Below are 115,343 nucleotides of genomic sequence, written 5' to 3' on the forward strand. Positions count from 1 at the left end.
TGACTGTTCAGGTCATGCGCAATGGCAAGGAACTCAAGCTGACCGCAGAAATCGGCCTGCGTCCGCCGCCAGCACCGGTCAAAGAAGAAGAATAAATCGTAGGCGCTGCCGAAGGTTCGGGCCGCGTTCGGACGATCTTTTCGAAGCCTTCGACAGCGCCAATCATCTCGAAACCTCTAAAAGCATACATTCTCATTAGGCATGTTATATTGTTTCAATATCGCTATTGGAACGCTCTCATGCCGTCTCGTAAATTTGCTCCTCTGGCAGGCCTGGCTCTCGGCCTGCTGGGGGATCCGGTGTTCGCCGAAGACCCGCAACCGCTTGAACTGGACACCATCAGCGTCACCTCCGATTACGAGTCTGCCACCGGCCCGGTGAATGGCTATCGCGCCACGCGCTCATCCAGCGCAACCAAAACCGACACGGCGATCCGCGATATCCCGCAATCCATCAGCGTGATTCCTGCCAGCGTGCTCAAGGACCTGGGCAGCCACAATGTCGAGCGCGCGCTGGAGTTTGCCGGTGGCGTATCGAAGCAAAACAACTTCGGCGGCCTGACGCTGTATGAGTACAGCGTGCGCGGCTTCACCACCTCGGAGTTCTACAAGGACGGCTTCAGCGCCAACCGTGGCTATCCAAGCACCCCGGACGCCGCAAACGTCGAACGCTTTGAAGTCCTCAAGGGCCCCGCCGCCAGCCTCTACGGGCGCGGCGACCCTGGCGGTACGGTGAACATCGTCACCAAAAAGCCCCAGCCCGAAACCTTCAGCACCTTGCAGACCAGCGCCGGCAGTTGGGATCGTTATCGCACCGCGCTGGACGTCAACACCCCGCTCGACCCGCAAGGCAATGTGTTGTCGCAGGTCAATCTGGCGGTCGAAGACAACCACAGTTTTCGTGATCACGTCGACAGCCAGCGGGTGTTCGTTGCGCCGTCGCTCAGTTGGCAACTCAACCCGGACACAAGCCTGTTGGTGGAAAGCGAAGTTGTCCGGCACAGCTCGACCTTCGACCGTGGCATCGTCGCGCCGAACAACAGCTGGAGCGGCGTCTCGCGCTCGACCTTCCTCGGCGAACCCGACGACGGCAACATCGACAATCACAACAATCTGCTGCAGGCCACCCTCGAACACCACCTCAACGACGCCTGGAAACTGCGCCTGGCCAGCCATTACAAGGAAGGCAAACTCTGGGGATTCGCCTCGGAAGCCCGCCCATTGAACGCCGACCAGCACACGGTCAACCGCCGTTACCGCGAGCGCGACAGTCGTTGGCACGACAGCATCACCCAGCTCGAACTGCGCGGTTTGTTCGACATCGGCAGCTGGCAACACGAACTGCTGATTGGCAGCGAGTACGAAAACTTCCGCAAGAATGAACGCGTCACCACTATCGCTGGCGGCCCTTACGCGATCGACATCTACAACCCGGTCTATGGTCAGCCCAAACCCGATGGCAAGCGCTCGGGCCCGGACTTTTTCGAGCAGGTCGAAAGTCAGGCACTCAACCTTCAGGACCAGATCGTGTTCACCGACCGCCTGCGCGGCATGCTCGGAGCACGCTTCGAACACTTCGAGCAAACCCTCGACGATCACACGCTGAACAACCGCAGCCGACAGAACCACGACGCTCTGACCCAACGCGCCGGCCTGCTCTATCAACTGACGCCACAGCATGGACTGTTCGCCAACGCCTCGACCTCGTTCAAACCCAACAACGGCCTGGATGCCACAGGCAAATCCTTCGATCCGGAAGAAGGCGTTGGCTACGAGATCGGGATCAAGAGCGAGCTGTTCGATGAGCGCCTGAGCAGCACCCTCGCCGCTTTTCATATCGAAAAAGAAAACGTCCTCGCCCTCGACCCCACCACCGATAGCAACCGCGCCATGGGCAAGGCCCGCAGCCGGGGCTTCGATCTGCAAGTCAGCGGGCAACTCACCGACGCTGTGCGCGTGATCGGTGCGTTTGCGTACATCGACGCCGAGGTCACCCAAGGCGACAAAGTCATTCCCACCGGCAGCCGGATACTCGGCGTGGCCAACCGCAGCGGCAGCCTGCTGGGCGTTTATGAGTTTCAGGAAGGTCTGCTGCGTGGCTCGGATGTCGGCGCGGCCTACACCTATGTCGGCGATCGCTCGGGTGAAGCCGGCAGCGACTTCGAACTGCCGGCCTACCACACCGTCGACCTGCTGGCCCATTACAAGGCCAGTGAAAACGTCACGTTGGGGCTGAACCTGAACAACCTTTTCGACGAGAAATACTTCGAGCGCTCCTACAGCAACTACTGGGTCAACCCCGGCGAGCCGCGCAATTTCACCGTCAGCCTGACACTCAACCTGTAAAAGGAAGTCACCATGCCACACCTCAAACCCGTAGCGCTCAGCCTGCTGCTTGGCCTGATGTTTACCGGCCAGGTCTCGGCCCATGGCCTATGGACCGAACAACGCCGCGGCAACATCGAAGTCATCTACGGCCACGGTGCCGAAGACAATGCCTTCAAGGCGCAGAAAATCAGCGGCGCCTGGGCCTATGACATCGGCGGCAAGATGATCCCGGTCACCGTAGAACGCCTGGCCGATCATGCGCGCCTGCAACCGCTAAAATCGCCAGCAGTGCTCGCCGTGGCGCTGGACAATGGCATGTGGTCGCAGACCGCCGACAAGAAGTGGATCAATCAGGGGCGCAGCAAAGTGCCGGGCGCCATCGAGTCGACCCAGACGTTCAAGTACAGCCTGGCGATTTATCAGCCGGGAGCGAAGCTGCCTGCGCTTGATCAGATCAAACTGCTGATTGTGCCGGAAGTTGATCCGCTGACCGTTGGCCCGGGCAAGTCTTTGCCAGTGCGGGTGTTGCTCGACGGCAAACCGGCCGCAGGGATCAAATTGATTGGCGATTATCGCAACGCGCCGAACACCTTGAGCACGGAAACCGATGCCGAAGGCCGGGCGCAGGTGCTGGTGCGCAATGAAGGGTTGAATGTGATTGCCGCGCAGGTGGAAATCCCGTTGAAGGACAATCCGGACGTGGCAACGCGAGGGGTGTTCAGTTCGTTGACGTTCCTCGGTGAACCGCATCACGAGTGAATGAGGTTGAGGAGTGGCTTGAATCGTAGGCAGATCCAGAAACCACCCCTCACCCCAGCCCTCTCCCCAAGGGGGAGAGGGGGAAGGGAGCCGATCTCTGTTGTTTTCAAATCTGAGTTCGGCTTGATCTCTCAGGTCGCAGCATATCGACCAACCCCCTCGGTCAGTCCCCTCGCCCCTCTGGGGAGAGGGTTAGGGTGAGGGGTCGATTTCAGAGACTGCCCAAACCGTCGATCAACGCCTGATTCTGCTCTGGCGTACCGATGGTGATGCGCAGGAACTGGGCAATCCGTTCCTGCTTGAAGTGCCGGACGATCACGCCTTGCTCGCGCAACTTCGCCGCCAGGCCTGCCGCGTCATGCTGCGGGTGACGGGCGAAGATGAAGTTCGCTGCCGACGGCAATACCTCAAAGCCCTTCTCCTGCAATTGCTTGACCACCCACTCGCGACTGTCGATCACCAACTGACAGGTCTTGTCGAAGTGCTCGCGATCGGCAAACGCCGCTGCCGCACCGACAATCGCCAGGCGATCCAGAGGATAGGAGTTGAAGCTGTTCTTGATCCGCTCCAGCGCCTCGATCAGGTCCGGATGCCCCACCGCCAGGCCCACGCGCAAACCGGCCAGCGAGCGAGACTTGGAGAGGGTCTGAGTCACCAGCAGGTTCGGGTAACGGTCGACCAGGCTGATTGCGGTTTCGCCGCCGAAGTCGATGTAGGCTTCGTCGACCACCACCACCGAATCAGGGCTGGCCTTGAGGATTTGCTCCACAGCGTCCAGTGCCAACAGGCAACCGGTCGGTGCATTCGGGTTGGGGAAAATGATCCCGCCGTTTGGCTTGGCGTAGTCCGAGACGCGAATCTGGAACTGCTCGTCCAGCGGCACCGCATCGAATGGAATGCCGTACAAGCCGCAATACACCGGATAAAAGCTGTAGCTGATGTCCGGGAACAGCAGCGGTTGGCCGTGCTGGAACAGACCGTGGAAAATATGGGCCAGCACTTCATCGGAACCGTTGCCGAGGAACACCTGATTGCCCTGCACGCCGTAATACTCGGCCACCGCCTGCTTGAGCAGGTCGCTGTTGGGGTCCGGGTACAGACGCAGGTTGTCGTTCAGTTCGGTCTGCATCGCCGCCAGTGCTTTAGGCGATGGGCCGTAAGGGTTTTCGTTGGTGTTGAGCTTGACCAGCTTCGCCAGTTTCGGCTGCTCGCCCGGTACGTACGGCACCAGATCCTTGACGAATGGACTCCAGAATTTACTCATGCTCATTTCCCCTGCTTGTCGTCAACGATGCGGTATTCGGCGCTGCGGGCGTGAGCGGTCAGCGACTCGCCACGGGCCAGCACGGAAGCGGTCTTGCCCAGCTCGGAGGCACCCTGCTCAGAGCAGAAGATGATCGACGAACGTTTCTGGAAGTCATACACACCCAGCGGCGAGGAGAAACGCGCGGTGCCGGAAGTCGGCAGCACGTGGTTGGGACCGGCGCAGTAATCGCCCAAGGCCTCGGACGTGTGGCGGCCCATGAAGATCGCACCGGCGTGGCGGATCTGCGGCAGCCAGGCTTGCGGATCAGCGACCGACAGCTCCAGGTGTTCCGGCGCAATGCGGTTGGCCACGTCGATGGCCTGCTGCATGTCGCGCACCTGGATCAGCGCACCACGGCCATTGATCGAGGTTTTAATGATTTCGGCGCGTTCCATCGTCGGCAGCAGTTTGGCGATGCTTGCCGCAACCTTGTCGAGGAACCCGGCGTCGGGGCTGACCAGAATCGCCTGGGCGTCTTCGTCGTGCTCAGCCTGGGAGAACAGGTCCATGGCGATCCAGTCCGGATCGGTCTGGCCGTCGCACACTACGAGGATTTCCGAAGGGCCGGCAATCATGTCGATACCGACCTGGCCGAACACGTGACGCTTGGCGGTGGCGACATAGATGTTGCCCGGGCCAACGACCTTGTCGACCTTCGGCACGCTTTCAGTGCCATAGGCCAGCGCGGCAACCGCTTGCGCGCCACCGATGGTGAACACCCGGTCGACGCCAGCGATGCACGCCGCCGCCAGCACCAGTTCGTTGACTTCACCGCGTGGCGTCGGTACGACCATGACCACTTCGGTCACGCCGGCAACCTTCGCCGGAATCGCGTTCATCAACACCGAAGACGGATAAGACGCCTTGCCGCCCGGTACGTACAGACCGGCGCGATCCAGCGGCGTGACCTTCTGGCCCAGCACCGTGCCGTCGGCTTCGGTGTAGCTCCAGGAATCCTGCTTCTGTTTTTCGTGGTAGCTGCGCACCCGCGCCGCGGCTTTTTCCAGCGCTTCGCGCTGAGGCACGGTGATCCGGGTCAATGCCAGTTCCAGGCGCTCGCGTGGCAGGATCAGGTCGGCCATCGACGCCACTTGCAGGCCGTCGAACTTCTGGGTGAATTCAACCAGCGCCGCGTCGCCGCGTTCACGCACAGCCTTGATGATGTCCAGCACCCGCTGATTGACCGAGTCGTCAGACACACTTTCCCAGCTCAGCAGATGATCCAGATGATGCGCGAAATCCGGGTCAGCAGCGTTGAGTCGGCGAATTGCAGTCGGTGCGGTCATAGCGAGAGCCTCATAGGATTGGCAAAAACTCAGGCACCCGAAGCTAGCACTCCATCCGCTTGGGCACCTGAGAATTCTGGCTATGAGGCGGATAGACGGGCGCGACTTAACGTCGCGCAGGTGAATCAGCCGCGGTGTCGAGACTCCACTGCCTTGCGCAGGGTGTCGATCAACGCCTGGATACGGGCGTGCTGCATTTTCATCGAAGCTTTGTTGACGATCAGCCGGGAGCTGATGGCAGCAATGAAATCCTGTGGCTCCAGGCCGTTGGCCCGCAGCGTGTTACCGGTATCGACCACGTCGATGATCTTGTCCGCCAGACCGATCAGCGGTGCCAGCTCCATCGAGCCATAAAGCTTGATGATGTCGACCTGACGACCCTGCTCGGCGTAATAACGCTTGGCAACGTTGACGAACTTGGTGGCAATGCGCAGACGGCCCTTGGGCTCGACCGCGCCGACTTTACCGGCGGTCATCAGCTTGCACTGGGCAATTTGCAGGTCCAGTGGCTCGTACAGGCCCTGGCCGCCGTATTCCATCAGCACATCTTTACCGGCGACGCCCAGGTCAGCGGCACCATGCTCGACGTAGGTCGGCACATCGGTGGCGCGCACGATCAGCAAGCGCACGTCGGCCTGGGTCGTGGGGATGATCAGCTTGCGGCTCTTGTCCGGATTCTCGGTCGGCACGATGCCCGCTTCAGCCAGAAGCGGCAGGGTGTCGTCGAGGATGCGGCCCTTGGACAGTGCGATGGTCAACATGGGAAACGTCAGTCCTTATCAAGGTACTCATGCCCGGTCGCAAACGGCGCCGGACACACATCGGGGATAAAACACCCCCGACTACAACAAATCAACGGGCACTTCCCTGTGCCCATGAAGCAGGAACTAGCCCGGTACGCGGCGGATTTTCGCGCCGAGCATCTGCAGTTTCTCTTCGATGCACTCGTAACCACGGTCGATGTGGTAGATGCGATCGATCAGCGTGTCGCCTTCAGCGATCAGCGCCGAAATCACCAGGCTGGCCGAAGCCCGCAGGTCGGTGGCCATGACTGGCGCGCCCTTGAGTTTTTCGATGCCGGTGACGATCGCAGTGTTGCCTTCGACCTGGATGTGAGCGCCCATGCGGTGCAGTTCATAGACGTGCATGAAGCGGTTTTCGAAGATCGTCTCAATGACAGCGCCAGTGCCTTCGGCAATCGCGTTGAGGGAGATGAACTGCGCTTGCATGTCGGTCGGGAACGCCGGGTACGGAGCCGTACGCACGTTGACGGCTTTCGGCCGCTTGCCGTGCATGTTCAGCTCGATCCAGTCTTCGCCGGTAGTGATTTCAGCACCGGCTTCCTTGAGTTTTTCCAGAACGGCTTCAAGGATGGTCGGATCGGTGTCCTTGACCTTCACGCGGCCGCCAGTCACGGCAGCAGCCACCAGGTAAGTACCGGTTTCGATACGGTCCGGCATCACTTTGTAAGTGGTCGTGTGCAGACGCTCGACGCCGTCGATGGTGATGGTGTCGGTGCCGGCACCGGAAACCTTCGCACCCATGGCGTTCAGGAAGTTCGCCAGGTCGACGACTTCAGGCTCGCGAGCGGCGTTAGCCAGAACGCTGCGGCCCTTGGCCAGGGCGGCCGCCATCATGATGTTCTCGGTACCGGTCACGCTGACGGTATCGAAGAAGAAGTTTGCACCGCGCAGGCCGCCTTCTGGCGCCTTCGCCTTGATGTAGCCGCCTTCCACGTCAATGACTGCACCCATGGCCTCAAGGCCACGGATGTGCAGGTCGACCGGACGCGAGCCGATGGCGCAACCGCCAGGCAGTGCAACTTCAGCTTCACCGAAACGCGCGACCATCGGGCCCAGAACCAGAATCGACGCACGCATGGTTTTAACCAGTTCGTACGGAGCGATCAGGGTCTTGATGGTCCGCGGGTCGATTTCAACGCTGAGTTTCTCGTCGATCACCGGCTCAATGCCCATGCGACCGAACAGCTCGATCATGGTGGTGATGTCGTGCAGGTGCGGCAGGTTGGCGACCGTAACCGGGCCATCGCACAGCAGCGTTGCCGCCAGAATCGGCAGGGCAGAGTTCTTTGCCCCGGAAATGCGGATTTCGCCATCAAGACGAACACCGCCGGTAATAATCAGTTTATCCATAAGAATCTCGACGCCCTTGGGCTCAGGTGCGCTCGGCCCAGGCCGCGCTGCTGAAAAATTTCATAGTGACCGCATGGATGCTGCCATCGGTGATCCATGGGTTCAAATGGGCATAGATCTGCTGCTGACGCTTGACCGGGCTCAATGCCGCCAGTTCATCGCTAATCACGTTCAGCTGAAAGTTGCAGCCTTCGCCCTCAACTTCTACCTGTACTGATAAAAGAGTCTCGGACAGCTTTCCTTCAAGAAAGCTCTTCACTTCGTTGGCCTGCATGCTCAACCTCAATCGGCGCCCTGTGCGCGCGGGTCGGACATCATACAAAAAAGCCCCGCGCCTGCGAACCCCGCATAGCAGGACTCTGACGGGGGGCTTCTTTATAGATGATAGTTAGGGGTGTGCCAACAGCTCGGTCAATTCGCTGACCTGAGCGATTTCACGCATGTCGTCAGGCAAGGCACGAATGCTCAACGCCTTGCCCGCCGCTTGCGCGTCACGCATGAAACACAGCAACAACGACAAACCGACGCTGCTGGACTTTTGCACACCCGAGCAATCAACCACCAGGGCTGGCGCCGTGCTCGACTTGATCAAGGCCTGGCCCTGCTTGCGCAACGCCGGCCCGGTACGGTAATCGAGTACGCCGCTGAGCTTCAGCTCACCGGCCTCGCCCATGCTGACAGCCGACTCACTCATTGGGCGGGCTTCTTCTGAGTCGTTTCTGCTTCGGTCTTTTCCTTGGCTTTGGCGACTTCACCGGCCCAACCATTGATGGTCGCGTCCAGGTTATTGCCATTGCGCTGCATCGCGTCGCTGAACTGATCACGGAACAGCTTGCCAATGTTGATGCCGTTGATGATCACGTTACGCAGCTTCCACTCGCCATTGATCTTTTCGAGTGTGTAAGACACAGGATAGATCGCGCCATTGCTGCCTTTGACTGTCATGCCAACGCTTGTACGGTCTCCCGACTCATCCTTGGCAGGGTCGACGGTAATGCCCTGATTGTTGTACTCGAGCAAGGCATTGCCATAGAACTGGAAGAGCCCGCGCTTGAAGTTATCTTCAAAGGTCTTCATTTGCGCAGGCGTGGCTTTTTTCGAGTATTTGACCGTCATGATGCTCTTGGAAATGCCCTCGGCATCCACCACGGGCCCGACGATGCTGTTCAAGGAATCGTAAAAGCCTTTCGGATCCTGCTTGTACTTCGCTTTATTCGCCGTCAGGTCGGCGAGCAACCGATTGGTGGTGTCCTGCACGATATCGTGCGCGGACTGCGCAGCCACGGCGTTACCCATGAAGGGCAAGACCGCCAGTAATACCAACAGGCCACGTCGCAAGGTTGAGATCATGAAAAAACTCCTTATTTGGCGTCTTTGCTAACGGTATTGAGCAGGAATTTACCGATCAGGTCTTCGAGCACCAGCGACGACTGCGTGTCATGGATGGTCCCGCCATCCTTGAGTAGAGACTGTTCCCCACCCACGCTGATACCGATGTATTTCTCACCCAACAGGCCTGCCGTGAGGATAGATGCAGTGGAGTCAGTCGGCAGATTATCTACGCGCTTTTCCAGCTGCATGGTCACTCGTCCGGTGAAGCTGTCGCGATCCAGATCGATTGCCGTGACCTTGCCGATGGTCACACCGGCCATGGTCACTTTTGATCTGACCGTCAAACCGGCGATATTGTCGAAATACGCATAAAGTTTATAGCTGTCGGTGCTCGAAACAGGGGACAGTCCACTGACCCGCAGGGCAAGCAACACTAAAGCCAGGATGCCAGCCAGCAAGAAAAGGCCGACACCGATTTCCAGGGTGCGGTTTTGCATCAGAAATCTCCAAACATCAAGGCAGTCAAAATAAAGTCCAGGCCGAGGATGGCCAATGAGGCGTACACCACGGTTTTGGTGGTGGCACGACTGATCCCTTCGGAAGTGGGTTCACAGTCGTAGCCTTGGAATACGGCGATCCAGGTCACGACGAAGGCAAATACAATGCTTTTAATGATGCCATTGAACACGTCGCCGTCGAACGTCACGCTGTTTTGCATGTTCGACCAGTAGGAACCTTCATACACACCCAACCAGTCGACGGCCACCCAGGAACCGCCCCAGATCCCGACCACGCTGAAAATCATCGCCAGCACCGGAAGGGAGATGAAGCCGGCCCACAGACGAGGGGCAATGATGTACTTGAGCGGGTCGACGCCAATCATTTCCAGACTGGATAACTGCTCGGTGGACTTCATGTTGCCGATCTCGGCGGTCAATGCAGAACCGGCACGCCCGGCGAACAGCAACGCGGTCACCACCGGCCCCAGTTCACGCAACAGTGTCAGCGCAACCATCTGCCCAACCGCTTGCTCCGAACCGTAGCTGGACAAAATGTTGAAGCCTTGCAGCGCCAGCACCATCCCGATGAATATCCCGGAGACCACGATGATCACCAGGGACATCACGCCGACCGAGTGCAACTGTTTGACCAGCAAGCCAAATGCGCCACTGACACCACCACGCCCCAGCAGGGCGTGAAACAGGAACAGTGATGAACGGCCGAGCACCGCGACGCTGTCGATGCCGGCCTGGCCGAATCGACGAACTCTCTCTATTAGTGAAATCTTGCGCATCAGCGCTTCCCCAGAAGATCTGCGCGGTAATCCGTCGCTGGAAAGTGGAACGGTACCGGCCCGTCTGGATCACCCTTCATGAATTGGTGAATCCGCGGATTATCGGAGTTCATCAGTTCATCGGGAGTCCCCTGCCCCAACACCTGCCCATCACCTACGACGTACAGGTAGTCGGCAATACTCGCGGTTTCGGCCAGATCATGGGAGACCACGATACTGGTGATGCCCAAGGCGTCGTTAAGCAGGCGGATCAGGCGCACCAGAACGCCCATGGCGATTGGGTCCTGCCCCACAAAAGGTTCGTCGTACATCAGAATTTGCGGATCGAGGGCAATGGCCCGTGCCAGCGCGACACGGCGCTTCATGCCGCCGGACAACTCATCGGGCATCAGGTCGATGGCACCACGTAACCCTACCGCCTGCAATTTGAGCAAGACGATGTCACGGATCATTTCATCCGGAAGCTGGGTATGAACACGCAACGGAAAGGCGATGTTTTCGAAAACATCGAGGTCCGTGAACAGCGCGCCGCTCTGAAACAGCACGCCCATATGCTTGCGCGCATCGAACAGGTCGCTACGAGACAGCGTGGGCAAATTTTGCCCGTTGACCCACACTTCGCCACCTGAAGGGCGCAACTGCGCGCCCATCAGGCGCAGCAGCGTGGTTTTTCCGCAACCGGAAGGTCCCATGATGCCGGTAACCTTGCCGCGCGGAATGCGAATATCGACATTATTGAAAATGCTGCGCGCGCCGCGCTTGAAGGACACACCCTTCAGCTCGACCGCGTAGGCGTTATCGGCACTCATCTAAACTCCTTGCGATGCAAGCCTCTCACTCGGACGCCGGGCTCCCTGCCGAGAGCACACAACATCCTGGGCAGGCCGAACTGGCGACGAACTATATCACTGCTAATACAATGCGCCCAAGGCCGAAGCCCGCAGCGTTCAGCATCAAGACAGGCAAAAAGACCCAAGTTTCAGCGTTTGCGGGGGTCGCCTGAATAAAGCACGACGAACTAACGTGAGGGATTTGCTCATTACCGCTATAATCGCCGCCTTTTCATCAGGCTATACGATTTCTGACATGAGCCAATCCAGCGACCTGATTCAATCAGCACAACGCACCATCCGCCTCGAGCTTGAAGCCGTAGAAGGCTTGCTGCCCCACATCGACGCAGATTTCGTACGCGCTTGCGAGATGATTCTGGCCAGCAAAGGCCGCGTAGTCGTGGTCGGCATGGGCAAATCCGGGCACATCGGCAACAAGATTGCCGCCACCCTCGCCAGCACCGGCACCACGGCCTTTTTCGTGCACCCGGCCGAAGCCAGTCACGGCGACATGGGCATGATCACTCGCGATGACATCATCCTCGCGCTGTCGAACTCCGGTTCCACCAACGAAATCGTCACGCTGCTGCCACTGATCAAGCGTCTGGGCATCAAGCTGATCAGCCTGACCGGCAATCCTGATTCGCCGCTGGCCAAGGCTGCCGAAGTGAACCTCAATGTTCATGTCGAGCACGAAGCCTGCCCGCTGAACCTGGCACCGACCTCCTCCACCACGGCGGCACTGGTAATGGGTGATGCACTGGCCGTTGCCTTGCTCGAAGCCCGCGGCTTCACTGCCGAAGACTTCGCGTTTTCACACCCCGGCGGCGCTCTGGGTCGCCGGTTGTTGCTGAAAGTCGAAAATGTCATGCACGCGGGCCAGGAATTGCCGCAAGTCGTGCGTGGCACGCCGCTCAAAGACGCGCTGATGGAAATGACCCGCAAGGGCCTGGGCATGACCGTGGTACTGGAAGCTGACGGCAAACTCGCCGGCATTTTCACGGACGGCGACCTGCGCCGCACGCTGGACCGGACCATCGACATCCATCAAGCCATCATCGACGACGTCATGACCCCTCATGGCAAGACTGCCCGCGCCGAAATGCTTGCTGCCGAAGCCCTGAAAATCATGGAAGACCACAAAATCAACGCACTGGTGGTGGTCGACAGCGAGGACCGTCCGGTGGGCGCCTTGAACATGCACGATTTGCTGCGTGCAGGAGTAATGTAATGAGCGCGGACCTGCTGCAACGCGGCAAAAACATCAAGCTTGCGGTTTTCGACGTCGATGGCGTGCTGACCGACGGTCGCCTGTACTTTCTCGAAGACGGCAGCGAATTCAAGACCTTCAACACCCTCGACGGCCAGGGCATCAAGATGCTGATGGCCTCCGGCGTGACGACCGCCATCATCAGCGGACGCAAGACCCCGGTGGTCGAGCGACGCGCCAAAAACCTTGGCATTCCTCACCTGTATCAGGGCCGCGAGGACAAACTGGTGGTGCTCGACGAGCTTCTGGCACAACTGGGCCTAAGCTATGAACAGGTTGCCTATCTGGGTGACGACCTGCCGGATCTGCCGGTGATTCGCCGCGTTGGCCTGGGCATGGCAGTGGCCAATGCCGCCAGCTTCGTCCGCGAAAACGCTCACGGCGTCACTCAGGCCCGTGGCGGCGAAGGTGCCGCTCGCGAGTTCTGTGAACTGATCCTGCGCGCCCAGGGCAACCTTGAAGCGGCTAATGCCGCGTACCTATGAGCCACTTATGCTGAGCAAGAAGATTCGCAACATACTGTTTTTCGGGGTCATTGCCGCGTTGCTCGCGGCCGTTGGCTACTGGAATATCAGCCCGGAACGCTTTCTCGACAAGCCGGTAGCGCACGTCGACGAGAATCAGATCGACTACTACGCCATCAACGCCCACAGCGTGCAGTACCTGCCCGATGGCAAATTGCAGTACGACTTGACGTCCGACAAGGTCGAGCATGTCAAAGCGACCGACATCACCCTGCTGACCAATCCCGACCTGAACATGTATCGGGGCACCGTGTACCCCTGGCACGTCCAGAGCGAACGTGGCGAAGTCAATTCAGGCGGCACTGAAGTTGAATTGATCGATTCGGTACGTATCGCACGCACCGACGAACAGAACCGCCCGATGCTGATTACCAGTAGTCGTATGACTGTATTCCCGCAACAGCAATATGCGCAGACCGAGCAAGCCGTTAGAATCGACGGCGCTGGTGGTGTATCGACGGGTAACGGAATGAAAGCGTATTTGAAAGAAAGCAGGATACACCTGCTATCGAACGTAAGAGGACAGTATGAGGCTCGTTAAAACTCTCCCTATTTTGCTCAGTCTGGGCGCAGCACTGGGAAGCGTGAGCGCCTGGGCTCTGCCGAACGATAGCCAGCAACCCATTCGCATTCAGGCTGACGATGCTCAGCTGGACGACAAGAATGGCGTGGCCACCTACAAAGGTGACGTGATCATTACCCAGGGCTCGATGATCATCAAAGGCAACACCGTGACCATCACCCGCACCAAGGCCGGCGACATCGATGTCGTGACCTCGGTGGGCAACCTGGCGTATTTCGAGCAGCTGCAAAAGCCGACCGACACGAAACCCGTCCAGGGCTATGGGGTGACTATCCAGTACCATGCTGCGCAAAACCGCATCGTACTGATTGACCGCGCCAAGGTGATCAACGAAGGCAACACTACCGAAGGCGAGAAAATCGTCTACGACACCGTCAAGCAGGTTGCTAACGCAGGCCGCGCTACCGGTTCATCGGTGACCGCTCCACGCCCACGGGTCGATATGGTTATCCAGCCGAAAAAGAAAACCGACGAGCAGAAGGCCCAGTAATGGCAACTCTGAAAGCCCAGCATCTGGCCAAGAGCTACAAGAGCCGCCAGGTCGTGCGTGACGTCAGCCTGTCGATCGACAGCGGCCAGATCGTCGGCCTGCTAGGCCCGAACGGTGCCGGCAAAACGACCTGCTTCTACATGATCGTGGGCCTGGTCCAGGCCGATCAGGGTCGCGTACTGATCGACGACCTCGACGTCAGCCACCAGCCAATGCATGGTCGTGCACGGGCAGGGATCGGCTATCTGCCACAAGAAGCGTCGATCTTCCGCAAACTCTCGGTTGCCGACAACATCATGGCCATCCTCGAGACCCGCAAGGAACTCGACAAGGCCGGTCGTCGCAAAGAGCTGGAAAGCCTGCTGCAGGAATTCCACATCAACCACATCCGCGACAACCTCGGCATGAGCCTTTCCGGTGGCGAACGTCGCCGTGTGGAAATCGCTCGCGCCCTGGCCACGGCACCGAAATTCATCCTGCTCGACGAACCTTTCGCCGGCGTGGACCCGATTTCGGTGGGTGACATCAAGCAGATCATTCATCACCTCAAGGCCAAGGGTATCGGCGTGCTGATCACGGACCACAACGTTCGTGAAACTCTGGACATCTGCGAAACCGCCTACATCGTCAACGACGGGCAACTGATCGCCGAAGGCGACGCCGAAACCATCCTGGCCAACGACCTGGTCAAGGAAGTGTATCTGGGCCATGAGTTCCGCCTGTAAGCACTGAGGTGTCTGGTCAGTCGCCGGAGCGCTTGCCCCAATAAAACTATACGTATTTATTGTTACAGCGCTCTAGGCAAACACTTCAGTTTCAGGCATATAATTTGCTTATGTTTGGCGCTCCGGCGCCCTGTAGTGGATGGCGCATGTGCGCCGGCGAATAAGGTGTTAAGCCCCTGCCATGAAACCATCGCTAGTCTTGAGAATGGGCCAGCAGCTGACGATGACACCGCAGCTGCAACAGGCCATCCGCCTGCTCCAATTGTCGACCCTGGACCTGCAACAGGAAATCCAGGAGGCACTGGAGTCCAATCCAATGCTCGAACGCCAGGAAGAAGGCGACGACTTCGATAACGCCGATCCGATGGCGGACAACATCGAGCAGAAACCCAACACCGACATCCAGGAACCCTCCTACCAGGAAACCGCGCCGACGGTCGATAACCTCGAGGAAGGCGACTGGAACGAGCGCATCCCTAACGAACTGCCGGTCGACACCGCCTGGGAAGACGTTTACCAGACCAGCGCCAGCAGCCTGCCGAGCAACGATGACGACGAATGGGATTTCACCACTCGCACGTCCGCCGGCGAAAGCCTGCAGAGCCATCTGCTCTGGCAATTGAACCTGGCGCCGATGTCCGACACCGATCGGCTGATCGCGGTGACCCTGATCGACTGCATCAACAATCAGGGCTATCTGGACGAAACCCTCGAGGAAATCCTCGAAGCCTTCGATCCGGAACTGGACATCGAGCTCGACGAAATCGAAGCCGTCCTGCATCGCATCCAGCAATTCGAGCCGGCCGGTATCGGCGCACGCAACCTTAGCGAATGCCTGTTGCTGCAATTGCGGCAATTGTCCGCCAAGACCCCTTGGCTGGCCGAGGCCAAGCGCCTCGTCATCGATTTCATCGACCTGCTGGGCAGCCGCGACTACAGCCAGCTGATGCGCCGCATGAAGCTCAAGGAAGATGAGCTGCGCCAGGTCATCGAACTGGTGCAGAGCCTCAACCCGCGTCCGGGCTCGCAGATCGAGTCCAGCGAAGCCGAATACGTGGTACCTGACGTCATCGTGCGCAAAGACAACGAGCGCTGGCTGGTAGAGCTGAACCAGGAGTCGGTTCCGCGTCTGCGCGTCAACCCGCAGTACGCCGGCTTCGTCCGTCGCGCCGACACCAGCGCCGACAACACCTTCATGCGCAATCAGTTGCAGGAAGCGCGCTGGTTCATCAAGAGCCTGCAAAGCCGTAACGAAACCCTGATGAAAGTCGCCACCCAGATCGTCGAGCACCAGCGCGGCTTCCTTGAGTACGGCGATGAGGCCATGAAGCCGTTGGTCCTGCATGACATCGCCGAAGCGGTCGGCATGCACGAGTCGACGATTTCACGGGTGACCACGCAAAAATTCATGCATACCCCACGCGGTATTTATGAACTGAAATATTTTTTCTCCAGCCATGTCAGCACCTCCGAAGGCGGTGAATGCTCATCCACAGCGATTCGCGCAATCATCAAAAAACTGGTTGCTGCGGAAAATCAGAAAAAGCCGTTGAGTGACAGCAAGATCGCTGGTTTACTGGAGGCACAAGGCATTCAGGTGGCCCGCCGCACCGTCGCCAAGTACCGCGAGTCCCTGGGGATCGCGCCTTCGAGCGAACGCAAGCGGTTGATGTGACGGGCTACGCCATAGCGTTCCAGGGTGTGTTCGAAAGCTTTTCGGACACGCTCTAGTGGCAGGCAAGCCAGCCTGCCGCCTTATGCACTGGCAACGAAGGAGAAGCTGTATGCAAGTCAACATCAGTGGACACCAACTGGAAGTGACCGAACCCCTGCGCATCTACATCGGCGAAAAGCTCGACCGATTAGAAAGGCATTTCGACAAGATCACCAATGTGCAGGTCACGTTGACCGTCGAGAAGCTGCTGCAGAAAATCGAAGCCACGCTGCATATCCCCGGTGGAGAAGTGGTCGCCAACGCTGAGCATAACGACATGTATGCCGCGATCGACGCCCTGACCGACAAGCTGGATAAACAACTCAAAAAGCATAAGGAAAAGACCCAGAGCCTCCTCCAGGGCGCGACCGGTCGTTAACACTCCCAACCCATGATCCGACTTGAAAACATCCTGACCCCCGGCCGTTCTTTGGTGAACGTGCCGGGCGGCAGTAAGAAGAAAGCCCTCGAACAAATTGCCAACCTGATCGCCCGAGAAGTGCCGGGTCTGGCCATGCAGGATGTCTTCGAGAGTCTGGTCGCCCGTGAAAAACTCGGTTCCACCGGTTTTGGCAACGGCATCGCCATCCCCCACTGCCGCCTCAAAGGTTGCGAGTCGCCCATCAGTGCCTTGATGCACCTGGACGCCCCAATAGATTTCGACGCCATCGACGGTGCTCCGGTCGACCTGCTGTTCGTTTTGCTGGTCCCGCAAGCCGCTACCGATGCGCACCTGGAACTGCTCCGCCAGATCGCCAGCATGCTCGATCGTAAAGAAGTCCGCGATCGCCTGCGCAGCGCAAAAAGTAATGAAGCCTTGTATCAGGTTGTCCTCGACGAGCAGAACGGTCACTAATCATGCGCTTGATCATCGTCAGCGGCCGCTCTGGCTCAGGTAAAAGCACTGCCCTCGATGTACTGGAGGACAACGGCTACTACTGCATCGACAACCTCCCGGCCGGCCTGTTACCGGAACTGGCCGAGCGTGCACTGATTCACACCGAACTGGCGCAACCGCTGGTTGCGGTTTCCATCGATGCGCGCAACCTGCCGAGCCACCTGTCACGTTTCCCGGAACTCCTGGAAGAAGTGCGCAGCCGGCACATTCAATGCGATGTGCTGTACCTGGACGCCGACGAAGAAACCTTGCTCAAGCGTTTCTCGGAAACCCGTCGCCGTCACCCGCTGAGCAACGCCAACCGCTCGCTGGCCGAAGCCATCGAAGACGAGACCAATCTGCTGGGGCCGATTGCCGACCTGGCAGACCTCAAGGTCAATACCACCAATCTGAACCTGTATCAGCTGCGCGATACCATCAAGTTGCGCCTCTTGAACCAGCCAGAGCCGGGCACTGCGTTTCTGGTGGAATCCTTCGGTTTCAAGCGGGGCATGCCGGTGGATGCCGATCTGGTGTTCGACGTACGTTGCTTGCCGAACCCGTACTGGAAGCCGGAACTGCGCGCTCAGTCCGGGCTGGACCAGCCGGTTGCCGAGTATCTGGCGGCTCAGCCGGATGTCGAAGAGATGTTCCAGGACATCTCCACTTACCTGCTCAAATGGCTGCCGCGCTTTGCCGCCAGCAACCGCGCTTACGTCACCATCGCCATTGGCTGCACCGGCGGGCATCACCGCTCCGTCTACCTGACCGAACGCCTGGGCCAGGTCCTGCAACAATCCCTGAAGAACGTCCAGGTTCGCCACCGCGACCTTAGCTAAAGGATTCACACCGCGATGCCTGCTCTGGAAATTGAAATCATCAACAAACTGGGTCTGCATGCCCGTGCTTCCGCCAAATTCGTGGGCGTTGCGGGTCAGTTTCCCTGCCAGATCAGAGCCGGACGCACACCGCAATCCATGGTCGACGGCAAAAGCATCATGGCCATGATGATGCTCGCGGCTGGCAAAGGCACCAAGATCCACCTGAGCACTGAAGGTGAACAGGAGCAGGAAGCGATGGACGCATTGGTGGCACTGATCAACAACTTCTTCGACGAAGGCGAGTAAGCACACAACCTTTTGGCGAGGGCTTGTGTGGCGAGGGGGCTTGTCGGAACGCCGCACCGCCCCGCTCGATCGCGAAGCGGTCGTAATCCAACAATCGCATTCCACCTGAATATTCGCGGCGGCTGGCTTTAGGGCCGCTCCGCGCCCCAACGGGGGCAAGCCCCCTCACCACAGGGTTTGCTTCAGGCAATAAAAAAGCGCGCCACCCMTTGGGTGGCGCGCTTTTTTTGTATCGCGCTGGCGCTTAGCTGCCCGCGACGGTCATCCGCTCGATCAACACCGAACCGGTGCGAATGTTGCTGCGCAGTTCCAGGTCATTACCCACCGCAATGATCTGCTTGAACATGTCGCGCATGTTGCCGGCAATAGTCACCTCCTGGACCGCGAACTGGATTTCACCGTTCTCGACCCAGAAGCCCGCTGCGCCGCGAGAGTAGTCACCGGTGACCATGTTCAAACCCTGGCCCATCAATTCGGTCACCAGCAAACCACGCCCCATGCGTCGCAACAGCGCCGCCTGGTCTTCGTCGCCGTGGGTAACGAACAGATTGTGCACGCCACCGGCGTTAGCGGTGCTTGGCATGCCGAGTTTGCGCCCGGAATACGTACCCAGCACATAAGACACCAACTCACCCTTCTCGACGAACGGTTTGGCGTACGTCGCCAGACCATCGCCATCGAATGCCGAACTGCCCAAGGCGCGCATCAGGTGTGGACGCTCATCGATAGTCAGCCATTCAGGGAACAGTTTCTGGCCCAGCGCGCCTTCGAGGAACGACGACTTGCGGTACAGGTTGCCGCCCGAAATCGCGCCGAGGAAACTGCCGAACAAACCTCCCGCCAGCTCTGCGGAAAACAGCACCGGCACTTCGCAGGTCGGCACCGGACGTGCGCCCAAGCGGCTGGCCGCCCGTTGCGCCGCGCGCTGGCCGATGCTCACCGGATCGGCCAGCAGATTGCCCTGGCGATTGACGTCATACCAATAGTCGCGCTGCATCTGGCCGTCAGCTTCGGCAATCATCACGCAGCTCAGGCTGTGACGCGTCGACGCATAACCACCGACAAAACCATGGCTGTTGCCGTACACACGACAACCCTGGTGCGTGCTTAAGGTGGTGCCATCGGCGTTCAGGATCCGGCTGTCGGTGGCAAACGCCGCCGCTTCACAGGCCAGCGCCCGCTCGATTGCTTGCTCTGGTGTAATGTCCCATTCATGGAACAAGTCGAAGTCCGGCAAGTCCTTGGCCATCAGCGCGGCGTCGGCCAGGCCCGAGTGTTCGTCTTCGGAAGTGTGCTTGGCAATGGCCAGGGCGGCGGCGACGGTTTCACGAATCGCCTCGGGGCCACTGGCCGAGGTGCTGGCCGAGCCTTTGCGCTGGCCCACATACAAGGTGATGCCAAAACCCTGGTCACGGTTGAACTCAACGGTTTCAACTTCCCGCTGACGCACCGTGGTCGACAGGCCTTGCTCCAGAGACACAGCCACTTCGCAGGCGCTGGCACCCTGGCGCCTGGCTTCGGCGATGATCTGCTCGACTTGCTCTTGCAGTGCCGGCAACGCTTGTGGGCCGACGCTTTCAACTGCACTCATGCTGTTCTCCACTCAAATTCTGCTTTCGGTTAAGGTCATCGAGCGACCGGGCCGGACAAGCGGCCCCCGACTGGTTATCATGGCGGCGTTTCTTTGCGGACTGCCACCATGGTTGATTCTTACGACGACTCCCTCGACGGGGGAGAAAAAAGCAAATCCCAGGTCAAACGCGAGCTGCATGCTCTGGTTGACCTTGGCGAGCGCCTTACAACACTCAAGCCTGACTTGCTGGCAAAACTGCCGTTGACCGACGCTTTGCGCCGGGCTCTGGCCGATGCGCCCAAGCACACCGCGAACATCGCGCGTAAACGGCACCTGCAGTTCATCGGCAAGCTGATGCGCGATCAGGACACCAGCGCCATTTTGGTGCTGCTGGACCAACTCGATGCCTCCACTCGCCAGTACAACGAACGTTTCCACGGTCTGGAACGCTGGCGGGATCGCTTGATCGCCGGCGACGATGCCGTACTGGAAAAGTTCGTCGTCGACTACCCGGACGCGGATCGCCAGCAACTGCGCTCCATGATCCGTCAGGCCCAGCACGAGCTCGCCCAAAGCAAGCCTCCTGCTTCCAGCCGAAAAATCTTCAAGTACATCCGTGAGCTGGACGAGACTCAACGCGGTTTGCGTTAGTCTTCGACCGGGGTGTTCGGCCATGCCGCGCACCCCAGGCTCCATCCTTTACGCGCCCGTGCCACCCACGGTGATCGCGTCGATTTTCAGGGTTGGCTGGCCGACACCCACCGGCACCGACTGACCATCCTTGCCGCACGTCCCTACCCCGCTGTCCAGCGCCAGATCGTTGCCGACCATCGACACCCGACTCATGGCTTCCGGACCGTTACCGATCAACGTTGCGCCTTTGACCGGCGCAGTAATCTTGCCATCCTCGATCAGGTACGCCTCGCTGGTGGAGAACACGAACTTGCCGCTGGTGATGTCGACCTGACCACCGCCCAGGTTGGCGCAGTAGATACCCTTCTTCACCGAGGCAATGATTTCTGCCGGATCGCTTTCGCCACCCAGCATGTACGTGTTGGTCATGCGCGGCATCGGCAGGTGCGCGTAAGACTCGCGACGACCGTTACCAGTGCGCGCCAAGCCCATCAGGCGAGCATTGAGTTTGTCCTGCATGTAGCCCTTGAGCACGCCGTTTTCGATCAGCGTGGTGCACTCGGTCGGGGTGCCTTCGTCATCGATACTCAGCGATCCACGGCGACCGGCCAGTGTGCCGTCATCGACGATGGTGCAGAGTTTGGAGGCAACCATTTCACCCATGCGGCCGCTGTAGGCCGAACTGCCCTTGCGGTTGAAATCGCCTTCCAGACCATGACCGACCGCTTCGTGCAGCAACACGCCGGACCAGCCCGATCCCAGAACCACCGGCAAGGTACCCGCCGGCGCCGGAATGGCTTCGAGATTCACCAACGCCTGGCGCAATGCCTCACGGGCGTAGCTCATGGCACGGTCTTCAGCGAGGAAATAGCGGTAATCGGTACGCCCGCCGCCGCCATGACCACCGCGTTCGCGGCGACCGTTCTGCTCGACGATCACGCTGACATTGAAGCGCACCAGCGGTCGTATATCTGCCGCCAGACCACCGTCGGTGGAGGCCACCAGAATCCGTTCCCAGACCCCGGCCATGCTAACGGTGACTTGCTGGATACGCGGATCGAGCGCGCGAGTGGCCACGTCGATACGCTTGAGCAGCTCGACTTTCTCGGCGCGGGTCATCACTTCCAGCGGGTTATCGGGCCCGTACAAACGGGCAACGTCCTGGGTACTGAACGCCTGCACCGTACCGTTCTGCCCGGCGCGGGAGATAGAACGCGCGGCACGGGCTGCCAGGCCCAGGGCTTCAAGGGTGATCGCATTGCTGTAGGCAAAACCGGTTTTTTCACCCGATTGCGCACGCACGCCGACACCTTGATCGAGGTTGAAGCTGCCTTCCTTGACGATACCGTCTTCGAGCGCCCAGGACTCGGAGATCTGTCCCTGGAAATACAGGTCGGCCGCATCGATGCCCGGGCCGGCCAGGTCACCCAACACGCTTTGCAGGTTCTCGATCGTCACGCCGCCCGGCGCAAGCAGATGTTCACTGACTGAGGACAACAACTCGCTCATAGGTTTTACGCCTTAATTCCACGTTCTGAGGCAGGTCGCTGCGCGCCCTGCGAGAAAAAGCGCCGGTGACTGGACACCGGCATCCGCGCCCGGATGGACGCCTGTTCGCTGCTATCGCGTTCGGCCAGCAGCACGGCCTCGCCTTGATCCTGTTCCGCCAGCACACGCCCCCACGGGTCAACAATCGCCGCATGGCCAAAGGTTTCACGCGGTCCCGGATGAGTTCCACCCTGGGCGGCCGCCAATACGTAACACTGGGTTTCGATGGCCCGCGCGCGGATCAACACTTCCCAATGAGCCGCGCCTGTCACCGCCGTAAACGCTGACGGAGCAGTAATCAGTTCTGCCCCGGCGGCGCGCAATTCGCTGTACAGCTCCGGAAAGCGCAAGTCATAGCAAACCGTCAGGCCAACCCGACCGACCGGCGTATCGGCAACGACAACCTTACTGCCATGAGCATAGTCATCGGATTCACGGTAGCGTCCGCGATTGTCCGCCACATCGACATCGAACAAATGCAGCTTGTCATAGCGCGCCACCGCTTCACCGTGCTCATCGATCAGTAACGAGCAGGCATTGGACTTCGCCTGCGGTTGATCCACCGGCGGTAACGGCAAGGTGCCGGCCACTATCCATAACTTGAGGTCACGAGCGGTCTGTTTCAACCACGGCAGGATCGGGCCTTCGCCCAAGGCTTCGGCACGACCGATGTCAGCGATGTCGCGACGGCCCATGGCCGCAAAGTTTTCCGGCAACACCGCCAGTCGCGCACCGCCCGCAGCTGCTTGCTCGAGCAGGTGCCGAGCCTGGATCAGGTTGGCCGGCACATCGCTCTGGCTGACCATTTGAATCACCGCAAGAGACATGGCCCTTTCCTTATTTGATCTCTAATCGCTTTGCATCTGCCTTGCAAATACCCGTAGCAGCTGGCGTAGCCTGCGTTCGGCTGCACAGCAGTCGTAATATCAAACACCGCGGTTTTTCAGGTAAACCGTGCATTCCGAATTTACGACTGCTTCGCAGCCGAACGCAGGCTTCGCCAGCTGCTACAAGGAGCGTATGCAACGACATAAAAAACCTATAGCCATGCTACTCCATAGGCTTGGAGAGTGCGTTCTGAAAAAGAGTGTCAAAAAGGTTTGTCGTAAGTGATTTTCGGCTCTTTCCACGGGCCTTTGATGGTGTATTTGACGCTGGCGAAGCGCGCCACGCGATCACCAATCAGTTTGTCGATCAGAAACAGCGCACCGCCTACCGCTGGTGCGCCGACGATCAGTGCGGCAATCGGCAGGTTGTTGGTCAATGGCAAGGTCACCAACAGATTCGCATCGACCCTGTCACCCACCAGGTCCAGCGTACCGTTGAGCTCCAGGTTGCTCGACGGGCCGGTCATGATGATCGGCTCACGAGTGACATACACCCCATTGCTGGCCACCAACAGGCCCTTGACCCGGTCGTAACTCAGGCCTTTGCCGAACAGGTCGGAGAAGTCCAGGCGCAAGCGACGGCCGATCGAGTTGAAGTTGAGCAGGCCAAACACCCGCAACGCCTGCGCCCCCCCTTCGACTTCGACGAACTGACCTTTGCGCAGCGTCGCATCCAGGCTGCCGGAGTAACGTTTTGGTCCGACCCAGGCCGGCGAGCCAGGCCAACGACCGTCGATGTCCATATGGAACTCTTCGCTGGTCACTGTCGGTGCGAACCCCCAGCCCTTGAGCACGTCACCGAGGTTCTTGCCCTCGATACGTCCCTTGTACCAACTACTGGTGGAGCCCGGCACACCTTCCCAGCCACCCGCGCCCTGCAACTGCATGCCCTTGAGGCCCAAATTCATGCTGTTGAACGCAATACCCTTGACGATCGGGCGGACCTTCAGCGACCAGGCGCCGACCAGGTCAGTGCCCTGATACAGCTCGTCAATCTTGATATCCAGTGCAGGAATTTTCGTTGGGTCGACCGACGCCAGCGGGTCCGGTGCATTCTCGTCGGCCTGCACCTTCGGATCAGGCGCCGGCAACCGCACGTATTGCAGGTTGATCGCAACCGGTGCGGACTTGGCGTCGGGAATCCCTACAGTGCCTTTGGCCTGCTGGCTATCGAGTTGCAACGCCCAGGCTGTCGGCTTGCGATCCAGTTGCAGGCGGGCCTGATCCAGCGTGGTACCAAACCCCGTGAGCTTGTCGACCTTGAAGTCTGCACCACTGAGCAATTGCTTGGCGTTACCGCCCGGATCCTGCCCGGCGTACCGATCAATCAGGGCTTTCCATGGTTCGACATCCAGTTCCGACAGCACGCCACGAATGCGCAGGCCTTTGTCAGCAGGCAACTGCGCGTTACCGTTCCCCAGGAACAACTCGCCACGGCCATCGGCAAAATTGCCGCTGGGCGCCGCGTAGGTGAAGTCCGCCAGATCACCATAGTCGAGCCAGTAGCGCCGTTCCGGCCCTTGCAGGGTCATGCGGAACACCGTGTCGCGGCCTTGCGCGGCGGGCATGCCGAACGGTGCCGGCAAGTCGACGGCTACGCCCTTGAGGCTGGAACTGACCATCAACCGGCTGTCGGGGCCGTCGAGGTTGAGCTGCAACTGATAAGGGATCGTCCCCGAAACCGGCAACGGCTGAGTGACGTTCAGCCAATCGGTGAGTTTTTTCACCGCCACCTGGCCGCTGGCAGTGACCCGGGTGTTGAATTTGCCAGGGCTGCCATCGGCATAGATCTGTGCACTGATCGGTCGTTCAAAGGCCTGCGCCGTAATGTTCTGGCCACTGAGCCCCTTGGCACTGTCAAAACGGAAATCACCTTTGAGCTGCGTCAGCTCAAGCACGGGATCACTCAACTTCAGACGCGACTTGGCGGTTTTGAAGTCGACCACAATTTTCGGCTCTTCGCCCTTGGCCAAGGGGATATCCAGTTTCAGACTGCCCTGCAATTCACCCTCGCCCTGCCAACCGGCGAAGGTCGAACCGGTACCGATCGGCGCATCCTGAAGAATCTTCAGACCATCGCCCAGACCACCGTCGAAAGTGCCATCGAGAAACAGGTGCGGGTTCTGTCCGGCAGGCGCATGGGGGATGTTGACGTAAATATCGTGAACCTGAGTGTCGAGCAACTGGCCCTTGCTGGCCAGAATGCGCACCCCACTGTCCTCGATGAACACATCGCCGCTGACCTTGCCGACGTGCGGCCAACCCGGCTGGAAGGCCAGTTCGGCGTCATGCACTTTGAAAAACAGGCTGATGCTGCGTGCCGCGGCGACAGCATCGTGGTTCAGCGAACCCTGGTACTGGAAGAAACCTTCATCCACCGCGCCTTTGAGGATCGCCGTGCGCAGCCATTCATCCAGCGCCGGGCTCAAGACCTTGGGCAGGTACTTGGCGGTGTAGCGTCCATCACCTTCCAGCAGACCGACCCGCAGGTCCATGTAATCTTCCTGGGTGTGATCGAAATGCAGGCGAATCAGGAAGTCGCCGGCAATCTTGCCCTCTTCGCCCAACACCTTCAGGTACGGCGCAATCAGGGTGAAACCTTGCTGATCGAGTTTCCAGGTCAGCCGGGCATTCGCCTGGATGTACTGCCATGGCTTGGCAAAGATCGGGTCCAGGTGCAGGGAAAAATCCTTGCTGTCCATGCGCAGCTCACCCTTGCCGAGATCACCGCTGATGCTCCCGGAAACGTTACGCGCCGCCGGAGCACCGTGATAAGCATCAAACCCGACACGCTCCAGATTGGCGGCAAAGCTGAATTTGCTGTCATCGGTCGCCTCAGGCCGGACATCGATCAGCACATTGCGCAACGTACCGGTGACCTTCAGCCGCTCGACCACCGTGGCAAAGTCCTTGGGCAGTGGTCCCAGGGCATTCAGCAACGGAGTGATCGGGGTGAGGTCGAAGCGGTCGGCTTGCAGGTGCCAGAGTTCGGAGGTCGTTTCAGTGGTCGCGGTCTGCTGAAGTTGCAGACGGGTTTCCCAGCGGATGTCTTCCAAGGTCATGGCCAGGGAGTCGAAGGACACCTGGAAACCTTCGGTATTTCGCTGGAAATACCCATTGAGCGCCAGATTGTTGATCTGGATCGGCTTGCGCTCGGCGTAGGCACCGTTGAGTTGCGGTGCATTGAGACGAATCGCAGCACGCTGCAGGGCACCCTTGCTCCAGTTAACCCAAAGCTCGCCACCGGCCTTGATCTCGGAAAAATTCCATTTCCCGGTCAGGCTCTCGGGCAACCATTTCGACCAATCACTTTGCGGCAAGCTCAGGTAGGCATCGATTTCAGCCTCTTTCCACTGGCTGGCTTGAGTCCGGCTGCTCAGGCTCATGGCGAGCGGCTGACCGTCAGGCAAAGTCAGCCGGGCATCGAGACGCTGCTGACTGATGCCGGTTTTAAGATTCAGGCCGACATAGGTCAGGGTTAGCGGCACGTGGTCGACCGGCAGCAGGGTGACCTGGCTGTCGAGTACCGACAACTGCTCCACCATCTGCATGCGGTTGAGCAGTTGCTCGGGGTCCAGCGGCTGATTCTCCTGCACCGGCAAGCCTTCGAGCGCCCATTGCCCCTGCGGGCCCTGCTTGAGGCTGATCTTCAGACCGCTGAGTTCCAGGTGTCCGATCCGCACCGCACGCGCCAGCAAGCTGGCCCAGGCATTCGGTACCACCCGCACCTGATCCAGGTGCAAGGCATTGGCACCCTCGCCGACCACCACGTCATGCGCCAGCAAAATCGGCGCCATGCCACTCCAGCGACCTTCCAGGCTGCCGATGTGCAAAGGCATGCCCAGCGCTTCACGGGCCTTGGCTTCGACATCCGTGCGGTACTCGGCCACCAGCGGAATGAACTCACGACCGAGGCTGCTGTACAGTGCCGCCAGCACCAGCAATAACGCACAAAGCCCCAGCCCCCAGCGGGTCAATGTGGTCAAAATGCGGATCAGACGGTCCATGTCACTTGGCTCCCATGGCGAAATCGTGCAGCAAGCTGAGGCCGGCCGTTAGTAATGAAACACAGCGGATCAGAGCAGCACCACGTCGTATTGTTCCTGGGAGTACATGGTTTCTACCTGAAAACGAATGGTTCGCCCGATAAAACCTTCAAGTTCCGCGACATTACCCGACTCTTCGTCAAGCAACCGGTCAACCACTTTCTGGTTAGCCAGTACACGATAGCCTTCAGCCTGATAGGCGCGAGCTTCACGCAGGATCTCCCGGAAGATTTCATAACACACGGTTTCCGGGGTCTTGAGCTTGCCACGGCCCTGGCAACTGCTGCACGGCTCGCAAAGCACCTGCTCGAGACTTTCGCGCGTGCGCTTGCGCGTCATCTGCACCAGGCCCAACTCGGTGATGCCGATGATGTTGGTCTTGGCGTGATCGCGCTCCAGCTGTTTCTCCAGCGTACGCAGCACCTGGCGCTGATGCTCCTCATCTTCCATGTCAATGAAGTCGATGATGATGATCCCGCCCAGATTGCGCAGGCGCAGTTGCCGGGCAATCGCGGTGGCCGCTTCCAGGTTGGTTTTGAAGATGGTTTCTTCAAGATTGCGGTGCCCGACAAAAGCGCCCGTGTTCACATCGATGGTGCTCATGGCTTCTGCCGGATCGACCACCAGATAGCCGCCGGACTTGAGCGGCACTTTGCGCTCCAGGGCCTTTTGAATTTCATCCTCGACGCCATACAGATCGAAAATCGGCCGCTCGCCCGGGTAGTGCTCCAGGCGGTCGGCGATTTCCGGCATCAACTCGGCAACGAACTGCGTGGTTTTCTGGAAGGTTTCCCGCGAGTCGATACGGATTTTCTCGATCTTCGGGCTGACCAGATCGCGCAAGGTGCGCAGGGCCAGGCCGAGGTCTTCGTAGATTACATTCGGTGCGCTGACGGTCTTGATCTGCGTGCCAATCTGATCCCAGAGGCGGCGCAGGTAGCGAATGTCCATCAAGATCTCATCGGCACCGGCGCCTTCAGCCGCGGTGCGCAGAATAAAACCGCCGGCCTCCTTGATGCCTTCCTTCGCGACACAATCGGTGACCACTTGCTTGAGGCGTTCGCGCTCGGTTTCATCTTCGATTTTCAGCGAAATACCGACGTGGGCCGTGCGCGGCATGTACACCAGATAGCGCGAGGGAATCGACAATTGGGTTGTCAGACGCGCGCCCTTGGAGCCGATCGGATCCTTGGTGACCTGCACCACCAGGCTCTGGCCTTCATGCACCAGTGCGCTGATGCTTTCCACTGCCGGGCCTTCACGCAGTGAGATTTCCGAGGCATGGATAAAGGCCGCCCGGTCCAGACCGATATCGACGAATGCCGCCTGCATGCCTGGCAGAACGCGAACGACCTTGCCTTTATAAATGTTGCCAACAATCCCGCGACGCTGGGTGCGCTCGACATGAACCTCTTGCAGGACACCGTTTTCGACCACCGCCACGCGCGATTCCATCGGCGTGATGTTGATCAGAATCTCTTCACTCATGGCAGGGTCTCGTTCAGGCATATTCACGATTATGGCCGCATCAAGTCAGTACGGCGCTTGGCGCGCGACAAGGTTTTGCCAACAGGGTATGCCGAAATGGCCGAGCAGTTCCGCGGTTTCGCACAGCGGCAGGCCAACCACGGCGGAGTAACTGCCGTTGAGTGCCGCGACAAACACCGCGCCAAGCCCCTGAATGCCGTAGCCGCCAGCCTTGTCCTGTGGCTCGCCGCTGGCCCAGTAGGCCGCTGCTTCTTTATGACTGATGAAGCGAAAGCGCACCAGACTGCGCACCACGCGTGATTCGCAATATTGGCCATCAAGCACGGCGATGGCGGTCAGCACTTCATGTTCACGCCCCGACAGGTTCATCAACATGCTCAGCCCTTCGGCCTCGTCGAGCGGTTTACCAAGAATCTGCCCATCGAGCACCACGGCCGTATCGGCACCCAACACACAAACGGGCGCACCCGGCTGGTTGAGGGCCAGCAACGCACGACCGGCCTCGGCCTTGCTGCGCGCCAGGCGCTCGACATAGGCCGCTGGGGACTCGTTGTTCAGAGGGGTTTCATCGATGTCCGCGCTGATGGCGGTGAACGGCACGCCGATCTGCGTGAGCAGTTCACGCCGACGCGGCGAGCCTGAGGCGAGGTATAGCGGATTCATCAAGACATCTCCCTGTCGAGGTGCGGGCTAATGCCTGACCGAATAAATTAATGGATTTTGTAGTGGCGGCTCAACCCACGCAATCCGAAGCTGACCCAGGGCCAGAGCAAGGCGCTGATCAGTGCAGGCAAAAGCACGGCCAGCGTCTGACGGTTACCGGTCAAGGCACTGAGCCACAATTGCAGCAGTTGCGCGAGCCCCAGGATCACCAGGATCACCAGGCTTTGCTGCCACATCGGAAACATCCGCAAACGCGGTCGCAGCGTCATGATCAAAAAGGTGATCAGGGTCAGAATCAGCGCGTTGTGTCCCAGCAAGGTTCCGAACAGCACGTCTTGCGCCATGCCCAGACACCAGGCCGTGAGCATCCCGACTTTTTGCGGCACTTCCAATGCCCAATACGCCAACGGTAGCGCGAGGAACATCGGACGTAAAATCTCGACGTGCGGGAACGGTACGATACTGAGCAACAAGCCGATGATAAATGTCAGCCAGATCATCCAGCCATTACGAGAGCGGGTACTGGCCATTATTCTCTACCCTGAGTGGTGGCTTCAGGCGCCGCGGCAGGCGGTTTGGCCGCCGGCTTGGCGACCGCTGCCGGTTTGACCGCTGCGGAATGCGCAGCAGGCTTGGCCGGGGTCGAAGGTTTGCTCGCAGGCTTGGCCGCCGCGGGGGTTGCCGTTGCAGGCGCAACTGCCGTGGTGGCTGGCGCCGGGGCAACTGCGGCGGCAGGTTTTGGCACGGTGGCTGGCACGATTGCCGCACCGCCTGGGTGCTGCTCTGCATCCTGGGCCTGAGCGGCTTCGTTGGCGCGCTCTTCCGGGGTGCGGCTATCGCTGAACACCAGCAACATGTAACGACTGCGGTTCAGCGCAGCGGTCGGCACCGCACGCACGATGGCGAACGGCTGGCCGGAATCGTGGATCACTTCCTTGACCGTCGCCACCGGGTAACCCGCCGGGAAGCGCTGGCCGAGACCGGAGCTGACCAGCAGATCGCCTTCCTTAATGTCAGCCGTGTCCGCCACGTGACGCAATTCCAGACGCTCCGGGTTACCGGTGCCGCTGGCAATCGCCCGCAAACCGTTACGGTTCACTTGCACGGGAATGCTGTGGGTGGTGTCAGTCAGCAGCAACACCCGCGAGGTGTAAGGCATCAGCTCGACCACCTGCCCCATCAGCCCACGGGCATCGAGCACCGGTTGGCCGAGTACCACGCCGTCGCGCTCACCTTTGTTGATGATGATGCGATGAGTGAAGGGGTTGGGATCGACGCCAATCAACTCGGCCACTTCGACCTTCTCGTTGACCAGTGCCGACGAGTTGAGCAACTCGCGCAGCCGAACGTTCTGCTCGGTCAAGGCCGCAAGCTTTTGCATACGCCCCTGCAGCAGCAGGTTTTCAGTCTTGAGTTTTTCGTTTTCGGCGACCAGTTCGGTGCGGCTGCCAAATTGACTGCTCACACCCTGCCACAACCGCTCCGGCAGGTCGGTGATCCAATAGGCGTCCATCAAGACCAGCGACATCTGACTGCGCGCAGGCTTGAGCACTTCAAAGCGGGCATCGACCACCATCAGCGCGACCGATAGCACGGCCAGCACCAGAAAGCGCACGCCCATTGAGGGGCCTTTGGCGAAAAGCGGTTTAATAAGCCGCTCCTCCCAGGCAAATGTTCTCTTTATTCATACGCCATCAAACCGGCCTGGATGCAGACTGACAGAAGATAAACGCCAACAGGCAGCACTGCAAAGTGCTGCCTGCGCGCGGAACAGCATAGAAGCCTCCGGCGAAATTACTCGCTGGAGAGCAGGTCCATGGTGTGTTTATCCATCATTTCCAATGCACGGCCACCGCCGCGAGCAACGCAGGTCAGCGGGTCTTCGGCGACGATCACCGGCAGACCGGTTTCCTGGGCCAGCAACTTGTCGAGGTCACGCAGCAAGGCGCCACCACCGGTCAGAACCAGGCCACGCTCGGCGATATCCGACGCCAGTTCCGGCGGCGATTGCTCCAGCGCGCTTTTCACGGCCTGAACGATGGTTGCCAGGGACTCTTGCAGAGCTTCCAGCACTTCATTGGAGTTCAGGGTGAATGCACGTGGAACGCCTTCAGCCAGGTTGCGGCCACGAACGTCGACTTCGCGAACTTCACCGCCCGGGTAGGCAGTACCGATTTCCTGTTTGATGCGCTCGGCGGTGGATTCGCCGATCAGGCTGCCGTAGTTGCGACGCACGTAAGTGATGATCGCTTCGTCGAAGCGGTCGCCGCCAACCCGTACGGATTCGGCGTAAACCACACCGTTCAGGGAGATCAGTGCGATTTCAGTGGTACCACCACCGATATCGACGACCATCGAACCACGCGCTTCTTCAACCGGCAGGCCGGCACCGATCGCAGCAGCCATTGGCTCTTCGATCAGGAACACTTCACGGGCACCGGCACCCAGCGCCGATTCACGGATGGCACGACGCTCGACCTGAGTGGATTTGCATGGAACGCAGATCAGCACACGAGGGCTAGGCTGCAAAAAGCTGTTTTCGTGAACCTTGTTGATAAAATACTGCAGCATCTTTTCGCAAACGCTGAAGTCGGCGATAACGCCGTCCTTCATCGGACGAATGGCAGCAATGTTGCCCGGTGTACGGCCGAGCATGCGCTTGGCCTCGGTGCCGACAGCAACGACACTTTTCTGATTACCGTGCGTCCGAATGGCCACAACCGATGGTTCATTCAGGACGATACCGCGCTCGCGCACGTAAATAAGGGTGTTGGCAGTGCCCAGGTCAATGGAAAGATCGCTGGAAAACATGCCACGCAGTTTCTTGAACATGGGAAAGGGACCCTAGGCAACGCGTGGGTAAAAAAGTGCGGCAAACTCTAACAACGACAGGGATTTTGGGCAAGGCGCCAATATGTTAAATTGGCCGCTTTTCTGTGCACCAACCCCCTCAATCGCGGCCTTATGACCGTAGAAATGCGGTAGTGTTCCGACAATCTAACACACGGACAGCGTCCGTTCTGTTTTCCACTGGAGAATCCCATGGCGCTTGAACGCTCCGACGTGGAAAAAATCGCTCATCTGGCCTGCCTTGGCCTTAATGATGCCGATCTTCCACATATCACTTCGGCCCTGAACAGCATTCTCGGGCTGGTCGACGAAATGCAGGCTGTCGATACCGACGGTATCGAGCCTCTGGCCCACCCACTGGAAGCCAGTCAGCGCCTGCGTGCAGACGTCGTGACCGAGTCCAATCACCGCGAGGCCTATCAGTCCATCGCACCAGCGGTCGAAAACGGCCTGTATCTGGTTCCGAAAGTCATCGACTAAAGGGAAAGAGCCTGCAATGCATCAATTGACTCTGGCCGAGATCGCCCGCGGACTCGCCGATAAAAAGTTTTCTTCCGAAGAGCTGACCAAAGTGCTGCTGGCGCGTATCGCCCAGCTCGACCCTCAGCTCAACAGTTTCATCAGCCTCACCGAAAACCTGGCGCTCCAGCAGGCGAAAGCCGCTGACGTGCGCCGGGCCAACGGTGAGAGCGGCGCCCTGCTTGGTGCGCCGATCGCTCACAAAGACCTGTTCTGCACCCAGGGCATCCGCACCAGCTGCGGCTCGAAGATGCTCGACAACTTCAAGGCGCCGTATGACGCCACCGTGGTCGCCAAGCTGGCCGCAGCCGGGGCCGTGACCCTGGGCAAGACCAACATGGACGAATTCGCCATGGGTTCGGCCAACGAGTCGAGCTACTACGGCGCGGTGAAAAACCCGTGGAACCTGGAACACGTCCCAGGTGGTTCGTCCGGCGGTTCGGCAGCAGCCGTTGCCGCTCGTCTGTTGCCAGCAGCGACGGCCACCGACACCGGCGGCTCTATCCGACAGCCGGCCGCCTTCACCAACCTCACCGGCCTGAAACCGACGTACGGTCGTGTTTCGCGCTGGGGCATGATCGCTTACGCCTCCAGCCTCGATCAGGGTGGCCCATTGGCGCGCACCGCTGAAGACTGCGCGATCCTGCTGCAAGGGATGGCCGGTTTCGACCCGAAAGACTCCACCAGCATCGACGAACCCGTGCCGGATTACAGCGCCGGCCTAAACGGTTCGCTGCAAGGCCTGCGTATCGGTGTGCCGAAGGAGTACTTCAGCGCCGGGCTCGACCCGCGTATCGCCGAGTTGATCCACAACAGCGTCAAGGAGCTGGTAAAGCTCGGCGCGGTGGTCAAGGAAATCAGCCTGCCGAACATGCAGCACGCGATTCCTGCGTACTACGTGATCGCCCCGGCGGAAGCCTCCTCCAACCTGTCGCGTTTCGACGGCGTGCGTTTCGGCTATCGCTGCGAAAACCCGAAAGACCTGACCGATCTCTACAAGCGTTCGCGCGGCGAAGGTTTCGGCCCGGAAGTGCAGCGCCGGATCATGGTCGGTGCCTACGCGCTGTCGGCCGGTTACTACGATGCCTACTACCTGAAGGCGCAAAAAATCCGCCGCTTGGTGAAAAACGATTTCATGGCAGCCTTTAATGAAGTCGACATCATCCTCGGCCCAACCACGCCGAACCCGGCCTGGAAACTCGGCGCCAAGAACAGCGACCCGGTCGCTGCGTACCTGGAAGACGTCTACACCATCACCGCCAACCTCGCGGGCCTGCCGGGCCTGTCGATGCCGGCCGGTTTCGTCGATGGTCTGCCGGTCGGCGTGCAACTGCTCGCCCCGTATTTCCAGGAAGGCCGCTTGCTCAACGTTGCGCACCAGTACCAGTTGAACACCGACTGGCACACCCGCACCCCGACAGGCTTCTGAGGAGAAACACATGCAATGGGAAGTCGTGATCGGGCTGGAGATTCATACCCAGCTCGCCACCCAATCGAAGATATTTTCCGGCAGCGCCACCACATTTGGCTCTGAGCCCAATACCCAGGCCAGCCTGGTAGACCTGGGCATGCCCGGCGTACTGCCGGTGCTGAACCAGGAAGCGGTGCGCATGGCGGTGATGTTCGGCCTGGCGATTGACGCCGAAATCGGCCAGCACAACGTGTTCGCCCGCAAGAACTACTTCTATCCGGACCTGCCGAAGGGCTACCAGATCAGCCAGATGGAATTGCCGATCGTCGGCAAGGGCCACCTGGATATCCCGCTGGAAGACGGCACGGTCAAACGCGTCGGCATCACCCGCGCGCACCTGGAAGAAGACGCCGGTAAAAGCCTGCACGAAGAATTCAACGGCGCCACCGGCATCGACCTGAACCGTGCCGGCACGCCGCTGCTCGAGATCGTGTCCGAGCCGGACATGCGCAGCGCCAAGGAAGCCGTGGCCTACGTCAAGTCGATCCACGCGTTGGTGCGCTACCTCGGCATCTGCGACGGCAACATGGCCGAAGGTTCGCTGCGTTGCGACTGCAACGTGTCGGTCCGTCCAAAAGGCCAGGTCGAATTCGGCACGCGCTGCGAGATCAAGAACGTCAACTCGTTCCGCTTCATCGAGAAGGCGATCAACACCGAAGTGCGTCGCCAGATCGAGCTGATCGAAGACGGCGGCAAGGTGATCCAGCAGACGCGCCTGTACGACCCGAACAAAGACGAAACCCGCGCCATGCGCAGCAAAGAGGAAGCCAACGACTACCGTTACTTCCCCGATCCGGACCTGTTGCCGGTGGTCATCGAGGACTCGTTCCTCAATGACATCCGCGCCACCCTGCCGGAACTGCCACCGCAAAAACGCGAGCGCTTCCAGGAACAGTTCGGCCTGTCGGTCTACGATGCCAGCGTATTGGCCTCGAGCCGCGAGCAAGCGGACTACTTCGAAAAAGTCGTGAGCATTGCCGGTGACGCCAAACTGGCGGCCAACTGGGTCATGGTCGAGCTGGGCAGCCTGTTGAACAAACAAGGCCTGGAAATCGACGAAGCTCCAGTCTCGGCCGAGCAATTGGGCGGCATGCTGTTGCGCATCAAGGACAACACCATCTCCGGCAAAATCGCCAAGACCGTGTTCGAAGCCATGGCCAACGGCGAAGGCAGCGCAGACGAGATCATCGACAAGCGCGGCTTGAAGCAGGTCACCGACAGCGGCGCAATCTCGGCCGTACTCGATGAAATGCTCGCAGCCAACGCCGAACAGGTTGAACAGTACCGCGCGGCAGACGAAGCCAAACGCGGCAAGATGTTCGGCTTCTTCGTGGGCCAGGCGATGAAAGCCTCCAAAGGCAAAGCCAACCCGCAACAAGTCAACGAACTGCTGAAAAGCAAGCTCGAAGGCTGATTGCAATGGAGCCAGCAGTCAAAACTGGCTCAAATCCCTGTGGGAGCGAGCTTGCTCGCGATTGCGGCTCGGCATTCAACAATGAGTTGACTGTCAGGACGCTATCGCGAGCAAGCTCGCTCCCACATTTGTTACGGGGACACCGTTAATGAAACGTCTACTTGGCGCGTGCGCCCTGCTCTCTCTGCTGGCCGGTTGCGCCAGCACGGATGTCATCGACCCACACGGCTACGACAAGACCGGTGTGGCCTCGTACTACGGTGCCAAACACCAAGGTAAACGCACCGCCAGTGGCGAGCGTTTCAACGCCAATTCCCTGACCGCTGCCCATCGCCAGTTGCCATTTGGCACCCGGGTGAAGGTCACTAACCTGAACAACGACAAATCCTGCGTGGTGCGTATCAACGATCGCGGCCCGCACACCCGTGGGCGCCTGATCGATCTGTCTCGCGAAGCGGCCCAACGGTTGGGCATGCTGGGCAGCGGCACCGCGCGGGTTCGCGTGCAATCGCTCGATAACTGACAGACGGAGCCCTGGCCATTTTCGGACTTGCCGATTTACCACTGCTCAGCGTGCTGCAACTGTTCAGTGGCCTGGTCCTGCTGATCGCTGGCGCCGAGTTACTGGTCCGCGCCGCCGTGCGCCTGGCCGCACACCTGAAGGTGCGGCCACTGATCATCGGCCTGAGCGTCGTTGCCCTCGGCAGCAGCGCGCCGCAAATGGCGGTCAGCCTGCAAGCGACCCTGATGCAAAACACCGACATCGCCGTCGGTAGCGTGATTGGCAGCAACATCTTCAACATCCTGGTCACCCTCGGACTCTCGGCGCTGATCATCCCGTTGCGGGTCTCCCGGCAATTGGTGCGCCTGGATATCCCGGTGATGATCGGCGCCAGCCTGCTGGTGTTCGCCCTCGCCTGGAATGAACGACTGACGCCGCTCGACGGCACGATTCTGTTAGCCGCGCTGGTGCTTTACCTCGGGTTGTTGCTGCGCCAGTCGCGGCACTCGGTGCGCCCGCACAATGCTCCGGCGAGCGGCGACAACGCATCTGGCACGCCGTGGCTGAGCAGTGTGTTGCTGATGCTCACGGGGCTGGCGTTGCTGGTGTTTGCCGGGCATCTACTGCTCAGCGCAGCGGTCGAGGTGGCGACCGAGCTCGGCTTGTCAGAACGCATCATCGGTTTGACCATCATTGCCATCAGCACGTCGCTGCCGGAACTCGCCACCTCGCTGATCGCGGCCTTGCGTGGTCAGCGCGACATCGCCGTGGGCAACGTGATCGGCAGCAACCTGTTCAACCTGCTGGGCGTGCTGGGCGTCACCGCCCTGGTCGCGCCGACGCCGCTGTCGGTATCCCCCAACGCACTGGATTTCGACTTGCCGGTGCTGCTGGCGGTCAGCGTGCTGTGCTTGCCGATGTTCTATTCAGGCTATCGAATCACCCGCGCCGAAGGCCTGCTGTTTCTGGCCTTGTACCTGGCGTATGGGCTGCATGTCGTGTCGTTTACCACGGGCATGCCGCTGGCCGGCAAGCTTGAACACCTGATGCTGTTTTTCGTCCTGCCGGCGCTGGTGGTGTTTTTACTGTTTACGTCACTGCGCGCCTGGCGCCGCCAACACCACAAGAGGGAATCGCCATGACCGACAAACCCGACTCCAGCAAACCGACCGGCATTGAGGTGCGCCGCCAGGTCATGGGCGACGCCTTCGTCGACCGCTCCATGGGCAATGCCACCGAACTGACCCGACCGTTTCAGGAGTTCGTCAACGAACACGCCTGGGGCGCGGTATGGAACCGTGAGGGCCTTGCACTGAAAACCCGCAGCCTGATCACCCTCGCGGCCCTGACCTCGCTCAAGTGCCCGCAAGAACTCAAAGGCCACGTGCGTGGTGCGCTGAACAACGGCTGCACGGTCGACGAGATCCGCGAAACGCTGATGCACTGCGCGGTCTACGCCGGTGTGCCGGCAGCGATGGAGGCATTTCGGGCGGCGCAGGAAGTGATCGACAGTTACCAGAAGCCGGAATGAGTGGTGACAGTTAGATAGCTATCGCGAGCAAGCTCGCTCCCACAATGGATTTTGTTGCACACAGATTTTGCGCTCCACACAGATCAAATGTGGGAGCGAGCTTGCTCGCGATTGGCCCTGAAGCACGCTACAAATCCCATGCCTAGATCCACCCGCCCCACTGCAACACAAAGATCCCGAGGTTGGTGGTCACCGCTGCCATCAACGTGGTGATGACGATGATCGCCGCCGCCAGTTCATGGTTGCCATTGGCTGCCCGGGCCATGACAAAACTGGCCGCCGCAGTCGGGCTGCCGAAGTACAGGAACAAAATCCCCAGCTCCGCCCCGCGAAAACCCCAGAGCCAGGCACCCAGCGTGGCCAGGATCGGCAAGCCGACCATCTTCACCAGACTTGAACTCAACGCCAGGTCACCGCTCTTGCGCAACGCCGCCAGTGACAGCGTGCCGCCAATGCAGATCAACGCCAGCGGCAAGGTCATCTGCGCCAGGTAGTTGCCGGACGTCTCCAGCCAGCCGGGCAAGCCGATCTTGAAATAGGCGAACGGCGCGGCAGATATCACACTGATGATCAACGGATTGCTGAGCACGCTTTTGCAGATGCTCCATGGATCGGACTTGATCACCGGGCTGTACACCGCCAGCACGATAGTCGACAGCGTGTTGTAAAACAGGATCACCAGCGCGGCGAGAATCGCCCCGAGGGAAATCCCGTAGGCGCCGTACATGCTCGCCGCCAACGCCAGGCCGATGACCCCGTTATTGCCGCGAAACGCGCCTTGGGTGTAAATCCCGCGGTCCTCGCGCGGGCAACGCCAGATCGCCCAACCCCAGGCAATGGCGAAACACGCCAGCGTCGCCAGCGAGAAATAGATCAGCAGTGCCGGCTTCAACGCCGCGTGCAGGTCAGCGTGCACAATCCCCAGAAACAGCAGCGCCGGCATGGTGACGTTGAACACCAGTGCCGAAGCGGTGTGGATAAAGTCGTCGTTGATCCAGTTGATGCGCTTGAGCAGAACGCCCAAGAACAACATGGCAAAGACTGGCGCGGTGATGGTCAGCGTTTCGAGAAAGATTGCCAGCATGCCGGGTGAACCTTGAGGGGCGTCGTTAGGGGGCTAATGATAAGCCACTGAAGACGCTGGCGTCTGGTAGACCGCCATCGCGAGCAAGCTCGCTCCCACATTTGATCTCCGGAGTTAATAAGATCCCTGTGGGAGCGAGCTTGCTCGCGATGCAGGCGACGCGGTCTCAGGTGATGGGTGCCGGGTTGAACAAGGTAATGTCGTTGTGCAGTTTGTGCTGCTCCGCCCAGGTGTGTTTCCTGCCGCTGGCCACGTCCAGATAAAAGTGGAACAGCTCCCAGCCCAACTCCTCGATGGAAGCGCGTCCCGTGGCAATCCGTCCGGCATCGATGTCGATCAGGTCCGGCCAGCGCTGGGCCAGTTCGGTTCGGGTCGAGACCTTGACCACCGGCGCCATCGCCAGGCCATAAGGCGTGCCGCGCCCGGTAGTGAATACGTGCAGGTTCATCCCGGCCGCCAGTTGCAGGGTGCCGCAGACAAAATCACTGGCCGGTGTTGCGCAGAAGATCAGCCCTTTGCGCTTGAAGCGTTCGCCAGGGCCGAGCACGCCATTGATCGCGCTGTTGCCGGATTTGACGATCGAACCCAGGGATTTCTCGACAATGTTCGACAATCCGCCCTTCTTGTTACCCGGCGTGGTGTTGGCGCTGCGGTCCGCTTCGCCCTTGGCCAGGTAACGGTCGTACCAGTCCATTTCACGCACCAGTTCCTGGGCGACTTCCTTGGTTTCTGCCCGCGAAGTCAGCAGATAGATCGCGTCGCGCACTTCAGTGACTTCGGAAAACATCACCGTCGCCCCGGCCCTTAGCAACAAATCCGAGGCATAACCCAGCGCCGGGTTGGCGGTGATTCCAGAAAACGCATCACTGCCGCCGCACTGCATGCCGAGGATCAGCTCGGACGCCGGCACGGTTTCGCGGCGGCGCTGATCGAGTTTCTTCAAACGGATTTCAGCCAGCGCCATGATCTGCTCGATCATCTCGCTGAAACCGTGACTGGAATCCTGCAAGCGATACAACCAAGGCTCGCTGAGGTCGACCGAGCTGTCGTTCTCGTGCATCACCTGCCCGGCCTGCAATTTCTCGCAGCCCAGACTGATCACCAACGCTTCGCCGCCCAGGTTCGGGTTGCGCGCCAGGTTGCGCACGGTGCGGATCGGGATGTAGGCGTCGGTGGCGGTAATCGCCACGCCGCAGCCATAACTGTGGGTCAACGCGATCACGTCATCGACATGCGGATACTTGGGCAGCAACTCATCCTTGATGCGCTTGACCGCATGGTCGAGCACACCGGTGACGCATTGCACCGTGGTGGTGATCCCGAGAATGTTGCGCGTACCGACGGTGCCATCGGCGTTGCGATAACCCTCGAAGGTGAAGCCTTCCAGCGGCGCTTGTGCGGCCGGCACCTCGGTGGACAGCGGCAGGCTGTCCAGCGGCGGCGCAGTGGGCATGCGCAGTTGATCTTCCTTGACCCAGCTGCCACGCGGGATCGGCTGCAAGGCATAACCGATGGTCTGGCCGTAACGGATCACCTGGCCGCCTTCGGGGATATCCTCCAGCGTCACCTTGTGGCTCTGCGGCACGAACTCCACGGTCACCAATCCGTCCGGGAATTCAGTGCCGGCCGGCACGCCCTGGTCATTGACCACGATCACCACGTTGTCGCGCTCGTGCAGCCGGATGTAGCGCGGCGAGTCGGAATGTTCAATCAACTGCATGACGCCGCTCCTCAGGAATGCGCTTGAGACAATTTGTTAGTCAGTTCGGAGCCATTGGCGGGTGGCTCTTTGAGTACCACACGTTTGATCGGCCCGACGATCACCAGGTAGCTGAACACCGCGACCAGCGCGTTGCAGCCGACAAACACCAGCGCCCATTTGAACGACCCGGTGGTACTGATGATGTAGCCAATCACGATCGGTGTAGTGATCGACGCGATATTGCCGAACATGTTGAACAGCCCGCCACTCAAGCCCGCGATCTGTTTTGGCGAGGTATCGGAAACCACCGCCCAACCCAATGCGCCCACGCCTTTGCCGAAGAAGGCCAGGGCCATGAAGCCCACGACAATCCATTCGATGTCCACGTAGTTGCAGGCCACGATACTGGTCGACAGCAACAGCCCTCCGATAATCGGCGCCTTGCGGGCGAAGGTCAGCGAGTGGCCCTTGCGCAGCAAGTAGTCGGAAATGAGCCCGCCCAGCACCCCACCGATAAACCCGCAGATGGCCGGCAACGAGGCAATGAAACCGGCTTTGAGAATGGTCATGCCGCGTTCCTGCACCAGGTACACCGGGAACCAGGTCAGGAAGAAATAGGTGATGCCGTTGATGCAGTACTGGCCCAGGTACACGCCCAGCATCATGCGGTTGCTCAGCAGTTGGCGCACGTAATCCCACTTCGGCCCGTCGCTGCGCTTGCCCTGATTCTGATCCATGTCGACCAGGCCGCCGTTGTCGGCGATGTGCTTGAACTCGGCGTCATTGATCATCGGGTGCTGGCGCGGGCTGTGGATAATTTTCAACCAGATCAGCGAGAACACGATGCCGATCCCACCCATCACCATAAACACGTGCTGCCAACCGAAGGTGTAGACGATCCAGCCCATCAGCGGTGCGAAGATCACCGTGGCGAAGTATTGCGCCGAGTTGAAGATCGCCGAAGCGGTGCCGCGTTCGGCGGTTGGAAACCAGGCCGCAACGATGCGTGCATTACCGGGGAAGGATGGCGCTTCGGCCAGGCCCACCAGAAAGCGCAACATGAACAGCGCGACGATGGCTGTGGAGACACCAAACTCACCGACATAGCCTTGCAGCACGGTGAACAGCGACCAGGTGAAGATGCTTAGGGCATAGACTTTTTTCGAACCGAAACGGTCGAGCAGCCAGCCGCCAGGAATCTGACCGGCGACGTAGGCCCAACCGAATGCGGAGAAAATGTAGCCGAGGGTGACGGCGTCGATGCCCAGGTCCTTTTGCAGGCTGGAGCCGGCAATGGCGATGGTGGCACGGTCGGCGTAGTTGATCGTGGTCACCAGAAACAGCATGAGCAGGATTAAATAGCGGACGTGGGTCGGCTTGGTCGCTTGCATGTAGATGTACTCCCACTAATTATTTTTTTTGCGGGTAATCGTTTTGTTTTTTGCTTTCTGTGGGAGCGAGCTTGCTCCCACAGAGAGCGGTGTTGCGTGTTACGAACCGATATAGGAAGTCTTCACCACGGTGTAGAACTCCTGCGCGTAGCGACCTTGCTCCCGCGATCCATAGGATGAACCTTTTCGGCCACCAAAAGGCACGTGGTAATCGACACCGGCAGTCGGCAGGTTGACCATCACCATCCCGGCCTGGGAGTGGCGCTTGAAGTGGTTGGCGTACTTCAGCGAGGTGGTGGCGATACCCGCCGACAAACCGAATTCGGTGTCGTTGGCCATCGCCAGCGCCGCGTCGTAATCGGCCACCCGAACGATGTTCGCCACCGGGCCGAAGATCTCTTCGCGGCTGATACGCATGGCAGCCTCACTGTCGGCAAACAGCGTTGGCGCCAGGTAATAGCCTTCGGTGTCGCAGGTCACCAGGCCACCACCGCTGACCAGTCGCGCGCCTTCGGACTGGCCGATGTCGATGTACTTCAGGTCCTGTTCCAGTTGTGCCTGGGAAACCACCGGGCCGATGTCGGTGCCGCTCTTCAAGGCATGCCCGACCTTGATCGACTTCATCCGCTCAGCCATGGCCTCGACGAATTTGTCGTGAATCCCGGCGGTGACGATCAAGCGGCTCGAGGCCGTGCAACGCTGGCCGGTGGAATAAAACGCACTCTGCACCGACAGCTCGACAGCCTGCTTGAGGTCGGCGTCGTCGAGAATGATCTGCGGGTTCTTGCCGCCCATTTCCAACTGCACCTTGGCCTGACGCGACACACAGTTGACCGCGATCTGCCGGCCTACACCCACCGAGCCGGTGAAGCTGATGCCGTCGACTTTCGGGCTGTTGACCATGGCGTCGCCGATCACTCGGCCGCTGCCCATCACCAGGTTGAACACCCCGGCCGGGAAACCGGCACGGGAAATGATTTCGGCCAGCGCCCAGGCGCAACCGGGCACCAGCTCTGCCGGCTTGAGCACCACGCAGTTGCCGTAGGCCAACGCCGGGGCAATTTTCCACGCAGGGATCGCAATCGGGAAGTTCCACGGCGTGATCAAGCCGACCACGCCAAGGGCTTCGCGAGTGACTTCGACGTTGACGCCAGGACGCACCGACGGCAGGTAATCGCCGGACAGACGCAGGCACTCACCGGCGAAAAACTTGAAGATGTTGCCGGCACGAGACACTTCGCCGATGGCTTCAGGCAGGGTCTTGCCCTCCTCCCGCGCCAGCAACGTGCCGAGTTCTTCACGACGGGCGAGGATTTCGCTGCCGACTTTATCCAGCGCATCGCTGCGTGCCTGAATACCTGAGGTCGACCAGGCCGGGAATGCAGCACGAGCGGCGTCGATGGCGGCGTTCACCTGAGCCAGGTCAGCCTTGGCGTATTCGCCAATGACATCGGACAACTCGGACGGGTTGATATTGGTCGAGTACTCAGCACCCGCGACCCATTGGCCGCCGATGAAGTTGTCGAATCGTTTTACGTCTGCCACAACAATCTCCTTACTCAATAAGCCGCCGATTGCTCAGCGGCCCTGGTTGATTCAGCGGGTTATTGCGCGCCTTGCTTGTCCATCAACGCCGCGAGCATCTCGAACTCTTCTGGCGTCAGGTCAGTCAGCGGGGTCCGGACGGGACCGGCATCGTAACCGGCGATTTTCGCGCCGGCCTTGACGATGCTCACCGCGTAACCGGCCTTGCGGTTACGGATGTCCAGGTAAGGCAGGAAGAAATCATCGATCAGTTTGCCGACGGTAGCGTGATCGTCGCGGGCGATGGCGTGGTAGAAATCCATCGCCATTTTCGGCAGGAAGTTGAACACCGCCGAGGAATAGACCGGTACACCCAGCGCCTTATAAGCGGCGGCGTAGACTTCGGCAGTCGGCAGCCCTCCCAGATAGCTGAAGCGCTCACCGAGGCGGCGACGGATCGACACCATCAACTCGATATCGCCCAGGCCATCCTTGTAGCCGATCAGGTTCGGGCAGCGCTCAGCCAGGCGTTCCAGCAGCGGCGCGGTCAGGCGGCAGACATTGCGGTTGTAAACCACCACACCGATCTTCACCGACTTACACACAGCTTCAACGTGGGCGGCAACGCCGTCCTGACTGGCTTCGGTCAGGTAGTGCGGCAGCAGCAGCAAGCCTTTGGCGCCCAGGCGCTCGGCTTCTTGAGCGTATTCGATGGCCTGACGGGTAGAACCACCGACACCGGCCAGAATCGGCACGCTGCTGGCGCAGGTGTCGACCGCAGTCTTGATGATTTCCGAGTATTCGCTGGCCGCCAGGGAGAAGAACTCACCGGTGCCGCCTGCGGCGAACAAGGCCGATGCGCCGTACGGGGCCAGCCATTCGAGACGTTTGATGTAGCCCGCACGATGGAAATCGCCCTGAGCATTGAAATCGGTAACCGGGAAGGACAGCAAACCGGAGGAGAGGATGGACTTCAGTTCTTGTGGATTCATTATTCGAACACCCTGGACGCACGTTGTGATGAGAAAACCCGCTCAGCTCTCGCTGAAGTTGTAGGTCATCGTACAACTTAAAATACCACCGTCAACTGCATTTCATCGCCAGATGGAAAATCCGGGTAAGAAAAAGCACTTCCTTGACGTAGGAGAGTTTGCAGCTATGCTTGAAAATAACTGTATATACATACAGCTATTCGAGACACAACCTACGACATATCAAGGAGCTAGAAATGTCAGGTCTACACACCCAATCGCAGGAAAACCGAAAGCACGACGACCGGATCATTGCCGATCTGGATCAGCTGTTTACCGAACGCGGCATTGCCATTTCCGGTGACGGCGATCACCTGATACTGCTGACTCGCAGTCAACACAGCCCCAAACATCACACACCTGGTCTGGCTGGAAAATCGCTGAACACCGAGCCTGCACCACGTTTCGAAGGTGGCGAACACACCGCCATCGGCGATGCCACCCTGCTGCGCTTCGTCAAAGACGCGCCGGCAGTTGCGGCCTGGCAAGTGCCATTGCACCTGCCCAATGGCCTGGCGCTGAGCTACGGTCAGATCGTTTCGCTAGGCGGCGATTTCTACGGCATTCCCGACCAGCCGATCTGCGATGGCGCAACCCCGGTTGATCGCATCCAGCGTTTTACTGCTGCGTTCAACTCGCTGGCCGTACTACCAGCGTCGCGAGCAGAGGCCGGGTTGATTCTCGGCGTAATGCAGAAGGAAATCGCCGCGGCCAACCAGGCGATCAGGGACGGCAAACAACCTCACGAGGTCTACGACGCCCTCGGTGATACGTTGTCCGAAGAGTGGAACAAGATCACCGGCGGCGGCAGTTTCGTCTCGGCGCTGTTTCCCTTAGGGCGCTACCTGAAACTGGCGGCGGATAACGCCGACCACTTCGGCGAATGGGCGTTGCTGGCGTACATCGCCGGGCACACCGCCGCCCTGCAACAGGCTGTTCTGGCCCACAACAGTGGCGATGAACAGCAGTTGGAACTGGCCTACGCAATGAACGCATTTGCCGACCATTATCTGACCGACCTGTTCTCCGCCGGCCATCTGCGAATCCCGCGCAAACAACTGGCGGCGGTGGTGACACCGAGTGACCTGGGTTCGCTGATCACCCGTTTCATGCACGACGAAGACAGCAAATACGGCCTCAATGTGAACAACGCCAACGGTGATCAGTGGCATGCCTACGGCGACAAACGCTACTTCGACTCGGTCGACAGCGCCAACCGCAAACAGGTCAAACTCGCGGTCCAGCGTTCGGCCGACGAAGTCTTCGAGACCTTCCTCAGCGGTTCACTGCCCGCGCCTTCCAGCTACGTTGCGCTGAAGTATCTGCCGGACCTCAACGCCGTGAAAAAACCGGCGGGAAACTTCTCCGGGTTATTTGTTCTGGACGGCAACAAGGTGCTGCGTCGCAGCGACGTCAACAACCTCAACGACAGCAACCGGATCGACAACTGGTGGGGCTGGAGCACTTACTTGCTGCTCAAGGACTACACACCGAACAAACCGGCCGGCTACCTGGAATCCCCAGCCGCAGCACCGACGATCCAGGCGGACGGCTGGCAGAGCCAAACGCCCAGCGAACCCAACTGGTTGCCCGGCAACGCTGTGCGTTACGCCTTCAGCTACACCAACGGTTTGAACGAGTCCTACATCGGCCCCTGGTCGGTTTACGTCGAGCTGAGCGAACGCTTCCAGCCGACGCTGAACGTGCCGGGCAACGGCGCCTCACGCAACCTCTTTCGCCAGTTCCGCGGCGGCTCGCCGGAGCTGATCGGCTCGATCGACGCGCACACCACCACCTTCATAGACCACAACGCCTGATAAGGAAATCACTGATGACTATCAACCTGACACTCGAACTGGCCTCGGGCCAATCCCTCAACGGCGCACCGCTGGAATTGCTGGCCAATGGCGTGCCGGTTGCCCGGGCGACTGTGGATGACGAGGGCCACGTGGCGTTTGATGCCAAGCCCGGAGCCGGACAATGGGCGGTGAGGGTGGATCGTTCGATCCTCAAGACTGAAGATCAAAAGATCGCAGGCTGCGCCCGCTCCTAACTCAGCATTCCCACGATCGAGCGTGGGAATGCTCCATCAAAATTGATAACTGACCACTCGTCGGAACTGTTATTTCTAACAGTAGAGGCAAAATACATCCCCTGGATTTAATTACCTCTCATGCCCTATGGACAGGAGACGACTATGAAAACCACATATCTGGTGATTTTTCGCACAAATGGAAAGCTGAAAGCTGAGCGGGAAATAGTTGTTTTGCACGATCTCGTCAACAGAGGCGATTTTCTGACCTACCCCTTCGAGGTTGAGGGGTACCCGCCCGGAACGCCATTTGTCGTACTCACCAAGACCTTCGAATTACTGGATAACGGCTCCTTGCGAATTGCGCTGGAAACCGATGTCGCCAAACAACAATAGTGATGCGTTCTACCCGCGCTGCGCCTCTGCCATTTCATGGACAGAGCGCGGCCGTTCGAGGCTGTTGGTCAGGTGCAGGCGCATGGGACTGCAAATGAACCGGGCACCCCGTTTGCTCCGCGTCTTGCAACGCTTGGTCATAATCGTTTCAAGTACGTCATGAAAGAGCGTTCTACAGTGTGTCGCCGACCATGAATGGTCACGGACGGCTTCACATGGAGTGGTGATTTATCATGAGTTTTTCGATCCCGGTGCTTACCCAATTCCCTGCCGGAACGCTTGTAGAGGAAGCGACGATCGCGTTATCGAGCCTGAGTGGCGCCCTGACGGTCCAGATTCCTGACTCAGACGAGTTCCCCGCAAACTGGGAGGTTTATCTGATCCTCGGAGCGGATGTTGAAAACCCAGACTGGGCTGGTCCTGAAGTATCCACTGGAATCTACGATGACGCCTGCGACGACCTGATAAAAGTGACGGGCCTTGAACTGGAAGTGCCTAAAGCAGAGCTGGAAAAACACAAGAACGGAACAATCGAACTGCGTTACAAATTCTCGGACGAGTCCAGCCTGACTCCGAGTTCGGAACCCGTACTGCTTCGTATCGAAGACTAAGCACTCACCCGCTCAACCCCTCTATCAACGCTGCGCCTCTGCCTCTTCATGGGCATGGCGCAGTCGTTCGCGGCTGTTGGTCAGGTGCAGGCGCATGGCTGCGCGGGCTGCGTCCGAATCCTGGCGGGCGATGGCGTCGTAGATTTCTTCGTGCTCACGCGCCAGGCGATTCATGTAGTGCTGCTGGTCATCGTGGGCCAAGCGTGCGGAGTTGAGCCGGGTACGCGGAATGATGCTGGTGCCCAGGTGGGTCATGATATCGGTGAAGTAGCGGTTGCCGGTGGCCAGGGCAATCTGCAAATGAAACTGGAAGTCCGACGCTACCGCATCGCCTGCGTGGGCCGCGCTTTCGTTCAGGGCATCCAGCGCCGCACGCATCAACGCCAGCTGTTCGGGACTGCGGCGTTGTGCGGCCAAGCCTGCGGATTCCACTTCCAGGCTGATGCGCAACTCCAGGATCGCCAACACATCGCGCAAGGTCACCACGGTCGCCGGATCGATGCGAAAGCCGCTTGGGCTTGGCGTGTCGAGCACAAACGTGCCGATGCCATGACGGGTCTCAACCTGCCCCGCCGCCTGCAAACGCGATATCGCTTCACGCACCACAGTGCGGCTGACGCCATGGGCTTCCATGATCGCCGACTCGGTGGGCAATTTGTCGCCACGCTTGAGCATGCCGTCGCGAATCTGCTCGGACAGCACCGTAACCAGTTCCTGCGCGAGGCTGCGGCGCTTGCGCGGAAGACGGGGGGCGTCGATCGGGTTTTCCATGGTGAACATCAGTCTCAGGCAAACGGTTGAGAACGCATCATAACGCAGCGCAGTTGTACGATCACTGTCAGCAAACGCCGGAGTGGCCTACGGCGAGCTATCCCTCCAGCTAATCGGCCTCTGCATAGGTCGCAACCGCTTGAACCGCCTGTGGCGACCACTCGTCGCAACTGTAATTTCTGACAGTAGCCTCTAGCAGATTTGACGGATCTACTTGCCAAGCGGTTAAGCCACCGCTCCCAAGAAATGCTGATATCAATGACTTCTCAAACTGGCGTGCAAATAGCCAAAAGGACTTAAGCCATGAAAAGCGAACTACCGACTCTAGAACGGCCGGGCATTAGAGAAACTTCAAATTCCGACCTCTACCTGAGTGAGGTAGAAAAATCTGTCGGTGTTTTAATTCCGCCATACGATGGCATGGATAGCGGACACCTCATCAAGGTTATCTTAGAATTTTTTAGCCTTGACGAAACACTCACTTATGAACGCCAGGTAACCGAGCAAGAGGTAGGGAGAACCATAATCATCGAGTTTTTCAAAGAAATATTTGAACAGCGAGTGGATCACTCTGTCAGGATTTCATACGAAGCTAGGAGTGCCAGCGTTCCGTTGGGCAAATCAGCTTACCGTGGTCTTCACATCAATCCTTGATCGAGCCAAACACACGCTTTCATCTGATGGATAAGGCGACCAGCGCCAACCCAGATAGAGAAAGACTTCTGTCTCTGGGTTGGTATTAACTGCTCGACGTCACAACAGAGATCAGGCCGTCACGGTCTGCTCCAGCAGATGGCCACTGTCGATGCGCACATGCCGTGGATGGAAACGTTTCAGGCTGCTGCGATGGCCGACGCTGACGATGCTCAGGCCTGGCAAGTGATCGATCAGTGCCTGATACAGAGACGCTTCATCCTCTTCGTCCATCGCCGAGGTCGCTTCGTCCATGTACAGCCATTGCGGTGCGTAGAGCAGCGCTCGGGCAAACGCCAGACGTTGCTGCTCACCCGGAGAGAGCATTCGCTGCCAGTGATTGGCTTCGTCGAGACGGGAAACCAGATGCGGCAAACGGCAGGTTTCCAGCACGCGCGCGTAGTGCTCGTGCGGGTAGGTGTCGCCGGCCTGTGGATAACTCAGGGCGTCACGCAGGCTGCCAATCGGCAGGTACGGCTTTTGCGGGAGGAACAGATAACGCGCAGCCGGCAGTCGGATGTTGCCGTGCCCCGCAGGCCAAAGGTGCCCCATCGCCCGCAGCAAGGTGGATTTGCCACTGCCGGAACGACCGCTGAGCATGACGCGCTCGCCCGCCTCTACCGTCATGTCGGCATTGGTCAGCAAGTGACGACCGTCGGCCAGGTCCAGACCCAGGTTATGGATTTTCAGCTCTGAGCCCTGATTCTGCACGTCGATGGCCGGCTGGCGCTCTTCGTTTTCGCTCATGGCCTGACGGAAACTCAGCAAACGGTCGCAGGTGGCGCGCCACGAGGCGAGGTCCTGGTACGCACTGATGAACCAGCTGAAACTCTCCTGCACGTTGCCGAAGGCCGAACTGATTTGCATCAGTTCACCGAGTTCGATCTTGCCGGCAAAGTAGCGCGGCGCGGCGACCATGAACGGGAAGATAATCGCGATCTGGCCGTAACCGGAGGTAAAGAAGGTCAGGCGCTTGGACACTTTCATGATGTCCCAGAAGTTGTGCCAGACCCTGCCAAACCGTGTGCTCAAGCGCTGATGTTCGTTCGGTTCGCCATTGTACAGGGCGATACTCTCGGCGTTTTCACGCACCCGGACCATGGAAAAACGCAGGTCGGCTTCGAAGCGTTGTTGTTGGTTATTCAGACCGATCAAGCGGCGACCGATCAAATGCGTCAGCCAGCTACCGACCGTCGCATAGACCAGCACGCACCAGAACATGTAGCCAGGAATGGTAAAGCCAAACACCTCGATACTGCCCGACACCCCCCACAGGATGATCGAGAACGACACCAGGTTGACGACATTGCGGATCAGGCCCAGCCCCAAAGCCAGGGTGTTGGACGTGAAGTTGTTAAGGTCTTCGGAAATCCGCTGGTCCGGGTTATCGGTGTAACCGCCCTGCTCCAGCTGATAGTAATTCTTGTCGCCGAGCCAACGGGCGAAGTGCTTCTCGGTGAGCCAGGCCCGCCAGCGAATGGTCAGCATCTGGGTCAGGTAGAGCCGGTACACCGCACCGACAATCGCCACCGCGGCAATCGCGCTGAAATACAGGATCAGATGCCAGAACGCCGCTTCGTCCTTCTTTTGCAGGGCATTGTAGAAGTCCTTGTACCAGGTGTTGAACCACACCGAGATCCCCACGCTGATCAGCGACAGCACGATCACCGCGATCAGCAGTGCCCAGGCCGTGCCCTTCTCTTCACTGCGCCAGTACGGCGTGATCATCTGCCAGACACGGCGAAAAAACTGCCCGCGCACACTGTCGTTGACCGCGGAATATTCAGCGTTCTGATTCATGGTTCAGACTCGATAAAGAAAAGAACAGGCACAAGCCGATCATAGATGATCGGCTCGGGTTGTCGCGAGATCTGGCGATAACCGTTCAGCGCCGGTTCAGCGACGAACGGGACGCTTCTGCAGTTTGCGCTGCAGGGTGCGCCGGTGCATGCCCAGGGCGCGGGCAGTGGCGGAGATGTTGCCTTCGTGTTCGGTCAGCACGCGCTGGATGTGCTCCCATTGCAGGCGGTCCACCGACATCGGGTTTTCCGGCACCAGGGTGTCGAGGTCGGCGTGCTCTGAGAGCAAGGCGGCCAGCACGTCATCGGCGTCGGCCGGTTTGCACAGGTAGTTGCAGGCACCGCGCTTGATCGCCTCGACCGCGGTGGCAATGCTCGAGTAACCGGTGAGGATCACCACGCGCATTTCCGGGTCGAGTTCGAGCAGTTTTGGCAGCAACACCAGGCCCGAGTCGCCGTCCATTTTCAGGTCCAGCGCGGCATAGTCCGGCAGATCCTGCTGGGCGATGATCAGGCCCTCTTCGGCGGAACCTGCGGTGCTGACGCGAAAACCGCGACGGTTCATGGCGCGGGCCATCACGCGGGTGAACGTTGCGTCGTCGTCTACCAGCAACAAATGCGGCAGGTCTTCGCCTTCGACTTGGATCTCGTCACTCATGTTCGTCTCCTCGGGCGACACGGGGCAGGCGCAGCTCGGTGAGCGTACCGCCTTCCTCATGACTATAGAGTTTCACTGAGCCGCCAGCGCGTGTCACGCTGGCCTTGCTCAAAAACAGGCCCAGGCCGAAACCTTTGCCCTTGGTGGTAAAAAACGGTTTGCCGATCTGTTCGGCAATCGCCAGCGGCACGCCGGGGCCGTGGTCGCGAATGCTGATGGTCAGCTCGACGGAATCCCAGTTCAGCGTCACTTCCAGCCCTTCGGGGCAGGCATCGGCGGCGTTGTTCAGTAAATTCAGCAAGGCTTGGGTCAGGTCTGGCGGCGGCGCCAGACGCGGTTCATCGCCAAGCCCCAGGCGCCGCAAGCGGTAGGTCGCTTCGGGACGCATCAAGTGCCAGCGGTTAAGCGCTTCATCGAGCCAGACGCTGACGCCCTGCATCTCCACCGCCAACCGACGATTGGCTTCAGCGGCGCGAACCAGTTGCTGCAAGGTCTCCTTGCACAGCTTCACCTGATCCTGCAGCACCCTCAAGTCATCTTGCAGTAGCGGGTCGTGATGATCCTGCTGCATTTCCTTGAGCAGCACGCTCATGGTCGCCAGCGGCGTACCCAATTCGTGAGCGGCGCCAGCGGCCTGGGTTGCCACGGCCAGCAATTGTTGATCGCGCAGACCTTCTTCCCGACGGATCGCCCGCAGTTCTTCCTGACGGCGCAGCTCTTCGGCCATCCGTGCAGCAAAGAAGGTAATCACCGCAGCGGCCAGGGCAAAACTCAGCCACATGCCGTAGATCTGCATCTTTTCCCGGTACATCGGGAATGTTTCCAGCGGGTAAAACTGCGCCAGCAACAAGGTGTACATCGCCAACGCGATGCCCGAGAGAATCACCGAATAGCGCCACGGCAGCGTGACGGCGGCGATGGTCAGCGGCACCAGGTAATAGGAAACGAACGGGTTGGTCGAACCGCCGGAGAAATACAGCAGCGCACTGTGGATAAACAGGTCGCAGGCCAGTTGCACGGCGTATTCGAGCTCGGTCACCGGCCACGAAGTGCGCAAGCGGATCGCGGTAAAGGCACACAGCAGCATCGAGCAACCGAGGGTCGCCGCCAGTTGAAACCACGGCAGCGGCAGCAGGTTGAACCAGTAGGCGAGCCCCACCGAACCGGCCTGAGCGGCCAGCACCAGGGTGCGGATAAACGTCAGTCGCCAAAGGTTCTGGCGAGTCGCGGAAAGCAGTTGTACGGGGGCGAGCATGAGCTCTCCTGATGAGCGCTCCAGGCGGATCGCGTCGAGTATAACCAAGCGAGGCCCCTGACAGGCAAAAGTGCGGCAAAGCGCCACACGGCAAAGACCGTTCACCTCGCACCGCAATCCTCGTAGCAGCTGGCGAAGCCTGCGTTCGAGCGCGAAGCGGTCGTAAAATCAGCTACCGCGTTTTTTCAGATGGAATGCGTTCTCTGGATTGCGACCGCTTCGCGCTCGAACGCAGGCTTCGCCAGCTGCTACAGGTAGTGGTGCGACCTCGATCTGTATAGAAGTTGTAACCGGGTGAACCCGAGAATAAAAGCTAGAGTCTGATGGTTTCACGCAGGTTCGGACCACAACCCCTGCGCATCATCCAAGGAGTTTTCATGAACACATTGCGCCGCAGCGCCGCCCTTCTCGCCCTCAGTGTCGGCACCGTCGTCAGCCTGCCAGCATTGGCCGTCGACGAACTTCACTACAACCAGATTTCCCTGCGCGCCGAAGTCAGTCAGGAAGTGGCCCGCGACCTGATGATCGTGACCCTCTACACCGAAGAACAAAACACCGACCCGGCCAAACTCGCTGCCGACGTCAGCACCACCATGAACAAGGCGCTGGCCCAGGCCAAACAGGTCAAGGACATCACCCTGCGTCAGGGCAGCCGTCACAGCTACCCGATCTACGACACCAAGGGCCAGAAAATCACTGGCTGGCGCGAGCGCGCCGAACTGCGCCTGGAAAGCTCGAACTTCGCGGCGCTGTCCAAGCTCACCGGCGAACTGCTGACCGACCTGAAAATGGGCGGCATGGACTTCGCCATCGCCACCCCGACCCGCAAGGCCAGCGAAGATGCGCTGCTCAAAGAAGCCGTTACGGCCTTCAAGGCCCGCGCCCAACTGGCCACCGATGCACTGGGCGGCAAGGGATACAAAATCGTCAACCTGAACCTCAACAGTAACGGTTATCCACAACCTTACCTGCGCGCGCCAATGATGATGAAAGCTGCGGGCATGGACTCGGCACCGGTCACCCCGGATGTCGAAGCTGGCACCAGCCAGGTCAACATGACCGCCGATGGCTCGATTGAAGTGTTGATGCCGTAAGATCGCTGCTCGTTCCCACGCTCTGCGTGGGAATGCAGCCCGTGACGCTCTGCGTCACATTCCACGGCGGACGCAGAGCGTCCATTGAGGCATTCCCACGCAGAGCGTGGGAACGATCATCATCCTACTTGACCTGATACTCCGCTGGCTCCGGCACATCAAAATCATCCAGCGCCCTGTCCACCAGTAACTGCACTCCATCCACCAGCCGACAAATCGCCAGCGCCACATGGCGCCGCGAACCTTCGATCTCGAACGCCAGGTCAGCGGCCATGACTTTCACCGACGCCAGGTCTTCCGAGGCATTGGCCAACAGGCTTTCTGTGCCCACATCAGGGGCGACGCTGAATAACCGATCAGAACGCAAATCGCTGAAGCGCAGCTTGGCGAGCGTCGGTTTCAGGTAGTGATCCAGTGCCCGGTGGGCAGCATCGTGGAGCTTTTTGGAGTCGAGGGATTCGTACGGTGAAACGTCGTCGGGTGCGGGGGGATCGGGGATTAACTTGTCCATGTGAATACTCCACTCATCTAGGGAGCCATCTCTTGCCGATCTCACTCGGCGAAGGGGTGGCAGCTGTGTGCGGTGTGAGATTACCGGGAGTAGAACCGGCCAGACCGAAGTCCGCCCGCACACAGTCGCCATAAAGCATTGCGAACAGCAGATAAGCTGGCGGCAATTATGGTGGTACTGGCACTCGATTCATACTCTTTACCGGGATCTCACTCCCGTTCGCTGAGTTTTCAGCGACAGTCAAAGGTTAGAGAGGTCATTTCCGACCGACAACCTGAAAGAGGCGTGGGAAAGTTCTACGGTTCTGACGGATTGCATCAACACTCAAAACGGAACGCGGAGCGTCCCAGGCAGCATTCCCACGCAGAGCGTGGGAACGATCATCAAACGACGTACATTTGAAAGAGGCTGGCCGGCTACAGGGCCAATAACCCGCTGTGTATGCCATAACAAAGGGGTCACCCTAACAAACGGATATTTCCGCGCTCCCCGACAACAACGCTACTCTCCAGAAAAAGCCGCCGCCAAACCCTCGGGGACTCCATGGATAGAACCACCGTCAAACCGCTTCTGCTTGCCCTCACCCTCGCCACCATCGCCCCATTCGCCCAAGCCGCGACGACCCTGGTCTACTGTTCCGAAGCCAGTCCTGCCGGGTTCGACCCGAGCCAGTACACCAGCGGCACGGATTTCGATGCCTCGGCCGAAACAGTCTTCAACCGTCTCACCCAATTCAAACGCGGTGGCACCGAAGTCGAGCCAGTCTTGGCGACGAGCTGGGAGGTCGCCAAAGACGGCCTGACCTACACCTTCCACCTGCGTGACGGGGTGAAGTTTCATACCACCGACTACTTCACGCCGAGCCGCGATTTCAATGCGGACGATGTGCTGTTCACCTTCCAGCGCTTGCTCGACCCCGAAAACCCGTTTCGCAAGGCCTACCCCACCGAGTCGCCGTACTTCACCGACATGGACCTGAACACCACGATCAAAAGTGTCGATAAGGTCGACGAGCACACGGTGCGCTTCAGCCTGAACAACATCGACGCCGCGTTTGTGCAGAACCTGGCGATGAGCTTCGCCTCGATCCAGTCTGCCGAGTACGCCGCGCAGTTGCTCAAGGAGGGCAAAGCCGCTGACCTCAACCAGAAGCCGGTCGGCACCGGCCCCTTTGTGTTCAAGCGTTATCAGAAGGACTCGCAGATCCGCTACAGCGCCAACCGCGCCTACTGGAAACCCGAGGACGTGAAACTCGACAACCTGATTTTCTCGATCACCCCGGACGCCGCCGTGCGCCTGCAAAAGCTCAAGACCGGTGAGTGCCAGGTCAGCGGTTACCCGCGCCCGGCCGACATCGAAGTGATGGAACAGGACCCGAACCTGCGGGTGCTCAAGCAAGCCGGTTTCAACCTTGGCTTCCTGGCCTATAACGTGAGCCACCCGCCACTGGATCAGCTCAAGGTCCGTCAGGCACTGGACATGGCCATCGACAAGCCGGCGATCATCAAGGCCGTCTATCAAAGTGCCGGGCAGTTGGCGCAGAACGCCCTGCCGCCGGCGCAATGGTCGTATGACCCGAACATCAAAGACGCGCCCTACGACCCCACCAAGGCAAAGGCGCTACTAAAAGAAGCAGGGGTTGCACCCGGTACCACTATCAATTTATGGGCAATGACCGTGCAGCGTGCGTCCAACCCGAACGCGCGGATGTCGGCACAGATGATCCAACAGGACTGGGCCAAGGTCGGCATCACGGCCAATATCGTCAGCTACGAATGGGGCGAGTACATCAAGCGCGCCAAGAACGGCGAGCACGACGCGATGATCTACGGCTGGACCGGCGACAACGGTGACCCGGATAACTGGCTTGGCGTGCTCTACAGCTGCGCCGCCGTGAAAGGCAGCAACTACGCCAAGTGGTGCGACCCGGCGTACGACAAGCTGGTTCAGCAGGCCAAGCTGTCTACCGACCGTGACGAGCGGGTCAGGCTCTATCAACAGGCACAAAAAATCCTTAAGCAACAAGTGCCTATCACACCGATCGCCAACTCGACGGTTTTTCAGCCTCTGCGCAAGGAAGTTTCCGACTTCAAGATCAGCCCGTTCGGCCTCACACCCTTTTATGGCGTGGGTATAAATAAGTAACACCGCGCTCCGGCCGGGTGCGCCAAGCGCCCTGGCCGCACCGCTATGGTGCGTCGCTTGCACCGAGAAAAACGACCGCAAACGGTTAAATGCGTCAACATTTATACATATGCGACATTAAGGTACGTTCGTGCCACTGTTTAAGGCTTGTAGCCACCCGGCATCTTGCATTGGGTATGGGCCCTGCATAAGTATCCGCAGGTCGACTCACGAGGTCGTCCTCTAATTCCAAAAATGACAACAAATCATGAGGCCACCATGCTTAAACACGCGGTCATTCCGTTTTTAGTCGGCGCAAGCTTGTTAGCTAGCGCACCTTTCGCCCATGCGGCGACTAACCTGGTGTTTTGCTCCGAAGGGAGCCCGGCCGGTTTTGATCCTGGTCAGTACACCACCGGAACCGACTTCGACGCCTCTGCAGAAACCATGTTCAACCGTTTGAGCCAGTTCGAACGTGGCGGCACCGCCGTTGTTCCTGGCCTGGCCACCAGCTGGGACATTTCCCCGGATGGCCTGACTTACACCTTCCACCTGCGTGAAGGCGTCAAGTTCCACACCACCCCGTATTTCAAGCCAACTCGTGAGTTCAACGCCGACGACGTGCTGTTCACCTTCAATCGCATGATTAACAAGGATGACCCGTTCCGTAAGGCGTACCCGACCGAATTCCCGTACTTCACCGACATGGGGATGGACACCAACATCACCAAGATCGATAAAGTCGACGATCACACCGTCAAGTTCACCCTCAAGGAAGTTGATGCCGCGTTCATCCAGAACATGGCCATGAGCTTCGCGTCGGTGCAGTCCGCCGAGTACGCTGCCCAGCTGCTCAAGGAAGGCAAAGCCGCCGACATCAACCAGAAGCCGGTCGGCACTGGTCCGTTCGTGTTCAAGAGCTACCAGAAAGACTCCAACATCCGCTACACCGGGAACAAGGACTACTGGAAGCCTGACGACGTCAAGATCGACAACCTGATCTTCGCCATCACCACCGACCCGTCGGTACGGATTCAGAAGCTGAAAAAGAACGAGTGCCAGATCACTCTGTTCCCACGCCCGGCCGACCTGAAGGCGCTGAAAGAAGACAAGACTTTGAAGGTGCCTGACCAGGCTGGTTTCAACCTGGGTTACATCGCCTACAACGTGATGGACAAGATCAAGGGCAGCGATCAGCCGAACCCGATGGCTCAACTGAAAGTGCGTCAGGCACTGGACATGGCCGTCAACAAGCAACAGATCATCGACTCGGTTTACCAGGGTGCAGGTCAACTGGCGGTCAACGCCATGCCGCCAACCCAGTGGTCCTACGACACCACCATCAAGGATGCGCCATACAACCCTGAGAAAGCCAAAGAACTGCTCAAGGAAGCCGGCATCAAGGAAGGCACCGAGATCAACCTGTGGGCGATGCCGGTGCAGCGTCCTTACAACCCGAACGCCAAGCTGATGGCTGAAATGCTGCAGTCCGACTGGGCCAAGATCGGTATCAAGGCCAAGATCGTGACCTATGAGTGGGGCGAGTACATCAAGCGCTCCAAAGGCGGCGAAAACGGCGCGATGCTGATTGGCTGGAGCGGCGACAACGGTGACCCGGACAACTGGCTGAACGTGCTGTTCGGCTGCGATTCGCTGCAGGGCAACAACTTCTCCAAATGGTGTGACAAGAAGTTTGACGGCATCGTGAAAGAAGCCAAGCGCACCACCGATCAGGCCAAGCGCACCGAACTGTACAAACAGGCGCAACACGTCCTCAAAGACGCCGTTCCAATGACACCTATCGCTCACTCGACGGTGTTCCAACCCATGCGCGACAACGTGCAGGACTTCAAGATCAGCCCGTTTGGCTTGAACTCCTTCTACGGCGTCAGCGTCAGCAAATAAGGTTTTGCAACGGTGACGTCCCTGACGTCGCCGTTGCCTTACCTGCCAAGACAGCTGGAAATCGCCTACTTCCCAAACCACTGCGGACTACTGCAGCGGGTTTAGGACGTGTCGCCTTTTCCTACCTGTTTTTCAGGCCTTACGCATTTACCGCCTGACCTTCGACCCATACCGTCGGGGTACGGCCGTTTTTTCGCTGCGGCTGGCAACTGCTGACCCCATGGCTTTGGATCAGTGATGTCTGCACGTCCCAGGACGGGACGACGACTCACTGTTTAACACCTAAAAAGAGAGGGAGCGTTATGCGCCATACCTTGGTTTTATCCGCATTGCTGGGCACCGGTCTGTTGGCCGCCACGTCATTCAGCCAGGCCGCCAACAACAGCCTGGTGTTTTGCTCCGAGGGCAGCCCGGCGGGCTTCGACACCGCGCAGTACACCACTGCGACCGACAACGATGCAGCCGAACCGTTGTACAACCGGCTGGCCGAGTTCGAAAAAGGCTCCACCAATGTCGTACCGGGCCTGGCCACACGTTGGGATATTTCCGAGGATGGTCTCAAGTACACGTTCCACCTGCGCGAAGGGGTGAAATTTCACACCACCCAGTACTTCACACCGAGCCGCGACTTCAACGCCGACGATGTGCTGTTCACCTTCAATCGCATGCTCGATACCGAGCACCCATTCCGCAAGGCTTACCCGACCGAGTTTCCGTACTTCAACGGGATGAGCCTGAACAAGAACATCGCCAAGGTCGAGAAGACCGGGCCGTTGACCGTGGTCATGACCCTGAACTCGGTAGACGCCGCGTTCATTCAAAACATCGCCATGAGTTTCGCCTCGATTCTCTCCGCCGAATACGCCGACCAGTTGCTCGCGTCCGGCAAGCCGAGCGACATCAACCAGAAGCCGGTCGGCACCGGGCCGTTCGTGTTCAAGAGCTACCAGAAAGACTCCAACATCCGTTACACCGGCAACAAGCAGTACTGGGATCCGAGCCGGGTCAAGCTCGACCAGCTGATATTCGCCATCAACACCGACGCGTCGGTGCGTGTGCAGAAGCTCAAGAAAAACGAATGCCAGATCACCCTGCACCCGCGCCCCGCCGATGTCGACGCGCTAAAAAACGACCCCAAGCTGCAACTGATCGAGAAGCCCGGTTTCAACCTTGGCTACATCGCCTACAACGTGCGGCATAAACCCTTCGACCAGCTCGAAGTGCGCCAGGCACTGGACATGGCGGTGAACAAGCAGGGGATTCTCAAGGCCGTGTACCAGGGCGCCGGTCAACTGGCGGTCAACGCCATGCCACCGACCCAGTGGTCCTACGACGAAACCATCAAAGACGCCGCCTACAACCCGGAAAAAGCCAAGGAATTGCTCAAGGCTGCCGGGGTCAAGGAAGGCACAGAGATCACTCTCTGGGCCATGCCGGTACAGCGTCCCTACAACCCGAACGCCAAGCTGATGGCAGAAATGCTGCAGTCGGACTGGGCGAAAATCGGCCTGAAAGTGAAGATCGTCAGCTACGAATGGGGCGAGTACATCAAGCGCACCAAGAATGGCGAACACGACATCAGCCTGATCGGCTGGACCGGCGACAACGGGGACCCGGACAACTGGCTGGGCACCCTGTACAGCTGCGACGCTATTGGCGGCAACAACTACTCCATGTGGTGTGACCCGCAATACGACAAGCTGATCAAGCAGGCCAAGATTGTCACCGACCGCGAGCAACGCACGGTGCTCTACAAACAGGCTCAGCAGTTGCTCAAGCAGCAAGTGCCGATCACCCCTGTCGCCCACTCGACGGTCAACCAGCCGTTGAGCGCCAAAGTCGAAGGATTCAAGGTCAGCCCCTTCGGCCGTAACGTCTTCTCGGGTGTCAGCATCGACCAATAACTGATTAGCCGGAACCCTGAGGGCGATTTTCGCCCTCACGCAAAGGTGTTGCCTGAATTCGGCGAACAAGCCACATGCAAACGTTTGCGATGCCTGAATGAGTTCAAACCAAATAGCCGGATCACCAAAAAAGACCGGCATTAAAAAAAGAAAGAAAGGAGCTTCATCCATGAGACTGAGCAGCACCGCGATATTGGCCTTGGCCATTAGCAGCATCACGGCCACGGCCTATGCTGAAACCCAAAGCCAGGAGTTCACCCCGGTTACGGTCAACACCAGCAGCGCACAAGCCGCCGCAACCGGCTTTATCGAAGGTCAGAAGATCGACGGTTCCACGCGTAACTGGTACGCCAACGAACAACTGAAACGTGGCGGCAAGTTCACCTACCTCAAAGACGGTGTGGCGACGCCAACCGACCGCCGTATCAACTGGGTTCAGGGCACGATCGTCAAGTACAACTCCGGCTTCACTCAGGGCACCGTCGGTGTCAGCACTGAAGTGGCCGCCTACAACGCCGTTGCACTGGATCGTGATCACAAGGATCTGGCGTCCAACAACGGCGGTGCACCGGGCTCTCGTCCAGGCGCAGGCAACAACCGTACCCTGACCAAAGAAGGCGGCGATGCCCAAGGCCAGTGGAGCAAACTGGGCCTGGCCAACGTCAAGTTCCGCGTATCGAACACGACCCTGACCGCCGGCCGTCAGAACTTCAGCACCCCGATTGTCGACACCATCGGCAACCGTGCGCTGCCTTCGAGCTTTGAGGGCGTGAGCCTGCACAGCGAAGAGCTGAACAATCTGTCGTTCGATGCTGGTTCCTTCGACCGCGTATCCCCGCGGACCGAAGAGAGCCTGTCGAAATTCCGCTCCGAGTACACCAACAACAAAGCCGAAACCAATCGCGTGAACACCGCCGGCCTGAACTATCAGCCGTTCAAAAGCCTGAAGACCAGCCTGTACGTCGCGAACGTCGAGGACTTCTGGAATCAGTACTACTTCGGTGCCACCCACGAACTGGGCGATAGCTCGGTGCTAGGCCTGACCACCGGCCTGAACTACTACAAGACCCTCGACACCGGCAAAAAGGAAATGGGCAACATCAACAACGATGCCTACTCCGTGTCGTTCGGCCTGACCCACCAGGCTCACAGCCTGACGTTCTCCTGGCAGCAAATTGCCGGTGACGAGTACTTCGACTACCTGCACGAAACCAACGGTATCTACCTGGCCAACTCCCTGCTCTCGGACTTCAACGGTCCGAACGAGAAGTCCTTCCAGATCGCCTATGGCCTGAACATGGCTGAATACGGCGTACCAGGCCTGAAGTTCAACATCTATCAGGCTCGCGGCTGGGGCATCGACGGTACGCACTACACCGGCACCGCCTACGACGTGAAAAACATGGATGGCGAGCACCACTATGAATACGGCATCGGTGCTTCGTACGCCGTACAGAGCGGCCCACTCAAGGCTACCGCTATCCGTGCAACCTACACCGCGCACCGCGCCAGCGAAAACCAGGCTGACGGCAGCCTCAACGAGTTCCGTCTCGTGACCACCATCCCGTTCAACATTTTGTAATACACCTGCCGAACGGCTGATTCAGTGAAGAATCGGCCGTTCGGCTTTTGTCCTTTAACCGATTGCAGAGGGCTCTTGATGAAAATGCTTCCTTTACGAGCGGCCATCGCCGCCACGTTGCTGAGTGTCGCTATCGGCGCCTCGGCCAAACCCTTGGTGGTCTGTACCGAAGCCAGCCCGGAAGGCTTCGATATGGTCCAGTACACGACTGCAGTCACAGCCGATGCGGTGGCCGAAACCATCTTCAACCGTCTGGCGGACTTCAAGCCCGGCACCACTGAAGTGATTCCGGCACTGGCCGACTCCTGGGACATCAGCGAGGACGGTCTGACCTACACGTTCCACCTGCGCAAAGGTGTCAAGTTTCACACCACCGAATACTTCAAGCCGACCCGCGACATGAATGCCGACGACGTGGTCTGGAGTTTCCAGCGTCAACTGGACCCGAACCACCCGTGGCACTCCAAGTCGAGCGTGGGCTTCCCGTACTTTGAAAGCATGGGCTTCAAAGAGCTGCTCAAAAGTGTCGAGAAGGTCGACGACAATACGGTCAAATTCACCCTGACCCGCCGTGAAGCGCCGTTCCTGGCGGACATCGCCATGGCCTTCTCCTCGATCTACTCCGCCGAGTACGCCGATCAGTTGCTCAAGGCCGGCAAGACCGGCGACCTGAACAACAAACCGGTCGGTACCGGCCCGTTCATCTTCCAGCGTTACGCCAAGGATGCCCAGGTTCGCTTCAAGGCCAACCCGGAGTACTTCCGTGGCAAGCCACCGGCTGACGCGTTGATTCTGGCCATCGCCACCGACAACAACGTTCGCCTGCAAAAGCTCAAGGCCAACGAGTGCCAGGTCGCACTGTATCCCAAGCCCGATGACATCCCGAGCATCAAGAAAGACAGCAACCTGAGCGTCGATGAACTCGACGCGATGACCGTCTCGTACATCGCCATGAACACCACCCACAAGTACATGAGCGACGTGCGGGTCCGCAAAGCCATCGATATCGCGTTCGACAAGGAAGCCTACGTCAACGCGCTGTTCGGCAAAGGCAATGCCTCGGTGGCGGTGAACCCGTACCCACCTACCCTGCTGGGTTACAACAAGACCCTGCAAAACCCGAAACGTGACCTGGACAAGGCGCGCGCCCTGCTCAAGGAAGCCGGTGTTCCGGATGGTACCGTGTTCACCCTGTTCACCCGTAACGGTGGCGGCCCGACCAACCCGAACCCGATGCTCGGTGCGCAGATGATGCAGGCCGACCTGGCCAAGGTCGGAATCAAGGTCGACATTCGCGTCATGGAATGGGGCGAAATGCTCAAGCGCGCAAAAAACGGTGAACACGATATGGTGTCTGCCGGATGGGCGGGCGATAACGGCGACCCGGATAACTTCCTGACGCCTATGCTCAGTTGCGAGGCCGCCAAAAACGGCGAAAACTACGCCCGCTGGTGCAATGAGAAGTTCCAGACGCTGATCGATGAAGCCCGGGCTAAAGTAAACCCGACCGAACGCGCAGCGCTCTATGAACAGGCGCAGGCTATTTTCAATCAGGACCAGCCATGGATCAGCATGGCCCACACACGCATGTTCACCGCAATGCGCAACAACGTAGAGGGCTACCACATTAGCCCCCTTACCACTAATAACTTCGCCACCACCCAGGTGAAGTAGATAAGAAACTCCCGGCGTCCCTGATCCCAGGGACGCCGGGCACGCCTAACCGGCTGATGAGGTACACCAGAAGATGTTTAGTTTTATTGCCCGCCGATTGGGATTATTGATCCCCACGTTCTTCGGCATCACCTTGCTGACTTTCGCGTTGATTCGCATGATTCCCGGCGACCCCGTGGAAGTGATGATGGGCGAACGTCGGGTCGATCCCGAAATGCATGCTCAGGCAATGGAACGCCTTGGTCTGAACAAACCGCTGTATGCCCAGTATCTGGACTACATCGGCAAACTGGCCCACGGCGACCTGGGTGAATCCCTGCGGACCCGTGAAAGCGTATGGACCGAGTTCACCTCGCTGTTCCCCGCCACCCTGGAACTGTCCATGGCGGCCCTGCTGTTCGCCGGCGTTCTCGGCCTGTTGGCCGGGGTGATCGCGGCACTGAAGCGAGGGTCCCTGTTCGACCATGGGGTCATGGGCATCTCCCTTGCCGGGTATTCGATGCCGATTTTCTGGTGGGGCCTGATCCTCATCATGTTCTTCTCGGTCTCCCTGGGCGTGACCCCGGTGTCCGGGCGGATCGACCTGCTGTACGACATCGAGCCAAGAACCGGCTTCATGCTCATCGACACCCTGCTGGCCAATGACACCGGCGCGTTCTTCGACGCCCTGCACCACCTGATTCTTCCGGCCATCGTGCTCGGCACCATCCCGTTGGCGGTGATCGCCCGGATGACCCGTTCCTCGATGCTCGAAGTCCTGCGTGAAGACTACATCCGCACCGCCCGGGCCAAAGGCCTGTCGCCGTCGCGCGTAGTGTTCGTTCACGGCCTGCGCAATGCCTTGATCCCGGTACTGACCGTGGTCGGCCTGCAAGTCGGCACCTTGCTGGCCGGTGCGGTTCTGACCGAAACCATCTTCTCGTGGCCTGGTATCGGCAAATGGCTGATCGAAGCCATTGGCGCCCGGGACTACCCCGTGGTGCAAAACGGAATTCTGTTAATCGCCTGCCTGGTGATTCTGGTCAACTTTGTAGTGGATATTCTTTATGGCTTCGCAAACCCACGCATCCGTCACCAGCGCTGAGACCCTACGTATGAGTACTCCAACTACCGCCGTAGCAGTCGACCAAAGCCTGCTGTATCCGTCGCCGTACAAAGAGTTCTGGCAAGCATTCTCCAAGAACAAGGGCGCCGTCGCCGGCCTGTTGTTCATGCTGCTGGTTATTTTTTGCGCGATTTTCGCCCCATGGGTTGCTCCGCATAACCCGAGCGAGCAGTTCCGCGACTTTCTGCTGACCCCTCCAGCCTGGCTGGCCAATGGGCAGATGCAATTCCTGCTCGGCACCGATGAGCTGGGACGCGACCTGCTGTCGCGTCTGATCCATGGTTCGCGCCTGTCCTTGCTGATCGGTTTGTCGTCGGTGGTCATGTCGCTGATTCCGGGGATCCTGCTGGGTCTGTTCGCCGGGTTCTTCCCGCGCCTGCTCGGCCCGACCATCATGCGTCTGATGGACATCATGCTGGCCCTGCCGTCCTTGCTGCTGGCTGTGGCGATCGTCGCCATCCTCGGCCCTGGCCTGATCAACACCGTGATCGCTATCGCCGTGGTGTCCCTGCCGGCCTACGTTCGTCTGACCCGCGCTGCGGTCATGGGCGAACTGAACCGCGACTACGTGACCGCCGCGCGTCTGGCCGGTGCCGGTCTGCCGCGCCTGATGTTCATCACCGTGCTGCCCAACTGCATGGCGCCGCTGATCGTTCAGGCGACCCTGAGCTTCTCCTCGGCGATTCTCGATGCCGCGGCACTGGGCTTCCTCGGCCTTGGCGTACAACCGCCAACCCCTGAGTGGGGCACCATGCTGGCTTCGGCTCGCGACTACATCGAACGCGCCTGGTGGGTTGTCAGCCTGCCTGGCTTGACCATTTTGCTCAGCGTGCTGGCAATCAACCTGATGGGCGACGGCCTGCGCGATGCGCTGGACCCGAAACTCAAGAACGCCGCCTGAGGAGATTCAAATGTCACTGTTGGAAATCAAGAATCTCAACGTTCGCTTCGGCGACAAGAACGCCGTTCCGGTGGTCGACGGTCTCGACATTTCCGTGGACAAGGGTGAAGTCCTGGCCATCGTTGGCGAGTCGGGGTCCGGCAAGTCCGTGACCATGATGGCGCTGATGGGCCTGATCGAACATCCGGGGATCGTCACCGCTGACGCCCTGAATTTCGACGGCAAGAACATGCTCAAGCTCAGCAATCGTCAGCGTCGGCAAATCGTCGGCAAGGACCTGGCCATGGTCTTCCAGGACCCGATGACCGCGCTGAACCCGAGCTACACCGTTGGCTTCCAGATCGAAGAAGTGCTGCGCCTGCACCTGAAAATGTCCGGCAAGGACGCCCGCAAGCGTGCCATCGAGTTGCTGGAAAAGGTCGAAATCCCGGGTGCCGCAAGCCGTATGGACGCCTACCCGCACCAACTGTCCGGCGGTATGAGCCAACGCGTGGCGATTGCCATGGCGATTGCCGGCGAACCGAAACTGCTGATCGCCGACGAACCGACCACCGCGTTGGACGTGACGATCCAGGCGCAGATCATGGACCTGCTGCTGGCGCTGCAAAAAGAGCAGAACATGGGCCTGGTGTTGATCACTCACGACCTCGCCGTGGTAGCCGAAACCGCCCAGCGCGTGTGCGTGATGTATGCCGGCCAAGCGGTAGAAGTCGGTCAGGTGCCGCAGTTGTTCGACATCCCTGCCCACCCGTACAGCGAAGCGCTGCTCAAGGCCATTCCCGAGCACAGCCTGGGTTCCTCGCGCCTGTCCACCCTGCCGGGCATCGTTCCCGGTCGCTATGACCGTCCGCAAGGCTGCCTGCTGTCGCCGCGCTGCCCGTACGTGCAGGACAACTGCCGTCAACAACGTCCAGGCCTGGACCCGAAAAGCAACAGCCTCGCCCGCTGCTTCTATCCTTTGAATCAGGAGGTGGCGTAATGGCCGTCGTTCTCACCGCCCGTGACCTGACCCGTCACTACGAAGTCTCCCGCGGCCTGTTCAAAGGCACCGCACTGGTACGCGCACTCAATGGCGTGTCGTTCGAACTCGAAGCCGGCAAAACGCTCGCTGTCGTAGGTGAATCCGGCTGCGGCAAGTCGACCCTGGCCCGTGCCCTGACGCTGATCGAGGAGCCGTCGTCGGGCTCGTTGAAAATCGCCGGGCAAGAAGTCACCGGCGCCAACAAGGCCGAACGCAAACAACTGCGCAAAGACGTGCAGATGGTGTTCCAGAGCCCTTACGCCTCGTTGAACCCACGGCAGAAAATCGGCGATCAGCTTGCAGAGCCACTCTTGATCAACACCAAACTTTCCGCGGCCGAACGCCGTGAAAAAGTCCAGGCGATGATGAAGCAGGTCGGCTTGCGTCCCGAGCACTATCAGCGTTATCCGCACATGTTCTCGGGTGGTCAGCGCCAGCGGATCGCCCTGGCTCGCGCCATGATGCTGCAACCCAAAGTGCTGGTCGCGGACGAACCGACCTCGGCGCTGGACGTGTCGATTCAGGCTCAGGTGCTGAACCTGTTCATGGACCTGCAGCAAGAGTTCAACACCGCCTACGTGTTCATCTCCCACAACCTGGCAGTGGTGCGTCACGTCGCTGATCAGGTGTTGGTGATGTACCTCGGCCGGCCGGTGGAAATGGGCCCGAAAGAAGACATCTACACCCGTCCTCTGCACCCGTACACCCAGGCACTGCTGTCGGCCACGCCGACGATTCACCCGGATCCGGACAAGCCGAAAATCAAGATCGTCGGCGAACTGCCGAACCCGCTGAACCCGCCGTCCGGCTGCGCGTTCCACAAGCGCTGCCCGTACGCCACTGAACGCTGCAGCAAAGAAGAGCCAGCCTTGCGCCAGCTCGACAGCCGCCAGGTGGCCTGCCATTACGCCGAACAATTCGTCGTCTAGGCCGGGCATGAAAAAGCGCCCTCTCGGGGCGCTTTTTGATACACGTTGACCACCCCCCTCCTGTCGGACTGCGCATCAGTCCGACAGGAGGGGGTTTTCTTTTGTCTGAACCCTTAAGGTTTAACCTTGGGTATCGTCTTCGGAATCGTCGGAGGATGGGTCCTCATCGCCTTTAGTATCACTTTGACTCTGATCACCAGTGGCAACCATCAAGCCACTGCCCTGCACACTTTTTGCTGCCCAAAACCCCTGGTCCTGCACCGCGCCGCTGCTCGCCCACGCTGCCGAAGTGCCCACCGACAGCAGCACCAGCACTTTGATCAGTAAAACCATGCGTTGAAAAATGCTCATAGCTGATTCCATCCTTTCGTAGGTGAATCACGGGTAGCTACGGATCGTACGTCCAACGAACGTAGCACTGTCTGAAATCTAGTCTGGATATACGGGATTGACCAGATAGGACACTAACGATGGTCGCCAATCGCGTTTTGCCAAAAGACAGGTTTGGAATAATCGATATACCAAAATGCTCGTTCCCATAAAAAAGCCCCGAGGCTTTCGCGTCGGGGCTTTGGGCGTAGCCGTTCAGTGCTTAGTGATGCTCACGTGTCGCACGGAATTTCACGTCCGGCCAGCGTTCTTCCATCAGTGCCAGGTTGACCCGGGTCGGGGCCAGGTAGGTCAGGTGACCGCCGCCGTCGAGGGCGAGGTTTTCCACGGCCTTGACGCTGAACTCTTCGAGCTTCTTCTTATCGCTGCAATCGATCCAGCGAGCGGACCACACGGTGATCGGCTCGTAGGCGCATTCGACCTTGTATTCCTCTTTCAGACGGCTGGCGACCACATCGAACTGCAGCACACCGACGGCGCCGAGGATGATGTCGTTGCTGCGTTCCGGGAAGAACACCTGGGTCGCGCCCTCTTCGGCCAGTTGCTGCAGGCCCTGGCGAAGTTGCTTGGACTTGAGCGGATCCTTCAGGCGTACGCGACGGAACAGTTCCGGGGCGAAGTGCGGGATACCGGTGAAGCCCAGGGTTTCGCCTTCGGTGAAGGTGTCGCCGATCTGGATGGTGCCGTGGTTGTGCAGACCGATGATGTCGCCGGCAAACGCTTCTTCCAGTTGCTCACGCTCGGAGGAGAAGAAGGTCAGCGCGTCGCCGATCCGGACGTCCTTGCCGGTGCGTACGTGGCGCATCTTCATGCCTTTTTCGTACTTGCCAGAGCAGATACGCATGAAGGCAATGCGGTCGCGGTGTTTCGGGTCCATGTTCGCCTGGATCTTGAACACGAAGCCTGTGAACTTCTCTTCCACCGGTTCCACGGTGCGCTCGTTGGCGACACGGGCCAGCGGCTTTGGCGCCCAGTTGACCACGGCGTCGAGCACGTGATCGACCCCGAAGTTGCCCAGCGCCGTACCGAAGAACACCGGTGTCAGTTGGCCGTCCATGAATTCCTGTTGATTGAATTCGTGGCAAGCGCCCTGCACCAGTTCCAGCTGTTCGATGAAGCGCTCGTACTCGTCGCCCAAATGCGCGCGGGCTTCATCGGAGTCGAGCTTCTCGATGATTTTCACCTCGGTACGCTCGTGGCCGTGGCCCGCGGTGTAGACAATGATGTAGTCGTCGGCGAGGTGATACACGCCTTTGAAATCGCGGTAGCAACCGATCGGCCAGGTGATCGGCGCAGCCTTGATCTTCAGGACGGCTTCGATTTCGTCGAGCAGTTCGATCGGGTCGCGGATGTCGCGGTCGAGTTTGTTGATGAAGCTGACGATCGGCGTGTCACGCAGACGGCAAACGTCCATCAGGGCGATGGTCCGTGGCTCTACACCCTTACCGCCGTCGAGGACCATCAATGCCGAGTCGACCGCTGTCAGGGTGCGGTAGGTGTCTTCGGAGAAGTCTTCGTGACCCGGGGTATCGAGCAGGTTGATCATGTGATCGCGATACGGGAACTGCATGACCGACGTGGTAATGGAAATACCACGCTGCTTTTCCATTTCCATCCAGTCGGAGGTGGCATGGCGGTCGGATTTGCGAGACTTCACCGTGCCGGCAACCGCAATCGCCTTGCCCATCAGCAACAGCTTCTCGGTGATGGTGGTCTTACCCGCATCGGGGTGGGAAATAATGGCGAAAGTGCGGCGTTTCGCGACTTCGGCGGCCTGTTTGGTCATGGGAAATCGCCTGGCAGGTGATTCAAAAAAGGGCGGCGAGTATAGCGTAAACATGGGGCCACGGACCACCGTTCGCCCCGTCGTAGCAGCTGTCGAGCTTGCGAGGCTGCGTTCGGCTGCGAAGCGGCCGTAAATCAAACAATGCGGTCTTTCAGGCATACCGTGCTTAACGGTTTTACGACGGCTGCGCCGCCGAACGCAGCCTCGCGGGCTCGGCAGCTGCTACAGGATGTGAGGCGACTGGGGTGGCTAAATGCTGCTAATTGTGGAACCTTTTAAAGAGTGGAGGCGTCCACTCCCCTGTTACGACCTGTCGTCAGGGGCTGAAATATCAGCAAGTCAGCCTGACGAGGCTGCGCTTATGGCTCGATCTCATGCCGCTTTGCCGGCATCGGACGAGCTGCTTTTCGCGAACAGCGTCTTCGGCAGCCAAGTATGGCGTCGCCACACGAAGCACTGTCCGCCGACTGAAATAAAGGAGTCCGCCTGTGGCTATCCGCTATGGCAAAGGGCTAATAGGAGGAGCGGTTGTCGTCGCCCTTCTGGCCCTGCTGATCCACTGGATCGGCATCAACACGATCGACCTGTACCGCGACGATTTGTTGTTTTACCTGCAAGCTCATCTGATTCTCGTCCTCGCCTCCATGCTGGCCGCCCTCGTTGTGGGCATTCCCGCCGGTATCGTCCTCAGCCGCCCGACCATGGCCGGACGCGCTGAACGCTTCATGCAGCTCTTCAACATCGGTAACACCGTCCCACCTCTCGCCGTATTGGCCATCGCCCTGGGGATTCTCGGGATCGGCAGCGGCCCGGCGATCTTCGCGTTGTTCCTCGCGTCCCTGTTGCCGATCGTGCGCAACACCTACGAAGGCCTGAAAAACGTTCAGGGTTCACTCAAGGAGGCGGCTGTCGGCATCGGCATGACCCCGCGTCAGGTGCTCTGGCGGGTCGAATTGCCAAATGCCGTGCCGATCATCATTGGCGGCGTGCGCGTTGCATTGGCGATCAACGTCGGCACCGCACCGCTGGCGTTCCTGATCGGCGCCAACAGCCTGGGCAGCCTGATTTTCCCCGGCATTGCCTTGAACAATCAGCCGCAACTGATCCTCGGCGCAGCCTGCACCGCCCTGCTGGCATTGCTGCTCGACGGTCTGGTGACACTGGCCAGCCGCCTCTGGCTGGAACGCGGTTTACCCCAGTCCTGAATCCGGCTGAGCGAAGGAATAATCATGAAGACATTGAGCTTATTACTAGGCTGCGTCCTGCTGTGCGCAGGATTTGCCCACGCAGCCGACAAACCGCTGATCCGCATCGGCGCCCGGGTGTTCACCGAACAAACCCTGCTCGCGGAAATCACCTCCCAATACCTGCGGACGAAGGGTTACGAGGTTCGGGTGACCGGCGGTCTGGGCAGCAGCCTGGCCCGTAGCGCCCATGAAAACGGCCAACTCGACCTGATGTGGGAATACACCGGCGTGTCGCTGGTGGCTTACAACCATGTCACCGAGAAACTCGACAGCGAACAGTCCTACGCGCGGGTCAAGGAGCTCGACGCGAAAAAGGGTCTGGTCTGGCTCACTCCGTCGAAATTCAGCAATACCTACGCCTTGGCGCTGCCGAAGAACGTTGCTGACGAATATCCGCAGATCAACCGCATCAGCGACTTGAACAACGTGCTCGGCGCTGAGGCGAAGGCCAACCACCTGGTAGCCCTGGACACCGAGTTCGCCAACCGTTCCGACGGTCTCAAAGGCATGGTCAAGCTCTACGGCATGAACCTGACCCGCAACAACATCCGGCAGATGGACGCCGGGCTGGTCTACACCGCGCTGCGTAATGGCCAGGTGTTTGCCGGTCTGGTCTACACCACCGACGGTCGCTTGAACGCCTTCAAGCTGAAACTGCTGGAAGACGACAAGCATTACTTCCCCGACTACACCGCTGCGCCGGTCGTACGTCAGGTGTACCTCGATGCCCATCCGCAACTGGCCCAACAACTCAAACCGCTGGCCGAACTGTTCGACGACCAAACCATGCGTCAGCTCAACGCCCGGGTCGATGTCGATCACGAAAGCCCTTCCGCCGTGGCCGCAGATTTCTTGCGCCAGCACCCCATCAACTGAGGAAAAGCCATGGAATTTCTCAACGCCTTTTCCCACCTGGACTGGCAACTCGTCCTGCACCTGACCTGGCAGCACATCACCCTGGTCGGCATCGCCGTGAGCCTGGCGATTCTGGTCGGCGTGCCGCTGGGCATTCTGATGACGCGCTTCCCGACGCTGGCCGGTCCCTTGCAAGCCAGCGCCACGGTGCTGTTGACCATTCCGTCGATTGCGCTGTTCGGCCTGCTGCTGCCGTTCTACTCGAAATTCGGTCAGGGCCTGGGACCGATGCCGGCCATCACCGCGGTGTTCCTGTATTCCCTGCTGCCGATCATGCGTAACACCTACCTGGCGCTGACCGGCGTCGAACCCGGCATTCGCGAAGCCGCGCGCGGCATCGGCATGACCTTCGGCCAACGCCTGCGCATGGTCGAGCTGCCGATTGCGGTGCCGGTGATCCTCGCCGGCGTGCGCACCGCCGTGGTCATGAACATTGGGGTGATGACCATCGCCGCGACCATCGGCGCCGGTGGTCTGGGCGTACTTATCCTCGCTGCCATTAGCCGCAGCGACATGTCGATGCTGATCGTCGGCGCGGTACTGGTCAGTCTTCTGGCGATCTTCGCCGACCTGCTTCTGCAATGGCTGCAACGCACGCTGACTCCAAAAGGACTCCTGAAATGATCGAACTTCAAAACCTCAGCAAAACTTTCCAAAGCAACGGCAAAGATGTGAAAGCCGTGGACTCGGTAAGCCTGATCGTCAATGAAGGCGAAATCTGTGTGTTCCTCGGACCATCGGGTTGCGGCAAGAGCACCACGCTGAAAATGATCAACCGCTTGATCAAGCCGACCTCGGGCAAAATCCTGATCAACGGCGAAGACACCACCGACCTCGACGCCGTAACGCTGCGCCGCAACATCGGTTATGTGATCCAGCAGATCGGCCTGTTCCCGAACATGACCATCGAGGAAAACATCACCATCGTTCCGCGCCTGCTCGGCTGGGACAAACAGCAATGCCATGACCGCGCCCGCGAGTTGATGAACATGATCAAACTAGAGCCCAAGCAGTATTTGAGCCGCTACCCGCGTGAGTTGTCCGGTGGTCAGCAACAACGGATCGGCGTGATCCGTGCCCTCGCCGCCGACGCTCCGCTGCTGTTGATGGACGAACCGTTCGGCGCGGTCGACCCGATCAACCGCGAGATGATCCAGAACGAGTTTTTCGAGATGCAACGGGCGCTGGGCAAAACCGTGATCATGGTCAGCCATGACATCGACGAAGCGATCAAGCTCGGCGACAAGATCGCGATCTTTCGTGGCGGCAAGCTGGTCCAGGTCGATCACCCGGATACCCTGCTCGCGCACCCGGCGGATGACTTTGTGAGCAACTTCGTCGGCCAGGACAGCACGCTCAAGCGCCTGCTGCTGGTCAAGGCCGAGGACGCGGCGGACAACGCGCCGTCGGTCAGCCCGGAAACCCCGGTGGCCGAAGCGCTGGAGTTGATGGACGAACTCGACCGCCGCTACGTGGTGGTCACCTGCGCCGACAACAAAGCCCTGGGCTATGTGCGCCGCCGCGATCTGCACCGTCAGACCGGCACCTGCGTGCAATACCTGCGCGAATTCAACGCCACGGCCGCCTATGACGAGCACCTGCGAATCCTGTTGTCACGCATGTACGAGTTCAACCGCTCATGGCTGCCGGTGATGGACGCCGAGCGGGTGTTCCTCGGTGAAGTGACGCAGGAATCGATTGCCGAGTACCTGAGCTCCGGGCGCTCACGGGGTGGCAAGACCAGCATTGTTTCGCCTGCCGAAGTAGCGTTGGCCTGACGGACGCCATCGCGAGCAAGCTCGCTCCCACATTGGATCTGTGGTGTGCATGCAATCTGTGCATCAACACACATCCCCTGTGGGAGCGAGCTTGCTCGCGATTAGGGGCACCACAACTCTCACCGAAACACCCCAAAATATCCCTCCAGCGGGAACATCAACCTGTCATCAGGGTCCGTTACACAAGTAACTGACCAGGACCGCACGACGGATGCGTGCAAAAACGCGACATTTTTTGTTGATCTCAAGGCCCTCACGCCCTAAAGTTCGCGCCGAACGTCCATGCTGGAAACGATCCATCCGGCTCAAGTACTGACGACGAGACAGCAAGGCCAAGGGAATCTGCATTTCCCATGGCCTTTTTGCTTTCGGCGACATGCCTTGGGAAGTAGGCGAACCAAAGTGGGGATACGGAGGACGTTCATTTGCACCCATTGTTTTTACCCGTTTGCCATTAGGAGCTCCCAAGTATGTCGATCAATGTCGAAGACTATTTCGCGCGCGAAACCTTTCAGAAAATGAAGGCCTTCGCCGACAAACAAGAAACCCCGTTCGTGGTGATCGACACCGCGATGATTGCCCAGGCCTATGACGACCTGCGTGCCGGTTTCGAATTTGCCAAGGTTTACTACGCGGTCAAGGCCAACCCGGCCGTCGAAATCATCGACCTGCTGAAAGAGAAAGGTTCGAGCTTCGACATCGCCTCGATCTACGAGCTGGACAAAGTGCTGGGCCGCGGCGTATCCCCGGATCGCATCAGCTACGGCAACACCATCAAGAAATCCAAGGACATTCGCTACTTCTTCGAGAAGGGCGTGCGTCTGTATGCCACCGACTCCGAAGCCGACCTGCGCAACATCGCCAAGGCTGCACCGGGCTCGAAAGTCTATGTACGTATCCTCACCGAAGGCTCGACCACCGCTGACTGGCCTTTGTCGCGCAAATTCGGTTGCCAGACCGACATGGCCATGGACCTGCTGATCCTCGCTCGCGACCTGGGCCTGGTGCCTTACGGCATCTCCTTCCACGTCGGCTCGCAGCAACGCGACATCAGTGTCTGGGACGCGGCAATCGCCAAGGTCAAAGTGATCTTCGAGCGTCTGAAAGAAGAAGACGGCATCCACCTCAAGCTGATCAACATGGGTGGCGGCTTCCCGGCCAACTACATCACCCGCACCAACAGCCTGGAAACCTACGCCGAAGAAATCATCCGTTTCCTCAAGGAAGACTTCGGTGACGACCTGCCGGAAATCATTCTCGAGCCAGGCCGTTCGCTGATCGCCAACGCCGGCATCCTGGTCAGCGAAGTGGTGTTGGTCGCGCGTAAATCCCGCACCGCTGTCGAGCGTTGGGTGTACACGGATGTGGGCAAGTTCTCCGGCCTGATCGAAACCATGGACGAAGCCATCAAGTTCCCGATCTGGACCGAGAAGAAAGGCGAGATGGAAGAAGTAGTCATCGCCGGCCCGACCTGCGACAGCGCCGACATCATGTACGAAAACTACAAGTACGGCCTGCCACTGAACCTGGCCATCGGTGACCGCCTGTACTGGCTGTCCACCGGCGCGTACACCACCAGCTACAGCGCCGTTGAGTTCAATGGTTTCCCGCCGTTGAAGTCGTTCTACGTTTAAGCGCAGATCGCTGTAAGCAAAAAGCCCATGACTCGTCATGGGCTTTTTTGTGCCTGAATGATCGTTACCACGCGGAACGTGGGAACGATCCATACCTTAATCCGTCAACTCGGTCGCCCGTCGCTGATAATCCGTGGCCAACGCCCGGATTTGTGGGTCGCTCGCACTCAACAGCGCCGTGCCTGCCACTTTCAAGAACTTCAAATTCCCACCCGCCAATGCCTCGTGCAGCCAGCTCAGCGCAGCCTCGATCTGCCCTTGGTCGGCCAGTACCGCCGCATAACTGAACTGCCCCCGAAAGTCCCCGCCCTCTGCCGAACGCCGATACCAGTCAACGGCCGCAAGAGGATCCGCCGGGCAGAATCGCCCCTCTTCCAGATAGCGCCCCAGCAGGTTCATCGACTTGGCGTGGCCCAGTTCAGCGGCGCGGCGATAAAGATTCAGGGCTTGCGCCTGATCCTCGATCACACCACGTCCAGTGGCCAGCAGGTTGGCGTAGTTGTACATCGCCCAGTCCAGCCCGGCATCGGCGGCGCAGCGATAATGCCCCGCAGCAACCGTGGCGTCGGCATTACAGCCCCAGCCATGTTCATGACAACGACCGAGCATGTTGCGCGCCATCAAATGCCCGCCGTTGGCGGCAATCTCGAACCAGCGCAAGGCCAACGCCTGATCCTTGGCTATGCCCTGCCCTTCGAGCAGGATTTGACCGAGCAAGGCCTGGCCATCGAGGAGCCCGGCCATTGCAGCGATCAGGATTGCCTGGGCGGCACGAGCCGGGCTTTCGGCGAGCATCGCGCTGAGTTGATCGCCGTCGAGGACTTCCTCACGGCGCAGTCGATAGCTCACGGCTAAACCTCGACCCAGCGACGCAGCAGATTGTGATAAGTGCCGGTCAGGCGGATCAGCGACGGGTGATCCGGCATGTCCCGGGTCAGTTGCTGGATCGCCTCGTCCATCTCGAACAGCAAGGCGCGCTGGCTGTCTTCGCGAACCAGGCTTTGGGTCCAGAAGAATGAGGCATACCGTGTGCCGCGAGTCACCGCGTTGACCTTGTGCAGGCTGGTGCCCGGATAGAGCACCAGGTCGCCGGCCGGCAATTTCACTCGCTGGGTGCCAAAGGTGTCCTGGATTTCCAGCTCGCCGCCGTCGTACTCGTCCGGGTCGCTGAAGAACAACGTCGACGACAGGTCGGTGCGAACGCGCTCGATGCTGCCCTTGGGCTGACGCACGGCGTTGTCGATATGAAAGTCAAAACTGCCCCCCGCCGTGTAGCAGTTGAGCAGCGGCGGGAAGACTTTGTGCGGTAACGCCGCTGACATGAATCGCGGATGTTTCCATAACCGTTCAAGCATCGCCGCGCCAATTTCCTGCGCCAGCGGGTGACCTTCCGGCAATTGCAGGTTGTGCTTGGCCTTGGCCGACTGAAAGCCTGCGGTGATCTTGCCGTCCGCCCAGTCAGCCTGCTCCAGCGCCTCGCGAATGCGCTGCACCTCTTCGCGGGAGAACAAGCCGGGAATATGCAGCAGCATGGGGCGATACCTGAGGGCAAAGGGATGCCAATGATATTGATTCTTATTGGCTATGTAAAATCGCTCTGACGGGTGAGTCCGCAAAACCCGTAAGGAAAAACTGTAAAGAATGTAAATTCAATGCAAATAGCAATATATCGCAATTGATACAAATACCTGTTTACCCTATATTCCGCGACCTCAAACCCTGGGGAGGGGAATTCACTATGTCACGCCAACTACCACAATCACCGGTCAGCTCACCGCGTTTACTCGCCTCTGCAATTGGCGTGGCGATCACTGCCAGCTCCGCAGCGCACATGGCTTACGCGACAGAAAAGACCGACGAAAAAGCGCCGCGCAATGCGATTGCCCTGGATGCCACCAGTGTCACCGGTGAAGCCCAGGATTCCACCTCCTACCAGGTCGAAAAAGCCTCTTCGCCCAAATACACCGCGCCGCTGATTGATACCCCGCGTTCGGTGACCGTGATTCCACAGCAGGTCCTCAAGGACACTGGCGCCCTCAACATGCAGGATGCGCTGCGCACCGTTCCGGGTATCACTTTCGGTGCCGGTGAAGGTGGCAATCCGCAGGGCGACCGCCCATTCATCCGTGGTTTCGACGCTCAGGGCGACACCTATCTGGATGGCGTGCGTGACACCGGTTCCCAGAGCCGTGAAATCTTCGCCGTTGAGTCGATCGAAGTCAGCAAGGGCCCGAACTCCGCAATTGGCGGTCGTGGCGCAGCGGGCGGCAGCATCAACCTGGTGAGCAAAAAAGCCCACCTGGGCGATTCGTTCAATGGCGGTTTCACCTGGGGCTCCGACCAGACCCAGCGCTACACCCTGGACAGCAACTACCAGTTCAGCGATACGGCCGCTGGCCGCCTGAACCTGTTGAGCCACGAAAGCAACGTCGCCGGCCGTGACAAGGTCGACTACGACCGTTGGGGCATCGCGCCGTCGCTGGCCTTCGGCCTGGGCACCGACACCCGCGTCAACCTCGACTACTACCATCTGCAAAGCAACGACTTGCCGGACTCGGGCATTCCGTACACCGTACCGGCTTCGGGCAAGACCGCTGATCGCACAAAGAGCAACCCGGACAAACCTTATGCGGGCGGTGACAGCAGCAACTTCTATGGCTTGACCGACCGCGACTTCCGCAAGACCCGTACCGATACCGCGACCTTCGCCATCGAGCACGACCTGAGCGACGCGCTGACCATCAAGAACACCCTGCGCCATGGCACCAGCATGCAGGATTACATCCTGACCCAGCCGGACGACAGCAAAGGCAACGTGAACAACGGCAGCGTCTGGCGTCGTGCCAACACCCGTGTCAGCAACGTGGCGACCACCACCAACCAGACCGATCTGTTTGGCAACTTCTACATCGCCGGCTTCAAGAACAGCTTCTCCACCGGTGTCGAGTTCACCCGCGAAGAAGGCGAAAAATCCTCGTACAACGTGAACACCGATACCACCCCGGGATCGCCCGCGACATCGAGCACCAACTGCACGCCGTCGATGATCGGCGCGTCCAGCGGCTACAACTGCACCTCGCTGGCCAACCCGAACCCGAACGATCCGTGGAACGGCGCGATTTCGCGTAACTACGCGGGTACCGACACCACCGCCAACACACGGGCCCTGTACGTGTTCGACACGCTGGAACTGTCACCGCAATGGCTGGTGAACATGGGCCTGCGTTACGATCACTTCGACACCCAGTACAAGACCTTCACCGCGGCAGGTGCTACCACTGCCAAAGGCGCTGACACCAGCGAGTTCGTCACCGGCCAGTTGGGCGTCGTTTACAAACCAGCGGAAAACGGCAGCATCTATGCCTCTTATGCGACCTCCGCCACACCACCGGGCAACACCCTGGGCGAAGGCATGGACGGCAACCCGCTGTCGGGAACCACGGATCGCAACGGCAACTTGCTGAGCAGCGACATGAAGCCGGAAACCACCAAGAACTACGAAGTCGGCACCAAATGGGACCTGCTCAACGACCGCCTGTCGTTGACCGCCGCCGTGTTCCGTACCGAGAAAGAGAACGCTCGAGTCCAAGTTGATACCACTTCCTACGCAAACGCCGGCAAAACCCGCGTTCAAGGTATCGAGCTGTCGGCAAACGGCAAGATCACCGACAAATGGCAAGTCTTCGCCGGCTACGCCTACATGGACAGCGAGCAAGTCGATGGCGGCCCGTTGAACCACGCCACCGATGGCAACCAATTGCCTAACACCCCGAAAAACAGCGCCAGCCTGTGGTCGACTTACAACGTCACGCCGAAGCTGACCCTGGGTGGCGGCGCGTTCTATGTCGACGACGTGTTCGGCAGCGTGGCCAACACCACCATGGTCAACTCCTACGTTCGTTACGATGCGATGGCCAGCTACAAGTTGACCAAAAACGTCGACCTGCAACTGAACCTGCAAAACCTGACCGACGTGACCTACTACGACAAAGCCTTCGCCACCCACTTCGCCAATCAGGCGCCGGGCCGTACGGCATTGCTGAGCACCAACTTCCACTTCTGATAAAGAACCAAGTCGCCAAGCCCCGCCCATCACGATGAGCGGGGCTTTTGTGTGTAAAAAAGAATGTTTCTCGACAACTCACGGCATAATGCGCGCCGTGACGTTTCTTATTGAACAAACAGTTTTAGACGAACAAGGCGGTCGACGTGTTGAAGAAAACCCTGTTCCAGCTGCACTGGTTCTTCGGCATCAGTGCGGGTCTGGTACTGGCCTTGATGGGCATTACCGGTGCGGCGGTGTCGTTTCAGGATGAGATCCTGCGGGCACTCAACCCACAGGTCCTGCAGGTCGAGAAGCAAGTAGCCGGCGTGCTGCCGCCGGCCGATCTGGTGGCCAAGGTCGAAGCCACTGAAGGCAAGAAAGTCGCGATGCTTTGGGTCGAAACCGAGAGTGGCTTTGCGGCGCGCGTGTTCTTCACCCCGCCGCCGGGCGAGCGCCGTGGCCAGTTGCGCTACGTCGATCCGTACACCGGCGACTACATGGGCGATGCCGTCGGCCAGGACTTTTTTGGCCTGATGCTGCAACTGCACCGTTTCCTGGCGATGGGCGATACAGGCCGGCAAATTACCGGTGCCTGCACACTGATTCTGATTTTCTTCTGCCTGTCCGGGCTCTACTTGCGCTGGCCGCGTCAGGTGGCGAGCTGGCGTGCCTGGCTGACCCTCGACTGGGCGAAAAAAGGTCGCAGCTTCAACTGGGACCTGCACTCGGTCGCGGGCACCTGGTGCTTGCTGGTGTATTTGTTGGCCGCACTGACCGGGCTGTCCTGGTCCTATGAGTGGTACAACAAGGGCTTGAGCAAACTGCTGTCCGATGCACCGCAAAACGAGCGCATCAGACCAGGTCGTGGTGCACCGCCACCGGCCGGCCCTCTGCCGACCGCCGATTACAACGCGATCTGGAGCAGCATCTACAGCGCCGCCGGGCCGGGCCTGAGCGCCTATAACGTGCGCATGCCACCGGTGGCCGGCCAACCAGCCACCGTGTTCTATCTATTGAAAAACTCACCCCATGACCGGGCACTGAACCAGATCACTCTCGACCCGGCCACTGGTGTTATCAGCCGTCATGATCGCTACGGCGACAAGAGCTTCAAGGCCCAACTGTTCACCAGCATTTACGCGCTGCACGTTGGCAGTTACTTCGGTCTCGTCGGGCGAATTGTGCTGACGCTGGCCTCGCTGACGATGCCGCTGTTCTTCATCACCGGCTGGTTGCTGTACCTGGACCGTCGACGCAAGAAACGTCAGATCAAAAACGCCCGTAAAGACCTGGTGCACACCACCAGCGATGCACCGGCGTGGCTGATCGGCTTTGCCAGCCAGAGCGGTTTTGCCGAACAGTTGGCGTGGCAGACCGCCAGCCAATTGCAGACCGCCGGGTTGCCGGTAAAAGTGCAATCGCTGGCGGCTGTCAGCGAGCAGGACCTGCGCGAGTCGAGCCATGCGCTGTTCGTGGTCAGCACCTTTGGCGACGGCGAAGCACCGGACAGCGCTCGTGGTTTCGAGCGCAAAGTGCTTGGTCGGGCGCTGAGCCTTTCGAGCCTGAACTACGCCGTGCTTGGCCTCGGTGATCGGCAGTATCAACACTTCTGCGGCTTCGCCAAACGCTTGCACAGCTGGCTTTCGGAACACGGTGGCACCACGTTGTTTGCCCCCGTGGAAGTCGACAGCGGCGACCCGTACGCCCTGCGCCATTGGCAGCAGCAACTCGGTCAACTGACCGGGCAGCCACCGGTCGATACCTGGAAAGCCCCGAGCTACAACAACTGGACCTTGAGCAAACGCGAACTGCTCAACCCTGACAGCAGCGGCGCCGACGTTTACCTGCTGGGCCTGACGGCACCTAACACCAGCAGTTGGCTGGCCGGCGACCTGGTTGAAGTGCTGCCGCGCAACTGCCGAGGCGCGATTGAACAGTTCCTTGATGGACTGGGCATCGCCGGCAACAGTCGGGTGCAAATCAATGGCGTGCAGGAAACCCTGGAACACGCCTTGACCAGCCGTCAATTACCCGAAAATCGCGTGCACTTGGTCGGCTTGCACGCTCAGGCGCTGGTCGATGCGCTGGTGCCATTGGCCATGCGCGAATACTCGATCGCCTCGATTGCCGCCGACGGCGTGCTAGAACTGCTGGTGCGTCAGGAATGCCATGCGGATGGGAGCCTGGGCATCGGCTCCGGCTGGCTGACCGAATACGCACCATTGGGTTCTGCCATCAGCCTGCGAGTGCGGCGCAACAGCGGTTTCCATCTACCGGCCACGCCCGTACCGATGATTCTGCTGGGCAACGGCACCGGGCTGGCTGGCCTGCGTAGCTTGCTCAAGGCGCGAATTGCCGATGGCCAGACACGCAACTGGCTGCTGTTCGGCGAACGCAATCGCGAGCATGACTTCCTCTGTCGCGATGAACTCGAGGGATGGTTGATCGAAGGCGATCTGGAGCGGCTGGACCTGGCGTTTTCGCGGGATCAGGCGGAGAAGATCTACGTTCAGGATCGCCTGCGTCAACGCGCCGTCGAGCTGAAGAAATGGCTGGCGGACGGTGCATCGATCTACATCTGCGGCAGCCTGCAAGGGATGGCGTCGGGGGTGGATCAGGTGCTCAACGAAGTGCTCGGTGTTGATGAAGTCGAGCGGTTGATCGAACAGGGCAGGTATCGACGGGACGTCTACTAAAACCCCATCACCCTAACCCCAGGGGGAGAGGGGACGTTCACCCCTCACTCGTTAATTTAGGCGAGTGGTGGGTGCACTAAAAATCATGAACGTTGCGCGACTTGAGAGCGTTTTATATGGATATTCCATTGGATCTGGAACAATGAGTATGCTGGAAAATTAAACCGATAGTTTCCCGACCTTTGATATTCCAAAATTTAATGCTTTCAGCAGAAAATCTTCGGTTTTGCTTACGACAACACTCGATCCATCACCGAAATAATTCGGCGCCACAATCAATGTCTCATGTAGTTTTAAACTCAAAGCTGGCATGTTACGAATAAAAAGCCTAGCCGTATCAATTCCCACCAGCAGACTATCGACCGAATCACCTTGGAAATTTGTCGCCAGAGCATCCAGATTCGGAAACTCATAGACAGTGAGAGCACCCAACTCTGACTGGGCATACCTTTGATGATTTGAACCAGCAAGCACACCAATCGATCGTGCCGCGTTGAAACCGTTTAGCCTGCCTTTGTAGATAATTGCTTCTGGCGAATCAAAATAAGGAACGGTAAAGTTATAAAACAATTCTCGCTTGTCTGTTCGGGAGATACTGGAAAATATCGCATGTACATCAGCGGCATCCAGAGACTGAAAAAGCTCATTCCACTTCATTGGAACAAACTGACACTCAAGCCCGGCAACAGCACATACAATATGCAAATAGTCTAATTCAACACCACAACCTCTGCCGCCATCAACAAAGGTGAACGGAATGTTTTCAGAGTCGTAGCCTATCAAGTACTTACCAGGCGTTTTCATACAACGCCCCCTCTAACACCTTAAGCGCCTTATAATCGCGTTCTAACTCATTGATCCCCTCACCTACTAGGTAAACGATCCCCGGGCAGGTTTCCATGCTTATGGTTCTTGTTAACTTGGATCCTTTGACAGGCAGATGAAGCTCATCAGCATACGTATTGAGTTCCCTAATGGACTTCAAAGCCGAGTCATCGATTACTTCGAGATCACGAGGGCATCTCATCAATACCGCAAGGCAATTTAGTTTATTACCAGAGAAGCTTTGTGTTTGAAGCTCAAATAGTTGAGGATTGCCATACGCCAATGCAGTTAAAGTAACATGGCTATGACCAACTGCACTCAATACAACATTATGACAAATAGAACCCTGCATCCTGGCGCCCAACTCAATAAGCACAGGGGCGTTTCTTCGCGAACACCACATGACTTCTATATGGGCGGGACCGTAGGAAATCCCCAAGGCGTCAAGGCACTGCCTTGAATAGCTGATGAGTTGCGCCTCTTCAAGACTCGGAAATTTCAGGTCAAGCAGATATTCTTTGTCGCCGAGATAGCCATGCTCTGGATCTTCCACTCTGCACTCTCTCCAAGCATCTGAAATAAAATGCTCACCATTACGACTTACCGTATTTACAATATACTGAACTCCCGAAAGCCTTTCTTGAACTAATAGCATGCTATTAATTGAGCCCATTGAGTTGACTTTATTCAGCAATCGCTGAAACGCTGAAGTCACCTCATCGGCTGTACTACAAAAAAACACTCCATCAGAACCTGCACTGTCCAAAGGTTTTACAACAACCGTTGAAACTTTACGTGTTTCAAACCACTGTATTGCGACATCCGCAGAACTCGTCTCCAGGCTATCGATATACTCGACTCCGGCATCCCTCAAAGCACCCTGCATAAGGTATTTATTTCTACGATGTGCAGTCTTATCAAAATCATTACCCTGCAAACTCAGCTTTTTGATTAGTTGATCAGCCAACAACACACCCGACTCACACCCAGGAACTATAAAGTCAACGCCTACCTCTTCTAACTCCATCGCCGTCTGCTCAAGAGTTTTTGCTATGATATTTCTCGTGAACTCTTCAGGTCTGAAGCATTCACGGTCGAACTCAAGAATAGGATCCATTGACTGGACATGGATGACTTCATATCCGTGTTTTTTTAGCTCAACCGGTAAAAATCGACCTGTTGAATAAGCATCAACTATTGCAGCGCATTTTGGCATGTTCGGCAGCCTTCATATTTCTGACTATTTGAATGATCGATATGGCGACAATTGAAAAACAACAAAATGCTGTTATCAAGGAAGGCGGAAAAGGATGTTGCAGCCATTGAAACACCAATACAAAAAGTGGTGTGCTCGACAACAAAATCTCCAGAAGCACTGGCTCCAGATACTTTATACCTTCTTGGAGTAAATATACGGCGGGAATTATCCCGAGCACTGAAACTATCAATGTTGCCTTCATGGTTTCGGCGTTCAAGTGAAATGTATCGTTGAACAGCGAGCAAGCAAATGAAAGGGCGATGAGCAGATAGAATCTGGAGGAGAGAATTGTGAATGTATTTATACCTTTGTCGTACATGGATTTATTCATGACGGTGAGCGCCGCATCCGAAAGAGCCGCGTAGACCGCAATACAGAGCCCTAAAACCATGACGGCGGTAGGTATCTCTGACCCCGCCCGAAAGCCATCGTAAAACAACAAAACCGTTACCATCAGCGACAGCAGACACATCACCATATCGCCGCGGTCGCTTGCCGAGTCGGGCCGATAAATCCTGTTAATACAAAAAGTGAATACCGGAGCTAATGAAGTTGCAACACCTATTACCATTGCAGGGGGGAGTAATGAGATAGCCAAAAATATCCCACCCCAACTACCAGCCGTCCAGAAATTCAAAAACAGCAGGTGCTTGCGGCCAAGCAGATTTTTTGACCTTTTTAGACGTGCAACCATCATAAAAAATACAGCTGTTAGCAGCATCGATAATGACGTCATCAGGAAAACATCATGATTCATAAATAGCGTGGAACGATAAACATCTTGCCAACCAGTAAGAGCATTATGAATCAGAATCAGTAAGCATCCAAAAACCAGTCCATTCCCCATAAATATCCTTTATCCTTGATAAAGCTGTGTAGCGTCCATAAAGAAAAGACAATCAAATAAAAGCCACTCAACCAGTTCAGCAGGCGAAAACTTACTCTTCCAGACAAAGCTTTCCCAACAGCATCACCACCGAGTGCATATACCATTTGACAGGATAAGCTGCCAACAAAAAAACCGGCCAAGGAAAGAGACACATTGACAGTCGATTCGCTTGAGTTATTGGCGATGACATACGAAGTAATTGCAACAACAGTCAACGGGTTGGTCATCGTCAATGCAAACACAGAAATGAACCCTGCCTGACGCGCGGCCGACGTGTCTGGATCGGCGCACTTGGCTATCGTTACTCCCAAATAAAAGAGATAGACTATGGAGGCGACTGTCAGTATGTCCTGACGTTCCAATACAAAAGTTTTCACAAACGCTACACCCATCAACGCGATGGCTGCATATAAGACATCGGCTACTGCTGCGCCGAATGCGCTAGGTATTGCACTCAATCGCCCATTCAGAATGGATTGTCTTAATATGATCAAGGCAATCGGCCCAAATGATATAGACAACACCATAGAAAACAATAGGGATTGCTGAAAGTCACGCACTTACTTATTGACCTCCTTAAACATTTTCTTCTTGGCTCGACAATGAGGGCATTTGAACCCCTCGGCCAGATCTTCCCACTTGGTGCCCGGTTCGATATCTTCCAGCGGTTCACCCTCCAGCTCTGAATAAGTGTAATGGCAAAGCTGGCACTCATACTCTTTTGACATAACTAATCCCTGTTAAAGAAGCGGGCCTTCGGCCCGCATGAAATTTATTGGATCGATGCACTCAGGCGTTTATTCAATGCTGAAAACATTTGCTCAAAACCATCCATAAAAGCCATAGCACCTCTCATGGCTTGCGGTCCGATACTCTCATTTTTTTCCAAATAGGAAACGAGAATGTCCCGACCCGTTGCCACATGCATCGGCTCTACATCACAGTGAATAGAGAAAAATGCCAACACAGGATCATCCTGATCCTTTAGGCCATATTCCCCCGCGTACATCTGGAAGCCTTCAAGGAAGTATTGAAACTCTCTTGATGATGTCATTTCCGACGCGAGATGAAAGCCCAGAGACTCGCCAAGAAACTCCGAACGGTACATCCGGTGGGTGTTATTACCCATTGCCACGCCTTCGGGCAGCACATGTTTATTATCAAAAAGATCAGCGTCCGAAAGACCTAAATGAAAGGTAAGCTCTTTGAACATCTGATGATGCGTCGGCAGCATATGTTTGCTGTGTTGATGCAAACCGTATTCGTCTACGGAGGCATAGAGAATATGAGCCGCTTTGGCAGTGCCGTTCCAGGCATCCTCTTTGATCCATTCATCTGTAACCCGAGCGGCCAACGCAATAATACCGGCAGGTACATCTTTGAAGAATGCCCAAACAGTTCCGAAGAATACCGCCAGCCCCTCATGATCTAACGGTTTATTCGCCAGAATCCGGCCAAATCTGTCAAGCTCTTTAATTGCTCCGTGCCTGACGATAGCGGCTGCAATATTATTATAAGTGGCATCGTGTTTTGTATTGCGCAGGGCCTGTTCATTTTCCCTTACATTGAAAGCTTCCTGAATACTCATCGACCTCTCCATTAATTCCTTGGTTTTATTTTTTTCGGTCCTTGTTGCGCAATCCAGCGCGAAATAAATATTCATTTTTCGGAAAATTTTGTCAACAAACTCCTTAGTAGAACTCGATATTCATTACTATTTTTGGGAAGGGCGGCTAGTTAAAGATACCCGGCCAGAGCGGTTTCCGGCTAATCGTTACGTCATATTTCCAATCAGCAAAACCGGCTGCTTGAAGTGAGTTGGCCAAGACTGGCTCACTACTCGGATCGAAGGAGCCCGTATGGCTTTCAGGACGAGACATGACACGGGTGGCAAGGGACGTGGATCGCGAGACCTTCGAATTCCTCGGCTTTGCCTTCATCGGTGAAGGCGATGAAGCCGAACTTGCAAGCGAGACCTTCATCGACAATACCGACTACGCGCAAAACCATCATTACAGCCCTGCAACAGCAAACCGCGTTTGAGGATTACAGCATCGCTGCGCAGTAACCGCTGAAATTGATCGCTCCGATGCTCGCATGGGAACGAGCGTCAAACGTAGGACCGTTCTGAATTTTGCTTTTGGACATCCAGTTGATTTCCGAGCGACCTCCCTGCACGACCGCGCCCTGCGGCGCTCCCCCTCGCCAACACCTCAAAAAACCGTACCCGAGCCACCACATCGCTACGATTGTTCGCCCAATCTGCCCAAGCTAACTTCAAACCGTCGCTGCCCATTCAGCGACCGGGCCTGATAACCCGGGTAATATATAGGCGCACCAACGCCCACCTCACGAATGCTGGCGTTTTTTATACCCGCAATTTCGTGCCATGGCGGCTGTGCGTGGGAGACCCACGGGTCTGCCGGGTCCTATATACCGGTTTATCAGCCTGCGCATGGCTGCCACCCATTCGCCTGATAACGAATGAAGCAGCTCTCACTGATATAGGAGTTTTGCCAATGCTCGTTTTCGATCCAACCAACGTTCGCGCTTTTACTACCTCCGCCCCTTCGGAGGTGCCCAATGACTAATCCCCCAGATCTGACAACCGCCGGTCTCACGCCCTTCTCCATCCACTGCGACCAACCCCTCTTTCGCGTCAACAGCGGCGTTCCCCTCCGCGAAGCCTTGTCCCACGTTTCCGACTTGCTCCACCTCTCCAAACTGCTGGCCGAAGACGCGGCGATGGAACGCGGTACGGACCGCTATGCCTGGGCGTCGCACTATTTGCAGGAAATGAGCAAAGCGGTGATCGATGACGTAGTGAAGGTGCTTGGCACACGGGACAACCAGCGCAATTGAACGGAAAAAGCCCCGCGTTTCTCTCGAAGGCGGGGCTTTTCAGGTGTTCAGTTATCCGCTCAAAGGGCGCCTAGCCGCTCAATCATGTCGGGGAATTTCTCCACCAGCCTTATCAACAAAGCAGCCTGAGCATTGGGCTTCGACTTATCCTGCTCCCGATTTCTCAGGGTGCAGGGACTGGTTCTGATTCTCTTGGCAAAAACGGCCTGAGACACGATCAAACCGGCTGCAACCGCTGCTCAAACACCGCCACCCCATCCAGATCCCGCAGGATCACGCTCATTTCGCTGGTCTGGCCGTCGATATTTACCTCGCCAAAAAACTGAAACCCGGCAAACGGTGAGGTGTTCTGCGCCGGCGGGGCTTTCTCGAACACCACTTCGGGGCCGAAGGTTTTATCCAGCGGGTTGGGGCCGAAGCTGCCGGCATTCAAGGGACCTGCGACGAACTCCCAGAACGGTTCGAAGTCCTGAAACGCTGCGCGATCCGGGTGGTAATGGTGAGCAGCGCAGTAATGCACATCGGCCGTCAGCCAGACGAAGTTGCGCACTTGCTGTGCCCGCAAGAAACCCAACAACTCAGCGATCTCCAGCTCGCGGCCCTGGGCCGGGCCAGGATCACCGTTGGCCACGGCTTCCCAGCGCGGCACGCCGGGGCTGACTTCGCCATCGGGCACGCCAAGACCAATCGGCATGTCGGCGGCGATGACTTTCCACTGCGCGCCGGAGTTTTTCAATTCACGCTTGAGCCACTCCAGTTGCTCGCGTCCGAGGAAGGCTTTTTCGCCGCCGAGGTTGTCGTCGTTGGCCCCGCGATAGCTGCGCATGTCCAGCACAAACACATCCAGCAGCGGCCCGTAACCGAGCTTGCGATAGATCCGTCCGCCGTTGTCGGCGGCCTGCAAGCGCACCGGCGCGTATTCGAGCCAGGCTTGCCGCGCACGGCCGACCAGGCTGTGGATATCTTTGCTCTTATAGCGCTCGTCGAGCTGTTTGCCCGGCGACCAGTTATTCACCACTTCGTGGTCGTCCCACTGCCAGATCTGCGGCACCTCGGCATTGAAACGGCGGATGTTTTCGTCCATCAGGTTGTAGCGATAATTGCCGCGATACTCGTCGAGGGTTTCCGCAACTTTGCTTTTGGCCTCAGTGGTGATGTTGCGCCACACCCGACCGCTTTCAGTGGTCAGTTGCGCCGGCACCGGGCCGTCGGCGTAGATGGTGTCGCCGCTGTGGATAAAGAAGTCCGGCAGGCGCAAGCGCATGGCTTCGTAGATGCGCATGCCACCGATATCCGGGTTGATCCCGAAGCCCTGGCCGACGGTGTCGCCACTCCAGACAAAACGGATGTCGCGACGGGTCTGTGGCACGCTGCGCAGGTGACCGAACCACGGTTCGCTGGCCACACCAGTTTGGGCGTCTTCGAAGTACACGCGGTAGAAGATCGCCTGATCGGCGGGCAATCCGCTCAGCTCGACCCGGGCCGTGAAGTCGGTGCGGGCATCAGCCAACGGTGAGACGAAACGCCGAGGATTGCTGAACAGGCTGCGAGTGTCCCATTCCACGACCATCCGCGCCGGGCGGTCGCTGCGGCTCCAGATCATCGCCCGATCACCCAGCAGGTCGCCGGACTGAACACCATCGGTGAGCTGTGGACGATCCTTGACCGAGGCGATCACTGCCGGAGCCAGGCCAGGTAACAACAAACCGGCGCCGACAGCCTGCATCACTCGACGGCGTCCCAAGTCGAATTCGCTCATGGAGTTCTCCCTAAAAGGAAAACTTAAACATGGCTGTGTGAATCCGATGTGACACAAAAATCTGCCGGTGCAGCAGATCCCTGTGGGAGCGGGCTTGCCCGCGAAGACGGTTTAACATTCAACAAAGATACTGACTGTCAGACCGCTATCGTCGGATCGCCGCCCGGAGCAAGCTCGCTCCCACAGAATATGGCGGTCAGGCGTTGGCCGGCTCCAATGCCAACTCGGCGACTTCCGGGCGTTTGACCGCTGCGTAAACCACCGCTGTCAGCAAACTCCCGGCAACAATCGCCAGCAAGTACAGCAGCGCATGGTTGATCGCGTTCGGGATCAGCATGACGAACAGCCCACCGTGCGGCGCCATCAGTTTGCAGCCGAAATACATCGACAGCGCACCGGCCAGTGCACCACCGGCGATGCTTGCCGGAATCACCCGCAGCGGGTCCTTGGCGGCGAACGGAATCGCCCCTTCGGAGATAAAGCACAGCCCCAGCACCAAGGCAGCTTTACCGGCTTCGCGCTCAGTCTGGGCAAACTTGCGCCGGGCGATGAACGTGGCGATGCCGAGGCCAATCGGCGGCACCATGCCAGCGGCCATGGTCGCGGCCATCGGTGCATAACTTTGCGACGCCAGCAGCCCCACCGAGAATGCATAAGCGGCTTTGTTGATCGGCCCACCGAGGTCGACGCACATCATGCCGCCGAGCAATACCCCCAGCAGAATCGCATTGGTAGTGCCCATGCTGTCGAGGAAATGCGTCAGGCTTTCCAGCAGTCCGGCGACCGGTTTGCCGACCACATAGATCATCACCAGGCCGGTGAACAGACTCGCCAGTAACGGGATGATCAGGATCGGCTTCAGCGCTTCCAGACTTTGCGGCAGGCGCGCATAACGGTTGATCGCCTGCGCCGCGTAACCGGCGATGAAGCCGGCAATGATCCCGCCGATAAACCCGGCGCCCAAGGTACTCGCCAACAGACCACCAATCATCCCCGGCGCCAGGCCAGGACGGTCAGCAATCGAGTAGGCGATGTAACCCGCCAGCAGCGGCACCATCAACTTGAACGCCGTATCGCCACCGATCTGCATCAATGCCGCCGCCAGCGTGCCCGGTTCCTTGAACGCAGTGATGCCGAAGACAAACGACAGCGCGATCATCAAACCACCGGCCACGACCATCGGCAGCATGAACGAGACGCCCGTCAGCAGGTGTTTGTAGACCCCGGTTTTCTCTTTCTTGGCCGGGCCTTGGGCGCCGGTCGACGCGGTTTCCTGCGTGCCTTCGGCCAAGGCTTTGTTGAGTGTGGCTTCGGCCTGTTTCAGTGCGATACCGGTGCCGCAGCGGTAGATTTTCTTGCCGGCGAAACGCTCGGTGGCGACTTCGATGTCCGCCGCCAACAGCACCACATCAGCATCCGCGATGGCTTGCGCGCTCAACGGATTGCGTGCGCCGACCGAGCCCTGGGTTTCCACCTGCAAGTCATAACCCAGACGCTTGGCCGCCTGCTGCAAGGCTTCGGCGGCCATGAAGGTGTGAGCGACACCGGTCGGGCAGGCAGTGACCGCCACCAGACGCGGTGCAGTTTTGCTGACAGTTGCGGGTTCGACGACGGCTTGCGGCGCGACGTAGATCTGGGCTTCTTCAGCGCCACGGCGCAGCACCGCATCGACGTCTTGCAGGGCTTGGGACGGCGTGCTCTGGAACACCCGCTTGCCGACAAACCGCGACATATCCACAGTCCCGGTGCTGACCAGCAACACCCACTCGGCATCCTCGAGCGTCGCTGCGGACAACTGACGCTCCGGGTGCGCTGCGTCATACACTTCAACGCAGGTCATCCAGCCTTGACGCTGCGCGGCGGCATCGAGCAAACGCGCGCACAGCACACTGGTAACCATGCCATTCGGGCAGGCAGTAACAATGGCTAACTTCATGACCAACCCTCTTATTGTTCTGTCAGGGGGCGCACGCGCACACCCTGTTCGAGCTGCGCCAGTTGCGCGGCGTCACCGATACCGAAACCGATCTGCGTGACGGCCATCGCGGCAATCGCCGTGGCAGTGCGCAAGGTCTGTTCTGGCGTATCGGCACTGAGCAAACCGTGGAGCATGCCCGCCAGCAATGAATCGCCGGCGCCCACCGTACTGACAACACTGACCCTGGGCGGAGTGGCGTGCATCGCCGAGCCGACACTGAACCAGTTAACGCCCTCGGCACCGTGGGAAATCACCACGTGTTCGATACCATGAGCGTGCAAACGGCTCGCCGCTTCGGCTTGTGCAGCCACCGAAACCACCTCGCAATCCAGCGCCTCGGACAGTTCTTCGGTGTTCGGTTTGATCAGCCACGGGCCTGCCGACAGCCCTGCGCGCAAGGCTTCGCCGCTGGTGTCGAGGGCGACTTTCAAACCCCGCGACTTGAGGCGCAGCAACAACCCGTGCAACCACTGCGCGCTGACGCCACGCGGCAAACTGCCGGCGACTACCACCGCGTCATGACCCAAGGTGATCTGATCCAGACGATCGAGCAACGCCTGCTGCGCGGATGCACTGACCACCGGCCCCGGACCGTTGATGTCAGTGATGCGTCCGTCCGCTTCCGCCAGCTTGATGTTGCTGCGAGTCTCGCCGGGAACACGGATGAAGGCGTCGACAAACCCGCGTTTGGCGAACAGCGCTTCGAACGCCTGAAGATTGTCCTCACCGAGAAAACCGCTGACCGTCAACTGATGCCCGAGGTCTGCAAGCACCTGCGCCACGTTGATGCCCTTGCCGGCGGCGTGGGTGTGCATGGCGTCGCTACGATTGACCTGACCAGGTTCCAGATGCGGCAACTGAACAGTGAGGTCCAGCGCCGGGTTGAGGGTCAGGGTTAGGATTTTGGCCATTACAGAGCCTCCACTAATGCGCGCACTTCATTCGCGCTGCCCACGGCCAGAGCCTGTTGGGCCAGATGTTTTACCTGCGCAAGACTCAGCTCACGAACCCGCGCCTTGACCTCGCCGATGCTGCGCGCCGAAACGCTCAACTCATCGACACCCAGGCCGACCAACACCGGTACCGCCAGCGGGTCTGCCGCCAGTTCGCCACACACGCCGACCCACTTGCCATGAGCATGGGCGGCACGCACCGTGATGTCGATCAGTTGCAACACCGCCGGGTGCAGGCCATCAGCCTGGGCCGACAGGGTCGGATGACCGCGGTCGATAGCCAGGGTGTATTGGGTCAGGTCATTGGTGCCAACGCTGAAGAAGTCGACTTCCTTGGCCAGAACCGGCGCCAGCAAAGCCGCCGACGGCACTTCGATCATGATCCCCAGTTGCAGGTCGGCCACCGGGATTTCCAGACGCAGACGCTCGGTCATGTCCCGCGCCTGACGCCATTCATCGACGCTGCCAACCATCGGGAACATGATCCGCAATGGACGGTTGTCGGCGGCGCGTAGCAAGGCACGCAACTGGGCTTCCATGATCTGCGGACGTTGCAAGGTCAGGCGAATGCCACGTACGCCGAGGAACGGGTTTTCCTCCTTGGCAATCGGCCAATACGGCAACGGCTTATCACCGCCAACGTCCAGGGTCCGCACTACCAGCGGCCGCCCGGCCAGACCGTCGAGCACCCGACGGTATTCGACTTCTTGAGTGGCTTCGTCCGGCGCTTGCTGGTGGGCCATAAAAATCAGTTCGGTGCGCAGCAGACCAATCCCTTCAGCGCCCTGCTCCACCGCGCTGACCACACCTGCGCTTTCGCCGATGTTGGCGAACACTTCGACGGCATGGCCGTCCGTGGTCAGCGCCGGTTGGTGACGCTGGGCCGCAGCCGCTTGCAGGCGTTGCTCGCGGTTGTCACGTTCTTCAGCGGCACGTTGCAACGTTGCCGCATCGGCGTCGACATGCAGCCGACCACGCTGGCCATCGAGCAGCAATGGCGTGCCCGACGCCAACCGCAACACCGCCGCGCCAGCACCGACCAGCGCCGGAATGCCCAAGGCCCGAGCGACGATCGCGCTGTGGGCGGTGGCACCGCCACGCGCGGTAAGAATGCCGGCCACCCGCGTCGGATCAAGACGTGCAACGTCCGATGGACCCACTTCATCCATTACCAGGATGTACGGCTGATCCGGTTCGCTCGGAGTCTCGATGCCGCACAGTTGCGCCAGCACTCGCCGACCGATATCGCGCAAGTCCGCTGCTCGCTCAGCGAGCAAGGCGTCCTGCAAGGACTCCTGTTGTCTGGCTGCCGCGTCGATCACCGCCATCCACGCCGCTTCAGCGCTTTCGCCTTGCTTGAGGCGAGTGTCGACTTCGTCGGTCAGTTCCGGGTCGTCGAGCATTTCCTGGTGGGTGATGAAAATCTCGCGAATCGCCTTGGCCTTGCTGCGCTGGATCAGCCCTTCGATATCGCGGCGAACATCGGCCAGGGATGTTTTCAAACGCTCGCGTTCGATCGCCGTGGACTCGCCACGCAACGGGTAATCGATTGCTTGCAACACGTGGATATGCGCTGGACCGATGGCAATCCCCGGCGCAGCAGCAATGGCCTGAATCACGCTGCCGGAGGCGGGAGCAACCACGACGTCAATAACTTCTTCGATGACCTCGCTCTTTGCACTCACCGTCGGCAACGGTTCGATGTCTTCGCCCAGGCCTTCTTCAATAGCCCTCAGCAGCGCCGGCAACGCATCGGCGGCGATGCTCGGCTCGGCAATCAACTCCAACACCTGGCCGCGACGGGCGCCGAGGCTGAGCAGTTTGCTCAAGCTCTTCACCGACACTGCGCTGTCTTGGCCGTCGACGATGCGGATGCGGATCTCGCCTTCAAAACTTTTCGCCAGTTGAGCGAGAATCTTCGCCGGCCGCGCATGCAAACCGTGGGCATTCGCCAGGGTAATGCGGGCACTCGGCCAATCAGCCGGCAATTCGCCGCCGAGCACTTCCAGCACCGCACGCCGGCTGGTGGCGCGACCAAGTTCGTGGCCACGGCCTTCAATCAGCAACGCGCAAAGACGTTCGAGCAGGGCCTGATGCGCCTCGCCAAGGCTGGCCAGACAGAACAGCCCGCTCAGTGGCTGGCCGAGGTACCGAATCGGTTTGTCCGGGGTGACGAAGGCCAGGCCCGGGCGCTTGACCGTTTGTTCGCTGTGCAGCCACCACAGGCCATCACCCAGCGGCAGCGCTTCAACCTGCTGCAATACCGCAGAAAAACCATTGCTCACGCAGTCGGCCTGACGCAACAACCGCGCGCCACGCCAGACCAGCTCTTCAAAATCGTCGGCGGAGACACCCAGGCCGATCATTTGCGCATCCAGCGCCAGCTCTTGCGGTGCGCCTTGCAGCAGTTTCAGCAAGGCTTCGGCGCTGCTGGCGCGGCGCAAGGCCTGGCCCAGATCAGTTTCGCCGAGGGCGCGGGTCAGCAATTGCAGCAGGCGCAAATGCTCGTCGGATTTGGCCGCGATACCGATCGCCAGGTAGACGATGTGGCCGTCGCCCCAATCCACCCCTTCGGGGAACTGCAGCAAACGCACGCCGGTGGTGTGCACCAGATTGCGGGTATCAGGGGTTCCGTGGGGGATCGCAATACCTTGACCGAGAAAGGTCGAACCCTGGGCTTCACGCGCCTGCAAGCCGCTGAGGTAACCCTCGGCCACCAGGCCATCGGCGACCAGCGTGTCGGCCAGCAAATGCAATGCGGCGGCTTTATCCACAGCCGACTGGCCCATGGATATCTGCTCTATGGTGAGCTCGAGCATGCTTTCTCCTTTTTGGCGCGGGGTCGCGCCAGGTATTGTTTTGATTGAATCAGTTTAGGCTTTATTCAGAGCACTCTTTTTCAGAGCATCCTTTGTCGGTTTCGCGGCAGAACCGGCAAAAAGAGCCAATAGCGCAGAAAATACGCTTGCTGAAACGTTTAATCTAGATGAGTTGGCACGTTACTCGATAATCTCCCAACCTTGAAGTCCAACTTGTCGGATGCGTTGCGACATTGGTCGCCTGCCGTAATCGGGTAGGATTGGACAAAATGTCGGGGCAAGCTCGAAAAAACAAGGAAATCCCGGGTTGAAACTCAGTGATATCGCCCAGTTGGCCGGTGTGTCTGTCACCACCGCCAGCTATGTCATCAATGGCAAGGCCGAACAGCAACGCATCAGCAACGCCACCGTCGAGCGCGTGCGCGCGGTGGTCGAGCAACATGGCTTTACGCCTAATCCTCAAGCGGCCGGGTTGCGCAGTCGGCACACCCGCACCCTGGGTTTCATTCTGCCGGACCTGGAAAACCCCAGTTACGCGCGGATCGCCAAGCTCCTCGAACAGGGTGCCCGGGCGCGTGGCTATCAGTTGCTGATTGCCAGCTCCGACGATGCACCTGAAAGCGAGCGCCAGCTGCTCAAGCTGTTTCGCGCACGGCGCTGCGATGCGTTGATCGTCGCCAGCTGCCTGCCTGCCGGCGATGACAGTTATCGCCAGTTGCAGGCCAAGGGCTTGCCGATCATTGCCATTGACCGGGTCATGGAGCCTGAGCATTTCTGCTCGGTGATCAGTGATGACCGCGAAGCCAGCCTGAACCTCACCCGCAGTCTGTTGACGCCTGAGCCCAAACAGATTGCGCTGATCGGTGCGCGGCCCGAACTGAGCATCAGCCAGGAGCGTGCCGCCGGCTTCAAGCAGGCTCTGGTCGACTTCAAGGGTGACGTCCTGATCGAACAGGGCGAGTCGTTCAGCCGCGACTGCGGCCGACAGCTGATGGAAGAATTACTCCAACGCCTCGGCCACTTGCCAGATGCGCTGGTGACGACGTCTTACGTGCTGCTTCAAGGCGTGTTCGATGCCTTGCATGACTTCCCGTTGAAAACCCGCCCGTTGCGCCTCGGCACTTTTGGCGACACGCAATTGCTGGACTTCCTGCCGCTGCCGGTCAACGCCATGGCCCAGCAGCATCAACTGATCGCCGACAAAGCCTTGCAACTGGCCCTCGCGGCGATTGAAGAAGCCCATTACCAACCCGGCGTGCAAGCCATTGCGCGGACCTTCAAACAGCGTATTCGCCAGGACTGAAACGTGGAGCTGATCGACAGCCACACTCATCTGGACTTCCCGGACTTCGACCCGGACCGTCAGGCGCTGCTGGCTCAAAGCCGCGCTTTGGGTGTGAAGCGGATGGTGGTGCTGGGGGTTTATCAGCGCAATTGGCAGCGGGTCTGGGATCTGGTGCAAAGCGATCCAGACCTGCATGCCGCGTTTGGCCTGCATCCCGCCTACCTCGATGAACATCGTCCCGCTGACCTGACCGAGTTGGCGGACTGGCTGACGCGTCTGGCCGGCCATCGGCAACTGTGCGCCGTAGGCGAAATTGGCCTGGATTACTTTCTTGAGGACCTGGACCGCGAACGCCAGCAAGTGCTGTTTGAAGCACAGCTGCGACTGGCGGCAGACTTCCAGTTGCCGGCGCTGCTGCATGTGCGGCGCAGCCATGCGGCGGTGATTGCGACCTTGAAACGCTTCCGGCTCAAACGCGCCGGCATCATCCACGCCTTTGCCGGCAGCCAGGAAGAGGCCCGCGAATACCTCAAGCTCGGTTTCAAACTGGGATTGGGTGGAGCAGCGACTTGGCCACAAGCCTTGCGCATGCACAAAGTGATCGCCGGTTTGCCGCTGGAATCGGTGGTGCTGGAAACCGATTCACCGGACATGGCGCCCGCCATGTACCCCGGACAACGCAACAGCCCTGCTCACCTGCCGGCGATTTGCGCGGCACTGGCGCAGATCATGGCCATCAGCCCCGAGCAACTGGCCGCCGCCAGCACCGCCAACGCCTGCGAGCTGTTCAACTGGTAATAACTGACAGCACAAAACACCTGTGGGAGCGAGCCTGCTCGCGAATGCGTTGCCACATCCAACATCGATGTGACTGACTGACCGCCTTCGCGAGCAAGCTCGCTCCCACATTTATTCGCGGTGAGGCTTCAAACCCTGAACGCGCTGATCAAGTGCTTCAACTGCACCACTTGGGCCGACAATGCACGGCTGGCATGCTCGGTCTGGTGCGCACCTTCGGCAGTACGTTCGCCGGCACGGTTGATCTCGACAATGTTCTGGTCAATATCGTGGGCCACCGCCGTTTGCTGCTCGACTGCCGCGGCAATTTGCTGGTTCTGATCGACGATCATGCCCACCGCGCCCAGGATGTTTTCCAGGGCTTGCTGGACCTTTTCCGACTGACCGACCGTGCCGCTGGCCATCTGGTGACTGACGCCCATGGCCTTCACCGCGGCGCCAACGCCGCCGTGCAGCTTGGCAATCATCTGCTCGATTTCTTCGGTCGATTGCTGGGTACGTTTGGCCAGGGTGCGGACCTCATCGGCCACCACCGCAAAGCCACGCCCCTGCTCACCTGCACGAGCGGCCTCGATGGCCGCGTTGAGCGCCAACAGGTTGGTCTGCTCGGCGATGCTCTTGATCACTTCCAGCACGCGGCTGATGGACTGGCTATCACTGGCCAGTTGATTGATCACCAGCACTGACGAGTCGATCTCGCTGGCCAGTTGCGCAATGCTGCCTTGTTGCGACTCGACCAACCCGCGGCCGCTAATGGTTTCATCATTGACGCTGTGGGCACTGCTGACGGCAGCCGCCGCACTGCGCGCAACTTCCTGAGCAGTGGCCGACATCTGGTTCATCGCCGTGGCAACTTGCTCGATCTGCGTACGCTGACCGGCCACCGCCTGATTGCTCCGGGCCGATACCGTTTCCACCTGACTCGCCTGACGCTCCACTTCGTTGACGGTCTTGCCGACCAACTCGATCAGGTCATGGATCTTCGCCACGGTGCCATTGAAGACATTGCCCAACTCACCCAACTCATCACGGCTGTGGGCGGTAAACGTGATGGTCATGTCACCGGCCGCCACCTTGTCCATCACTCCGCCGAGACGCTTGAGGGTGGTGCGGGTGGAGGCATAGAAGCCGCCGTAGAGATAAAAAATCAGCACGAACACCACCGACAGTGCCACCGCCTGCAGCACCATGTGCGTGCGGTTCTGTTCCAGGCGTTGCTGCAATTGAACGCCGAGAAACTTGAGCGTCGCGTCATTCAGTTGATAGGTCTTGTCCATCAGCCCGGTGACCTGATCGTAAAAGCCCTGCCAGGGTTTATCGAGGGTATCGGCCACCACCACTTGCTCTTCAAACAGCTCGCTGGCCTGTTTGAGCGTGGCTTTGCTGGCATTGGCCGAGGGCTCCAGCATCTCACGCGCCGCTTTGCCGGCCGCCAGTGCGTCCTGCAACTTCAAGGCGTATTCGGCCTGAAGCTTGTCGATTTGCGCCAGCAGTTCATCGAACCGGGTGCTCGAAGCGGAATTGAGAAACCCCTGCCCCAGCGAGTAGGCCCCCATCGCCCGGCCTTCGCCGAGGGTTTGCGTCACACGCGGGGTAACGTTGGTGATCAGCTCGCTCAATTGGCGCAAATCACTCTGGTTGTCACGACTCAGGCCAGCCTGGCTAGCGATGATCTGGCTGAAAATCTGCGCATTGCCGAGCAGTTTGCCGATCAGCGCGCTTTTGCTTTGCACAGACGTCTCCGCTTGTTGAGCCTTGAACGCTGCAATCATTTCATCGCGCTTACTATCAAAAACACTGACCTGCTCAGTATCGATGGTCGTCGCGGTCAGGCTTTGCAGGCGCGCAAGCACGCTCTGCTCAAGGGCGCTGATTTTCGATTCGGTATCTCCGGCCTTGCCAGACTGGCCGAGGGTCGCGTTGATCTGTACCAGGTTGTTCAGGGTTTCCAGATCCCGCCGCAGCGTCAGCCCACCACCCAACAGATCGAGGCTTTGCAATTCGACCTGGGTGCCCTGGAACTCGCGATACGAATCCCGAACCAGATAGAAATTGGTCACCAGCATGGGGAAGAAAAACAGCACGCTGATCAGACTGAACTTCATGCCGAAGCTCAGGCGATTCATCAGCGCAACGGCGGGATAGAGCAAACTCTTCACGGACGTCCCCCTTTCATTTCTTATTTTTTTGGGCAGGCACGCAGATGCAGCAGATAGCCACTATGGCGCGCTGCTTCTGTATAGCTCAAATCGAAAGGAGGTTTTGTAACTTAAGGTTAACAGCTAGAGCACACGCGCACCTGTAGCAGCTGCCGAAGGCTGCGTTCGGCTGCGAAGCAGTCGCTAACTCAGGCGCCGCGGATTGTCAGGCTCACCGCGCAAGCAGGATTTACGACTGCTTCGCAGCCGAACGCAGCCTTCGGCAGCTGCTACAGTTCGGGGTTATGCAGAAATCAGGGCAGCACGGTCCAAATGGCAAACCCGGCATACCAGACCACCGCCGCTCGCAGCAGCAGTTCCCAGATCTGATCCAGGTTTTGAATCCCTTCAGGCCCCGCCACGGGTGCCGGAATCTCACCCGCCACCACGCCGACGTTCTCGATCAACTGCGCGGCGCTGATATTCCAGTTCAACAATTCATGGAGCATCACCCGGCTGACCGCGACGAAGTTGCCGACCAGTGCAAAACTCGCAGCCAGCAAACGCACCGGCAGCCAGTCAAAGGCATGTCGCAATTGTGCGGCGCGCTCGGCCACTGCCGGGTTCTTGCCGTGCTCGGCCGCCAGGGCCAGCAAGCGATAACTCAGGGCCGCCACCGGACCTAGCAGGAAGTACCAGAAAATCACCGCAAAAAAACTCTGGTAAGCCTGCCACAGCAAATGAGCTTGAACCTTCTGCAGCAACTGCTCGCCGCTGTCGGCGCAAATATCCAGGTCACGTTTGGCAACGAGCGCCGCCGCTTGCAGGTCTTCCCGGCGCCAGGCATCACGAAACGGTCCCAGGCCGCCGAGCAGATCACCACGGCCCAGGCTGTAAATCACCACCAGCAAATGCACCGGCAAGGCCAGCAAGCCATAGGCTACCGGCTGCAGTACCAGCAACAAAAAGCCGAGTAACGCCACAGGGAACAGCACCAGCAATGCCAGCACCAGCCAAGGCCGATTCGCAAGCTTTGGGCTGGTTTCATACTTGGCCAGCTCTCGCAACCATCCACTGTCGCGCTGAACTTGATGACGCAAGGCCGAGAATTTCTCGATCCAGACCGCCAGCAGTAACACCAGAAAACTCATTGTGCTTCCCCTTTTTCCAGAGCCCCGCGATAGCGTGCCCAGTCGAACGCCGGTCCCGGATCCGTCTTGCGCCCGGGTGCGATATCGCTATGCCCCTGGATACGTGAATGGGTGATGGCTGTAAACGTAGACTGCAATTGGCGGGTCAAGGCAATCAGCGCGTGATATTGAGCCTCGGTGAACGGCAGATCATCAGTGCCTTCAAGCTCAATGCCAAGGGAGAAATCATTACAGCCTTCGCGCCCCTCGAACCGGGAAACGCCTGCGTGCCATGCCCGATCAAGACAAGAGACAAACTGTGTGATCGAGCCGTCACGCTCGATCAGAAAATGTGCAGACACACGCAAGTCGGCAATCCCTTCAAAGTAGGGGTGCTCAGTGACATCCAGGCGGTTCTGAAAAAATTCCTGCACCTTGCCCGTCGCGAACTGCGCCGGTGGCAGGCTGATGTTGTGGATCACCAGCAAGGAGATTTCGCCCGTGGGGCGCGCATTGAAGTTGGGGGACGGGCAATGGCGCACGCCTTCAAACCAACCGCTCGCGGGGTCCAACTGCATACAGGCTCCTTCAATGACGGCTCTGATGGGCTCCAGTATGCCGTGATCGCCCCTCAGGTTGCGATCACTTGCCGCAATTGAGGGTCGGCGAGAATGAATTCGAAGAGCATCACCATCAGATTGATCACATCCTCGTCCGCTACCCCGACCACCCGAGACTTGCCACTTTTAACGCTGACCCGGGTTAGCAACTGTTCGAGCTGATTGCGCAGGTCGAAATCATCCAGGGCGGCAGGGGCCGGCACGAATTGCTGCAAATGCGAGAGCAGGCGCAGCAAATCGCGGGTCGAGATGGGCTGGCTCTGGGCGCTCGCCTCGAACGTCGGCGCAACACTGCCGCGCACGGGGTACAGCAACGCCTGCAAGGCAGCGAAGACTTCCTGCACGCTGTCGTCGATGTGCGGATTGCTGGATCTGACGCCCGATCCGCTGGACTCTGCACGAACACTGGCCGCCGCCCGGTCCGTGACGCGGCGCGCAGGAGCGGCCTTGAGTTCAGGCAGAACGCCCGTGGCAATCAGTATCTGGTTGGCTTGCGCATAGAGCTGATCAGCATCGCTGAGCACATAGCGTTCGAACAATTTGAGGATGATCAGCTTGACCTTGATCTCCACCCCCAGATTGCGTCCGGCCTGCAAAAAATACTCGCAGAGCATGGCCGGCCCCATGGGATTGCGCGAATCATCCAGGGGCTTGCCCAGCAGCACGCTCAGGCGCGCGGTCAGTTGTCCAAGGGCAAAGCCGTCCCGGTTGAGCGCCTTGGCGACCATGGCTTCCAGCGCCACTTGCCGCTCAAACTCGTCGCTGGAGAGCTCGCACGAGGGGTCGACACTCATCGCCAGCGGCAAGGCGGCGTGAGTCGGGTCGTACTGGATGAGGCCGGCAAAGGCCTCGAAGAAAAGCTCGTGAAAGCCGCGCTCGATGTTTTTGCGCTTGAGGCGCAAATCGCGCATGGCTTCAAAGAAGATGTTCTGCTCAACATTGTTCTGTGCCCGGTCGGCCATTTCGAACAAGGTGTCGTCGGCGTTATCGAACAGCTCCTGCAAGCCGAGCCTGAGTTGTTGCACAGCCTTGTCACGAACCTGGAGCAGAATCACCGGCAGGCGGGCGAGCGGCGATGGATTCGCCTGATCGGTAGCGACCTTGTGCAAAGGCACTACATTCCCGTCGTTGTGCATCCAAGCCTCCTGCAAAGGGGTGATTCCTCGGTTCGATGTGAAGCGACAAACGCTCACCGCCGGCTCACAACGCAATCGCGATGCACCGCGCTGCATTTCAAGTATCGGGAAGCCAAAGAGACGTCAAGGCTATGACGTCAAACGCAAGGCGGATTATCTTGCAAAAGACCTTCCGAGTGCCAGCAGACTCTGTATCGCCCCTTGAAATAGCGTTCGATAACAGATCCGAACGCAGGAGAAATAAAGCGGGCGAGACGACCAAATGCAGGTTTTAGAACCTGCTGAAAGTAGAGCGCGCCTTGGGTTAGCTTGCCGCATGGCCCTATAATCAGGCCACTTTGTTAGTGGAGCCCGTTATGCCGAATCTACGCCTCGCCGATTTGACCGCCGAAATCGAAGCCAACGTGCGCCGTGCGTTGCTTGAAGACATCGGCAGCGGCGACATCACCGCACAACTGATCCCGGCCGAACGCCTGGCCAAAGCCACGATCATTACCCGTGATGCAGCCGTCATCAGCGGCACCGCCTGGGTCGATGCGGTGTTTCGGCAGCTGGACCCACGGGTCGCGGTGCACTGGCAAGTGCGCGACGGTGAACGCGTGAGCCCCAATCAGGCGTTGTTCCACCTCGAGGGTCCCGCCCGTTCGCTGCTGACCGGCGAGCGTAGCGCGCTGAACTTCCTGCAGCTGCTTTCCGGGGTCGCCACTCGTGCGCAATACCTGGCCGACTTCGTTGCCGATACTCAGGTGAAACTGCTGGATACCCGCAAAACCCTGCCTGGGCTGCGATTGGCGCAAAAGTACGCCGTGACCTGTGGCAGCTGCCACAACCACCGCATCGGCCTGTACGACGCTTTTCTGATCAAGGAAAACCATATCGCTGCCTGCGGTGGTATCCCTCAAGCCATTGCTGCCGCGCACAAGATCGCGCCGGGCAAACCGGTGGAGGTTGAAGTGGAAAGCCTGGAGGAGCTCAAGGAGGCCCTCGCGGCGGGTGCCGACATCATCATGCTCGATGAGCTGAGCCTGGACGACATGCGCGAAGCCGTGCGCCTGAATGCCGGCAAGGCGAAGCTCGAGGCCAGCGGTGGTGTCAACGAAAGCACCTTGCGGCCGATCGCCGAGACGGGCGTGGATTACATCTCGATTGGGGCGATGACCAAGGATGTGAAGGCTGTAGACCTGTCGATGCGCTTGAGCCTCTGACAAAAAGAAACGCCAGCCTCATGAGGCTGGCGTTGCTTTCAAACCACCAGATTGTTCATCTCGCAGTATTCTTCCCACTCGACGCCCAGCACTTCAGCTGCTTCCTTGTGCAACGCAAGCCGCGTCGCTTCGTATTCTTCCGGTGTTGAGGTGTACTTGAGCGTCAACTCCCAGGGCTGCAAGCCCTGCGCTTCTGCCTCGTCCTCGAACGCCCACTGAATCTGATCTTTCTGATCGTCGGCGCTCAGGTTCTTGATCTCTTCCATCAGTTCTGGCGCATCAAGCATGTACTTCTTGAGGGCCTCTTCGTGTCTTTGTTCTTGAGTCATTTCGTTCACGGTCATTTCGTTCTCTCTGATCTGGGAATGGAAGATGGATCTGGATCATCAAGGATCTCTCTGACGCAGGAAACCGTTTGAAGCCCGGTTTATCTGGCCTTCAGAACCATTCGGGATCATCTGAAAACTGCTGGGCGATGCTCATGCAGGCACCGAATATAGGACGTTTGGCCCGTGAATTACACGGCTCTTTACATCTATTCCACAAAAAGTTTCATGCAGGGTGCATCAGGAGCCTCGGGAACATAATTTAAAATCCAAAGTCATAGCGATGTGCCATATCGGTACTTCACAAGGAACCTCAGTGATGCACAGCTTTTCGAAGTTTTCTTCTGTTCTGTCCGCCACCGCAATGACCGCCCTGCTGGGTGTCCTGGCTCTGCCGGGCACCGCAATGGCCGGCATTGAGCTGAGCAACGGCGGTCCGTCCTACGATGACAAACTCTCCGCCATCCACAGTGAATACGGCAAGGACGTTCTGGTCAAAAGCGATTTGCGCGTCGACGAACTGAAAAAGATGCAGGAAACCATCAAAGACCAGACGCGCCAGATCGAAGAGCTCAAGCGTAGCAGCGGTTCCAGCTCAAGCTCCAGCAGCAAGGAGATCGACGACCTCAAGAGCAAGGTCAAAGAGCAGGAACGTGATCTGGATAATCTCGGTCGGCAGGTGGAAGACCTCAAGCGCAACAGCGGCTCCAGCTCCAACTCGAACAGCAGCGAAATCTCGAACCTGAAACGGGACATCAGCGATCAGGATCGTGCGATGGAGCAGCTCAAACGTACCGTCGAGGAATTGAGCCGCAAAGTGAAATAAGGGGAAGTGGTGCCCGAGACAGGAATCGAACCTGCGACCTTCGCGTTACGAGTGCGCTGCTCTACCGGCTGAGCTACACGGGCGGTGGGCTAAAGCTAGCACTGAGTTTGGGGTCGGGCAACCTGGACAAGCGCCTCATTTTTCACGGATTTGCTCTGAGCCCCTGTAGCAGCTGGCGAAGCCAGCTGCTACAAAAGCCATTTACTGCACATAGCAAAACGCCCCGAACCAGTCGGGGCGTTTGCTTGTTCAGCGCTTAAGCTGCGGGGTAATTAAACGCCCGAAGCCTTGGCAGCTGCCACGTCTTTGATGGACAGCTTGATACGGCCGCGGTTGTCCACGTCCAGTACCAGTACTTCCACTTCCTGACCTTCTTTCAGGATGTCGGTCACTTTCTCTACGCGAGCGTCGCTCAGCATGGAGATGTGAACCAGACCGTCCTTGCCTGGCAGGATGTTGACGAATGCGCCGAAGTCGACGATGCGCTCAACTTTACCCACGTAGATCTTGCCGATTTCAGCTTCAGCGGTGATACCCAGAACGCGCTGACGCGCAGCTTCTGCGGCTTCTTTGGTTTCGCCGAAGATCTTGATCGAACCGTCGTCTTCGATGTCGATCGAAGCCTTGGTCTCTTCACAGATCGCACGAATGGTCGCGCCGCCTTTACCGATGACATCACGGATTTTGTCGGTGTCGATTTTCATCGCGATCATGGTCGGAGCGTTTTCCGACAGCTCGGTACGCGACTGGGCAATGATCTGGTTCATCTGGCCGAGAATGTTCAGGCGCGCTTCCAGGGCTTGGCCCAGAGCGATTTCCATGATTTCTTCGGTGATGCCTTTGATCTTGATGTCCATCTGCAGCGCGGTAACACCTTTGGAGGTACCGGCTACCTTGAAGTCCATGTCGCCCAGGTGGTCTTCGTCGCCCAGGATGTCGGTCAGAACGGCGAACTTCTCGCCTTCTTTAACCAGGCCCATCGCGATACCGGCAACCGGCGCCTTCATCGGCACACCAGCGTCCATCAGAGCCAGGGAAGCACCGCAGACCGAAGCCATGGAGCTGGAACCGTTGGACTCGGTGATTTCCGATACCACACGGATGGTGTACGGGAACACGTCAGCAGCAGGCAGCATGGCCTGAACCGAACGACGGGCCAGACGGCCGTGACCGATTTCGCGACGACCAGCGCCACCCATGCGACCACACTCGCCCACCGAGAACGGAGGGAAGTTGTAGTGCAGCATGAACGGGTCTTTTTTCTCGCCTTCCAGGGTGTCCAGCAGTTGTGCGTCACGGGCGGTGCCCAGAGTCGCGACTACCAGAGCCTGGGTTTCGCCACGGGTGAACAATGCCGAACCGTGGGTCTTTGGCAGAACGCCAACTTCGATGCTCAGCGGACGTACGGTACGGGTGTCGCGACCGTCGATACGTGGCTTGCCGTTAACGATGTTTTCGCGAACGGTGCGGTACTCGATTTCACCGAAAGCAGCTTTGACGTCGCTGGACGAAGGCTGGCCTTCTTCACCGGACAGCTTGGCAACAACCTGGTCTTTCAGTTCGCCCAAGCGAGCGTAACGGTCGGCCTTGACGGTGATGGTGTAGGCCTGGGAGATCGCGTCGCCGAACTCGGCACGGATAGCGCCCAGCAGTGCGGTAGCTTCAGGCTGAGGGGCCCAGGTCCAGGTTGGCTTGGCAGCTTCGGCAGCCAGTTCTTTAACAGCGTTGATCACAACCTGGAACTCGTCGTGAGCAAACAGTACCGCGCCCAGCATCTGGTCTTCGGTCAGCTCTTTGGCTTCCGATTCAACCATCAATACCGCTTCCGAAGTACCGGCAACGACCATGTCCAGGCTCGATGCTTTCAGTTGTTCGTAAGTCGGGTTCAGCAGATAGCCGGTGCTTTCGTGGAACGCAACGCGGGCAGCGCCGATCGGGCCATCGAAAGGAATGCCGGAGATCGCCAGCGCAGCCGAGGTACCGATCATCGCAGCGATGTCCGGATCGGTTTTCTTGCTGGTGGAAACGACGGTGCAGACAACCTGCACTTCGTTCATGAAGCCTTCAGGGAACAGCGGACGGATCGGACGGTCGATCAGTCGGGAAGTCAGGGTTTCTTTCTCGGAAGGACGGCCTTCGCGCTTGAAGAAACCGCCAGGGATCTTACCGGCAGCGTAGGTTTTTTCCTGGTAGTGAACAGACAGAGGGAAGAAGCCCTTGCCTGGATCGGCTTGTTTGGCACCGACTACGGTCACCAATACGCTGACGTCGTCGTCAACGGTGACCAATACTGCGCCGGAGGCCTGACGGGCGATACGGCCAGTCTCGAGGGTAACGGTCGACTGACCGAACTGGAATTTTTTGATTACCGGGTTCACGGTGTCCTACCTTCTTTGTGGCTCTTGGGGGAACTGGTTTTCTTGCGAAATTCTTGGGCAATGTCGGGAATCGGCCCAACCCTTGTCCAGGGGTAAAACGTGTGTCCAGATAAAACTTGAGGCTGGGAGCCTGCCATGCGTCTGCGGGAAACCCGCTGACGCACGACAGACAACCAACCTCTAGCGCAATCGCTTATTAGCGACGCAGACCCAGGCGAGCGATCAGAGCGCTGTAACGGCTCACGTCCTTGCCTTTCAGGTAGTCCAGCAGCTTACGACGCTGGTTAACCATGCGGATCAGACCACGACGGGAGTGGTGATCTTTACCGTTGGCCTTGAAGTGACCTTGCAGTTTGTTGATGTTGGCGGTCAGCAGTGCAACTTGCACTTCTGGCGAACCAGTGTCACCAACAGCTTGCTGGTAGTCAGCTACGATTTGAGCTTTTTCTTGAACGTCGAGAGCCATGAGGCAATCCTTTTATCAGGAAACTGTTTCAAAGAAACAGTTTCAACAGGCCAGGGACAAATCCCTGTATCTAAAAATGAGTAGTGACCGTGCCTGTTAACAGCCACCCTCGTCCGGTCATTCTGACCGAATCAGTCGACGGGGCGCGATACGCCCGTCTTCGCTCACTTCACCGATACCGATGAAGCGACCATTGTGATCCTGTACGCGTACCATGCCAAACTTCGGTGCATCCGGAGCGCGTACCGGCTGGCCGTTGAGCCAGTAGAACGAGCTGTGCTCCGAGAACTGCAACAGTGGCCAATCCAGCAGGCCGCTGTCCGATGGCATCAGGAAGCGATCAACCGCTTCGTTGCCGCCTTCGGCATGTACTGCTTCCAACTCTTCCAGCGTGACCGTCTGGGCCAGGCTGAACGGACCGGCCTGGGTACGTCGCAACTGCGCAACGTAAGCACCACAACCGAGCTCTTCACCAATATCCTCCACGAGGGTGCGGATATAGGTGCCTTTGCTGCAATCTACGGCGAAGCGCGCAGTATCACCTTCAAAGGCCAGCAATTCCAAGCGCGCAATAGTAACAGAACGCGGTTCGCGCTCCACCACTTCACCTGCACGAGCCAGCTTGTACAACGGCTGGCCGTCACGCTTGAGGGCTGAGTACATCGGCGGTATCTGACTGATTTGCCCACGAAATTTCGGCAAAACTGCTTCGATATCGGCGCGACCAACGGTCACCGGGCGCTCCTGCAAAACTTCACCTTCAGCGTCTGCCGTGGTGGTGGTCTTGCCCAATTGCGCCAGGGTTTCATAGCCCTTGTCGGAGTCGAGCAGGTATTGCGAGAACTTGGTCGCCTCACCGAAGCACAGCGGCAACACGCCGGTGGCCAACGGATCAAGACTGCCGGTGTGCCCGGCCTTCTCGGCATTGAGCAGCCAGCGAACCTTCTGCAACGCCGCGTTGGAGGTGAACCCCAGCGGCTTGTCGAGCAGGATGATGCCGCTGACGTTACGACGGATACGTTTGACCTGAGCCACCGATTACTCCTTGGTGTCTACGGGTTCTGCCGCAACCGGGTGCTGATTGTCTTCAGCCACGGCGCGTTCGATCAATGCCGACAGATGAGCGCCACGCACGACGCTTTCGTCGTAGTGGAAGTGCAGCTGAGGAACGCTGCGCAGCTTCATCTCGCGAGCCAACTGCATGCGCAGGAAACCGGCAGCCGAGTTCAGCACCTTGATACTTTGAGCGATATCGTCTGCGCTGTCCTGCCCCATCACGGTGATGAAGATCTTGGCGTGACCGACGTCACGGCTGACTTCAACAGCGGTAATGGTGACCAGGCCGACGCGCGGGTCTTTGACTTCACGACGGATCAGCTGTGCCAGCTCACGCTGCATCTGATCGCCGATACGTTGGGTACGGCTGTATTCTTTTGCCATGTCTTGTTACCTGTTACTGCCTCACGGTGAAACCCGTGTGGTCTGAAAGCGGCAAACGCCCGGCCTGACAGAAGCCAGACCGGGCGTTGCGTTTAGAGTCCGGGTGATGCGCCGTGCATTTGCATGCGGCTGCCCATCACGGCTCTTGAAGTGCGCGAGTTAGAGGCTGCGAGCAACCTGAACCTTCTCGAAGACTTCGATCTTGTCACCGACTTTGACGTCGTTGTAGCTCTTCACACCGATACCGCATTCCATGCCGGCACGTACTTCGGAAGCGTCATCCTTGAAGCGGCGCAGGGATTCCAGCTCGCCTTCGAAGATAACGATGTCTTCACGCAGTACACGGATTGGACGGTTACGGTGCACAACACCTTCGATAACCATGCAACCGGCGATCGCGCCAAACTTCGGCGAACGGAACACGTCGCGGACTTCAGCGATACCCAGGATGTTCTCCCGAACGTCGCTGCCAAGCATACCGGTCAGGGCTTTCTTGACGTCTTCGATGATGTCGTAGATCACGTTGTAGTAACGCATATCCAGACCTTCCTGCTCGACGATCTTGCGAGCGCCGGCATCGGCACGCACGTTGAAGCCGAACAGTACAGCGTTGGAGGCCAGTGCCAGGTTGGCGTCGCTCTCGGTGATACCACCGACACCGCCACCGACTACACGCACTTGCACTTCGTCGTTACCCAGGCCGTTCAAGGCGCCGTTCAACGCTTCCAGCGAACCACGGACGTCGGATTTGAGGACGATGTTAAGCGTCTTCTTCTCTTCCTGGCCCATGTTCTCGAAGATGTTTTCCAGCTTGCCTGCGTGAGCACGAGCCAGTTTGACTTCGCGGAACTTGCCTTGACGGAACAGAGCCACTTCACGGGCTTTCTTCTCGTCGGCAACCACGCTCATCTCGTCGCCAGCGTCCGGGGTACCGTCCAGGCCGAGAATCTCGACAGGGATGGAAGGACCAGCTTCCTTGATTGGCTTGCCGTTCTCGTCGAGCATGGCGCGAACGCGGCCATAGTTCGAACCGACCAGCACCATGTCGCCTTGGCGCAGGGTGCCGTCCTGAACCAGAACGGTTGCAACCGGGCCACGACCTTTGTCGAGACGCGATTCAACCACGACGCCACGGCCAGGAGCCGAAGGAGTCGCTTTCAGTTCGAGAACTTCAGCTTGCAACAGAACAGCTTCGAGAAGCTCGTCTACACCGGTACCGACTTTCGCCGAAACCGATACGAACGGAGTGTCGCCGCCCCACTCTTCCGAGGTCACGCCGTGAACCGACAGCTCGCTACGGATGCGATCGAGATCGGCGCCCGGCTTGTCGATTTTGTTCACTGCAACAACCAGTGGAACACCAGCAGCCTTGGCGTGCTGTACGGCTTCAATGGTCTGCGGCATCACGCCGTCGTCCGCTGCAACCACCAGGATCACGATGTCGGTCGCCTTGGCACCACGAGCACGCATGGCGGTAAACGCGGCGTGACCAGGGGTGTCGAGGAAGGTGACCATGCCGCGTTCGGTTTCAACGTGGTACGCACCGATGTGCTGGGTGATGCCGCCGGCTTCGCCAGCAGCTACCTTGGCACGACGGATATAGTCGAGCAGCGAGGTCTTACCGTGGTCAACGTGGCCCATTACGGTCACGACTGGCGCACGGGAGAAGGCCTCACCTTCAAACTTCAGGGACTCGGCCAGGGAATCTTCCAGGGCGGTGTCGCTGACCAGGGTCACTTTGTGGCCCAGCTCTTCAGCAACCAGTTGAGCAGTTTCCTGGTCAAGTACCTGGTTGATGGTCGCTGGAGTACCCAGTTTGAACATGAACTTGATGATTTCAGCAGCCTTGACCGACATCTGCTGAGCGAGATCGCCAACAGTGATGGTCTCGCCGATCTTCACTTCGCGCACGACAGGGCCGGTTGGGCTCTGGAAACCGTGAGCGTTGCGTTTCTTCAGCTTGGCCTTGCCGCGACCACCACGACGGAAGCCATCGCTTTCTTCGTCGGTAGTGCGTGGCGCAACGCGTGGAGCTGGCGCTTTTTCCTTGACCGAAGCGCGATGCGGAGCGTTTTTACGCTCACCATCACCCGCGCCACGACGATTGTTATCGTCGGCACGTGGTTTGTCCGGACGACGCTGTTCGTCGCGTTTGCGAGTGTCAGCCACTGACGCAGCAGCTACAACCGGTGCTTCACGCACTGGCTCGGCAACTGCAACAGGTGCTGCAACAGCTTCATTAGCAGCAGGTTGCGCAGCAGCAGGCTGGCGACGCGCTTCTTCTTCGGCGCGACGCTTGGCTTCTTCTTCAGCCTTCTGACGTGCAGCATTTTCTACTGCGCGACGTTCTTCCAGTTCGCGTTTGCGCTCGGCTTCGATTTCTTCCGGGCTGCGCTGTACGAAGACTTTCTTCTTGCGCACTTCAACGCTGATGCTTTTGCTGCCAGCAACACGCAGGGTGCTGGTGGTTTTACGCTGCAACGTGATTTTGCGCGGTTCTTCCACTTTCGCCTTGTGGCTGCTTTTCAAGTGAGTCAGCAAAGATTGCTTCTCACTGTCGGTCACATGTTCCTCGGCGGCGGTGTGCGGCAGACCTGCCTCACGCATCTGCTGCAGCAGGCGCTCTACCGGTGTTTTGACCTCATCGGCCAGTTGTTTCACCGTGACTTGCGTCATGCACTTCTCTCCTCAGGCCGCGCCTATTACTCGAACCAATGGGCTCGGGCGGCCATGATCAACTTGCCGGCACGATCATCGTCAATGCCGTCGATGTCGAGCAGGTCGTCAATAGACTGCTCGGCCAGGTCTTCGCGGGTAATTACGCCGCGCACCGCCAGTTCCATCGCCAAATCCTTGTCCATACCCTCAAGCGAGAGCAGGTCTTCGGCCGGATGGGCGTCTGCCAGCTTTTCCTCAGTAGCGATGGCTTTAGTCAACAAACGATCCTTGGCCCGAGCGCGAAGCTCGTTGACGGTGTCTTCGTCAAAGCCATCGATGTTGAGCATTTCTTCCAACGGTACGTAGGCAATCTCTTCCAGGCTGGTAAAGCCCTCATCAACCAGCACCTGTGCCAGATCTTCGTCGACTTCCAGCTCGTCGATGAAGTTGCGCAGGATGTCGCCGGTTTCTGCTTGCTGTTTAGCCTGGATGTCCGATTCGGTCATCACGTTCAGGGTCCAGCCAGTCAACTGGCTAGCCAGACGCACGTTCTGACCACCGCGACCGATGGCCTGAGCCAGATTGTCTGCGCCAACGGCGATGTCCATTGCATGGGCATCTTCGTCAACGATAATTGCCGCAACCTCAGCCGGGGACATGGCGTTGATCACGAACTGCGCCGGGTTGTCGTCCCACAGGACGATATCCACACGCTCACCGCCCAATTCGCCCGACACTGCCTGGACGCGCGAACCGCGCATACCAATGCAAGCACCTTGCGGGTCGATGCGTTTGTCTTTGGAGCGGACCGCGATCTTGGCGCGCGAACCCGGGTCACGGGACGCAGCCATTACTTCGATCAGGCCTTCAGCGATTTCCGGCACTTCGATGCGGAACAACTCGATCAGCATTTCTGGCGCGGTACGCGACAGAATCAGCTGCGGGCCGCGGTTCTCGGTGCGGATTTCCTTGAGCAGTGCACGCAGGCGCACACCTACCCGGAAAGTTTCGCGAGAAATGATGTCTTCACGAGCCAGCAGCGCTTCAGCGTTGTTACCCAGGTCAACGATCACGTTGTCGCGGGTTACTTTCTTCACGGTGCCGGAGATGATTTCTCCCAGGCGCTCGCGGTAGGCATCAACGACTTGAGCACGCTCGGCTTCGCGGACTTTCTGCACGATAACTTGCTTGGCAGTCTGCGCAGCGATACGGCCGAACTCGATGGACTCGATTTTTTCTTCGACAACATCACCGACCTTCGCGCCGGGATGCGTTTCCTGGACCTTACTCGGCCAGGTTTCAACAGCCGGATCATCCAGGTCTGCTTCTTCGACTACCGTCCAGCGACGGAAAGTTTCATAAGCACCGGTGTGGCGATTGATTTCCACACGCAGATCAACTTCGTCTTCAAAACGCTTTTTGGTAGCAGTGGCCAGAGCCAGCTCCAGCGCTTCAAAAATTACGTTTGCCGGTACGCCCTTTTCATTGGATACCGACTCAACAACCAGCAGTACTTCTTTGCTCATCGTACGCCTCGCCTTTCGCAAGCCATTGGATCCGCGGGATCCGCGTCTCAGTCAAAACTGGGAATAATGTTGGCCTTGTCGATCATATCGATCGGCAACAGGAATTCATGGTCTTCAACCTGCACCACGATGTCCTGCTCTTCTACACCGCGCAGAAGGCCCTGAAAGTTGCGTCGACCTTCGAAAGGCGAGCGCAGCTTGATCTTCACTTGGTCACCGGCAAACTTTGCAAACTGTTCAAGCGTGAACAGCGGGCGTTCCATGCCAGGCGAGGAAACTTCAAGGGTGTATTCAACGGAGATCGGATCTTCAACATCCAGTACACCGCTGATCTGACGGCTGACGATGGCACAATCGTCCACCAGCACACCGCCTTCTTTATCGATATAAACGCGCAACAGTGAGTGGCGACCTTGAGCCGAAAACTCAATACCCCAGCATTCATAGCCAAGGGCCACGACCACCGGGGCCAACAAGGCCTGCAACTGTTCTAGCTTGCTCGACACCTGAACCCCCTCGTGCATGTAAATGCATGCTATGCAAAATAAAAAAATGGGCGAAACGCCCATCCCTGAAACGCCGTTGAACAGCGGCGTTATAAAGTGTCCAGCTAACAAAAAGCCCCTGAAAAGGGGCTCCTGAAACTGGTTGCGGGGGCCGGATTTGAACCGACGACCTTCGGGTTATGAGCCCGACGAGCTACCAGACTGCTCCACCCCGCGACAAAGCTGGGGCGGAAGTATACGACCGATCCCTAACAGGGTCAATGTAACCTTCCACCTACAAGAAAGCCCGCAACAGCGGGCTCTCCTGATAATTGGTACCGAGAAGGGGACTCGAACCCCTACACCCTATGGGCACAACCACCTCAAGGTTGCGTGTCTACCAATTCCACCACCTCGGCAATACTACGTTTGAAACCCTTCTTACTTTTGCTCTTGAGCTGGAGGTACGTCAGTCGCATTGGTTGCCGACTTTTGCTCTTGAAGCACCGGGACATCATCAGAAGCCGGTTTTTGCTTTGGAACTTCCAACACTGCTGGATTTGGTAAACCTACTTGAGTCAGCTGGTGAGCTTTCTCTTTAGCAAAGTAACCTAACCCTAAGCTGGTTATGAAGAAACCTGCGGCAAGTATAGCAGTAAACTTACTAAGAAAGGTAGAGGAACCTTGGCTTCCGAACACAGTATTTGAAGCACCTGCTCCGAAAGACGCGCCAGCATCCGCACCTTTACCCTGCTGCAGCAATACGAGAGCAACTACGCCCAGTGCACCCAGCAGATGAAAAACGACTACGACTGTTTCCAGCATTTTTTCAGTTTCCCGCGGCGCGACAAATCGCACCGAACTCATCTGCATTCAGGGAAGCTCCACCAATGAGCCCCCCATCGATATCCGGCATGCCGAACAGTTCGACCGCATTGGCCGCCTTCACGCTGCCGCCGTATAGAAGCCGCACACCTTGTGCGACTTCAGAATTCTCTGCCGCCAACTGCTCACGAATGGCTGCATGCACATCCTGCGCTTGTTGCGGCGAAGCAGTCAGCCCGGTGCCAATGGCCCAGACCGGCTCGTAAGCGATTACCGCTTTTGCAAATACACCAACACCCAGCTCATCGATGATGCTGCCCAGCTGACGCCCGACAACCTCAAGCGTTTTTCCGGCTTCACGCTGTTCAAGGGTCTCCCCTATGCACAACACCGGAATCAAGCCACATGCCTGTGCCGCTGCAAACTTGCGAATCAGCGTCTCGTCACACTCGCCGATGATCTGGCGACGTTCGGAGTGCCCAATGAGCACCAGGGAACAACCTGCATCCACCAACTGACTCGGTGCAATCTCACCGGTCAATGCACCTTGCATGGCTTCCACCGCAGAGTTCTGCGCGCCGACCGAAATCGACGTGCCTTCCAGGCCATCAATCACTTGATTGATATACAAGCAAGGCGGGAATACCGCGACCTCAACATCGCTCGGCAAGGCCAGATGACGAAGGCCGTTAATCAGCTCAGCGACGCTGGCGCGGGTACCGTGCATCTTCCAGTTACCAGCTACCATAGGGCGACGCATGCTGTACCTCGTCGGTCAAAGTGGGCGCAGATGTTACCCAACCACATCATTGCTGGCAAGCCGAAATCAGGCAGAAACTTCACCAACC

105 protein-coding genes, 3 tRNA genes and 2 pseudogenes (2 of these 110 running past the window's edge) are annotated in these 115,343 nt (G+C 58.6%); 48 read left to right on the plus strand and 62 right to left on the minus strand.

Translation table 11 applies throughout. The annotated features are described in order from the left end of the window. The 3 genes from algW to AC1DIG_RS13155 all read left to right on the plus strand — a co-directional run. On the plus strand, nt 1-95 hold the end of the coding sequence (gene algW, locus AC1DIG_RS13145) for a Do family serine endopeptidase AlgW (protein WP_477767658.1). 1,060 nt of this gene lie to the left of the window's left edge; only the last 95 of its 1,155 coding nucleotides appear in the window; its start codon lies off the left edge, out of view; the stop codon is at nt 93-95. A 144-nt stretch (nt 96-239) separates the two neighbouring features. Next, entirely contained in the window at nt 240-2,345 is a 2,106-nt protein-coding gene (locus AC1DIG_RS13150) for a TonB-dependent siderophore receptor (protein WP_477767659.1), read from the plus strand. A 12-nt stretch (nt 2,346-2,357) separates the two neighbouring features. Then, on the plus strand, nt 2,358-3,086 hold the full coding sequence (locus AC1DIG_RS13155; protein ID WP_477767660.1) for a DUF4198 domain-containing protein: 729 nt from the start codon (nt 2,358-2,360) through the stop codon (nt 3,084-3,086). Nucleotides 3,087-3,297: 211 nt separating this feature from the next. On the opposite strand, the gene hisC is transcribed toward AC1DIG_RS13155, so the two are convergent. From hisC to AC1DIG_RS13205, 10 genes are all read right to left on the minus strand, one after another. Then, a complete protein-coding gene (hisC, locus tag AC1DIG_RS13160; RefSeq protein ID WP_477767661.1) occupies nt 3,298-4,350 on the minus strand; it encodes a histidinol-phosphate transaminase in 1,053 nt (350 codons plus the stop codon). A gap of 2 nt (nt 4,351-4,352) precedes the next feature. Next, nucleotides 4,353-5,678, minus strand: coding sequence for a histidinol dehydrogenase (hisD, locus tag AC1DIG_RS13165; RefSeq protein ID WP_477767662.1), 1,326 nt, complete (start codon nt 5,676-5,678; stop codon nt 4,353-4,355). Between the two features lie 125 nt (nt 5,679-5,803). Next, entirely contained in the window at nt 5,804-6,439 is a 636-nt protein-coding gene (gene hisG, locus AC1DIG_RS13170) for an ATP phosphoribosyltransferase (protein WP_007941260.1), read from the minus strand. 126 nt (nt 6,440-6,565) lie between these two features. After that, a complete protein-coding gene (gene murA, locus AC1DIG_RS13175; RefSeq protein WP_427530124.1) occupies nt 6,566-7,831 on the minus strand; it encodes a UDP-N-acetylglucosamine 1-carboxyvinyltransferase in 1,266 nt (421 codons plus the stop codon). Between the two features lie 22 nt (nt 7,832-7,853). Beyond that, nucleotides 7,854-8,105, minus strand: coding sequence for a BolA family protein (locus AC1DIG_RS13180; RefSeq protein ID WP_019691904.1), 252 nt, complete (start codon nt 8,103-8,105; stop codon nt 7,854-7,856). A 114-nt stretch (nt 8,106-8,219) separates the two neighbouring features. Beyond that, nucleotides 8,220-8,525: an STAS domain-containing protein gene (locus tag AC1DIG_RS13185; RefSeq protein ID WP_477767663.1), complete on the minus strand. Its 306-nt coding sequence runs from the start codon at nt 8,523-8,525 to the stop codon at nt 8,220-8,222. After that, nucleotides 8,522-9,181: an MlaC/ttg2D family ABC transporter substrate-binding protein gene (locus AC1DIG_RS13190; RefSeq protein ID WP_477767664.1), complete on the minus strand. Its 660-nt coding sequence runs from the start codon at nt 9,179-9,181 to the stop codon at nt 8,522-8,524. Before AC1DIG_RS13190 ends, AC1DIG_RS13185 begins: the two co-directional genes overlap by 4 nt. An 11-nt stretch (nt 9,182-9,192) precedes the next feature. Further along, on the minus strand, nt 9,193-9,660 hold the full coding sequence (gene mlaD / locus AC1DIG_RS13195) for an outer membrane lipid asymmetry maintenance protein MlaD (RefSeq protein WP_019691901.1): 468 nt from the start codon (nt 9,658-9,660) through the stop codon (nt 9,193-9,195). Then, on the minus strand, nt 9,660-10,457 hold the full coding sequence (gene mlaE / locus AC1DIG_RS13200) for a lipid asymmetry maintenance ABC transporter permease subunit MlaE (protein WP_477767665.1): 798 nt from the start codon (nt 10,455-10,457) through the stop codon (nt 9,660-9,662). The genes mlaD and mlaE overlap by 1 nt, the downstream gene beginning before the upstream one ends. After that, nucleotides 10,457-11,266: an ATP-binding cassette domain-containing protein gene (locus AC1DIG_RS13205; protein WP_145015817.1), complete on the minus strand. Its 810-nt coding sequence runs from the start codon at nt 11,264-11,266 to the stop codon at nt 10,457-10,459. The genes mlaE and AC1DIG_RS13205 overlap by 1 nt, the downstream gene beginning before the upstream one ends. A gap of 277 nt (nt 11,267-11,543) precedes the next feature. On the opposite strand from AC1DIG_RS13205, the gene AC1DIG_RS13210 reads away from it, so the two are divergent. The 10 genes from AC1DIG_RS13210 to AC1DIG_RS13255 all read left to right on the plus strand — a co-directional run bounded on the left by AC1DIG_RS13210 (nt 11,544) and on the right by AC1DIG_RS13255 (nt 18,597). Continuing rightward, nucleotides 11,544-12,518 carry a KpsF/GutQ family sugar-phosphate isomerase gene (locus AC1DIG_RS13210; RefSeq protein WP_477767666.1) on the plus strand — a complete coding sequence of 325 codons (975 nt, stop codon included), beginning with the start codon at nt 11,544-11,546 and terminating at the stop codon, nt 12,516-12,518. After that, on the plus strand, nt 12,518-13,042 hold the full coding sequence (locus tag AC1DIG_RS13215; protein WP_477767667.1) for a KdsC family phosphatase: 525 nt from the start codon (nt 12,518-12,520) through the stop codon (nt 13,040-13,042). The genes AC1DIG_RS13210 and AC1DIG_RS13215 overlap by 1 nt, the downstream gene beginning before the upstream one ends. Before the next feature lie 7 nt (nt 13,043-13,049). Further along, on the plus strand, nt 13,050-13,622 hold the full coding sequence (lptC, locus tag AC1DIG_RS13220; RefSeq protein WP_477767668.1) for an LPS export ABC transporter periplasmic protein LptC: 573 nt from the start codon (nt 13,050-13,052) through the stop codon (nt 13,620-13,622). Beyond that, nucleotides 13,609-14,154: a lipopolysaccharide transport periplasmic protein LptA gene (lptA, locus tag AC1DIG_RS13225; protein WP_477767669.1), complete on the plus strand. Its 546-nt coding sequence runs from the start codon at nt 13,609-13,611 to the stop codon at nt 14,152-14,154. The genes lptC and lptA overlap by 14 nt, the downstream gene beginning before the upstream one ends. Continuing rightward, a complete protein-coding gene (gene lptB, locus AC1DIG_RS13230; RefSeq protein ID WP_019691895.1) occupies nt 14,154-14,879 on the plus strand; it encodes an LPS export ABC transporter ATP-binding protein in 726 nt (241 codons plus the stop codon). Before lptA ends, lptB begins: the two co-directional genes overlap by 1 nt. A gap of 181 nt (nt 14,880-15,060) precedes the next feature. Beyond that, nucleotides 15,061-16,554 (plus strand): RNA polymerase factor sigma-54, encoded by a 1,494-nt coding sequence (locus AC1DIG_RS13235; RefSeq protein ID WP_477767670.1) that lies wholly within the window; start codon nt 15,061-15,063, stop codon nt 16,552-16,554. Between the two features lie 109 nt (nt 16,555-16,663). Continuing rightward, complete coding sequence (gene hpf / locus AC1DIG_RS13240; RefSeq protein WP_054593994.1) at nt 16,664-16,972, plus strand: ribosome hibernation-promoting factor, HPF/YfiA family; 309 nt, start codon at nt 16,664-16,666, stop codon at nt 16,970-16,972. Between the two features lie 12 nt (nt 16,973-16,984). Next, nucleotides 16,985-17,449 carry a PTS IIA-like nitrogen regulatory protein PtsN gene (ptsN, locus tag AC1DIG_RS13245; protein WP_054593995.1) on the plus strand — a complete coding sequence of 155 codons (465 nt, stop codon included), beginning with the start codon at nt 16,985-16,987 and terminating at the stop codon, nt 17,447-17,449. Nucleotides 17,450-17,451: 2 nt separating this feature from the next. After that, a complete protein-coding gene (rapZ, locus tag AC1DIG_RS13250) occupies nt 17,452-18,309 on the plus strand; it encodes an RNase adapter RapZ (protein ID WP_427530107.1) in 858 nt (285 codons plus the stop codon). 15 nt (nt 18,310-18,324) lie between these two features. Beyond that, complete coding sequence (locus AC1DIG_RS13255; RefSeq protein ID WP_019691890.1) at nt 18,325-18,597, plus strand: HPr family phosphocarrier protein; 273 nt, start codon at nt 18,325-18,327, stop codon at nt 18,595-18,597. Between the two features lie 244 nt (nt 18,598-18,841). Here AC1DIG_RS13255 and pmbA read toward each other — a convergent pair whose 3' ends face one another. After that, nucleotides 18,842-20,188, minus strand: a complete 1,347-nt coding sequence (gene pmbA / locus AC1DIG_RS13260; RefSeq protein WP_477767671.1) for a metalloprotease PmbA — start codon at nt 20,186-20,188, stop codon at nt 18,842-18,844. A gap of 108 nt (nt 20,189-20,296) precedes the next feature. Here pmbA and yjgA point away from each other — a divergent pair, with 108 nt between their 5' ends. Continuing rightward, a complete protein-coding gene (yjgA, locus tag AC1DIG_RS13265) occupies nt 20,297-20,821 on the plus strand; it encodes a ribosome biogenesis factor YjgA (RefSeq protein WP_054593999.1) in 525 nt (174 codons plus the stop codon). 48 nt (nt 20,822-20,869) lie between these two features. Here the strand turns inward: yjgA and tldD are convergent, their stop codons facing one another. From tldD to mreB, 8 genes are all read right to left on the minus strand, one after another. Next, nucleotides 20,870-22,312, minus strand: a complete 1,443-nt coding sequence (gene tldD / locus AC1DIG_RS13270) for a metalloprotease TldD (protein ID WP_054594000.1) — start codon at nt 22,310-22,312, stop codon at nt 20,870-20,872. 5 nt (nt 22,313-22,317) lie between these two features. Then, the gene (locus AC1DIG_RS13275) at nt 22,318-23,178 is read right to left on the minus strand and encodes a carbon-nitrogen hydrolase family protein (protein ID WP_019691886.1); all 861 of its coding nucleotides are present in this window, start codon (nt 23,176-23,178) and stop codon (nt 22,318-22,320) included. A gap of 263 nt (nt 23,179-23,441) precedes the next feature. Next, the gene (locus tag AC1DIG_RS13280) at nt 23,442-27,245 is read right to left on the minus strand and encodes a YhdP family protein (RefSeq protein ID WP_477767672.1); all 3,804 of its coding nucleotides are present in this window, start codon (nt 27,243-27,245) and stop codon (nt 23,442-23,444) included. A 69-nt stretch (nt 27,246-27,314) separates the two neighbouring features. Beyond that, nucleotides 27,315-28,772, minus strand: coding sequence for a ribonuclease G (rng, locus tag AC1DIG_RS13285; RefSeq protein ID WP_054594003.1), 1,458 nt, complete (start codon nt 28,770-28,772; stop codon nt 27,315-27,317). Nucleotides 28,773-28,817: 45 nt separating this feature from the next. Beyond that, nucleotides 28,818-29,435 (minus strand): Maf family protein, encoded by a 618-nt coding sequence (locus tag AC1DIG_RS13290; protein ID WP_477767673.1) that lies wholly within the window; start codon nt 29,433-29,435, stop codon nt 28,818-28,820. A 47-nt stretch (nt 29,436-29,482) separates the two neighbouring features. Further along, on the minus strand, nt 29,483-29,965 hold the full coding sequence (gene mreD, locus AC1DIG_RS13295; RefSeq protein ID WP_477767674.1) for a rod shape-determining protein MreD: 483 nt from the start codon (nt 29,963-29,965) through the stop codon (nt 29,483-29,485). Continuing rightward, a complete protein-coding gene (mreC, locus tag AC1DIG_RS13300) occupies nt 29,965-31,086 on the minus strand; it encodes a rod shape-determining protein MreC (RefSeq protein WP_477767787.1) in 1,122 nt (373 codons plus the stop codon). The genes mreD and mreC overlap by 1 nt, the downstream gene beginning before the upstream one ends. A 143-nt stretch (nt 31,087-31,229) precedes the next feature. Further along, entirely contained in the window at nt 31,230-32,267 is a 1,038-nt protein-coding gene (gene mreB / locus AC1DIG_RS13305; RefSeq protein WP_002555108.1) for a rod shape-determining protein MreB, read from the minus strand. 210 nt (nt 32,268-32,477) lie between these two features. Between mreB and gatC the strand changes: the two genes are divergently transcribed. The 6 genes from gatC to AC1DIG_RS13335 all read left to right on the plus strand — a co-directional run bounded on the left by gatC (nt 32,478) and on the right by AC1DIG_RS13335 (nt 37,722). Beyond that, the gene (gatC, locus tag AC1DIG_RS13310) at nt 32,478-32,765 is read left to right on the plus strand and encodes an Asp-tRNA(Asn)/Glu-tRNA(Gln) amidotransferase subunit GatC (RefSeq protein ID WP_401067935.1); all 288 of its coding nucleotides are present in this window, start codon (nt 32,478-32,480) and stop codon (nt 32,763-32,765) included. A gap of 16 nt (nt 32,766-32,781) precedes the next feature. After that, nucleotides 32,782-34,233 (plus strand): Asp-tRNA(Asn)/Glu-tRNA(Gln) amidotransferase subunit GatA, encoded by a 1,452-nt coding sequence (gatA, locus tag AC1DIG_RS13315; protein WP_477767675.1) that lies wholly within the window; start codon nt 32,782-32,784, stop codon nt 34,231-34,233. Between the two features lie 10 nt (nt 34,234-34,243). Next, on the plus strand, nt 34,244-35,689 hold the full coding sequence (gene gatB / locus AC1DIG_RS13320; RefSeq protein ID WP_477767676.1) for an Asp-tRNA(Asn)/Glu-tRNA(Gln) amidotransferase subunit GatB: 1,446 nt from the start codon (nt 34,244-34,246) through the stop codon (nt 35,687-35,689). A 148-nt stretch (nt 35,690-35,837) separates the two neighbouring features. Further along, a complete protein-coding gene (locus AC1DIG_RS13325) occupies nt 35,838-36,212 on the plus strand; it encodes a septal ring lytic transglycosylase RlpA family protein (RefSeq protein WP_019691877.1) in 375 nt (124 codons plus the stop codon). Between the two features lie 50 nt (nt 36,213-36,262). Next, the gene (locus AC1DIG_RS13330) at nt 36,263-37,333 is read left to right on the plus strand and encodes a calcium/sodium antiporter (protein ID WP_477767677.1); all 1,071 of its coding nucleotides are present in this window, start codon (nt 36,263-36,265) and stop codon (nt 37,331-37,333) included. Then, the gene (locus tag AC1DIG_RS13335; protein ID WP_477767678.1) at nt 37,330-37,722 is read left to right on the plus strand and encodes a carboxymuconolactone decarboxylase family protein; all 393 of its coding nucleotides are present in this window, start codon (nt 37,330-37,332) and stop codon (nt 37,720-37,722) included. Before AC1DIG_RS13330 ends, AC1DIG_RS13335 begins: the two co-directional genes overlap by 4 nt. A 142-nt stretch (nt 37,723-37,864) precedes the next feature. On the opposite strand, the gene AC1DIG_RS13340 is transcribed toward AC1DIG_RS13335, so the two are convergent. The 5 genes from AC1DIG_RS13340 to kdgD form a co-directional block, all read right to left on the minus strand. After that, nucleotides 37,865-38,806 carry an AEC family transporter gene (locus AC1DIG_RS13340; protein WP_477767679.1) on the minus strand — a complete coding sequence of 314 codons (942 nt, stop codon included), beginning with the start codon at nt 38,804-38,806 and terminating at the stop codon, nt 37,865-37,867. A gap of 166 nt (nt 38,807-38,972) precedes the next feature. Next, nucleotides 38,973-40,526 carry a galactarate dehydratase gene (gene garD / locus AC1DIG_RS13345; RefSeq protein ID WP_477767680.1) on the minus strand — a complete coding sequence of 518 codons (1,554 nt, stop codon included), beginning with the start codon at nt 40,524-40,526 and terminating at the stop codon, nt 38,973-38,975. Nucleotides 40,527-40,537: 11 nt separating this feature from the next. After that, on the minus strand, nt 40,538-41,899 hold the full coding sequence (locus AC1DIG_RS13350; RefSeq protein ID WP_019691872.1) for an MFS transporter: 1,362 nt from the start codon (nt 41,897-41,899) through the stop codon (nt 40,538-40,540). A 99-nt stretch (nt 41,900-41,998) separates the two neighbouring features. After that, on the minus strand, nt 41,999-43,444 hold the full coding sequence (locus AC1DIG_RS13355; protein WP_477767681.1) for an aldehyde dehydrogenase family protein: 1,446 nt from the start codon (nt 43,442-43,444) through the stop codon (nt 41,999-42,001). A 59-nt stretch (nt 43,445-43,503) separates the two neighbouring features. Then, on the minus strand, nt 43,504-44,415 hold the full coding sequence (gene kdgD, locus AC1DIG_RS13360) for a 5-dehydro-4-deoxyglucarate dehydratase (protein ID WP_477767682.1): 912 nt from the start codon (nt 44,413-44,415) through the stop codon (nt 43,504-43,506). A 236-nt stretch (nt 44,416-44,651) separates the two neighbouring features. Here kdgD and AC1DIG_RS13365 point away from each other — a divergent pair, with 236 nt between their 5' ends. The 4 genes from AC1DIG_RS13365 to AC1DIG_RS13380 all read left to right on the plus strand — a co-directional run bounded on the left by AC1DIG_RS13365 (nt 44,652) and on the right by AC1DIG_RS13380 (nt 47,493). Next, the gene (locus AC1DIG_RS13365; protein ID WP_477767683.1) at nt 44,652-46,271 is read left to right on the plus strand and encodes a phospholipase; all 1,620 of its coding nucleotides are present in this window, start codon (nt 44,652-44,654) and stop codon (nt 46,269-46,271) included. A gap of 14 nt (nt 46,272-46,285) precedes the next feature. Beyond that, nucleotides 46,286-46,507: a hypothetical protein gene (locus AC1DIG_RS13370; RefSeq protein ID WP_477767684.1), complete on the plus strand. Its 222-nt coding sequence runs from the start codon at nt 46,286-46,288 to the stop codon at nt 46,505-46,507. A 144-nt stretch (nt 46,508-46,651) separates the two neighbouring features. After that, nucleotides 46,652-46,882 (plus strand): hypothetical protein, encoded by a 231-nt coding sequence (locus AC1DIG_RS13375; protein ID WP_477767685.1) that lies wholly within the window; start codon nt 46,652-46,654, stop codon nt 46,880-46,882. A 233-nt stretch (nt 46,883-47,115) separates the two neighbouring features. Then, nucleotides 47,116-47,493, plus strand: a complete 378-nt coding sequence (locus AC1DIG_RS13380; protein WP_477767686.1) for a hypothetical protein — start codon at nt 47,116-47,118, stop codon at nt 47,491-47,493. A 24-nt stretch (nt 47,494-47,517) separates the two neighbouring features. Here the strand turns inward: AC1DIG_RS13380 and AC1DIG_RS13385 are convergent, their stop codons facing one another. Next, a complete protein-coding gene (locus AC1DIG_RS13385; protein ID WP_054598177.1) occupies nt 47,518-48,264 on the minus strand; it encodes a FadR/GntR family transcriptional regulator in 747 nt (248 codons plus the stop codon). 303 nt (nt 48,265-48,567) lie between these two features. Here AC1DIG_RS13385 and AC1DIG_RS13390 point away from each other — a divergent pair, with 303 nt between their 5' ends. Then, nucleotides 48,568-48,918, plus strand: a complete 351-nt coding sequence (locus tag AC1DIG_RS13390; RefSeq protein WP_477767687.1) for a hypothetical protein — start codon at nt 48,568-48,570, stop codon at nt 48,916-48,918. A 111-nt stretch (nt 48,919-49,029) separates the two neighbouring features. Here the strand turns inward: AC1DIG_RS13390 and AC1DIG_RS13395 are convergent, their stop codons facing one another. The 3 genes from AC1DIG_RS13395 to AC1DIG_RS13405 form a co-directional block, all read right to left on the minus strand. Continuing rightward, a complete protein-coding gene (locus AC1DIG_RS13395; RefSeq protein ID WP_477767688.1) occupies nt 49,030-50,757 on the minus strand; it encodes an ABC transporter ATP-binding protein/permease in 1,728 nt (575 codons plus the stop codon). A gap of 96 nt (nt 50,758-50,853) precedes the next feature. Continuing rightward, nucleotides 50,854-51,414, minus strand: a complete 561-nt coding sequence (locus AC1DIG_RS13400) for a response regulator transcription factor (protein WP_019691866.1) — start codon at nt 51,412-51,414, stop codon at nt 50,854-50,856. Beyond that, nucleotides 51,407-52,669 (minus strand): ATP-binding protein, encoded by a 1,263-nt coding sequence (locus AC1DIG_RS13405; protein ID WP_427542621.1) that lies wholly within the window; start codon nt 52,667-52,669, stop codon nt 51,407-51,409. The genes AC1DIG_RS13400 and AC1DIG_RS13405 overlap by 8 nt, the downstream gene beginning before the upstream one ends. A gap of 377 nt (nt 52,670-53,046) precedes the next feature. On the opposite strand from AC1DIG_RS13405, the gene AC1DIG_RS13410 reads away from it, so the two are divergent. Then, a complete protein-coding gene (locus AC1DIG_RS13410) occupies nt 53,047-53,763 on the plus strand; it encodes an SIMPL domain-containing protein (protein WP_477767689.1) in 717 nt (238 codons plus the stop codon). Nucleotides 53,764-53,887: 124 nt separating this feature from the next. Here the strand turns inward: AC1DIG_RS13410 and AC1DIG_RS13415 are convergent, their stop codons facing one another. Next, a complete protein-coding gene (locus AC1DIG_RS13415) occupies nt 53,888-54,274 on the minus strand; it encodes a DUF6124 family protein (RefSeq protein ID WP_054594023.1) in 387 nt (128 codons plus the stop codon). A gap of 543 nt (nt 54,275-54,817) precedes the next feature. On the opposite strand from AC1DIG_RS13415, the gene AC1DIG_RS13420 reads away from it, so the two are divergent. From AC1DIG_RS13420 to AC1DIG_RS13460, 9 genes are all read left to right on the plus strand, one after another. Next, on the plus strand, nt 54,818-56,419 hold the full coding sequence (locus tag AC1DIG_RS13420; RefSeq protein WP_477767690.1) for an ABC transporter substrate-binding protein: 1,602 nt from the start codon (nt 54,818-54,820) through the stop codon (nt 56,417-56,419). A 258-nt stretch (nt 56,420-56,677) separates the two neighbouring features. Next, complete coding sequence (locus AC1DIG_RS13425; protein ID WP_477767691.1) at nt 56,678-58,303, plus strand: ABC transporter substrate-binding protein; 1,626 nt, start codon at nt 56,678-56,680, stop codon at nt 58,301-58,303. A 302-nt stretch (nt 58,304-58,605) separates the two neighbouring features. Then, nucleotides 58,606-60,207, plus strand: coding sequence for an ABC transporter substrate-binding protein (locus AC1DIG_RS13430; protein WP_477767692.1), 1,602 nt, complete (start codon nt 58,606-58,608; stop codon nt 60,205-60,207). Between the two features lie 169 nt (nt 60,208-60,376). Beyond that, the gene (locus tag AC1DIG_RS13435; RefSeq protein WP_477767693.1) at nt 60,377-61,789 is read left to right on the plus strand and encodes an OprD family porin; all 1,413 of its coding nucleotides are present in this window, start codon (nt 60,377-60,379) and stop codon (nt 61,787-61,789) included. 78 nt (nt 61,790-61,867) lie between these two features. After that, a complete protein-coding gene (locus AC1DIG_RS13440) occupies nt 61,868-63,463 on the plus strand; it encodes an ABC transporter substrate-binding protein (protein WP_477767694.1) in 1,596 nt (531 codons plus the stop codon). 73 nt (nt 63,464-63,536) lie between these two features. Next, complete coding sequence (locus tag AC1DIG_RS13445; protein WP_103315790.1) at nt 63,537-64,547, plus strand: ABC transporter permease subunit; 1,011 nt, start codon at nt 63,537-63,539, stop codon at nt 64,545-64,547. 10 nt (nt 64,548-64,557) lie between these two features. Next, the gene (locus AC1DIG_RS13450) at nt 64,558-65,469 is read left to right on the plus strand and encodes an ABC transporter permease subunit (protein WP_054594032.1); all 912 of its coding nucleotides are present in this window, start codon (nt 64,558-64,560) and stop codon (nt 65,467-65,469) included. Nucleotides 65,470-65,479: 10 nt separating this feature from the next. After that, nucleotides 65,480-66,448, plus strand: coding sequence for an ABC transporter ATP-binding protein (locus AC1DIG_RS13455; RefSeq protein ID WP_429540370.1), 969 nt, complete (start codon nt 65,480-65,482; stop codon nt 66,446-66,448). Beyond that, complete coding sequence (locus AC1DIG_RS13460; RefSeq protein ID WP_427530041.1) at nt 66,448-67,419, plus strand: peptide ABC transporter ATP-binding protein; 972 nt, start codon at nt 66,448-66,450, stop codon at nt 67,417-67,419. The genes AC1DIG_RS13455 and AC1DIG_RS13460 overlap by 1 nt, the downstream gene beginning before the upstream one ends. 120 nt (nt 67,420-67,539) lie before the next feature. Here AC1DIG_RS13460 and AC1DIG_RS13465 read toward each other — a convergent pair whose 3' ends face one another. After that, on the minus strand, nt 67,540-67,782 hold the full coding sequence (locus AC1DIG_RS13465; RefSeq protein ID WP_371919124.1) for a hypothetical protein: 243 nt from the start codon (nt 67,780-67,782) through the stop codon (nt 67,540-67,542). Between the two features lie 229 nt (nt 67,783-68,011). Beyond that, nucleotides 68,012-69,595, minus strand: a complete 1,584-nt coding sequence (locus tag AC1DIG_RS13470; protein WP_477767695.1) for a peptide chain release factor 3 — start codon at nt 69,593-69,595, stop codon at nt 68,012-68,014. Nucleotides 69,596-70,083: 488 nt separating this feature from the next. Between AC1DIG_RS13470 and AC1DIG_RS13475 the strand changes: the two genes are divergently transcribed. From AC1DIG_RS13475 to AC1DIG_RS13495, 5 genes are all read left to right on the plus strand, one after another. Further along, nucleotides 70,084-70,800, plus strand: coding sequence for an ABC transporter permease (locus AC1DIG_RS13475; RefSeq protein ID WP_477767696.1), 717 nt, complete (start codon nt 70,084-70,086; stop codon nt 70,798-70,800). A 24-nt stretch (nt 70,801-70,824) separates the two neighbouring features. Then, nucleotides 70,825-71,718 carry a glycine betaine ABC transporter substrate-binding protein gene (locus AC1DIG_RS13480; RefSeq protein WP_477767697.1) on the plus strand — a complete coding sequence of 298 codons (894 nt, stop codon included), beginning with the start codon at nt 70,825-70,827 and terminating at the stop codon, nt 71,716-71,718. A 9-nt stretch (nt 71,719-71,727) separates the two neighbouring features. Then, complete coding sequence (locus AC1DIG_RS13485; RefSeq protein WP_477767698.1) at nt 71,728-72,381, plus strand: ABC transporter permease; 654 nt, start codon at nt 71,728-71,730, stop codon at nt 72,379-72,381. Continuing rightward, nucleotides 72,378-73,535, plus strand: coding sequence for an osmoprotectant ABC transporter ATP-binding protein OsmV (locus tag AC1DIG_RS13490; RefSeq protein WP_477767699.1), 1,158 nt, complete (start codon nt 72,378-72,380; stop codon nt 73,533-73,535). The genes AC1DIG_RS13485 and AC1DIG_RS13490 overlap by 4 nt, the downstream gene beginning before the upstream one ends. A 470-nt stretch (nt 73,536-74,005) precedes the next feature. Continuing rightward, the gene (locus AC1DIG_RS13495; RefSeq protein WP_477767700.1) at nt 74,006-75,169 is read left to right on the plus strand and encodes a type III PLP-dependent enzyme; all 1,164 of its coding nucleotides are present in this window, start codon (nt 74,006-74,008) and stop codon (nt 75,167-75,169) included. Nucleotides 75,170-75,265: 96 nt separating this feature from the next. Here the strand turns inward: AC1DIG_RS13495 and AC1DIG_RS13500 are convergent, their stop codons facing one another. Continuing rightward, nucleotides 75,266-76,018 (minus strand): tetratricopeptide repeat protein, encoded by a 753-nt coding sequence (locus AC1DIG_RS13500; protein WP_477767701.1) that lies wholly within the window; start codon nt 76,016-76,018, stop codon nt 75,266-75,268. Between the two features lie 2 nt (nt 76,019-76,020). Continuing rightward, on the minus strand, nt 76,021-76,701 hold the full coding sequence (locus AC1DIG_RS13505) for a Fe2+-dependent dioxygenase (RefSeq protein ID WP_054594043.1): 681 nt from the start codon (nt 76,699-76,701) through the stop codon (nt 76,021-76,023). A 206-nt stretch (nt 76,702-76,907) separates the two neighbouring features. On the opposite strand from AC1DIG_RS13505, the gene AC1DIG_RS13510 reads away from it, so the two are divergent. After that, complete coding sequence (locus tag AC1DIG_RS13510; protein ID WP_477767702.1) at nt 76,908-79,232, plus strand: TonB-dependent receptor; 2,325 nt, start codon at nt 76,908-76,910, stop codon at nt 79,230-79,232. A gap of 146 nt (nt 79,233-79,378) precedes the next feature. Beyond that, on the plus strand, nt 79,379-81,910 hold the full coding sequence (locus AC1DIG_RS13515) for a PepSY domain-containing protein (RefSeq protein ID WP_477767703.1): 2,532 nt from the start codon (nt 79,379-79,381) through the stop codon (nt 81,908-81,910). Between the two features lie 159 nt (nt 81,911-82,069). Here the strand turns inward: AC1DIG_RS13515 and AC1DIG_RS13520 are convergent, their stop codons facing one another. Genes AC1DIG_RS13520 through AC1DIG_RS13545 form a run of 6 tightly spaced genes read right to left on the minus strand, consistent with a single transcriptional unit; the run spans nt 82,070 to nt 86,470 of the window. Then, nucleotides 82,070-82,714 (minus strand): substrate-binding periplasmic protein, encoded by a 645-nt coding sequence (locus tag AC1DIG_RS13520; protein WP_477767704.1) that lies wholly within the window; start codon nt 82,712-82,714, stop codon nt 82,070-82,072. Then, entirely contained in the window at nt 82,698-83,951 is a 1,254-nt protein-coding gene (locus tag AC1DIG_RS13525) for an ATP-grasp domain-containing protein (protein WP_477767705.1), read from the minus strand. The genes AC1DIG_RS13520 and AC1DIG_RS13525 overlap by 17 nt, the downstream gene beginning before the upstream one ends. Then, complete coding sequence (locus tag AC1DIG_RS13530) at nt 83,926-84,840, minus strand: EamA family transporter (RefSeq protein WP_477767706.1); 915 nt, start codon at nt 84,838-84,840, stop codon at nt 83,926-83,928. Before AC1DIG_RS13530 ends, AC1DIG_RS13525 begins: the two co-directional genes overlap by 26 nt. Then, nucleotides 84,807-85,442 (minus strand): LysE family translocator, encoded by a 636-nt coding sequence (locus AC1DIG_RS13535; protein WP_477767707.1) that lies wholly within the window; start codon nt 85,440-85,442, stop codon nt 84,807-84,809. Before AC1DIG_RS13535 ends, AC1DIG_RS13530 begins: the two co-directional genes overlap by 34 nt. Then, nucleotides 85,443-85,610: a rubredoxin gene (locus tag AC1DIG_RS13540; RefSeq protein WP_477767708.1), complete on the minus strand. Its 168-nt coding sequence runs from the start codon at nt 85,608-85,610 to the stop codon at nt 85,443-85,445. Between the two features lie 44 nt (nt 85,611-85,654). Further along, the gene (locus AC1DIG_RS13545; RefSeq protein ID WP_477767709.1) at nt 85,655-86,470 is read right to left on the minus strand and encodes an iron-containing redox enzyme family protein; all 816 of its coding nucleotides are present in this window, start codon (nt 86,468-86,470) and stop codon (nt 85,655-85,657) included. Between the two features lie 290 nt (nt 86,471-86,760). Between AC1DIG_RS13545 and AC1DIG_RS13550 the strand changes: the two genes are divergently transcribed. Next, nucleotides 86,761-86,925, plus strand: coding sequence for a hypothetical protein (locus tag AC1DIG_RS13550; protein WP_477767791.1), 165 nt, complete (start codon nt 86,761-86,763; stop codon nt 86,923-86,925). A 540-nt stretch (nt 86,926-87,465) separates the two neighbouring features. Further along, complete coding sequence (locus AC1DIG_RS13555) at nt 87,466-87,744, plus strand: DUF3077 domain-containing protein (protein ID WP_477767710.1); 279 nt, start codon at nt 87,466-87,468, stop codon at nt 87,742-87,744. A 59-nt stretch (nt 87,745-87,803) separates the two neighbouring features. On the opposite strand, the pseudogene AC1DIG_RS13560 reads toward AC1DIG_RS13555, so the two are convergent. The 5 genes and pseudogenes from AC1DIG_RS13560 to ptsP form a co-directional block, all read right to left on the minus strand. Next, nucleotides 87,804-87,965 (minus strand): annotated as a pseudogene (locus AC1DIG_RS13560) (helix-turn-helix domain-containing protein); the annotation flags it as partial. Further along, a complete protein-coding gene (locus AC1DIG_RS13565) occupies nt 87,962-89,503 on the minus strand; it encodes an alkaline phosphatase D family protein (protein WP_477767711.1) in 1,542 nt (513 codons plus the stop codon). The pseudogene AC1DIG_RS13560 and the gene AC1DIG_RS13565, both read right to left, overlap by 4 nt. Before the next feature lie 196 nt (nt 89,504-89,699). Continuing rightward, entirely contained in the window at nt 89,700-91,439 is a 1,740-nt protein-coding gene (locus AC1DIG_RS13570) for a PTS fructose-like transporter subunit IIB (RefSeq protein ID WP_477767712.1), read from the minus strand. An 11-nt stretch (nt 91,440-91,450) separates the two neighbouring features. Further along, on the minus strand, nt 91,451-92,392 hold the full coding sequence (gene pfkB, locus AC1DIG_RS13575; RefSeq protein WP_477767713.1) for a 1-phosphofructokinase: 942 nt from the start codon (nt 92,390-92,392) through the stop codon (nt 91,451-91,453). Further along, nucleotides 92,392-95,253 (minus strand): phosphoenolpyruvate--protein phosphotransferase, encoded by a 2,862-nt coding sequence (gene ptsP, locus AC1DIG_RS13580; protein ID WP_477767714.1) that lies wholly within the window; start codon nt 95,251-95,253, stop codon nt 92,392-92,394. The genes pfkB and ptsP overlap by 1 nt, the downstream gene beginning before the upstream one ends. A 307-nt stretch (nt 95,254-95,560) precedes the next feature. Here ptsP and cra point away from each other — a divergent pair, with 307 nt between their 5' ends. Then, nucleotides 95,561-96,556 (plus strand): catabolite repressor/activator, encoded by a 996-nt coding sequence (gene cra / locus AC1DIG_RS13585; protein WP_477767715.1) that lies wholly within the window; start codon nt 95,561-95,563, stop codon nt 96,554-96,556. Between the two features lie 3 nt (nt 96,557-96,559). Further along, nucleotides 96,560-97,336, plus strand: a complete 777-nt coding sequence (locus AC1DIG_RS13590) for a TatD family hydrolase (protein ID WP_477767716.1) — start codon at nt 96,560-96,562, stop codon at nt 97,334-97,336. A gap of 128 nt (nt 97,337-97,464) precedes the next feature. On the opposite strand, the gene AC1DIG_RS13595 is transcribed toward AC1DIG_RS13590, so the two are convergent. From AC1DIG_RS13595 to AC1DIG_RS13610, 4 genes and pseudogenes are all read right to left on the minus strand, one after another. After that, a complete protein-coding gene (locus AC1DIG_RS13595; protein ID WP_477767717.1) occupies nt 97,465-99,495 on the minus strand; it encodes a methyl-accepting chemotaxis protein in 2,031 nt (676 codons plus the stop codon). A 293-nt stretch (nt 99,496-99,788) separates the two neighbouring features. Continuing rightward, nucleotides 99,789-100,625, minus strand: a complete 837-nt coding sequence (ampE, locus tag AC1DIG_RS13600; protein ID WP_477767718.1) for a regulatory signaling modulator protein AmpE — start codon at nt 100,623-100,625, stop codon at nt 99,789-99,791. Next, nucleotides 100,622-101,182 (minus strand): 1,6-anhydro-N-acetylmuramyl-L-alanine amidase AmpD, encoded by a 561-nt coding sequence (gene ampD / locus AC1DIG_RS13605; protein ID WP_477767719.1) that lies wholly within the window; start codon nt 101,180-101,182, stop codon nt 100,622-100,624. The genes ampE and ampD overlap by 4 nt, the downstream gene beginning before the upstream one ends. A gap of 74 nt (nt 101,183-101,256) precedes the next feature. After that, nucleotides 101,257-102,360: pseudogene (locus AC1DIG_RS13610) on the minus strand (DUF1631 family protein); the annotation flags it as partial. A 356-nt stretch (nt 102,361-102,716) separates the two neighbouring features. Between AC1DIG_RS13610 and nadC the strand changes: the two are divergent. Continuing rightward, entirely contained in the window at nt 102,717-103,565 is an 849-nt protein-coding gene (gene nadC / locus AC1DIG_RS13615) for a carboxylating nicotinate-nucleotide diphosphorylase (protein ID WP_477767720.1), read from the plus strand. A gap of 38 nt (nt 103,566-103,603) precedes the next feature. Here nadC and AC1DIG_RS13620 read toward each other — a convergent pair whose 3' ends face one another. Continuing rightward, complete coding sequence (locus AC1DIG_RS13620) at nt 103,604-103,909, minus strand: DUF6388 family protein (protein ID WP_054598178.1); 306 nt, start codon at nt 103,907-103,909, stop codon at nt 103,604-103,606. Nucleotides 103,910-104,210: 301 nt separating this feature from the next. Between AC1DIG_RS13620 and AC1DIG_RS13625 the strand changes: the two genes are divergently transcribed. Further along, entirely contained in the window at nt 104,211-104,717 is a 507-nt protein-coding gene (locus AC1DIG_RS13625; RefSeq protein ID WP_477767721.1) for a hypothetical protein, read from the plus strand. Between the two features lie 7 nt (nt 104,718-104,724). On the opposite strand, the gene AC1DIG_RS13630 is transcribed toward AC1DIG_RS13625, so the two are convergent. The 13 genes from AC1DIG_RS13630 to glmM form a co-directional block, all read right to left on the minus strand. Further along, nucleotides 104,725-104,800: transfer RNA gene (locus tag AC1DIG_RS13630), tRNA-Thr, on the minus strand. A gap of 189 nt (nt 104,801-104,989) precedes the next feature. Beyond that, the gene (gene pnp / locus AC1DIG_RS13635) at nt 104,990-107,095 is read right to left on the minus strand and encodes a polyribonucleotide nucleotidyltransferase (RefSeq protein ID WP_477767722.1); all 2,106 of its coding nucleotides are present in this window, start codon (nt 107,093-107,095) and stop codon (nt 104,990-104,992) included. A 196-nt stretch (nt 107,096-107,291) separates the two neighbouring features. Further along, nucleotides 107,292-107,561 (minus strand): 30S ribosomal protein S15, encoded by a 270-nt coding sequence (rpsO, locus tag AC1DIG_RS13640; protein ID WP_011332409.1) that lies wholly within the window; start codon nt 107,559-107,561, stop codon nt 107,292-107,294. Between the two features lie 117 nt (nt 107,562-107,678). Continuing rightward, nucleotides 107,679-108,596: a tRNA pseudouridine(55) synthase TruB gene (gene truB / locus AC1DIG_RS13645; RefSeq protein ID WP_477767723.1), complete on the minus strand. Its 918-nt coding sequence runs from the start codon at nt 108,594-108,596 to the stop codon at nt 107,679-107,681. A 3-nt stretch (nt 108,597-108,599) separates the two neighbouring features. Beyond that, nucleotides 108,600-109,001: a 30S ribosome-binding factor RbfA gene (gene rbfA / locus AC1DIG_RS13650; protein WP_019691795.1), complete on the minus strand. Its 402-nt coding sequence runs from the start codon at nt 108,999-109,001 to the stop codon at nt 108,600-108,602. A 159-nt stretch (nt 109,002-109,160) separates the two neighbouring features. Further along, nucleotides 109,161-111,677: a translation initiation factor IF-2 gene (infB, locus tag AC1DIG_RS13655; protein ID WP_477767724.1), complete on the minus strand. Its 2,517-nt coding sequence runs from the start codon at nt 111,675-111,677 to the stop codon at nt 109,161-109,163. 26 nt (nt 111,678-111,703) lie between these two features. Further along, complete coding sequence (gene nusA, locus AC1DIG_RS13660; protein ID WP_019691793.1) at nt 111,704-113,185, minus strand: transcription termination factor NusA; 1,482 nt, start codon at nt 113,183-113,185, stop codon at nt 111,704-111,706. Between the two features lie 47 nt (nt 113,186-113,232). Beyond that, the gene (rimP, locus tag AC1DIG_RS13665; RefSeq protein WP_477767788.1) at nt 113,233-113,691 is read right to left on the minus strand and encodes a ribosome maturation factor RimP; all 459 of its coding nucleotides are present in this window, start codon (nt 113,689-113,691) and stop codon (nt 113,233-113,235) included. A 139-nt stretch (nt 113,692-113,830) separates the two neighbouring features. After that, nucleotides 113,831-113,907, minus strand: a tRNA-Met gene (locus AC1DIG_RS13670). 96 nt (nt 113,908-114,003) lie between these two features. After that, a tRNA-Leu gene (locus tag AC1DIG_RS13675) sits at nt 114,004-114,089 on the minus strand. Between the two features lie 22 nt (nt 114,090-114,111). Next, nucleotides 114,112-114,495 carry a preprotein translocase subunit SecG gene (gene secG / locus AC1DIG_RS13680; RefSeq protein WP_054594060.1) on the minus strand — a complete coding sequence of 128 codons (384 nt, stop codon included), beginning with the start codon at nt 114,493-114,495 and terminating at the stop codon, nt 114,112-114,114. 4 nt (nt 114,496-114,499) lie between these two features. Continuing rightward, nucleotides 114,500-115,255 carry a triose-phosphate isomerase gene (tpiA, locus tag AC1DIG_RS13685; protein ID WP_477767725.1) on the minus strand — a complete coding sequence of 252 codons (756 nt, stop codon included), beginning with the start codon at nt 115,253-115,255 and terminating at the stop codon, nt 114,500-114,502. Nucleotides 115,256-115,321: 66 nt separating this feature from the next. Next, nucleotides 115,322-115,343, minus strand: partial view of a phosphoglucosamine mutase gene (glmM, locus tag AC1DIG_RS13690; protein ID WP_477767726.1) — the 3' portion only. Its footprint extends 1,316 nt past the window's final position; the window shows 22 of its 1,338 coding nt (coding positions 1,317-1,338); its start codon lies off the right edge, out of view; it ends in the stop codon at nt 115,322-115,324.

This window comes from Pseudomonas sp. 05N431, from assembly GCF_056397005.1.

Excerpts from the sequence above, each read along its gene's own strand:
- gatA (WP_477767675.1), top strand. The coding sequence starts at position 32,782 with ATGCATCAATTGACTCTGGCCGAGATCGCCCGCGGACTCGCCGATAAA.
- AC1DIG_RS13380 (WP_477767686.1), top strand. The coding sequence starts at position 47,116 with ATGAGTTTTTCGATCCCGGTGCTTACCCAATTCCCTGCCGGAACGCTT.
- AC1DIG_RS13205 (WP_145015817.1), bottom strand. The coding sequence starts at position 11,266 with ATGAGTGCCGATAACGCCTACGCGGTCGAGCTGAAGGGTGTGTCCTTC.
- AC1DIG_RS13340 (WP_477767679.1), bottom strand. The coding sequence starts at position 38,806 with ATGCTGGCAATCTTTCTCGAAACGCTGACCATCACCGCGCCAGTCTTT.
- ptsN (WP_054593995.1), top strand. The coding sequence starts at position 16,985 with ATGATCCGACTTGAAAACATCCTGACCCCCGGCCGTTCTTTGGTGAAC.
- AC1DIG_RS13185 (WP_477767663.1), bottom strand. The coding sequence starts at position 8,525 with ATGAGTGAGTCGGCTGTCAGCATGGGCGAGGCCGGTGAGCTGAAGCTC.
- AC1DIG_RS13210 (WP_477767666.1), top strand. The coding sequence starts at position 11,544 with ATGAGCCAATCCAGCGACCTGATTCAATCAGCACAACGCACCATCCGC.
- lptC (WP_477767668.1), top strand. The coding sequence starts at position 13,050 with ATGCTGAGCAAGAAGATTCGCAACATACTGTTTTTCGGGGTCATTGCC.
- AC1DIG_RS13395 (WP_477767688.1), bottom strand. The coding sequence starts at position 50,757 with ATGAATCAGAACGCTGAATATTCCGCGGTCAACGACAGTGTGCGCGGG.
- AC1DIG_RS13405 (WP_427542621.1), bottom strand. The coding sequence starts at position 52,669 with ATGCTCGCCCCCGTACAACTGCTTTCCGCGACTCGCCAGAACCTTTGG.
- AC1DIG_RS13410 (WP_477767689.1), top strand. The coding sequence starts at position 53,047 with ATGAACACATTGCGCCGCAGCGCCGCCCTTCTCGCCCTCAGTGTCGGC.
- AC1DIG_RS13190 (WP_477767664.1), bottom strand. The coding sequence starts at position 9,181 with ATGATCTCAACCTTGCGACGTGGCCTGTTGGTATTACTGGCGGTCTTG.
- AC1DIG_RS13465 (WP_371919124.1), bottom strand. The coding sequence starts at position 67,782 with ATGGAATCAGCTATGAGCATTTTTCAACGCATGGTTTTACTGATCAAA.
- AC1DIG_RS13450 (WP_054594032.1), top strand. The coding sequence starts at position 64,558 with ATGAGTACTCCAACTACCGCCGTAGCAGTCGACCAAAGCCTGCTGTAT.
- tpiA (WP_477767725.1), bottom strand. The coding sequence starts at position 115,255 with ATGCGTCGCCCTATGGTAGCTGGTAACTGGAAGATGCACGGTACCCGC.
- AC1DIG_RS13625 (WP_477767721.1), top strand. The coding sequence starts at position 104,211 with ATGCACAGCTTTTCGAAGTTTTCTTCTGTTCTGTCCGCCACCGCAATG.
- AC1DIG_RS13350 (WP_019691872.1), bottom strand. The coding sequence starts at position 41,899 with ATGCAAGCGACCAAGCCGACCCACGTCCGCTATTTAATCCTGCTCATG.
- AC1DIG_RS13495 (WP_477767700.1), top strand. The coding sequence starts at position 74,006 with ATGTCGATCAATGTCGAAGACTATTTCGCGCGCGAAACCTTTCAGAAA.
- ampE (WP_477767718.1), bottom strand. The coding sequence starts at position 100,625 with ATGAGTTTTCTGGTGTTACTGCTGGCGGTCTGGATCGAGAAATTCTCG.
- AC1DIG_RS13235 (WP_477767670.1), top strand. The coding sequence starts at position 15,061 with ATGAAACCATCGCTAGTCTTGAGAATGGGCCAGCAGCTGACGATGACA.
- AC1DIG_RS13445 (WP_103315790.1), top strand. The coding sequence starts at position 63,537 with ATGTTTAGTTTTATTGCCCGCCGATTGGGATTATTGATCCCCACGTTC.
- lptB (WP_019691895.1), top strand. The coding sequence starts at position 14,154 with ATGGCAACTCTGAAAGCCCAGCATCTGGCCAAGAGCTACAAGAGCCGC.
- garD (WP_477767680.1), bottom strand. The coding sequence starts at position 40,526 with ATGCAGTTGATTGAACATTCCGACTCGCCGCGCTACATCCGGCTGCAC.
- gatC (WP_401067935.1), top strand. The coding sequence starts at position 32,478 with ATGGCGCTTGAACGCTCCGACGTGGAAAAAATCGCTCATCTGGCCTGC.
- AC1DIG_RS13505 (WP_054594043.1), bottom strand. The coding sequence starts at position 76,701 with ATGCTGCTGCATATTCCCGGCTTGTTCTCCCGCGAAGAGGTGCAGCGC.
- hpf (WP_054593994.1), top strand. The coding sequence starts at position 16,664 with ATGCAAGTCAACATCAGTGGACACCAACTGGAAGTGACCGAACCCCTG.
- AC1DIG_RS13485 (WP_477767698.1), top strand. The coding sequence starts at position 71,728 with ATGGAATTTCTCAACGCCTTTTCCCACCTGGACTGGCAACTCGTCCTG.
- AC1DIG_RS13425 (WP_477767691.1), top strand. The coding sequence starts at position 56,678 with ATGCTTAAACACGCGGTCATTCCGTTTTTAGTCGGCGCAAGCTTGTTA.
- AC1DIG_RS13275 (WP_019691886.1), bottom strand. The coding sequence starts at position 23,178 with ATGTCTCTTGCGGTGATTCAAATGGTCAGCCAGAGCGATGTGCCGGCC.
- mlaD (WP_019691901.1), bottom strand. The coding sequence starts at position 9,660 with ATGCAAAACCGCACCCTGGAAATCGGTGTCGGCCTTTTCTTGCTGGCT.
- mlaE (WP_477767665.1), bottom strand. The coding sequence starts at position 10,457 with ATGCGCAAGATTTCACTAATAGAGAGAGTTCGTCGATTCGGCCAGGCC.
- pfkB (WP_477767713.1), bottom strand. The coding sequence starts at position 92,392 with ATGGCCAAAATCCTAACCCTGACCCTCAACCCGGCGCTGGACCTCACT.
- mreB (WP_002555108.1), bottom strand. The coding sequence starts at position 32,267 with ATGTTCAAGAAACTGCGTGGCATGTTTTCCAGCGATCTTTCCATTGAC.
- infB (WP_477767724.1), bottom strand. The coding sequence starts at position 111,677 with ATGACGCAAGTCACGGTGAAACAACTGGCCGATGAGGTCAAAACACCG.
- AC1DIG_RS13555 (WP_477767710.1), top strand. The coding sequence starts at position 87,466 with ATGACTAATCCCCCAGATCTGACAACCGCCGGTCTCACGCCCTTCTCC.
- AC1DIG_RS13325 (WP_019691877.1), top strand. The coding sequence starts at position 35,838 with ATGAAACGTCTACTTGGCGCGTGCGCCCTGCTCTCTCTGCTGGCCGGT.
- AC1DIG_RS13525 (WP_477767705.1), bottom strand. The coding sequence starts at position 83,951 with ATGCCAAAATGCGCTGCAATAGTTGATGCTTATTCAACAGGTCGATTT.
- nusA (WP_019691793.1), bottom strand. The coding sequence starts at position 113,185 with ATGAGCAAAGAAGTACTGCTGGTTGTTGAGTCGGTATCCAATGAAAAG.
- secG (WP_054594060.1), bottom strand. The coding sequence starts at position 114,495 with ATGCTGGAAACAGTCGTAGTCGTTTTTCATCTGCTGGGTGCACTGGGC.
- AC1DIG_RS13385 (WP_054598177.1), bottom strand. The coding sequence starts at position 48,264 with ATGGAAAACCCGATCGACGCCCCCCGTCTTCCGCGCAAGCGCCGCAGC.
- AC1DIG_RS13430 (WP_477767692.1), top strand. The coding sequence starts at position 58,606 with ATGCGCCATACCTTGGTTTTATCCGCATTGCTGGGCACCGGTCTGTTG.
- mreD (WP_477767674.1), bottom strand. The coding sequence starts at position 29,965 with ATGGCCAGTACCCGCTCTCGTAATGGCTGGATGATCTGGCTGACATTT.
- AC1DIG_RS13370 (WP_477767684.1), top strand. The coding sequence starts at position 46,286 with ATGACTATCAACCTGACACTCGAACTGGCCTCGGGCCAATCCCTCAAC.
- lptA (WP_477767669.1), top strand. The coding sequence starts at position 13,609 with ATGAGGCTCGTTAAAACTCTCCCTATTTTGCTCAGTCTGGGCGCAGCA.
- pmbA (WP_477767671.1), bottom strand. The coding sequence starts at position 20,188 with ATGAGTGCAGTTGAAAGCGTCGGCCCACAAGCGTTGCCGGCACTGCAA.
- AC1DIG_RS13480 (WP_477767697.1), top strand. The coding sequence starts at position 70,825 with ATGAAGACATTGAGCTTATTACTAGGCTGCGTCCTGCTGTGCGCAGGA.
- AC1DIG_RS13455 (WP_429540370.1), top strand. The coding sequence starts at position 65,480 with ATGTCACTGTTGGAAATCAAGAATCTCAACGTTCGCTTCGGCGACAAG.
- ampD (WP_477767719.1), bottom strand. The coding sequence starts at position 101,182 with ATGCAGTTGGACCCCGCGAGCGGTTGGTTTGAAGGCGTGCGCCATTGC.
- AC1DIG_RS13215 (WP_477767667.1), top strand. The coding sequence starts at position 12,518 with ATGAGCGCGGACCTGCTGCAACGCGGCAAAAACATCAAGCTTGCGGTT.
- hisD (WP_477767662.1), bottom strand. The coding sequence starts at position 5,678 with ATGACCGCACCGACTGCAATTCGCCGACTCAACGCTGCTGACCCGGAT.
- murA (WP_427530124.1), bottom strand. The coding sequence starts at position 7,831 with ATGGATAAACTGATTATTACCGGCGGTGTTCGTCTTGATGGCGAAATC.
- gatB (WP_477767676.1), top strand. The coding sequence starts at position 34,244 with ATGCAATGGGAAGTCGTGATCGGGCTGGAGATTCATACCCAGCTCGCC.
- AC1DIG_RS13155 (WP_477767660.1), top strand. The coding sequence starts at position 2,358 with ATGCCACACCTCAAACCCGTAGCGCTCAGCCTGCTGCTTGGCCTGATG.
- AC1DIG_RS13545 (WP_477767709.1), bottom strand. The coding sequence starts at position 86,470 with ATGAGTATTCAGGAAGCTTTCAATGTAAGGGAAAATGAACAGGCCCTG.
- AC1DIG_RS13550 (WP_477767791.1), top strand. The coding sequence starts at position 86,761 with ATGACACGGGTGGCAAGGGACGTGGATCGCGAGACCTTCGAATTCCTC.
- AC1DIG_RS13520 (WP_477767704.1), bottom strand. The coding sequence starts at position 82,714 with ATGAAAACGCCTGGTAAGTACTTGATAGGCTACGACTCTGAAAACATT.
- AC1DIG_RS13530 (WP_477767706.1), bottom strand. The coding sequence starts at position 84,840 with ATGGGGAATGGACTGGTTTTTGGATGCTTACTGATTCTGATTCATAAT.
- AC1DIG_RS13570 (WP_477767712.1), bottom strand. The coding sequence starts at position 91,439 with ATGAAGTTAGCCATTGTTACTGCCTGCCCGAATGGCATGGTTACCAGT.
- AC1DIG_RS13335 (WP_477767678.1), top strand. The coding sequence starts at position 37,330 with ATGACCGACAAACCCGACTCCAGCAAACCGACCGGCATTGAGGTGCGC.
- rng (WP_054594003.1), bottom strand. The coding sequence starts at position 28,772 with ATGAGTGAAGAGATTCTGATCAACATCACGCCGATGGAATCGCGCGTG.
- AC1DIG_RS13365 (WP_477767683.1), top strand. The coding sequence starts at position 44,652 with ATGTCAGGTCTACACACCCAATCGCAGGAAAACCGAAAGCACGACGAC.
- AC1DIG_RS13280 (WP_477767672.1), bottom strand. The coding sequence starts at position 27,245 with ATGGACCGTCTGATCCGCATTTTGACCACATTGACCCGCTGGGGGCTG.
- yjgA (WP_054593999.1), top strand. The coding sequence starts at position 20,297 with ATGGTTGATTCTTACGACGACTCCCTCGACGGGGGAGAAAAAAGCAAA.
- AC1DIG_RS13510 (WP_477767702.1), top strand. The coding sequence starts at position 76,908 with ATGTCACGCCAACTACCACAATCACCGGTCAGCTCACCGCGTTTACTC.
- ptsP (WP_477767714.1), bottom strand. The coding sequence starts at position 95,253 with ATGCTCGAGCTCACCATAGAGCAGATATCCATGGGCCAGTCGGCTGTG.
- tldD (WP_054594000.1), bottom strand. The coding sequence starts at position 22,312 with ATGAGCGAGTTGTTGTCCTCAGTCAGTGAACATCTGCTTGCGCCGGGC.
- AC1DIG_RS13460 (WP_427530041.1), top strand. The coding sequence starts at position 66,448 with ATGGCCGTCGTTCTCACCGCCCGTGACCTGACCCGTCACTACGAAGTC.
- AC1DIG_RS13435 (WP_477767693.1), top strand. The coding sequence starts at position 60,377 with ATGAGACTGAGCAGCACCGCGATATTGGCCTTGGCCATTAGCAGCATC.
- AC1DIG_RS13180 (WP_019691904.1), bottom strand. The coding sequence starts at position 8,105 with ATGCAGGCCAACGAAGTGAAGAGCTTTCTTGAAGGAAAGCTGTCCGAG.
- AC1DIG_RS13375 (WP_477767685.1), top strand. The coding sequence starts at position 46,652 with ATGAAAACCACATATCTGGTGATTTTTCGCACAAATGGAAAGCTGAAA.
- AC1DIG_RS13415 (WP_054594023.1), bottom strand. The coding sequence starts at position 54,274 with ATGGACAAGTTAATCCCCGATCCCCCCGCACCCGACGACGTTTCACCG.
- hisG (WP_007941260.1), bottom strand. The coding sequence starts at position 6,439 with ATGTTGACCATCGCACTGTCCAAGGGCCGCATCCTCGACGACACCCTG.
- rbfA (WP_019691795.1), bottom strand. The coding sequence starts at position 109,001 with ATGGCAAAAGAATACAGCCGTACCCAACGTATCGGCGATCAGATGCAG.
- AC1DIG_RS13420 (WP_477767690.1), top strand. The coding sequence starts at position 54,818 with ATGGATAGAACCACCGTCAAACCGCTTCTGCTTGCCCTCACCCTCGCC.
- AC1DIG_RS13490 (WP_477767699.1), top strand. The coding sequence starts at position 72,378 with ATGATCGAACTTCAAAACCTCAGCAAAACTTTCCAAAGCAACGGCAAA.
- AC1DIG_RS13620 (WP_054598178.1), bottom strand. The coding sequence starts at position 103,909 with ATGACCGTGAACGAAATGACTCAAGAACAAAGACACGAAGAGGCCCTC.
- AC1DIG_RS13255 (WP_019691890.1), top strand. The coding sequence starts at position 18,325 with ATGCCTGCTCTGGAAATTGAAATCATCAACAAACTGGGTCTGCATGCC.
- rapZ (WP_427530107.1), top strand. The coding sequence starts at position 17,452 with ATGCGCTTGATCATCGTCAGCGGCCGCTCTGGCTCAGGTAAAAGCACT.
- rpsO (WP_011332409.1), bottom strand. The coding sequence starts at position 107,561 with ATGGCTCTCGACGTTCAAGAAAAAGCTCAAATCGTAGCTGACTACCAG.
- AC1DIG_RS13290 (WP_477767673.1), bottom strand. The coding sequence starts at position 29,435 with ATGAATCCGCTATACCTCGCCTCAGGCTCGCCGCGTCGGCGTGAACTG.
- AC1DIG_RS13390 (WP_477767687.1), top strand. The coding sequence starts at position 48,568 with ATGAAAAGCGAACTACCGACTCTAGAACGGCCGGGCATTAGAGAAACT.
- AC1DIG_RS13400 (WP_019691866.1), bottom strand. The coding sequence starts at position 51,414 with ATGAGTGACGAGATCCAAGTCGAAGGCGAAGACCTGCCGCATTTGTTG.
- AC1DIG_RS13565 (WP_477767711.1), bottom strand. The coding sequence starts at position 89,503 with ATGAGCGAATTCGACTTGGGACGCCGTCGAGTGATGCAGGCTGTCGGC.
- AC1DIG_RS13470 (WP_477767695.1), bottom strand. The coding sequence starts at position 69,595 with ATGACCAAACAGGCCGCCGAAGTCGCGAAACGCCGCACTTTCGCCATT.
- hisC (WP_477767661.1), bottom strand. The coding sequence starts at position 4,350 with ATGAGTAAATTCTGGAGTCCATTCGTCAAGGATCTGGTGCCGTACGTA.
- AC1DIG_RS13440 (WP_477767694.1), top strand. The coding sequence starts at position 61,868 with ATGAAAATGCTTCCTTTACGAGCGGCCATCGCCGCCACGTTGCTGAGT.
- kdgD (WP_477767682.1), bottom strand. The coding sequence starts at position 44,415 with ATGAATCCACAAGAACTGAAGTCCATCCTCTCCTCCGGTTTGCTGTCC.
- nadC (WP_477767720.1), top strand. The coding sequence starts at position 102,717 with ATGCCGAATCTACGCCTCGCCGATTTGACCGCCGAAATCGAAGCCAAC.
- AC1DIG_RS13540 (WP_477767708.1), bottom strand. The coding sequence starts at position 85,610 with ATGTCAAAAGAGTATGAGTGCCAGCTTTGCCATTACACTTATTCAGAG.
- AC1DIG_RS13150 (WP_477767659.1), top strand. The coding sequence starts at position 240 with ATGCCGTCTCGTAAATTTGCTCCTCTGGCAGGCCTGGCTCTCGGCCTG.